This window comes from Microbacterium soli (assembly GCF_039539005.1).
Classification (GTDB): Bacteria; Actinomycetota; Actinomycetes; order Actinomycetales; family Microbacteriaceae; genus Microbacterium; species Microbacterium soli.
Window position 1 is genome coordinate 224,428 of the sequence record NZ_BAABCP010000001.1, and the last position, 115,343, is coordinate 339,770.

General features: G+C 69.4%; 100 protein-coding genes (2 of these 100 only partly in view). 43 read left to right on the plus strand and 57 right to left on the minus strand.

The window, feature by feature from the left end; translation table 11 throughout:
- Positions 1–391 carry the 5' end (the start) of an SDR family oxidoreductase gene (locus ABD770_RS01140; RefSeq protein ID WP_344817654.1) on the minus strand. The gene continues 392 nt to the left of window position 1, outside the view, so the window shows 391 of its 783 coding nt (coding positions 1–391); the start codon lies at positions 389–391; the stop codon falls past the left edge of the window.
- A gap of 154 nt (positions 392–545) precedes the next feature.
- Between ABD770_RS01140 and ABD770_RS01145 the strand changes: the two genes are divergently transcribed.
- Together ABD770_RS01145 and metX are read left to right on the plus strand one after the other, a co-directional pair.
- On the plus strand, positions 546–1,865 hold the full coding sequence (locus ABD770_RS01145; RefSeq protein WP_344817655.1) for a bifunctional o-acetylhomoserine/o-acetylserine sulfhydrylase: 1,320 nt from the start codon (positions 546–548) through the stop codon (positions 1,863–1,865).
- Between the two features lie 111 nt (positions 1,866–1,976).
- On the plus strand, positions 1,977–3,182 hold the full coding sequence (metX, locus tag ABD770_RS01150) for a homoserine O-acetyltransferase MetX (protein WP_344817656.1): 1,206 nt from the start codon (positions 1,977–1,979) through the stop codon (positions 3,180–3,182).
- A gap of 39 nt (positions 3,183–3,221) precedes the next feature.
- Here the strand turns inward: metX and ABD770_RS01155 are convergent, their stop codons facing one another.
- The 4 genes from ABD770_RS01155 to ABD770_RS01170 all read right to left on the minus strand — a co-directional run bounded on the left by ABD770_RS01155 (position 3,222) and on the right by ABD770_RS01170 (position 6,363).
- Positions 3,222–3,872, minus strand: a complete 651-nt coding sequence (locus tag ABD770_RS01155; protein ID WP_344817657.1) for an NUDIX hydrolase — start codon at positions 3,870–3,872, stop codon at positions 3,222–3,224.
- Between the two features lie 6 nt (positions 3,873–3,878).
- Positions 3,879–4,196: a thiamine-binding protein gene (locus ABD770_RS01160; protein WP_344817658.1), complete on the minus strand. Its 318-nt coding sequence runs from the start codon at positions 4,194–4,196 to the stop codon at positions 3,879–3,881.
- 24 nt (positions 4,197–4,220) lie between these two features.
- On the minus strand, positions 4,221–5,459 hold the full coding sequence (locus ABD770_RS01165) for a hypothetical protein (RefSeq protein ID WP_344817659.1): 1,239 nt from the start codon (positions 5,457–5,459) through the stop codon (positions 4,221–4,223).
- 61 nt (positions 5,460–5,520) lie between these two features.
- On the minus strand, positions 5,521–6,363 hold the full coding sequence (locus ABD770_RS01170; RefSeq protein ID WP_344819834.1) for an ADP-dependent NAD(P)H-hydrate dehydratase: 843 nt from the start codon (positions 6,361–6,363) through the stop codon (positions 5,521–5,523).
- Between the two features lie 51 nt (positions 6,364–6,414).
- Here ABD770_RS01170 and ABD770_RS01175 point away from each other — a divergent pair, with 51 nt between their 5' ends.
- Positions 6,415–7,482: an NADH:flavin oxidoreductase/NADH oxidase gene (locus tag ABD770_RS01175; protein ID WP_344817660.1), complete on the plus strand. Its 1,068-nt coding sequence runs from the start codon at positions 6,415–6,417 to the stop codon at positions 7,480–7,482.
- Positions 7,483–7,533: 51 nt separating this feature from the next.
- On the opposite strand, the gene ABD770_RS01180 is transcribed toward ABD770_RS01175, so the two are convergent.
- The 3 genes from ABD770_RS01180 to guaB1 form a co-directional block, all read right to left on the minus strand.
- Positions 7,534–8,589 carry a hemolysin family protein gene (locus ABD770_RS01180; protein ID WP_344817661.1) on the minus strand — a complete coding sequence of 352 codons (1,056 nt, stop codon included), beginning with the start codon at positions 8,587–8,589 and terminating at the stop codon, positions 7,534–7,536.
- Positions 8,586–9,911, minus strand: a complete 1,326-nt coding sequence (locus tag ABD770_RS01185) for a hemolysin family protein (protein WP_344819835.1) — start codon at positions 9,909–9,911, stop codon at positions 8,586–8,588. Before ABD770_RS01185 ends, ABD770_RS01180 begins: the two co-directional genes overlap by 4 nt.
- A 135-nt stretch (positions 9,912–10,046) precedes the next feature.
- The gene (gene guaB1 / locus ABD770_RS01190) at positions 10,047–11,507 is read right to left on the minus strand and encodes a GMP reductase (RefSeq protein WP_344817662.1); all 1,461 of its coding nucleotides are present in this window, start codon (positions 11,505–11,507) and stop codon (positions 10,047–10,049) included.
- Between the two features lie 157 nt (positions 11,508–11,664).
- Between guaB1 and ABD770_RS01195 the strand changes: the two genes are divergently transcribed.
- A complete protein-coding gene (locus tag ABD770_RS01195) occupies positions 11,665–15,318 on the plus strand; it encodes a multifunctional oxoglutarate decarboxylase/oxoglutarate dehydrogenase thiamine pyrophosphate-binding subunit/dihydrolipoyllysine-residue succinyltransferase subunit (protein WP_344817663.1) in 3,654 nt (1,217 codons plus the stop codon).
- Between the two features lie 70 nt (positions 15,319–15,388).
- Here ABD770_RS01195 and ABD770_RS01200 read toward each other — a convergent pair whose 3' ends face one another.
- The 3 genes from ABD770_RS01200 to ABD770_RS01210 are packed head-to-tail and all read right to left on the minus strand — an operon-like array spanning position 15,389 to position 17,638.
- Entirely contained in the window at positions 15,389–16,681 is a 1,293-nt protein-coding gene (locus ABD770_RS01200) for a GNAT family N-acetyltransferase (protein ID WP_344817664.1), read from the minus strand.
- A gap of 46 nt (positions 16,682–16,727) precedes the next feature.
- Positions 16,728–16,973, minus strand: a complete 246-nt coding sequence (locus tag ABD770_RS01205; protein ID WP_344817665.1) for a zf-HC2 domain-containing protein — start codon at positions 16,971–16,973, stop codon at positions 16,728–16,730.
- A complete protein-coding gene (locus tag ABD770_RS01210) occupies positions 16,970–17,638 on the minus strand; it encodes a sigma-70 family RNA polymerase sigma factor (protein WP_344817666.1) in 669 nt (222 codons plus the stop codon). The genes ABD770_RS01205 and ABD770_RS01210 overlap by 4 nt, the downstream gene beginning before the upstream one ends.
- A gap of 50 nt (positions 17,639–17,688) precedes the next feature.
- On the opposite strand from ABD770_RS01210, the gene aroA reads away from it, so the two are divergent.
- The 3 genes from aroA (at position 17,689) to bcp (ending at position 20,604) form a co-directional block, all read left to right on the plus strand.
- Positions 17,689–19,017, plus strand: coding sequence for a 3-phosphoshikimate 1-carboxyvinyltransferase (gene aroA / locus ABD770_RS01215; RefSeq protein WP_344817667.1), 1,329 nt, complete (start codon positions 17,689–17,691; stop codon positions 19,015–19,017).
- Complete coding sequence (gene rsgA / locus ABD770_RS01220; RefSeq protein ID WP_344817668.1) at positions 19,014–20,057, plus strand: ribosome small subunit-dependent GTPase A; 1,044 nt, start codon at positions 19,014–19,016, stop codon at positions 20,055–20,057. The genes aroA and rsgA overlap by 4 nt, the downstream gene beginning before the upstream one ends.
- Before the next feature lie 79 nt (positions 20,058–20,136).
- Entirely contained in the window at positions 20,137–20,604 is a 468-nt protein-coding gene (bcp, locus tag ABD770_RS01225; protein ID WP_344819836.1) for a thioredoxin-dependent thiol peroxidase, read from the plus strand.
- A 3-nt stretch (positions 20,605–20,607) separates the two neighbouring features.
- Here the strand turns inward: bcp and ABD770_RS01230 are convergent, their stop codons facing one another.
- Positions 20,608–21,021, minus strand: coding sequence for a hypothetical protein (locus tag ABD770_RS01230; protein WP_344817669.1), 414 nt, complete (start codon positions 21,019–21,021; stop codon positions 20,608–20,610).
- A 204-nt stretch (positions 21,022–21,225) separates the two neighbouring features.
- On the opposite strand from ABD770_RS01230, the gene ABD770_RS01235 reads away from it, so the two are divergent.
- Entirely contained in the window at positions 21,226–21,474 is a 249-nt protein-coding gene (locus tag ABD770_RS01235) for a WhiB family transcriptional regulator (RefSeq protein ID WP_071641453.1), read from the plus strand.
- 102 nt (positions 21,475–21,576) lie between these two features.
- Here the strand turns inward: ABD770_RS01235 and ABD770_RS01240 are convergent, their stop codons facing one another.
- Together ABD770_RS01240 and ABD770_RS01245 are read right to left on the minus strand one after the other, a co-directional pair.
- Positions 21,577–23,049: a sensor histidine kinase gene (locus ABD770_RS01240; protein ID WP_344817670.1), complete on the minus strand. Its 1,473-nt coding sequence runs from the start codon at positions 23,047–23,049 to the stop codon at positions 21,577–21,579.
- Between the two features lie 106 nt (positions 23,050–23,155).
- Positions 23,156–23,542 (minus strand): Rv3235 family protein, encoded by a 387-nt coding sequence (locus ABD770_RS01245; protein ID WP_344817671.1) that lies wholly within the window; start codon positions 23,540–23,542, stop codon positions 23,156–23,158.
- 165 nt (positions 23,543–23,707) lie between these two features.
- On the opposite strand from ABD770_RS01245, the gene ABD770_RS01250 reads away from it, so the two are divergent.
- Positions 23,708–24,316: a hypothetical protein gene (locus ABD770_RS01250; RefSeq protein WP_344817672.1), complete on the plus strand. Its 609-nt coding sequence runs from the start codon at positions 23,708–23,710 to the stop codon at positions 24,314–24,316.
- Positions 24,317–24,385: 69 nt separating this feature from the next.
- Here ABD770_RS01250 and ABD770_RS01255 read toward each other — a convergent pair whose 3' ends face one another.
- Positions 24,386–24,664 carry a helix-turn-helix domain-containing protein gene (locus tag ABD770_RS01255; protein WP_344817673.1) on the minus strand — a complete coding sequence of 93 codons (279 nt, stop codon included), beginning with the start codon at positions 24,662–24,664 and terminating at the stop codon, positions 24,386–24,388.
- Between the two features lie 97 nt (positions 24,665–24,761).
- Here ABD770_RS01255 and ABD770_RS01260 point away from each other — a divergent pair, with 97 nt between their 5' ends.
- Both ABD770_RS01260 and ABD770_RS01265 read left to right on the plus strand, forming a co-directional pair.
- The gene (locus ABD770_RS01260) at positions 24,762–25,376 is read left to right on the plus strand and encodes a hypothetical protein (RefSeq protein WP_344817674.1); all 615 of its coding nucleotides are present in this window, start codon (positions 24,762–24,764) and stop codon (positions 25,374–25,376) included.
- Positions 25,373–26,575 carry a CpaE/TadZ family protein gene (locus ABD770_RS01265; RefSeq protein WP_344817675.1) on the plus strand — a complete coding sequence of 401 codons (1,203 nt, stop codon included), beginning with the start codon at positions 25,373–25,375 and terminating at the stop codon, positions 26,573–26,575. The genes ABD770_RS01260 and ABD770_RS01265 overlap by 4 nt, the downstream gene beginning before the upstream one ends.
- Here ABD770_RS01265 and ABD770_RS01270 read toward each other — a convergent pair.
- On the minus strand, positions 26,523–27,746 hold the full coding sequence (locus ABD770_RS01270) for a pyridoxal phosphate-dependent aminotransferase (protein ID WP_344817676.1): 1,224 nt from the start codon (positions 27,744–27,746) through the stop codon (positions 26,523–26,525). The genes ABD770_RS01265 and ABD770_RS01270 overlap by 53 nt on opposite strands.
- A 40-nt stretch (positions 27,747–27,786) precedes the next feature.
- Positions 27,787–30,576 (minus strand): preprotein translocase subunit SecA, encoded by a 2,790-nt coding sequence (secA, locus tag ABD770_RS01275; RefSeq protein ID WP_344817677.1) that lies wholly within the window; start codon positions 30,574–30,576, stop codon positions 27,787–27,789.
- A gap of 236 nt (positions 30,577–30,812) precedes the next feature.
- Here secA and ABD770_RS01280 point away from each other — a divergent pair, with 236 nt between their 5' ends.
- The 3 genes from ABD770_RS01280 to ABD770_RS01290 are packed head-to-tail and all read left to right on the plus strand — an operon-like array spanning position 30,813 to position 32,855.
- Positions 30,813–31,406 carry a PadR family transcriptional regulator gene (locus ABD770_RS01280; RefSeq protein WP_344817678.1) on the plus strand — a complete coding sequence of 198 codons (594 nt, stop codon included), beginning with the start codon at positions 30,813–30,815 and terminating at the stop codon, positions 31,404–31,406.
- Complete coding sequence (locus ABD770_RS01285; protein WP_344817679.1) at positions 31,403–31,525, plus strand: hypothetical protein; 123 nt, start codon at positions 31,403–31,405, stop codon at positions 31,523–31,525. The genes ABD770_RS01280 and ABD770_RS01285 overlap by 4 nt, the downstream gene beginning before the upstream one ends.
- A gap of 10 nt (positions 31,526–31,535) precedes the next feature.
- Positions 31,536–32,855 (plus strand): hypothetical protein, encoded by a 1,320-nt coding sequence (locus tag ABD770_RS01290; protein WP_344817680.1) that lies wholly within the window; start codon positions 31,536–31,538, stop codon positions 32,853–32,855.
- Positions 32,856–32,970: 115 nt separating this feature from the next.
- Here the strand turns inward: ABD770_RS01290 and hpf are convergent, their stop codons facing one another.
- The 5 genes from hpf to mtrA form a co-directional block, all read right to left on the minus strand.
- Complete coding sequence (gene hpf / locus ABD770_RS01295) at positions 32,971–33,627, minus strand: ribosome hibernation-promoting factor, HPF/YfiA family (RefSeq protein ID WP_344817681.1); 657 nt, start codon at positions 33,625–33,627, stop codon at positions 32,971–32,973.
- 90 nt (positions 33,628–33,717) lie between these two features.
- The gene (locus ABD770_RS01300) at positions 33,718–34,383 is read right to left on the minus strand and encodes a ComF family protein (RefSeq protein WP_344817682.1); all 666 of its coding nucleotides are present in this window, start codon (positions 34,381–34,383) and stop codon (positions 33,718–33,720) included.
- A gap of 102 nt (positions 34,384–34,485) precedes the next feature.
- Positions 34,486–36,189: an LpqB family beta-propeller domain-containing protein gene (locus tag ABD770_RS01305; RefSeq protein WP_344817683.1), complete on the minus strand. Its 1,704-nt coding sequence runs from the start codon at positions 36,187–36,189 to the stop codon at positions 34,486–34,488.
- Positions 36,190–36,194: 5 nt separating this feature from the next.
- Positions 36,195–37,922 carry an MtrAB system histidine kinase MtrB gene (gene mtrB, locus ABD770_RS01310; RefSeq protein ID WP_425562712.1) on the minus strand — a complete coding sequence of 576 codons (1,728 nt, stop codon included), beginning with the start codon at positions 37,920–37,922 and terminating at the stop codon, positions 36,195–36,197.
- 8 nt (positions 37,923–37,930) lie between these two features.
- Positions 37,931–38,611 carry an MtrAB system response regulator MtrA gene (mtrA, locus tag ABD770_RS01315; protein ID WP_344817684.1) on the minus strand — a complete coding sequence of 227 codons (681 nt, stop codon included), beginning with the start codon at positions 38,609–38,611 and terminating at the stop codon, positions 37,931–37,933.
- 167 nt (positions 38,612–38,778) lie between these two features.
- On the opposite strand from mtrA, the gene ABD770_RS01320 reads away from it, so the two are divergent.
- From ABD770_RS01320 to ABD770_RS01340, 5 genes are all read left to right on the plus strand, one after another.
- Positions 38,779–40,392, plus strand: a complete 1,614-nt coding sequence (locus tag ABD770_RS01320; RefSeq protein ID WP_344817685.1) for a hypothetical protein — start codon at positions 38,779–38,781, stop codon at positions 40,390–40,392.
- Positions 40,389–41,045, plus strand: a complete 657-nt coding sequence (locus tag ABD770_RS01325; RefSeq protein WP_344817686.1) for a DUF4129 domain-containing protein — start codon at positions 40,389–40,391, stop codon at positions 41,043–41,045. Before ABD770_RS01320 ends, ABD770_RS01325 begins: the two co-directional genes overlap by 4 nt.
- Complete coding sequence (locus ABD770_RS01330) at positions 41,042–42,286, plus strand: DUF4350 domain-containing protein (RefSeq protein WP_344817687.1); 1,245 nt, start codon at positions 41,042–41,044, stop codon at positions 42,284–42,286. Before ABD770_RS01325 ends, ABD770_RS01330 begins: the two co-directional genes overlap by 4 nt.
- Positions 42,287–42,357: 71 nt before the next feature.
- Positions 42,358–43,281: an AAA family ATPase gene (locus tag ABD770_RS01335; protein ID WP_344819838.1), complete on the plus strand. Its 924-nt coding sequence runs from the start codon at positions 42,358–42,360 to the stop codon at positions 43,279–43,281.
- A 1-nt stretch (position 43,282) separates the two neighbouring features.
- Positions 43,283–44,590 carry a DUF58 domain-containing protein gene (locus ABD770_RS01340; RefSeq protein WP_344817688.1) on the plus strand — a complete coding sequence of 436 codons (1,308 nt, stop codon included), beginning with the start codon at positions 43,283–43,285 and terminating at the stop codon, positions 44,588–44,590.
- A gap of 112 nt (positions 44,591–44,702) precedes the next feature.
- Here ABD770_RS01340 and katG read toward each other — a convergent pair whose 3' ends face one another.
- Both katG and ABD770_RS01350 read right to left on the minus strand, forming a co-directional pair.
- Complete coding sequence (katG, locus tag ABD770_RS01345; protein ID WP_344817689.1) at positions 44,703–46,970, minus strand: catalase/peroxidase HPI; 2,268 nt, start codon at positions 46,968–46,970, stop codon at positions 44,703–44,705.
- Entirely contained in the window at positions 46,967–47,479 is a 513-nt protein-coding gene (locus tag ABD770_RS01350) for a Fur family transcriptional regulator (RefSeq protein WP_344817690.1), read from the minus strand. The genes katG and ABD770_RS01350 overlap by 4 nt, the downstream gene beginning before the upstream one ends.
- Positions 47,480–47,651: 172 nt before the next feature.
- Between ABD770_RS01350 and aqpZ the strand changes: the two genes are divergently transcribed.
- Positions 47,652–48,410: an aquaporin Z gene (gene aqpZ, locus ABD770_RS01355; protein WP_344817691.1), complete on the plus strand. Its 759-nt coding sequence runs from the start codon at positions 47,652–47,654 to the stop codon at positions 48,408–48,410.
- Positions 48,411–48,462: 52 nt separating this feature from the next.
- Here aqpZ and ABD770_RS01360 read toward each other — a convergent pair whose 3' ends face one another.
- Positions 48,463–49,452: a stage II sporulation protein M gene (locus tag ABD770_RS01360; RefSeq protein ID WP_344819839.1), complete on the minus strand. Its 990-nt coding sequence runs from the start codon at positions 49,450–49,452 to the stop codon at positions 48,463–48,465.
- Positions 49,453–49,468: 16 nt separating this feature from the next.
- Between ABD770_RS01360 and ABD770_RS01365 the strand changes: the two genes are divergently transcribed.
- Positions 49,469–50,308 (plus strand): RDD family protein, encoded by an 840-nt coding sequence (locus ABD770_RS01365; protein ID WP_344817692.1) that lies wholly within the window; start codon positions 49,469–49,471, stop codon positions 50,306–50,308.
- A 48-nt stretch (positions 50,309–50,356) separates the two neighbouring features.
- Here the strand turns inward: ABD770_RS01365 and ABD770_RS01370 are convergent, their stop codons facing one another.
- Positions 50,357–50,581: a DUF3499 family protein gene (locus ABD770_RS01370; protein WP_344817693.1), complete on the minus strand. Its 225-nt coding sequence runs from the start codon at positions 50,579–50,581 to the stop codon at positions 50,357–50,359.
- Positions 50,582–50,661: 80 nt separating this feature from the next.
- On the opposite strand from ABD770_RS01370, the gene ABD770_RS01375 reads away from it, so the two are divergent.
- Positions 50,662–51,093 carry a hypothetical protein gene (locus tag ABD770_RS01375; RefSeq protein WP_344817694.1) on the plus strand — a complete coding sequence of 144 codons (432 nt, stop codon included), beginning with the start codon at positions 50,662–50,664 and terminating at the stop codon, positions 51,091–51,093.
- A gap of 40 nt (positions 51,094–51,133) precedes the next feature.
- Here ABD770_RS01375 and ABD770_RS01380 read toward each other — a convergent pair whose 3' ends face one another.
- The 4 genes from ABD770_RS01380 to manA all read right to left on the minus strand — a co-directional run bounded on the left by ABD770_RS01380 (position 51,134) and on the right by manA (position 57,146).
- On the minus strand, positions 51,134–52,522 hold the full coding sequence (locus ABD770_RS01380; RefSeq protein WP_344817695.1) for a DUF5719 family protein: 1,389 nt from the start codon (positions 52,520–52,522) through the stop codon (positions 51,134–51,136).
- Positions 52,519–55,452 (minus strand): glycosyltransferase, encoded by a 2,934-nt coding sequence (locus ABD770_RS01385; protein ID WP_344817696.1) that lies wholly within the window; start codon positions 55,450–55,452, stop codon positions 52,519–52,521. Before ABD770_RS01385 ends, ABD770_RS01380 begins: the two co-directional genes overlap by 4 nt.
- Before the next feature lie 72 nt (positions 55,453–55,524).
- Complete coding sequence (locus ABD770_RS01390; RefSeq protein ID WP_344817697.1) at positions 55,525–55,848, minus strand: WhiB family transcriptional regulator; 324 nt, start codon at positions 55,846–55,848, stop codon at positions 55,525–55,527.
- A 155-nt stretch (positions 55,849–56,003) separates the two neighbouring features.
- The gene (gene manA / locus ABD770_RS01395) at positions 56,004–57,146 is read right to left on the minus strand and encodes a mannose-6-phosphate isomerase, class I (protein ID WP_344817698.1); all 1,143 of its coding nucleotides are present in this window, start codon (positions 57,144–57,146) and stop codon (positions 56,004–56,006) included.
- A 115-nt stretch (positions 57,147–57,261) separates the two neighbouring features.
- On the opposite strand from manA, the gene ABD770_RS01400 reads away from it, so the two are divergent.
- The 5 genes from ABD770_RS01400 to ABD770_RS01420 all read left to right on the plus strand — a co-directional run bounded on the left by ABD770_RS01400 (position 57,262) and on the right by ABD770_RS01420 (position 63,521).
- Positions 57,262–58,680, plus strand: a complete 1,419-nt coding sequence (locus ABD770_RS01400; protein ID WP_344817699.1) for an O-antigen ligase family protein — start codon at positions 57,262–57,264, stop codon at positions 58,678–58,680.
- A complete protein-coding gene (locus tag ABD770_RS01405) occupies positions 58,677–59,975 on the plus strand; it encodes an O-antigen ligase family protein (protein WP_344817700.1) in 1,299 nt (432 codons plus the stop codon). The genes ABD770_RS01400 and ABD770_RS01405 overlap by 4 nt, the downstream gene beginning before the upstream one ends.
- An 83-nt stretch (positions 59,976–60,058) precedes the next feature.
- Positions 60,059–61,969, plus strand: coding sequence for a glycosyltransferase (locus ABD770_RS01410; RefSeq protein WP_344817701.1), 1,911 nt, complete (start codon positions 60,059–60,061; stop codon positions 61,967–61,969).
- Complete coding sequence (locus ABD770_RS01415) at positions 61,966–62,922, plus strand: glycosyltransferase family 2 protein (protein ID WP_344817702.1); 957 nt, start codon at positions 61,966–61,968, stop codon at positions 62,920–62,922. Before ABD770_RS01410 ends, ABD770_RS01415 begins: the two co-directional genes overlap by 4 nt.
- The gene (locus ABD770_RS01420) at positions 62,922–63,521 is read left to right on the plus strand and encodes a hypothetical protein (protein WP_344817703.1); all 600 of its coding nucleotides are present in this window, start codon (positions 62,922–62,924) and stop codon (positions 63,519–63,521) included. The genes ABD770_RS01415 and ABD770_RS01420 overlap by 1 nt, the downstream gene beginning before the upstream one ends.
- 15 nt (positions 63,522–63,536) lie before the next feature.
- On the opposite strand, the gene ABD770_RS01425 is transcribed toward ABD770_RS01420, so the two are convergent.
- From ABD770_RS01425 to ABD770_RS01450, 6 genes are all read right to left on the minus strand, one after another.
- On the minus strand, positions 63,537–64,274 hold the full coding sequence (locus ABD770_RS01425) for an ABC transporter ATP-binding protein (protein ID WP_344817704.1): 738 nt from the start codon (positions 64,272–64,274) through the stop codon (positions 63,537–63,539).
- Complete coding sequence (locus ABD770_RS01430; protein ID WP_344817705.1) at positions 64,274–65,065, minus strand: ABC transporter permease; 792 nt, start codon at positions 65,063–65,065, stop codon at positions 64,274–64,276. Before ABD770_RS01430 ends, ABD770_RS01425 begins: the two co-directional genes overlap by 1 nt.
- A gap of 10 nt (positions 65,066–65,075) precedes the next feature.
- Entirely contained in the window at positions 65,076–66,212 is a 1,137-nt protein-coding gene (gene glf, locus ABD770_RS01435) for a UDP-galactopyranose mutase (protein ID WP_344817706.1), read from the minus strand.
- Positions 66,213–66,267: 55 nt separating this feature from the next.
- The gene (locus ABD770_RS01440) at positions 66,268–67,563 is read right to left on the minus strand and encodes a nucleotide sugar dehydrogenase (protein WP_344817707.1); all 1,296 of its coding nucleotides are present in this window, start codon (positions 67,561–67,563) and stop codon (positions 66,268–66,270) included.
- Positions 67,564–67,623: 60 nt separating this feature from the next.
- Positions 67,624–68,379 carry an SGNH hydrolase domain-containing protein gene (locus tag ABD770_RS01445; RefSeq protein WP_344817708.1) on the minus strand — a complete coding sequence of 252 codons (756 nt, stop codon included), beginning with the start codon at positions 68,377–68,379 and terminating at the stop codon, positions 67,624–67,626.
- A gap of 311 nt (positions 68,380–68,690) precedes the next feature.
- Complete coding sequence (locus ABD770_RS01450) at positions 68,691–69,335, minus strand: acyltransferase family protein (RefSeq protein WP_344817709.1); 645 nt, start codon at positions 69,333–69,335, stop codon at positions 68,691–68,693.
- Positions 69,336–69,464: 129 nt separating this feature from the next.
- Here ABD770_RS01450 and ABD770_RS01455 point away from each other — a divergent pair, with 129 nt between their 5' ends.
- The 7 genes from ABD770_RS01455 (at position 69,465) to ABD770_RS01485 (ending at position 77,167) form a co-directional block, all read left to right on the plus strand.
- The gene (locus ABD770_RS01455) at positions 69,465–70,349 is read left to right on the plus strand and encodes a glycosyltransferase (protein WP_344817710.1); all 885 of its coding nucleotides are present in this window, start codon (positions 69,465–69,467) and stop codon (positions 70,347–70,349) included.
- A gap of 53 nt (positions 70,350–70,402) precedes the next feature.
- Positions 70,403–71,578, plus strand: a complete 1,176-nt coding sequence (locus tag ABD770_RS01460; protein WP_344817711.1) for a glycosyltransferase — start codon at positions 70,403–70,405, stop codon at positions 71,576–71,578.
- Positions 71,575–73,383: an ABC transporter ATP-binding protein gene (locus ABD770_RS01465; protein ID WP_344817712.1), complete on the plus strand. Its 1,809-nt coding sequence runs from the start codon at positions 71,575–71,577 to the stop codon at positions 73,381–73,383. The genes ABD770_RS01460 and ABD770_RS01465 overlap by 4 nt, the downstream gene beginning before the upstream one ends.
- A gap of 71 nt (positions 73,384–73,454) precedes the next feature.
- Positions 73,455–74,636, plus strand: a complete 1,182-nt coding sequence (locus ABD770_RS01470) for an N-acetyl sugar amidotransferase (RefSeq protein WP_344817713.1) — start codon at positions 73,455–73,457, stop codon at positions 74,634–74,636.
- A complete protein-coding gene (hisH, locus tag ABD770_RS01475) occupies positions 74,633–75,238 on the plus strand; it encodes an imidazole glycerol phosphate synthase subunit HisH (RefSeq protein WP_344817714.1) in 606 nt (201 codons plus the stop codon). Before ABD770_RS01470 ends, hisH begins: the two co-directional genes overlap by 4 nt.
- A complete protein-coding gene (locus ABD770_RS01480; RefSeq protein ID WP_344817715.1) occupies positions 75,235–75,996 on the plus strand; it encodes an AglZ/HisF2 family acetamidino modification protein in 762 nt (253 codons plus the stop codon). The genes hisH and ABD770_RS01480 overlap by 4 nt, the downstream gene beginning before the upstream one ends.
- A 19-nt stretch (positions 75,997–76,015) precedes the next feature.
- On the plus strand, positions 76,016–77,167 hold the full coding sequence (locus ABD770_RS01485; protein WP_344817716.1) for a glycosyltransferase family protein: 1,152 nt from the start codon (positions 76,016–76,018) through the stop codon (positions 77,165–77,167).
- A 77-nt stretch (positions 77,168–77,244) separates the two neighbouring features.
- On the opposite strand, the gene ABD770_RS01490 is transcribed toward ABD770_RS01485, so the two are convergent.
- From ABD770_RS01490 to ABD770_RS01505, 4 genes are read right to left on the minus strand one after another with little or no spacing between them, the layout of a single operon-like run.
- Positions 77,245–78,234: a Gfo/Idh/MocA family oxidoreductase gene (locus tag ABD770_RS01490; RefSeq protein WP_344817718.1), complete on the minus strand. Its 990-nt coding sequence runs from the start codon at positions 78,232–78,234 to the stop codon at positions 77,245–77,247.
- On the minus strand, positions 78,234–79,331 hold the full coding sequence (locus ABD770_RS01495; protein WP_344817719.1) for a DegT/DnrJ/EryC1/StrS family aminotransferase: 1,098 nt from the start codon (positions 79,329–79,331) through the stop codon (positions 78,234–78,236). Before ABD770_RS01495 ends, ABD770_RS01490 begins: the two co-directional genes overlap by 1 nt.
- Positions 79,328–79,975, minus strand: coding sequence for an acyltransferase (locus tag ABD770_RS01500; RefSeq protein WP_344817720.1), 648 nt, complete (start codon positions 79,973–79,975; stop codon positions 79,328–79,330). The genes ABD770_RS01495 and ABD770_RS01500 overlap by 4 nt, the downstream gene beginning before the upstream one ends.
- A 42-nt stretch (positions 79,976–80,017) precedes the next feature.
- Entirely contained in the window at positions 80,018–81,187 is a 1,170-nt protein-coding gene (locus ABD770_RS01505) for a glycosyltransferase family 4 protein (RefSeq protein ID WP_344817721.1), read from the minus strand.
- Between the two features lie 73 nt (positions 81,188–81,260).
- Here ABD770_RS01505 and ABD770_RS01510 point away from each other — a divergent pair, with 73 nt between their 5' ends.
- On the plus strand, positions 81,261–81,959 hold the full coding sequence (locus ABD770_RS01510) for a glycosyltransferase family 2 protein (RefSeq protein WP_344817722.1): 699 nt from the start codon (positions 81,261–81,263) through the stop codon (positions 81,957–81,959).
- A 3-nt stretch (positions 81,960–81,962) separates the two neighbouring features.
- On the plus strand, positions 81,963–82,349 hold the full coding sequence (locus ABD770_RS01515; RefSeq protein ID WP_344817723.1) for a DUF2304 domain-containing protein: 387 nt from the start codon (positions 81,963–81,965) through the stop codon (positions 82,347–82,349).
- 3 nt (positions 82,350–82,352) lie between these two features.
- Here the strand turns inward: ABD770_RS01515 and ABD770_RS01520 are convergent, their stop codons facing one another.
- A complete protein-coding gene (locus ABD770_RS01520; protein ID WP_344817724.1) occupies positions 82,353–84,257 on the minus strand; it encodes a DUF6541 family protein in 1,905 nt (634 codons plus the stop codon).
- Positions 84,258–84,570: 313 nt separating this feature from the next.
- Here ABD770_RS01520 and ABD770_RS01525 point away from each other — a divergent pair, with 313 nt between their 5' ends.
- From ABD770_RS01525 to ABD770_RS01540, 4 genes are read left to right on the plus strand one after another with little or no spacing between them, the layout of a single operon-like run.
- Positions 84,571–85,872 (plus strand): UDP-glucose dehydrogenase family protein, encoded by a 1,302-nt coding sequence (locus tag ABD770_RS01525; RefSeq protein WP_344817725.1) that lies wholly within the window; start codon positions 84,571–84,573, stop codon positions 85,870–85,872.
- Complete coding sequence (locus ABD770_RS01530; protein ID WP_344817726.1) at positions 85,853–87,904, plus strand: acyltransferase family protein; 2,052 nt, start codon at positions 85,853–85,855, stop codon at positions 87,902–87,904. The genes ABD770_RS01525 and ABD770_RS01530 overlap by 20 nt, the downstream gene beginning before the upstream one ends.
- Before the next feature lie 21 nt (positions 87,905–87,925).
- Positions 87,926–88,855, plus strand: coding sequence for a glycosyltransferase family 2 protein (locus tag ABD770_RS01535; protein ID WP_344817727.1), 930 nt, complete (start codon positions 87,926–87,928; stop codon positions 88,853–88,855).
- A complete protein-coding gene (locus ABD770_RS01540; RefSeq protein ID WP_344817728.1) occupies positions 88,855–89,934 on the plus strand; it encodes a glycosyltransferase in 1,080 nt (359 codons plus the stop codon). Before ABD770_RS01535 ends, ABD770_RS01540 begins: the two co-directional genes overlap by 1 nt.
- Here the strand turns inward: ABD770_RS01540 and ABD770_RS01545 are convergent.
- From ABD770_RS01545 to rfbA, 6 genes are all read right to left on the minus strand, one after another.
- Positions 89,914–91,599 carry a glycosyltransferase family 2 protein gene (locus ABD770_RS01545; RefSeq protein ID WP_344817729.1) on the minus strand — a complete coding sequence of 562 codons (1,686 nt, stop codon included), beginning with the start codon at positions 91,597–91,599 and terminating at the stop codon, positions 89,914–89,916. The genes ABD770_RS01540 and ABD770_RS01545 overlap by 21 nt on opposite strands.
- Positions 91,596–92,336 (minus strand): ABC transporter ATP-binding protein, encoded by a 741-nt coding sequence (locus tag ABD770_RS01550; RefSeq protein WP_344817730.1) that lies wholly within the window; start codon positions 92,334–92,336, stop codon positions 91,596–91,598. The genes ABD770_RS01545 and ABD770_RS01550 overlap by 4 nt, the downstream gene beginning before the upstream one ends.
- 17 nt (positions 92,337–92,353) lie before the next feature.
- A complete protein-coding gene (locus ABD770_RS01555; RefSeq protein ID WP_344817731.1) occupies positions 92,354–93,223 on the minus strand; it encodes an ABC transporter permease in 870 nt (289 codons plus the stop codon).
- Positions 93,224–93,309: 86 nt separating this feature from the next.
- On the minus strand, positions 93,310–96,666 hold the full coding sequence (locus ABD770_RS01560) for a glycosyltransferase (protein ID WP_344817732.1): 3,357 nt from the start codon (positions 96,664–96,666) through the stop codon (positions 93,310–93,312).
- Positions 96,667–96,772: 106 nt separating this feature from the next.
- Positions 96,773–98,989, minus strand: a complete 2,217-nt coding sequence (locus ABD770_RS01565; RefSeq protein WP_344817733.1) for a hypothetical protein — start codon at positions 98,987–98,989, stop codon at positions 96,773–96,775.
- Between the two features lie 58 nt (positions 98,990–99,047).
- The gene (rfbA, locus tag ABD770_RS01570) at positions 99,048–99,917 is read right to left on the minus strand and encodes a glucose-1-phosphate thymidylyltransferase RfbA (protein ID WP_344817734.1); all 870 of its coding nucleotides are present in this window, start codon (positions 99,915–99,917) and stop codon (positions 99,048–99,050) included.
- Positions 99,918–99,994: 77 nt separating this feature from the next.
- Here rfbA and rfbB point away from each other — a divergent pair, with 77 nt between their 5' ends.
- Positions 99,995–100,993, plus strand: a complete 999-nt coding sequence (gene rfbB / locus ABD770_RS01575; RefSeq protein ID WP_344817735.1) for a dTDP-glucose 4,6-dehydratase — start codon at positions 99,995–99,997, stop codon at positions 100,991–100,993.
- Positions 100,993–102,399 carry a sugar nucleotide-binding protein gene (locus tag ABD770_RS01580; protein WP_344817736.1) on the plus strand — a complete coding sequence of 469 codons (1,407 nt, stop codon included), beginning with the start codon at positions 100,993–100,995 and terminating at the stop codon, positions 102,397–102,399. The genes rfbB and ABD770_RS01580 overlap by 1 nt, the downstream gene beginning before the upstream one ends.
- A 10-nt stretch (positions 102,400–102,409) precedes the next feature.
- On the opposite strand, the gene ABD770_RS01585 is transcribed toward ABD770_RS01580, so the two are convergent.
- The 7 genes from ABD770_RS01585 to ABD770_RS01615 form a co-directional block, all read right to left on the minus strand.
- Entirely contained in the window at positions 102,410–103,483 is a 1,074-nt protein-coding gene (locus ABD770_RS01585; RefSeq protein ID WP_344817737.1) for a glycosyltransferase, read from the minus strand.
- A 59-nt stretch (positions 103,484–103,542) separates the two neighbouring features.
- A complete protein-coding gene (locus tag ABD770_RS01590) occupies positions 103,543–104,997 on the minus strand; it encodes an LCP family protein (protein ID WP_344817738.1) in 1,455 nt (484 codons plus the stop codon).
- Positions 104,994–105,461: a 5-(carboxyamino)imidazole ribonucleotide mutase gene (gene purE, locus ABD770_RS01595; protein ID WP_344819840.1), complete on the minus strand. Its 468-nt coding sequence runs from the start codon at positions 105,459–105,461 to the stop codon at positions 104,994–104,996. Before purE ends, ABD770_RS01590 begins: the two co-directional genes overlap by 4 nt.
- A 287-nt stretch (positions 105,462–105,748) precedes the next feature.
- Complete coding sequence (locus ABD770_RS01600; RefSeq protein ID WP_344817739.1) at positions 105,749–106,873, minus strand: 5-(carboxyamino)imidazole ribonucleotide synthase; 1,125 nt, start codon at positions 106,871–106,873, stop codon at positions 105,749–105,751.
- Positions 106,874–106,940: 67 nt separating this feature from the next.
- Complete coding sequence (locus tag ABD770_RS01605) at positions 106,941–107,489, minus strand: PH domain-containing protein (protein ID WP_425562713.1); 549 nt, start codon at positions 107,487–107,489, stop codon at positions 106,941–106,943.
- Between the two features lie 78 nt (positions 107,490–107,567).
- A complete protein-coding gene (locus ABD770_RS01610) occupies positions 107,568–108,386 on the minus strand; it encodes a biotin--[acetyl-CoA-carboxylase] ligase (RefSeq protein ID WP_344817740.1) in 819 nt (272 codons plus the stop codon).
- Positions 108,387–109,667 carry a CDP-glycerol glycerophosphotransferase family protein gene (locus ABD770_RS01615; RefSeq protein ID WP_344817741.1) on the minus strand — a complete coding sequence of 427 codons (1,281 nt, stop codon included), beginning with the start codon at positions 109,665–109,667 and terminating at the stop codon, positions 108,387–108,389. It abuts the gene before it with no gap.
- A gap of 184 nt (positions 109,668–109,851) precedes the next feature.
- On the opposite strand from ABD770_RS01615, the gene ABD770_RS01620 reads away from it, so the two are divergent.
- The gene (locus tag ABD770_RS01620) at positions 109,852–110,889 is read left to right on the plus strand and encodes a glycosyltransferase family 2 protein (RefSeq protein WP_344819842.1); all 1,038 of its coding nucleotides are present in this window, start codon (positions 109,852–109,854) and stop codon (positions 110,887–110,889) included.
- A 67-nt stretch (positions 110,890–110,956) separates the two neighbouring features.
- Here ABD770_RS01620 and ABD770_RS01625 read toward each other — a convergent pair whose 3' ends face one another.
- The 3 genes from ABD770_RS01625 to ABD770_RS01635 form a co-directional block, all read right to left on the minus strand.
- Positions 110,957–112,393 (minus strand): CDP-glycerol glycerophosphotransferase family protein, encoded by a 1,437-nt coding sequence (locus ABD770_RS01625; protein WP_344817742.1) that lies wholly within the window; start codon positions 112,391–112,393, stop codon positions 110,957–110,959.
- Positions 112,390–113,643: a CDP-glycerol glycerophosphotransferase family protein gene (locus ABD770_RS01630; protein WP_344817743.1), complete on the minus strand. Its 1,254-nt coding sequence runs from the start codon at positions 113,641–113,643 to the stop codon at positions 112,390–112,392. The genes ABD770_RS01625 and ABD770_RS01630 overlap by 4 nt, the downstream gene beginning before the upstream one ends.
- Before the next feature lie 66 nt (positions 113,644–113,709).
- On the minus strand, positions 113,710–115,343 hold the 3' portion of the coding sequence (locus ABD770_RS01635; RefSeq protein ID WP_344817744.1) for a S1C family serine protease. 25 nt of this gene lie beyond the right edge of the window; the window shows 1,634 of its 1,659 coding nt (coding positions 26–1,659); the start codon falls outside the window, past its right edge; the stop codon is at positions 113,710–113,712.

Genomic DNA, 115,343 nt, shown 5'->3' on the forward strand with positions numbered 1-115,343 from the left:
CGTGTCCGCTCTTCTGCGCCGCGAGACGCAGGAGTGGCAGCAGGCCCGCCACGAGTCGCTGCGTCGACAGCACGTTCGCGTCGTACATCCACTGCCAGTCATCGACGGATCCGCCCTCGACGCTGTCGGTGCCGCGTGCGCCGCCCGCCACCTGCACGAGCGCGTGCACCGGCCCCGTGCGCCTCAGCTCATCGACCAGGGAGGACACCGCATCCGCATCCGTCAGATCGCAGGCGATGGAGCGGGAGCCGGTCTGCTCGTCGAGCACGGCGAGTCGCTCCGCGCGCCGGGCGACTCCGACCACGTCCCAGCCCTGCGCGCGCAGCGCGCGCACCGTGGCCTCCCCGATCCCGCTGCTGGCCCCCGTGACCACTGCACGTCTGTTCACCATGCCTCCACCGTACGACGTCCCCGCTCGCAAACCGATCATCCGCGTGTTACGTAACATTTCCCCGCGCTTGTCAGGCCGCATCCCTCCTTCGTACCCTCGCAGGAGGGCAGCAGCCCACCACCCGACATCCACGCCCACTGGGGGAGATTTCCGAATGACCGCTGAAGACTGGCGTTTCGAGACCAAGCAGATCCACTCCGGTGCCGCGCCGGACCCGGTCACCGGCTCGCGCGCGACTCCGATCTACCAGACCACCTCGTTCGTCTTCCGCGACACCGAGCACGCCGCCAACCTCTTCTCGCTGGCCGAGACGGGCAACATCTACACGCGCATCCAGAACCCCACGCAGGACGTCGTCGAGCAGCGCCTCGCCGCGCTCGAGGGCGGCACGGCCGCGCTGCTCGTCGCCTCGGGCATGTCCGCCGCGACGCTGTCGATCCTCAACCTGGCGTCCGCCGGCGACCACGTCGTCGCCTCCTCGGCACTGTACGGCGGCACCTACAACCTGCTGAAGTACACCCTCGACCGTCTCGGCATCGAGACCACGTTCGTGGAGGACCAGGACGACCCGCAGGCGTGGGAGGCGGCCGTCCGCCCCAACACCAAGCTCTTCTTCGCCGAGTCGATCGGCAACCCGAAGATCAACGTCCTCGACATCGAGACCGTGGCCGGCATCGCGCACAGCCACGGCGTCCCGCTGATCATCGACAACACGATCGCCACCCCGTACCTGCTGCGTCCGTTCGAGCACGGCGCCGACATCGTCATCCACGCGGCGACGAAGTTCCTCGGCGGTCACGGCACCGTCATCGCCGGTGCGATCGTCGACGGCGGGACCTTCCCGTGGTCCGAGCACGCCGACAAGTTCCCGGGTCTGACCGAGCCGGACCCCTCTTACCACGGCGTCAGCTACTCCGGCGTGCTCGGCGACGGCATCGCCTACATCATCAAGGCCCGGGTGCAGCTGCTGCGCGATCTCGGCCCCGCGATCGCCCCCGCCAGCGCCTGGCAGCTCATCCAGGGGATCGAGACCCTGTCGCTGCGCATGGAGCGTCACGTGGAGAACACCAAGGAGATCGCGGCCTGGCTCGAGCGCCTCGACGACATCGCCTCGGTCAGCTACGCCGGTCTGCCCAGCTCCCCCTGGTACGCGGCCGCCAACAAGTACACGCCCAAGGGTCCCGGCGCCGTGTTCAGCTTCGAGCTCAAGGGCGGCGTGGACGCGGGTCGCGCGTTCGTCGACAACCTCAAGCTGTTCAGCCACCTCGCCAACATCGGCGACGTGCGCTCGCTGGTCATCCACCCGGCGTCGACCACCCACTCGCAGCTCTCGCCCGAGCAGCAGCTCTCCAGCGGCGTCACCCCCGGTCTGGTGCGCCTGTCGGTCGGACTCGAGAACGTCGAGGATCTCAAGGCCGACCTGGAGCAGGCCCTCGCGGCCGCTCGAGCCGTCGTCGAGGCCGCTCGCGCCTGACATCCCGCTCCCGCAGACGCCGGATGCCTCGGACCGCCCGGTCCGGGGCATCCGGCGTCTGCGGCGTGTAACCTGCCCGCTCTCGACCGCGGCACCCGGGAGAATGGAGACATGGACTGGCAGACGACCCCGGAGGACACGGTGCCGTCGGCGCCCGTGACCGAAGCCGACGAGCGTCTGCTCCGGGCTCGGCCACCGGCCACGGGCGCCTGGCGCGACGGCGACCCCGCCGGGCATCGCCGCTTCACCTTCCTGGGCGACTTCCACACCGAGAACGGCGAGCACCTGCCGGCGACGAGGCTCGCCTGGGAGTCATGGGGCGAGCTGAACGAGGCGCGGGACAACGCCGTGCTGATCCTGCACGCTCTCACGGGCGACAGCCATGTGCGCGGCGAGGCGGGGGCCGGGCACCCCACCGCGGGATGGTGGGAGCAGGTGGTCGGTCCCGGTGCCGCCGTGGACACCGACCGCTGGTTCGTGATCGCCCCGAACATGCTCGGCGGATGTCAGGGGTCCACCGGCCCCGCGAGCGTCGCACCCGACGGGCGGGAATGGGCTTCCCGCTTCCCGTACCTGACGATCCGCGATCAGGTGACGGCGCAGATCCGGTTGGCGGATTCGCTCGGCATCGATCGCTGGGCGGCGGTGATCGGCGGTTCGATGGGGGGCATGCACGCGCTGGAGTGGGCCATCATGGAGCCGGAGCGCGTGCAGCGCCTGGGCGTGCTGTCCTCTCCCCCGGTGACCACGGCGGATCAGCTCGCCCTCAACTTCGTGCAGCTGGAGACCGTGCGGATGGACCCGCACTTCGCCGGCGGCGAGTACTACGACGCCGCGCTGGGCGAGGGCCCGCACCGAGGCCTGGCCCTGGCGCGCCGCATGGCGCTGCTGAACTACCGCAGCCCCATCGAGCTCAATCAGCGCTTCCAGCGCTCCTGGCAGTCCGGCGTCTCACCGCTGGGCCGCGGAGGGCGCTTCGCCGTGCAGTCGTACCTGGACTTCCACGGCAACAAGTTCACCCGCCGCTTCGACGCCAACAGCTACATCACGGTCGTCGAGGCGATGAACTCCCACGACATCGGCCGCGACCGCGGCGGCGTCGAGGAGGCGCTGCACACCATCACCGCCAAGACCCTCGTGCTGGGCATCGACAGCGACCGTCTGTTCCCCGTGGACGGGCAGCAGCGCATCGCACGCAGCATTCCCGGACTCATCGACGAGGAGGCGATCGTGCTGTCCAGCGACTTCGGCCACGACGGCTTCCTCATCGAGACCGACGAGGTCGGGATGCACCTGCGGCGTCTGCTGGACTCCTGAGCCCGCGCGGTCCGGCGCCGCGCCGGTCACCGGTCGCCCTCAGGTGCGCTGATACGTCCAGGGCGGGTCTCCCATCAGCAGTCGATGCCGTGCCCCCGCCGGCCCCGGCCGGTCGGGATGCTCCTCATCGCCCGCCCACATCACGATCCTTCCCCCGTCGGTCGTGCGCACGTGCGTGGCGAACAACGCGGGCTCCCGCACCGAGGTGAGTGCCTCGTCGACAGTGCGATGCGCGAGCAGTCCGTGCAGCGTCACCCAGGTCGGCGGCGCCAGCACGAGCGCACCGGAGGCATGCTCGGCCAGCGCACGCGCGGCCGTCAGCCACACGGCATCCGTGATCTCGCCGGGATTCACACGCACCTCGTCGCCACGATCCCTGGCGAGGAAGAACCAGGTGCGGAATCGCGCCGGCGCCTCGGCAGGCGGAATCCACCGCGAGAGCAGCGTCAGATCACGGATGCCGATGCCGGCCTCTTCACGGGTCTCGCGCACGGCGGCCCGCTGCGCGGCGACCGCCTCCGCGGGCTCTCCATCCCGGTCGGCCGGGTCGACGCTGCCGCCGGGGAACACCCAGGCGCCGGGGAACGACCCGGTCATCGGCCGGCGCAGCAGCAGCGTCTCGGGCCCCGCGCCCGCGTCGCGCAGCACCACCGCAGTGCCGGCGACACGGATCGGCGTGTCAGTGCCCACGTCCGCTCAGCCCTCTTCGGACGCGTCGATCGCCGCCTCGAGCCGCTGGATCTTGGCATCCAGTTCGCCGCTGTAGCCGGGGCGGATGTCGGCCTTGAGGACGAGGGACACGCGGGATCCGAACGGCATCACCGCTTCGGTCGCCTGCTTGACGACGCCCATCACGGTGTCCCAGTCCGGCCCCTCGATCTCGGTGAACATGCTCGTGGTGCGGTGCGCGAGGCCCGACTGGCGCACCACGCGGACGGCGGCGGCGACCGCGTCGTGGACGGAGTCGCCGGAGCGGCCGTTGCCTGAGGGGGCGACTGAGAATGCGACGAGCATGGGATACCTCCGGATTCGTTGGGTTCAGCGCGTGACGCGGCTGCGCACGGGCGGTGTCGGGGTGCGCACGACGGCGCGCACCCCATGGACGAGAAGGACGATGAGCAGCAGGTTGCGCACGGTGAGGACGAGCACAGCGCCCGGCGCGGCCTGCAGCAGCTGATCATAGACGAGGGGGTAGACGCAGAAGGTGAGCGCGCACAGCAGCGCCACGAGCACCATCGCCGTCCGTGCGCGCGGTCTGTCGTAGACGATCCACAGGAGGACCGGCACGATCAGCCAGGTCTGGAACTGCGGGGAGCCGACCTTGTTGGTGACGATCAGCCCAGCCACGAGCGCCAGCGAGAGCGGCGGCAGCAGTCGCTGCCATGCCGTGCCCCGGCGGGCGCGCAGGACGCCGAGCAGGAGGATGCCCGCGGTGACCAGGACCATGACGGGCGTCAGGGCGGCGGAGACCGCCTCGGCGCCCGGTGCGGAGATCTGGAACGTGAGGATCTCATGGCTGTACTCGATCCGCGCGCTCCCCGCCATGGCGAGCCAGAGGAACCCGGTCGCCGCGACCGCCTCGAGCTGCAGACCACGACCGGTCTGCGCGGTGAGGAACCCGAGGACGTGCTCCCCCGCGCCGAGCAGCAGCAGGACGCCGACGACCACGACCGTGACGGTCGCCGACGCCACGAGCACGTCCCTGACGCGGCGACCGGCTGCGAGGGCCGCCAGCACGATGGCTCCGGGCCAGACCTTCACCCATGCGCCGATGGCCAGCAGCACGGTCCCGGTGCGAGGGCGACGAGCCAGCCACAGACCGCCCACGAGGGCCACCGGCACGGTGATCGCGTCGATCCGATACAGTGCGACGGGTCCGAGCAGCAGCAGCGCCGTCGCCCAGAACCACGCCGCCATCCGCCGCCGTCTCGTTCCGCCGTCGCGCACCAGCACGGCGAACCCCAGCAGGTCGCACGCCGTGACCAGCACCGCCCAGCCCACCAAGTAGCCGCCCTGCGGTCCGAGCACGACCCCCAGCGGCACGGCCGGCAGCTGGGCGAGCAGCATGGGCAGCAGCGCCAGCTGAGGATAGACCCACTCCTCCGTGACGCCCATGACGGGGCCGCCGGCGAGCGCCGAAGCGGTCCACGGCCGGTAGACCAGCACGACATCGCCCATGGGCTGGGCGGACAGCACCCACCCGAGCCATGCCGTCACGACGTGCACGGCGATGAAGACGCTCCACAGCACGGCGGTGCGGGCCCGTCTGCGCATCATCGTGCCCTCCGGCATCCGCGCCCCGGGTGCGCTCCCGCTCGCCGGCGGCGGCGCGGCGCCCTCACGCGATCAGCTCCGCGATCGCCGCGGGCAGCGCCTCCGCCACGTCCATCGCGACGATGGGATGCCCGACGGCCCCGTCGCGCGCGCCGGATGCGATGGCAGCGGCGAACCCGTGCAGCCAGGCCGCCGCCGCCGCGACCTCCTCGTGCGGACGGCCCGGGGCGGCCGCCAGCAGCGTGCCGAGGATGCCCGCCAGCACATCACCCGTCCCCGCGGTGGCGAGCCAGGCCGGGGCATCGGTCACGGCGATCGTGCGACCGTCCGGCGAGGCGATGAGGGTGCGCGCCCCCTTGCACAGCACGACGGCGTGCAGCATCCGCGCGACCTCGATGCTCGCCGCCGCCCGGTGCTCGGGAGATCCGGAGGCGGCCTCCTGCGGGCGGGCGATGCCGAGCTGTTCGCACAGCCTGTCCAGCTCCCCGCCGTGCGGGGTGAGGACCAGGGGCGCGACGGCCTCCTGCGCGAGGTCCAGCGCCCCCGCGTCCACCACGACCGGCGTCCGGCCCGAGAGCACCCGTCTCAGCGCGGTCTGCTCGTGCTCGCTGCGATGCGCGGCGTCCGTCCCCGAGCCGATGACCCATGCACCCACCCGCGTGCGGCCGATCTCGTCACCGACGACGGTCTCCGGACGGCGCGCCAGCACGGCATCCGGCGCCCCTCCCAGGTAGCGGACGTACCCGGCACCCGTGCGCCAGGCGGCCTCCACGCCCAGCACCGCCGCCCCCGGATAGGCCGCCGACCCCGTGCGCAGCGCGACCACCCCGCGGCTGTACTTGTCATCGGCGGCGGTGGGGATGCGCAGGACAGCCGCGGTGTCCGCCATCGTCCACTCCCGGATCATGATCTCCACGCTAGCGCTCCCTTCCGCACGCGCACCCGGTAGCGTCGACGTGTGACCACGCTGTTCTCGCCTCTGACGCTCCGCTCCCGAACCTTCCGCAACCGCCTGTGGGTGTCGCCCATGTGCATGTACAGCGCCGTGGACGGCGTGCCGCAGCGCTGGCACCGCACCCACCTGGCCCAGTTCGCCTCCGGCGGCGCGGGGCTCATCATGGCGGAGGCCACGGCGGTCGTCGCGGAGGGCCGGATCTCCCCCCGGGACACGGGGCTGTGGACCGAGCAGCAGCGTGCGGCGTGGTCTGAGATCGTCGACGACGTGCACGAGCGCGGTGGTCTGCTGGGGGTGCAGCTCGCGCACGCCGGACGCATGGCGTCCACCTGGTGGCCGTGGGCGGATCAGCGCGGGTCCGTGCCGGTGTCCGAGGGAGGGTGGGCGACCGTCGCGCCGTCTGCGATCGCCTTCGACGACTATGCCGAGCCCGCCGCCCTCGACGTCGACGGTATCGAGCGCGTGGTCGCCGGGTTCGCGGAGGCTGCCCGCCGCGCCGTGCAGGCCGGGTTCGACGTTCTCGAGGTGCACGGCGCGCACGGATACCTGCTGCACGAGTTCCTGTCCCCGCTGTCGAACGCGCGCACCGACGAGTACGGCGGGTCGCTGCCGAATCGTGCGCGCCTGCTACTGCGCGCGGTGCGGGCCGTGCGGGAATCGGCCGGGGAGGCGCTGCCGGTGTTCGTGCGACTGTCGGCCACCGACTACGCCGACGGCGGTTTCACCCCCGAGGAGGCCGCGCAGGTCGGACTGTGGGCGGTGGATGCCGGGGCGGATCTCATCGACGTGTCCAGCGGCGGCATCGTCCCGCGGCCGAGGATCGACTATCGCCCCGGCTATCAGGTGCCGTTCGCCGCGACGATCAGGGAGGGCGGCGTGCCGACGGCGGCGGTCGGTCTCATCACGAGTGCCCGACAGGCTCAGGAGGTGCTGGACGGCGGGGCCGCGGATGCCGTCTTCGCGGGCCGCGAATGGCTGCGCGACCCGCACTTCGCCCTGCGTGCCGCGCACGAGCTGCACGTGCAGGCCGACTGGCCGCCGCAGTACCTGCGCGCGCGCTGGCGGGACTGAGCCGGGGTCGCCGCGCACGGCCCCGGCGCGAGCCCCGTGCGTCCGGCCCGGTCAGCGGCCGTATCCGCGGCGCGTGGCGTCCTGCACCTCGCCCACGAGTTCCTCGAGGACGTCCTCCAGGAACAGCACTGCCGTCACCGTGCCCGCTCCGTCCCGGACCTTGGCGAGGTGCCTGCCGGCATTGCGCATGGCGGCCAGCGCATCCTCCAGGTCGGTGTCCTCCTGCACGGGCACCATGTGGTTGATCCGCTTGGCGGGCAGCTGCGCGTCCTGCTGAGCGCCGGCGTCCTCGGAGACGCGCAGCACGTCCTTCAGGTGCACGTACCCGACCGGTGTCCGATCCTCGTCCACGATCACGTACCGCGAGAAGCCGTAGCGGGCGACCGCGCGCTCCACGTCCGCGGGCGTGGCCGTCTCCGGCAGGGTGATCAGCTCCGTCATCGGCACCGCGATGTCCCGCGCCTTCTTGTCGGTGAACTCGACGACGGCGGCGACCGTCCCCGATGCGTCGTCCAGCACGCCCTCCCGGCGTGAGCGTGCCACGATCGTGGCGACCTCGTCGATCGTGAACGTCGAGGACGCCTCGCTCTTCGGCTCGACGCGGAACAGCCGCAGCGCCGCATTGGCCATGGCGTTCAGCGCGCTGATCACAGGTCGGAACACGCGGGAGATCCACACCAGCGGCGGCGCGAGGAGCAGCACCGCACGATCGGGCATCGAGAATGCGAGGTTCTTGGGGACCATCTCCCCGAACACCACGTGCAGGAACGACACCAGCGCCAGCGTGATCACGAACGCGGTGACGGAGATCATCCCGTCGGCCCAGCCCAGCGCTCGCATGGGCACCTCGAGCAGGTGGTGGATCGCCGGCTCGGAGACGTTGAGGATCAGCAGGGAGCAGATCGTGATGCCCAGCTGGGATGTCGCCAGCATGAGGGTCGCATGCTCCATCGCGTACAGCGCGGTCTTCGCGCTGTGCACGCCGCGCTCGGCGATCGGCTCGATCTGCGAGCGTCGCGCGGAGACGACCGCGAACTCACCGCCGACGAAGAACGCGTTCGCCAGCAGCAGCACGATCAGCCAGACCAGGCCCGTCCAGTCGCTCACCGGTCCGTCTCCGTCCCGTCGTCGGTGGCGGGTGCGGGGTCGGGCACGTAGCGCACACGGTCGACGCGGCGGCCGTCCATGCGGACGACGGTGAGCGCACCGCTGTCCACCCGCACCTCGTCGCCGGGCACCGGCACGCGCTCGAGCACGCTCATCATGTAGCCGCCGACCGTGTCGTAGACCTCGCCCTCGGGCACCTCGATGTCCGTGCGTGCGAGCAGCTCGTCAGGCCGCAGCTCACCCGGGAAGGTGATCGACCCGGCGTGGCGGACGATGCCCGCGCGCGAGCGGTCGTGCTCGTCGAACACCTCTCCGACGATCTCCTCGATGAGGTCCTCCAGGGTGACGATGCCCGCCGTGCCGCCGTACTCGTCGACGACGACGGCCATCTGATACCCCTTCGAGCGCAGCTCCGCGACCAGCACGTCCAGGTGCACCGTCTCCGGCACTCGCAGCGGTTCGGTGCTCAGCGCGCCGACCGGCACTTCGAGGCGCTTCTCGCGCGGTACCGAGATCGCCGCCTTCAGATGCACGACCCCGGTGATGTCATCGAGATCGTCGTCGTAGACGGGGAACCGGCTGTGACCCGTGCTACGCGCGAGACGGATGACGTCATCCGCCGAGTCGCCGACGGAGATCGCGTGCATGCTGGGCCGCGGAGTCATGATGTCGTCGGCGGTGAGCCGGGCGAACGTCAGGCTGCGGTCCAGCAGGGTCGCGGTGTCCTCCTCGAGCACGCCCTGACTGGCCGAGCGGCGCACGAGCGATGACAGCTCCTCCGCGCTGCGCGCACCGGAGAGCTCCTCCTTCGGCTCGATGCCGACCGCGCGCAGCACGGCGTTCGCGCTGCCGTTGAGCGCCAGCACGGCGGGCTTGAAGACCAGGGTGAAGGCGGTCTGCAGCGGAATGACGAGCTTCGCCGTCTGCACGGGCAGGGCGAGCGCGAAGTTCTTCGGCACCAACTCGCCGAGGATCATCGACAGGAAGGTGGCGACCAGCATCGCCACGGTGACCGAGACCGGAGCAGCCGCCTCCGGCGGCACCCCCCAGACCCGCAGAAGCGGTGCGAGCATCGTCGAGATGGCCGGTTCCATCGTGTATCCGGTGAGCAGCGTCGTCAGCGTGATCCCGAGCTGCGCCGAGGAGAGGTGCGTGGAGGTCACCTTCAGTGCGCGGATCGTGAGGAGCAGTCGGAGTTCGCCGCGCGCCCTGCGCGCCTCGAGCTCGGCGCGATCGAGATTGACCAGGGCGAACTCGCTGGCGACGAAGATCCCCGTGCCGACGATGAGCAGGAGCCCCACGCCCAGCAGCAGATATTCCATCAGCTGGCTGCCTCGCGCGGTGCGGGAGGCGGGCAGTGGGGCGATGTACTGCAAGAAGGAGGGTCGTCCATAGTGCGCATGATCCTATCGAACCCCGCTGGGAGCAAGGCCGGGATGAATCCGTGGGACGGGGGCTCACCAACCGACCGGCAGCGCCTTGCCCTCCTCGTACCCCGACGCGGACTGCAGGCCCACGAGAGCGCGGTCGTGGAATTCCGCCACCGTCGACGCTCCCGCATACGTGAACGAGGAGCGCACGCCCGCCGTGATCATGTCCACGAGGTCCTCCACGCCGGGGCGCAGCGGGTCCAGGTAGATCATGGACGAGGAGATGCCCTCGGCGAAGAGCTCCTTCCGCGCCCGCTCGTAGGGATCGAGGCGCTCGAATCTCGCCTGCACGGCCTTGGTGGAGGCCATCCCCCAGGACTCCTTGTACACGCGTCCCTCGGCGTCGTGCAGCAGCTCTCCCGGAGCCTCGATCGTGCCCGCGAACCAGGAGCCGATCATCACCGAGGAGGCGCCCGCCGCCAGTGCCAGCGCGACGTCGCGCGGATAGCGGACCCCGCCGTCCGCCCACACGTGCGCGCCCAGCTCCCTCGCCGCCGCGGCGGTCTCCAGCACGGCGGAGAACTGCGGACGCCCGACGGCCGTCATCATGCGGGTGGTGCACATCGCCCCGGGCCCGACGCCCACCTTCAGGATGCTTGCGCCCGCGCGCACCAGGTCGTGCACGGCGTCGGAGGTGACGACGTTGCCCGCGACGATCGGGATGCCCAGGTCGAGCCGCGCGACGGCCTCCAGCGCGCGCAGCATGCCCTCCTGATGGCCGTGCGCCGTGTCGACGACCAGCACGTCCACTCCGGCGGACGCCAGGGCCGCGGACTTGCCCGCCACATCGCCGTTGATGCCCACGGCCGCCGCCACGGCGAGGCGCCCGTCGGTGTCGACAGCGGGCCGGTAGAGGCTTGAGCGCAGCGCGGTGCGCGGCGTGAGCGTGCCCACCACCTGGCCGCGTTCGAGCATCAGCACGATCTCGGCGTCCGCCGCGTCGACGGCGTCGAAGGCCGCACGCCCCTCGCCGATGTCCTCCGTGGAGATCGCAATCGGCTCGGAATGCACGAGGTCGCCCAGCGCGGCGTCCGGCAGCGCCGTCGCGAGACGGGGCGCGGCCAGGACCCCCACCACGTCCTCGCGCCGCAGTTCCTCTGCACCCCGCTGCTCGGCGACGACGATGCCCCGACCGGGCAGCGCGGGCAGCAGCCGCAGCGCGTCGGCGACGGCGGCGCGCGGCGAGAGCACCAGCGGAGTGTCCCAGCGCACCGGCTGGCGCTTGACCCAGCGGATGGCCGCATCCAGCTCCTGCAGCGGCAGGTCCTGCGGAAGCACGCCGAGCCCGCCGCGTCTGGCGAGAGTCGCGGCCAGGCGCGGCCCCGTCACGGAGTTCATGTTCGCGGCGACCAGCGGCACGGTCGCGGGCGTGCCGTCGCCGGGCGCCAGATCGACCTGGAGACGGCTGTCGACAGCCGAACGCCGTGGCACCAGGAACACATCCGAATACGTCAGATCCACCGCGGGTCGCTCACCGGAGAACTTCATATCGTCACGCTACCCCGACGCACCTCCCGAACCGCCTGGCGAGAGCGCATTCCCCACCCGATTGGCATTAGGCTTGATGACTGTTACGTGTGCGATTCGACGCGCTCTCACCGTCGAGCCGCATTCACAGCTTCAGTGAGGAAAGAGGCGGTAAAGCGTGTCGAACCAGGTGACCGGCGTCGGCGGCGACGGGGCGTTCGGAGCCAACTCCTGGCTTGTGGACGAGTTGTACGAGCAGTTCAAGCAGGATCGCAACTCCGTCGACAAGGAGTGGTGGCCGGTCCTGGAGAACTACACCCCGGATGCAGCCGCTTCCGCGGCACCCGCCCAGCCGGCCAATCCCGTGACCGCACCGATTCCGGTGATCGGCGCGCAGCCGGTGGCGCGCACAACGGCCAAGCCGGCCAAGCAGGCCCCCATCCCCGCGCAGGCGCCTCAGCCGCAGGCCAAGGAGGAGCCCACCGGCGCGGAGGACACCGTGACCACGCTGCGCGGCATGCCCAAGACCCTCGCGGCGAACATGGACCAGTCGCTGACGGTCCCCACCGCCACCAGCGCACGCACCATCCCCGCGAAGCTGATGATCGACAACCGCATCGTCATCAACAACCACATGTCCCGCACCCGCGGAGGCAAGGTGAGCTTCACCCACCTCATCGGTTGGGCACTGATCCAGACGCTCAAGGAGTTCCCCAGCCAGAACGTGTTCTACGCGGAGGTCGACGGCAAGCCCTCCGTCGTCGCTCCCGCGCACGTGAACCTCGGCATCGCCGTCGACGTCCCCAAGCCCGACGGCACCCGTGCACTTCTGGTGCCCAGCATCAAGCGCGCCGACACGATGACCTTCGGCGAGTACCTGACCGCATATGAGGACATCATCGCGCGTGCCCGCGGCAACAAGCTCACCGCGGCCGACTTCGCGGGCACGACGATCTCCCTCACCAACCCGGGTGGGATCGGCACCGTGCACTCGGTGCCCCGCCTGATGAAGGGCCAGGGCTGCATCATCGGCGCCGGAGCGCTGGACTACCCGGCCGAGTTCCAGGGTTCGAGCCCCAAGACGCTCACCGAGCTGGGCATCGGCAAGGTCATCACGCTGACGAGCACCTACGACCACCGCGTCATCCAGGGCGCCGGATCCGGAGAGTTCCTCAAGAAGGTCCACGAACTGCTCATCGGCGAGCGCGGCTTCTACGACGACATCTTCGCGGCTCTGCGCATCCCCTATCAGCCGATCCGCTGGAACGCCGACATCGCCGTCGACCTCGCCGAGCGCGTGGACAAGCAGTCCCGAGTGCAGGAGCTCATCAACTCGTACCGCGTGCGCGGGCATCTGATGGCCGACATCGATCCTCTCGAGTACGTGCAGCGATCGCATCCGGACCTGGAGATCGAGAGTCACGGCCTGACCTTCTGGGATCTGGACCGCGAGTTCGTCACGGGCGGCTTCGGCGGCAAGCGCGTGATGAAACTGCGTGACATCCTCGGCGTGCTGCGGGACTCGTACTGCCGCACCCTCGGCATCGAGTACATGCACATCCAGGACCCCGAGCAGCGTCGCTGGTTCCAGGAGAAGCTCGAGGTGAAGTACGTCAAGCCCGGCCACGACGAGCAGCTCCGTGTGCTGAGCAAGCTCAACGAGGCCGAGGCCTTCGAGACCTTCCTTCAGACGAAGTTCGTCGGCCAGAAGCGCTTCTCACTCGAGGGCGGCGAATCGCTGATCCCGCTGCTGGACGAGATCCTCCGAGGGGCCGCAGCCGCGGGGCTCGACGGCGCCGCCATCGGCATGGCGCACCGCGGCCGGCTGAATGTGCTCACCAACATCGCGGGCAAGACCTACGGCCAGGTGTTCCGCGAGTTCGAGGGGTCGCTGACCCCCGGCAACCAGCGCGGCTCGGGCGACGTCAAGTACCACCTCGGCACCGAGGGCACCTTCGTCTCCGAGGACGGCGCGGAACTGCCCGTGCATCTGGCCGCCAACCCGTCGCACCTGGAGACCGTCGACGGCGTCCTGGAGGGCATCGTCCGTGCCAAGCAGGACCGCAAGCCGATCGGCACCTTCACCTGGCTGCCCATCCTCGTCCATGGCGACGCGGCGTTCGCCGGTCAGGGCGTCGTGGTCGAGACCCTGCAGCTCTCCCAGCTGCGCGGCTACCGCACCGGCGGCACCGTGCACATCGTCGTCAACAACCAGGTCGGCTTCACGACGCTGCCGACCGACTCGCGCACGTCGGTGTACGCGACCGACGTGGCGAAGACCATCCAGGCGCCCATCTTCCACGTCAACGGCGACGACCCGGAGTCCGTCATCCATGTCGCCCGGCTCGCGTTCGAATACCGCGAGCGCTTCCACCGCGACGTCGTGATCGACCTGGTCTGCTACCGCCGACGCGGCCACAACGAGGGCGACGACCCGTCGATGACCCAGCCGCTGATGACCGACCTGATCCAGGCCAAGCGGTCGGTGCGCAAGCTGTACACCGAGGCTCTCGTGGGACGCGGGGACATCACCCAGGAGGAGTACGACCAGGCGAAGGCCGACTTCCAGCGCCGTCTGGAGGCCGCGTTCGCGGAGACGCACGCTGCCGAGACCGGCGCGACACCGATCGCTCCGGAGCTCACACCCGTCGACGAGCAGGTCGGCTCCCCCGAGGTCACCGGCGTGCCCGTCGAGGTCGTGCATCTCATCGGCGACGCCCACGCGAACAAGCCCGACGGCTTCACCGTGCACCCCAAGCTGCAGCAGCAGCTCGACAAACGCGTGACGATGAGCCGCGAGGGCAACATCGACTGGGGCTTCGGAGAGCTGCTGGCCTTCGGCTCCCTGCTCGTGGAGGGCACGCCCGTCCGGCTGGCCGGCCAGGACTCGCGCCGCGGCACGTTCGTGCAGCGTCACGCCGTGCTGCACGACCGCAAGAACGGTCAGGAGTGGCTGCCGCTCACGAACCTGTCCGCGGCGCAGGCCCGTTTCTTCGTGTACGACTCGCTGTTGAGCGAGTACGCGGCGCTGGGCTTCGAGTACGGCTACTCGGTGGAGAACACCGAGGCGCTGGTGCTGTGGGAAGCGCAGTTCGGCGACTTCGTCAACGGCGCGCAGTCGATCATCGACGAGTACGTCTCCTCCGCCGAGCAGAAGTGGGGTCAGCAGTCCGGCCTCGTCCTGCTCCTGCCGCACGGCTACGAGGGTCAGGGGCCGGACCACTCCTCGGCACGCATGGAGCGCTTCCTGCAGCTGTGCGCGCAGGACAACATGATCGTCACGCGGCCGTCCACACCCGCCTCGTACTTCCATCTGCTGCGGCGCCAGGCCTACGCCCGGCCGCGTAAGCCGCTGATCGTCTTCACCCCGAAGGCGATGCTGCGCATGCGCGGTGCGACCAGCCAGGTCGAGGACTTCACGCAGGGCCGCTTCGAGCCGGTCATCGACGACGACCGCGGTCTGGATCGCAGCGCCGTCAAGCGCGTGATCGTGCACTCGGGCAAGATCCACTGGGACCTCGTCAGCGAGCTGAACAAGAACCCGAACCCCGAGATCGCCCTGGTCCGTCTGGAGCAGTTCTACCCGACGCCCATCGACGCGCTCAAGAGGATCACGGATTCGTACCCGAACGCCGAGCTGGTGTGGGCGCAGGATGAGCCGGAGAACCAGGGGGCGTGGCCGTTCCTGGCCATGGCGTTCGCCGACGTCCCCGGCGACCGCCGGTTCCGCGCCGTGTCGCGGCCGGAGGCCGCCTCCCCCGCCACCGGCTCGTCGAAGGTCCACGCCGGCGAGCAGGCCGCCCTGCTCGCCGAGGCGCTGACGCTGAACTGATCGCACACGCCCTTCGCCGGGTGCTGCTGGCTGAAGGAGCACCCGGCACAGTGCTCGTCGAGCGGTCGGTTCAATACCAGATGCCGAGAAGGGGCGCCGGATCCGTGCTGAAGGCGTGGCCGAGCGCGGCGATCGTCACCTCATCGCCGTCGATCAGGCCCGCTGCCGCCAGTCGGGACAGCGATTCGCCTCCGGCGTACACGGCCGACAGCGCGGAGACCGCGAGAACGGCCTGCGGCTCGGCATCCGTCGCCGTCACCGTCGCCCGACCGTCATCACCGACCTGCACCCGCCACGTCCCCTCGGCGAATCCCAGCGGGTCCCGGACCCGCAGTACCGCGTCCAGCGGCGCGCGGAAGCGGCGCGCCTGCAGCGCCGCCCGCACGTCGAGGATCCGCAGCCAGCCGTGGTCGTGGACCTCGACGGTCACCGCGCGCTGGTCGACGACCAGCCAGGGCAGCGGGTCGTCCACGGGCCGCAGGTCGACGACGGCACGGTCGACGAGATCGTGCTGCACGACGAAGCGCCACAACGCGCGCAGCGCGTCATCCGTCGTCGAAACCAGGACCCGGATGCGCATCTCGAAGCGGAATGTCCCCGGCACCTCCACGAGGGTGTACGTCATCGCGCCGCATACGGTGCCGTCGGCGTCGATGCAGCGCACGCCGCGGACCGCCGCGCCGTCGCCGTCGCCGTCCTGGAGGCCCGCCAGCTGGACCCAGCGCTGCGGCCATCCCGGGATCTGACCCGAGCGCACCGGGCGCGACTGTTCCTGCAGCGCCGAGAGGTCGTCTGCGACGGTCCGTCTGTCGGCGTACACGACGCGCGCCCGCGGCGTCGGCCCCGCCCACCCGGCCCGCCGGGTGTCGACGGTGAAGCGTGCGACGGGAACAGCCGACCCGAAGCCGTAGCGGCCGTAGATGGTCGCCTCGGAGACGGTCAGTCCCGCCACCGGGACGCCGCCGGAGGCGGCCGTGCGCAACTCGCCCTCCAACAGCGCTCGCGCGATACCCCGACGCCGGTGCGTCCCCGCGACGGTCACCGCGCTGATCGCCCACAGGGGCACCTCGCCGCCGGGGACCGTCAGAGGTGCCACCCAGGAGCTGACGGTGCCGATGGGCCAGCCGTCCGCGGCATCGTCGAAGACGCCGATGCTGCGACGCTCGCGGATCATCTCCCGTCTCTGCGCCACGGCCTCGACCGACGGGTCCGGCTCGAGGAACCCGCGAGCGTCCGCGCGCAGGAAACCCTCGACATCTGCATCCGACGACGTGTCGATCAGCCGGTACGTCAGGCCCCTCTCCGCCAGTCTGCGGAACGACTCGGGGTCGACGGGGACAGTGCGGTCTTCCGCTGCGCTCATCGCACCAGACTACGACCGACCTCGGGCGGAGCGTCAGTCCCGCGGGTCAGTGAGTGCCGGCCTGCACCTCGCGCAGCCGCGCGAACACCTGAGCGCGAAGCTCCTCGGGCGCCGTCTCCCTGCACGCCCGCGCCACGACCTCGGTGAGCGTCCTGGCGACGAGGGCCTCGTCCTTGCACGCCGGGCAGTTCTCCAGGTGCTCACGGATGTCGGAATGCTCGGTCGAGCAGATCTCGTTGCGGAGGTACTCCTCCATATCCCTGCGCGCCTTCTCACAACCGCAGTCGGTCATCTCCTGCTCCTCGGTTCAGCCGCGACGATCCCTCGTTCGGCGGCGTAGTCTGCCAACAGCTCGCGAAGCATGCGCCTGCCACGGTGCAGACGACTCATCACGGTGCCGATGGGTGTCTTCATGATGTCGGCGATCTCCTGATACGAGAATCCCTCGACGTCGGCGAGGTACACCGCGAGACGGAAGTCCTCGGGCACCTCCTGCAGCGCATCCTTGACGGCGGACGCCGGCATCCGGTCGATCGCCTCGGCCTCGGCGGAGCGGCTCCTGGACGCGGTGGTCGATTCCGCCCCTCCCAGCTGCCAGTCCTCGAGGTCGTCGATCGTGCCCTGGTACGGTTCGCGCTGACGCTTGCGGTAGATGTTGATGTAGGTGTTCGTGAGGATGCGGTACAGCCACGCCTTCAGGTTCGTCCCCTGCGAGAACGACGACCACGCCCCGTACGCCTTCACGAAGGTCTCCTGCACGAGATCGGCGGCATCGGAGGGATTGCGCGTCATGCGCATCGCGGCGGCGTACAGCTGATCCATGTAGGGGATCGCCTGCTCCTCGAACTCATGCCGAGGGTCTGCGGGAGTCGTCTCATCCATCACCGGCCAGTCTAGGCTGGCCAGCAGCCTCGCATCAGCCCGATCGACGGCATCCAGAGTCGTCGTCGCAGACATCCGCCACCTCTTCTCTCCCCGTGTCGCAGCCTTCACTAGGCTAAGAACCGATGAGCACTGAACGGTATTCCCCCTCCCCCATCCGCGGCAGGTATCGCGCGCCGGACACCGGACTGCCCGTCCGCGCCTCGGTGACGATCCCCGGCTCGAAGTCGCTGACCAACCGTGAATTGATGATCGCCGCGATCGCCGACGGACCCGGAAGACTGCTTCGGCCGCTGCACTCGGAGGATTCGCACCGCATGATCGACGCCCTCCGACTGCTGGGCGTGGGAGTGGAGGAGATCCCGTCCGACGGCGAGTTCGGGCCCGACCTGCTGGTGACGCCGGCGCCGCTGACCGGGGGCGCGACGATCGACTGCGGCCAGGCGGGCACGGTCATGCGCTTCATCGCGCCGCTCGCGGGCCTGGCCTCCGACGACGTGCGCCTCACCGCGCACGAGACCGCGCTGCACCGCCCGATGGGGGCGCTCATCACGGGACTGAGGGATCTGGGCGTCGACATCGACGACGAGGGAACCTGGTCCCTGCCGTTCACGGTGCGGGGACGAGGACGGATCCTCGGCGGCCGGGTGGAGATCGACGCATCCGACTCGAGCCAGTTCGTCTCCGGCCTGCTGCTGGCCGCACCGCGTTTCGATGTGGGCCTGCACCTCGTGCACACCGGCGAGCATCTGCCGAGCCTGCCGCACATCGACATGACCATCGAATCGCTCAGCCGTCGCGGCGTCCGCATCGAGCGTCCCGCCGTGGGCGAGTGGCTGGTCGAGGCGGGAGTGCCCCGCGCGAAGGACGTCGCCATCGAGCCGGATCTGTCCAACGCCGCGCCGTTCCTCGGCGCGGCGTTGGTCAGCAGCGGGGAGATCACCGTCACGGGCTGGCCGTTGCACTCCACCCAGCCCGGTGGTCTGCTCCCCGAGATCCTGCACGCGATGGGCGCGCACACCGGTCGGCACGCGGGCGCACTGACCGTGAAGGCCGGGGACGGCATCCGCGGCCTCGACATCGATCTGTCCGCGGCCAGTGAGCTGACTCCGACCATCGCGGGCCTCGCCGCGTTCGCCGACGGCCCCACGACGATCCGCGGCGTCGGCCACATCCGCACTCACGAGACCGATCGCATCGCCGCTCTGGTCGGCAATCTGCGTGCGCTGGGCGGCGAAGCGGAGGAGCTGCCGGACGGCCTGCGCATCGTCCCCCGACCGTTGCACGGCGGCAGCTGGCCCGCGCACCACGACCACCGGATGGCGACCACGGGCGCCCTCATCGGTCTGCGGGTGCCCGGCGTGGAGATCGACGACATCGGGACGACGGCCAAGACGCTGCCCGAGTTCACACAGCTGTGGGAGCGGATGCTGGAAGGCGGCGCCGCCGCGTGAGCTGGCTGGGCGATGACGACGACCTCGACGACCTCGAGGAGTTCGACGAGAGCACCGTCCGCATCCGCCCCAACCCGAAGGCCAACCGTCCGCGCACCAAGCGACGCCCCGCCCACGAGGACGCCGAGATCGGCAGGGTCCTCGGTGTCGACCGCGGCCGGTACAGCGTCCTGATCGGCGAGGACGGTCCCGACGAGCGCACGGTGACGGCGGCCAGGGCCCGCGAGCTGCGGCGGACGCCCATCGTCACCGGCGACCGTGCCCGTGTAGTCGGCGACACCTCAGGGGCCGAGGGCACTCTCGGCCGCATCGTGGGTCTGACCGAGCGCACCTCGCTGCTGCGCCGCAGCGCGGACGACACCGATCAGGTCGAGCGGATCATCGTCGCCAACGCCGACCGGATGCTCATCGTCGTCGCCGCTGCCAACCCGGAGCCCCGAGCCCGGCTCGTGGACCGCTATCTCGTGGCGGCGCTGGACGCCGGCATCCGCCCCATGCTCGTGGTGACCAAGACGGATCTCGCCGATCCGACCGATTTCCTCTCCCACTTCGCCGGGCTCGACCTGACCGTGTTCACGAGCGCCCGCGGGCACATGCCGACCGATCGGATCGGCGCGGCGCTCGTCGGGCACTCCACCGTCTTCGTCGGGCATTCCGGGGTCGGGAAGTCGACACTGGTGAACGCGCTCGTGACGGGTGCGCACCGTGCGACGGGGCACGTCAACGAGGTCACCGGCCGCGGACGCCACACCTCCTCCTCCACGGTGTCGCTGCGCTACGTCTCGGACGCCGGTCGCGGCTGGGTCATCGACACCCCCGGCGTGCGCTCGTTCGGCCTGGGGCACGTGCAGCACCAGAACATCCTCGCCGCGTACACGGATCTCGCCGAGATCGCCGAGGACTGCCCCCGCGGCTGCACGCACCTTCCGGAGGCAGTGGACTGCGCCCTGAACCTGGCGGCCGCGGACGGCAGGCTGACCGACTCCGACCGCGCTCGGCTGGATTCGCTGCAGCGGCTGCTCGCGACATTCGAGGGATGAGCGCGTTGGATCGTCGGCTCGTGCTCGCTCCTCGTAGGAATGCCGATGGGGATGCGGCTACGCTGGAGGAGTGACCACGATGCGCCTGGAGCCCGGATCCCCCGCCCCCGACTTCACCCTGCTCGATCAGGATGATCGCAGCGTCTCGCTCTCGGGGCTGCGCGGTCAGAAGGTGATCCTGTACTTCTACCCTGCGGCGATGACGCCGGGATGCACCACCCAGGCCTGCGACTTCCGCGACAGCATCTCCGCCCTGCAGGGGTCGGGATACACCGTCCTCGGCGTCTCACGTGACACGACCGCGAAGCTGCGCGAGTTCCGTGAGCGCGATGCGCTGCCGTTCGAGCTGCTCAGCGACCCGGACCACGCCGTCCACAGCGCCTACGGCGTGTGGGGCGAGAAGATGAACTACGGCAAGGTCATCGAGGGCGTCATCCGCTCGACCTTCGTCATCGACGAGTCCGGTGACATCATCCTGGCGCAGTACAACGTGAAGGCCACCGGGCACGTCGCACGGCTGCGCAAGACTCTCGGTATCGACGCCTGAGAGTCACTCGTCGTCGATCGCGTCGCGACGGCGCAGCCGTGGGTCGTCGGCGCCCTCACGGCGGACGGTGGCGATCAGCGCCACGAGCCCCGCGATCCCGGCGACGCCGATCACCAGGACGAACGACCAGGGCGTGGGCTGGATGCCCAGCGCCGCGAGCGCCAGGGCGATGCCCAGCACCTGGAGCACGATGCCGCCCGAGCGCGCCCAGGAGGCGTGCCGCAGCACGCCGAGGGCGAAGGCGACGAGGGCCGCGGCGCCGATGAACGTGAGGACGATGAGCGCCACCCCGCTGGGGATCGACGAGGCGTCCCCCGACCCCAGTGCGAACAGCTCGATGACGCCGATCACCGTGATGGCCGCTCCCTCGAGCGCCAGGATGACGGCGGCGAGGACGGCGGAGCCTGACCTGCGCACGCGCACTCCTCCCAAGAGTTGTCTGAAAACCCTTGATTTCGCTTGTCTTCTGTAACACAATGGACAAAGCCATGTGCTCCCACATCGGAGTGGGGCGGGGTCTCTCCCCCCGCATGACCAGGGTAGCTGACTCCCGATCCGCTTCCCGAACTCGAGAGCCGCCTCGCGGCCACCACACCGAACATCAATTCTGAGGAGCCATCAATGGACTGGCGCGACAAAGCCGCCTGCCTTACCGTCGACCCCGAGCTGTTCTTCCCCGTCGGGAACACCGGTCCCGCCGTCGACCAGATCGAGAAGGCGAAGGCCGTCTGCGCCACCTGCACCGTCACCGAGATCTGCCTCCAGTACGCGCTGGAGTCCGGTCAGGACTCCGGAGTATGGGGTGGTCTCTCCGAGGACGAGCGTCGCGCACTGAAGCGCCGCGCAGCCCGTGCTCGGCGCGCCGGCTGACCCGCACCGACGACATCGACGAAGCGCCGACCCCGTCCGGGCCGGCGCTTCGTGAATCCGGTCGCTGTGCGAATCCGGGGCACGGGCCTGACCCTCACCGGCCTACATCGCGATCCACCGCAACGGGATCTCGATGGTCACCTGGGTCCCCTGCCCCTCGGCTCCGGTCCATTCGATCGTGCCGCTGAGCTCGCCCTGGATGAGTGTGCGTACGATCTGCGTGCCCAGTCCCTGACCGACCTTGCCCTCGGTGAGCCCGTGACCGGTGTCGGTGACGGTCACCCGCAACTGCTCCGAGGTCCGAGCGGCGGTGATGCGCACGACGCCCTCCTGACCGGCCAGGCCGTGCTCCACAGCGTTGGTCACGACCTCGGTCAGCGCCAGTGCCAGCGGCGTGGCGTACTCGCTCGGCAACGCACCGAAGCGCCCCTCGATCTCGGTGCGCGCACGCGTGTTGGGTGCCGCGGCGACCTCGGCGACGAGTTTGAGCACGCGGTCGAACACCTCGTCGAAGTCGACGGTCTGCGAGAGGCCGCTGGCGAGCGTGTCGTGCACGACGGCGATCGATTCCACCCGACGCATGGCCTGCGTCAGCGCCTCGCGCGCGTCGTCGGATCGTGTACGCCGTGCCTGGATGCGCAGCAGCGACGCCACGGTCTGCAGGTTGTTCTTGACCCGGTGGTGGATCTCGCGGATCGTGGCGTCCTTGGTGATGAGCTCCTGCTCCTGATGACGCAGCTCGGAGACGTCGCGGCACAGCACGATCGCACCGAGCCTGACGCCATGATCCTTCAGCGGGATGGCGCGCAGCGAGACCGTCACCCCGCGCGCCTCCACGTCCGTCCGCCACGGAGCGCGCCCGGTGACGACGACCGGCAGCGATTCGTCCACCTGATGCGACGGCGGGAGGATCTGAGTGGTCACCTCGGCCAGCGACTCCCCCTCCAGCTCGTCGTCGAAGCCCATCCGGTTGAAGGCCGACAGCGCGTTGGGACTGGCGAAGGTGCTGATCCCATCGACGTCGAGACGGATGAGTCCATCGGAGGCCCGCGGCGCGCCGCGGCGCGGGGCGGTGGGCGCGGACAGGTCCGGGAACTCGCCCGAGGAGATCATCCGGAACAGATCGTTGGCGCACTCGTCGAAGCTGATCTGCTGTCGGGAGGGCATCCGCGCCTCGCCGAGGTTGGTGTGCCGTGTCAGCACGCCGAGGACGACGTGCTCCTCCTCGTTGCGGATGATCGGCACTGCGCGCACACGAGTGGGCGTCTCCTCGAACCAGTCGGGAGAGGATGAGTCCACGATCTCTCCGGTCTCGAACGCGGCCTGCACCTGGGTCCGCCATTGCGGTCTGACCTTCTCGCCGACGATGTCGCGATAGAACAGCGTCGCCGCGCCGCTGGGCCGGGAGTGGGTGACAGCGATGAAGGAGTCGTCCGCGGTCTGGATCCAGATGACGATGTCGGCCGAGGCGAGATCCGCGAGAAGCTGTCCGTCGCCTGCGAGACGGTGCAGCCACTCGACGTCGGCGTCGCTGAGGATGCCCTGGGCGTGTGCGATATCACTGAGCGTTGACACTCACTCAGACTACTGGGGCTCGTCCTCGCCCCGGCACACCGTGGGGCGGCGCCGCGCAGGCGGCACCATGCGGACGGCGCGGCGCGGGAAGTGCTGCCCAGGCTGTTCAGAGCACTGCGAAGGAGCTCGCCCGCCAGCGCCCGTCGAGACCCTCCAGGCGCACCGCCACCGCCCTCGTGCGTCCCGGCCCGGCGACGACCACCACGGCCTCGACGATGCCGTCGGCGGGCTCGGTGACGCGCATCGACAGGATCCGGAAGGCGGGGCGGCTCGGGGCGATGCCTCGGGCGCTTCGTGCGCGCGCCGAGAGGCTCGCGCGCGCGGCCAGCGCGCGGAACGCGTCCTCACTGAGCCAACGTGCCAGCTGGTCGACCTTCCTCGCCCCGGCGAGCACCTCCAGCGCGCCGTTCGTGAGACTTCGCAGCAGGGGAATCGGATCCGGAAGAAGCGCCGCAGAGGTCGGCTGTGCTGCGAAGTACTCGGTCAACGTCATCGTCATCTTCTCGCGATCCCCCCGGGTCGTGACAGTTCAAGCATCGAATCATCCGGTTACGAACTCCTTTGCAGTACAGCACGATGAGCCGGCCGGTGGAAGGGGAGCACGGTGATCTGTGGATAACTCGAACGCGCCCCGCGCCGGTGCCCTACGCTCGGGCGAGTGGAATGGGATCACCTCTTCGCCGACCTCGAGGGCCAGCTCGCGGCCGAGTGGGAGGCCGAGCGCGCGGCGCTGGACGCCGAGTCCGAGCGACTGCGCATCTCCCGCCTGACGCTGCGCGACAGACTGCGTGCGGTTCCCCGTGACCCCGCGCGCCTGTCCATCGAGATCATGGATGGAGACACCTGGGACTGCACGCTTCGCGTGATCGGAGCGGACTGGATCGGCGTGTCGATGCGCACCGACCCGAGGCTGCGGATCCTGCCTGTGCAGGGGATCGGGGCGGTGTCCGTCGACCACGGCGCACTGCTGTCCTCACTGAGCGAGGACGGCACCGCACCCCGCGACGGCGATGCGCTGCGGGAGCGCATGACCCTGGGGTTCGTCCTGCGAGACCTCGCGCGGCGCCGCAGCCCGGTCACGATCGCTCGTCGCGGCGCTGACCCTCAGCACGGCACGATCGACCGTGCGGGCGCGGATCACCTCGATCTCGCACTGCACGATCCCGGTGAGGTGCGCCGCACGCGCTCCGTGCGCGGCTTCCGGATCATCCCCTTCGGGATGCTCGTGTGGGTCCGCATGGAGAGCGGGGACTCCACCGCAGCCTGAGCGCGGGGACGGATGCCGCACATGCCCGTCGTGGAGAAGCCGGCCGGTGCCGCATGACGTCCTGCGACGTCAGTCGCGACGATAGGGCGCGGGCCCCCACAGCTCCGGGAAGCTCGCGTCGTTGGCCTGGCGCCACAGCGCCTGACGGCGGGCGTCCTCGGACTGCTCCTCGAGGTAGTCGGCCAGGCTCGCCTCCTCGATCCGCCAGCGCGGCGGAGATCCGAGCTCTGCCCCGCGCAGCCGTCCCTCGTGCACGAGGGCGATGACTTCATCGACCTCGATGCTCAGCAGCTCGGCGACCTGTGCGGGTGCAAGGAAGCGAGGCGCCTTGTCGGATGCTTCGGGCATGCGTACATTCTGCCCCGGACCGGCGCTTCGCGCCTCTGGGAATCCTCCCTGTGGATAACTTCTCGGTCACGAACTCGGAATCTGTGAGCATGTGTGCATGACGTCCTCACGCACCCGTCGGCCGTTCTTCGGTGATCCGCGCTTCCTGATCGGCATCGCCCTCGTCGTGGTCTCCATCGCGGGTGTCTGGCTGCTCATCTCCTCGTCTCGGCAGACGAGCCCGATCCTGCAGACCGTCCGCACGATCCTCCCGGGTGAGACGGTCACCTCGACCGACGTCCAGGTGGTCGAGGCCGGCCTCGGCGGCCTCGAGAGGACCTACCTCGCCCCGCAGGACCTCGAGTCGGGTTCGATCGCGACCAGGACACTGCCGAAGGGCGAGCTCGTGCCGAGGTCGGGCGTCGGCGACGAGCGGACCTCCCACACGACGACCGTGGTGGTCAGCAGCACGTCGATCCCCGACGATGTCCGCACCGGGGCCGCCGTGGAGCTGTGGCACGCGCCGATGCTCGAAGACGGTCGCACACCGGACGCCCCGCGCGTGCTCGTCGGCGACGCGGTCGTGGCTCGTGTGACCGAGGACGAGGCCATGCTCACTCAGTCCGGCACGGAGGTGGAGCTCGTCATCGACCGCGCCGACGTGCCCGAGGTGCTCACGGCCATCGCCGGCGGGTCGTTGATCTCGGTGATCCCGGCAGGAGCGGGATCATGACGCGCGTGATCGTCTGCGCCGAGGGCGACGACGCGGCGATGCTCGCCTCCGACCTCGAGCTCGAGGGCGCCGAAGTCCTGCGTCTCGACGCCGCCGACCTGCCGCGTGCGGGGCTGGACGGTGTCGACGCGCTGCTGCTCGCACCAACCCGTGCAACGCTGACCGCCGAGCTCCTCGCCCGATGCGACAGAGCAGGAGTGCGTGTGGTCCCGGTCGGAGCCGCGCCGTCGCGGACCGTCGCGCGCTTCGGGCTGCCCGCTCCCCTCCCGTTCGAGACGCCTGCCGCGCACGTGCTGCGCACGCTCTCGGCGCCACCCGCCGCCGCTCCCCGGCCGGGCGGTCCTCCTTCGCGCATCATCGCGGTGTGGGGGCCGCACGGCGCGCCAGGACGGTCGACGATCGCCGTCCAGCTCGCCGTCGAGCTCTCCCGCTCGGGCCGGCGCACCGCGCTCGTGGATGCCGACAGCGTCGCCCCGTCACTGGCCCTCCAGCTGGGCCTCGACGACGACGCACCGGGTCTGGCGGCCGCCTGCCGTCGCGCAGAGCTGGGCGGCCTCGACGTCTCCGAGCTCTCCCGACTGGCGACCCCCGTGGAGACCTCGGGCGGGATCGTGGACGTGCTCCGCGGCCTGAACCGGCCCAGCCGCTGGCCGGAGCTGGGAGCGGCACGCGTGCGCACCGCGCTGAGCGTCTGCCGTTCCTGGGCGCAGGACACGGTCGTCGACGTCGCAGCCGAACTCGAGCTCGACGACGACCTCGGCCCGGGCGCACCCTCCCGTCACGCGGCGACGACCGCCGCCCTTCTCGAGGCCGACATCGTCGTGGCCGTGCTCTCCGCCGATCCGCTCGGGGTGAGCAGATTCGTCCGCGCGCACGCCGAGCTGCGTCACCTGCTGGGCGGCACGCCCGTCTCCGTCGTCGCCAACCGCGTCCGCACAGGCCCGCTGGGCATCGACGTGCGGGGGCAGATCCGTCGCACGCTGGACCGTTTCGCCGGCATCGGTGAAGTCGCCTTCGTCCCGGAGGATCAACGCGCGGCGGACGCCGCCGCGCTGCACGCCCGGGTCATCGCCGACGTCGCTCCGCGCTCCCAGCTGGTCAGCGCAGTGCACCGCCTGAGCACCGCACTGGGGCCGCGCGAGAAGGTCACTGCCGATAGCTCGCGAGGAAGTTCCCGAGCCGTTCGACGGCCTCGCTGAGCACACGCGCCTCCGGAAGCGTCACCACCCGCAGGTGATCCGGCGTCGCCCAGTTGAAGCCCGTCCCCTGCACGAGCAGGATCTTCTCCGCGACCAGCAGGTCGTAGACCAGTTTCGCGTCATCATGGATCTCGTGCACGTCAGGATCCAGTCGGGGGAACGCGTACAGCGCACCCTGCGGCATGACGCAGCTGACCCCGGGGATGGACTCCAATCCCTTCCAGGCGATGTCGCGCTGCTCGTGCAGCCGGCCCGAGGGCGCGATCAGCGCATCGATCGACTGCACTCCGCCCAGCGCGGCCTGCACGGCGTGCTGGGCCGGCACGTTCGGGCACAGCCTCGTGGACGCCAGCAGCGTGATGCCCTCCAGGAACCCCTTCGCATGGGAGGTGGGGCCCGTCACGACAAGCCACCCGGAGCGGTATCCCGCCACCCGATAGGTCTTGGACAGGCCGTTGAAGGTCAGGCACAGCAGATCCGGCGCCAGCGTCGCCGTCGGAACATGCACGGCATCGTCGTAGAGGATCCGATCGTAGATCTCATCGGAAAGCAGCAGCAGCCCGTTCTCCCGTGCGATCTGCACGATCCCCTCCAGCACCTCGTGCGAGTAGACGGCACCGGTGGGATTGTTCGGGTTGATGATGACGATGGCCTTGGTCTGCGGCGTCACCCGTGCACGGATGTCATCCAGGTCCGGCTGCCAGCCAGTGGCCTCGTCGCACAGGTAGTGCACCGGGGTGCCGCCGGCCAGCGACGTCATCGCCGTCCACAGCGGGTAATCGGGCGCCGGGATCAGCACCTCGTCGCCCTGGTCCAGCAGAGCCTGCATGACCATGGTGATCAGCTCGGAGACTCCGTTGCCGAGGAACACATCGTCCGGGTCGAACCGCGGGAAGTCCGGGATCTCCTCATAGCGGCTCACGACCGCCCGGCGCGCGGAGATCACACCCTTGCTGTCGCTGTAGCCGTGCGCCGTCGGGACAGCGGCAAGCATGTCCCGGACGATCTGATGCGGCGCCTCGAAGCCGAATGCGGCAGGGTTCCCCGTGTTGAGCTTGAGGATCTGATGCCCCTCGGCCTCCAGCCGCGCCGCCTCGACCAGTGCCTTGCCGCGAATCTCGTAGAGGACGTTCTTGAGCTTGGACGACTGGTCCAGGGTTCGGCGGGTCATCCGCCAAGACTACCGCTCAGCGGATGACCCGCGTCGCCGCCTACCCGCGCTTGCGGTTCTGCGCGCGTCGCTGCTGCCGGTTCGCGGGCGGCGCGCTCTCGGCATCCGTGCGCTGCCCGAACGCACCGCGCGCGGCCTGCTTGCCGGTCTGCTGCGCTCCTGCGGCGGAGCCGCGCAGGCGAGCGGTGGCCGCCTGCTGCACCTGCCCGCGATCGTTGCGCACCTCGACGTCTCCCGAATCGTTGGGAGCGGAGTATTCGAGCTTCTGCTCGGGCTGCTGATCGACGAGCCCCTTCGCCTCGACCTCGGTCTGGTCGGAGCCGGCACGGCGCACCTCCACCTCGAGGTTGAAGAGGTAGCCCACGGACTCCTCCTTGATCTGCCCCATCATGGACTGGAACATCGCGTAGCCCTCGCGCTGGTACTCGATCAGCGGGTCGCGCTGCGCCATGGCGCGCAGGCCGATGCCGTCCTTCAGGTAGTCCATCTCGTACAGGTGATCGCGCCAGCGGCGGTCGAGCACCTGCAGCACCACGCGACGCTCCAGTTCACGGGTGGCCGCCGCACCGAGGCTCTCCTCGCGCTTCTCGTAGGCGATGAGCGCGTCCGAGAGCAGTTCCCGCTTGAGCCCGTCTGCAGTGATCCCGCCCTTGCGCCCGCCGGCCTCGGTGACGACCTCATCGATGGTGACGTTCATCGGGTAGAGGGTCTTCAGCTCCGTCCACAGCGCGTCGAAGTCCCAGCTCTCGTTGTGCCCCTCGGCGGTGTGGTCGTCGACGATGCCACTGATCGCGTCCTCGATGAAGTGCTTCACCCGGTCGGCGATGTCATCGCCGTGCAGGATCTGACGGCGATCGGTGTAGATGGCCTCGCGCTGGCGGTTGAGCACGTCGTCGTACTTGAGGACGTTCTTGCGCATCTCCGCGTTGCGCGCCTCGACCTGCGACTGGGCGCTGCGAATGGCACGGCTGACCAGGCCCGATTCGATGGGCACGTCGTCGGGGAAGTTCGTGCGCGCGAGAATGGCCTCCGCGGCGCCGGACTGGAACAGGCGCATGAGGTCGTCGGTGAGGCTGAGGTAGAAGCGGCTCTCACCGGGGTCGCCCTGACGCCCCGCCCGTCCTCGCAACTGGTTGTCGATGCGACGGGACTCGTGTCGCTCCGTGCCCAGCACGTACAGGCCGCCGGCCTCGATGACCTTGACGGCGTCCTCGGCCACCTTCTTCTTCATGGCCTCGTAGGCGTCGTCCCACGCCGCCTCGTACTCCTCCGGGGTCTCCTCCGGGTCCAGCCCCCGGGACCTGAGCTCCTGGACGGCGAGGAACTCGGCGTTGCCGCCGAGCATGATGTCTGTGCCACGACCCGCCATGTTGGTGGCGACGGTGACCGCGCCGAGCTTTCCGGCGAGCGCGACGATCTCCGCCTCGCGGGCGTGGTTCTTGGCGTTGAGCACTTCGTGCTTGATGCCGCGCTTGGCCAGCAGCCGGGAGAGGTACTCGCTCTTCTCCACGCTGATGGTGCCGACCAGCACCGGCTGCCCGGTCGCGTGGCGCTCCGCGATGTCCTCGACGACCTGCGCGAATTTGGCCTGTTCGTTCTTGTACACGAGGTCCGGCTGGTCCTTGCGGATCATCGGCTTGTTCGTGGGGATCGGCACGACGCCCAGTTCATAGGTGGACATGAACTCGGCTGCTTCGGTCTCGGCCGTTCCGGTCATGCCCGCGAGCTTCTCGTACAGCCGGAAGTAGTTCTGCAGCGTGACGGTCGCCAGCGTCTGGTTCTCGGCCTTGACCGGCACGTTCTCCTTGGCCTCGATGGCCTGGTGGATGCCCTCGTTGTAGCGGCGGCCGACGAGGATGCGGCCGGTGTGCTCGTCGACGATCATGACCTCGTCGTTCATCACGACGTAGTCGGTGTCCTTCTTGAACAGGGCGATCGCCTTGATCGAGTTGTTCAGGAAGGAGATGAGGGGGGTGTTGGCGGACTCGTACAGGTTGTCGATGCCGAGGTAGTCCTCGACCTTCTCGATGCCGGGCTCGAGCACGCCGACGGTGCGCTTCTTCTCGTCGACCTCGTAGTCGACGCCCGGCTCGAGCGTGCGTGCGACCTTCGCGAACTCGGTGAACCAGCGGTTGGCCTCGCCAGAGGACGGGCCGGAGATGATGAGCGGGGTGCGGGCCTCGTCGATGAGGATCGAGTCGACCTCGTCGACGATCGCGAAGTAGTGCTCGCGCTGGACGAGATCCTCCTTGCGCCAGGCCATGTTGTCGCGCAGGTAGTCGAAGCCGAACTCGTTGTTGGTGCCGTAGGTGATGTCGGCGGCGTACTGGGCGCGGCGCACCTCCGGGGTCTGGCCGGACACGATGGTGCCGGTGGTCATCCCCAGGGCGCGGTGCACACGGCCCATGAGCTCGGACTGGTACGAGGCGAGGAAGTCGTTGACGGTGATGATGTGCACGCCCTTGCCCGCGATGGCGTTGAGATACGACGGGAAGGCGGCGACGAGGGTCTTGCCCTCACCGGTCTTCATCTCGGCGATGTTGCCGTTGTGCAGGGCCGCCCCGCCCATGATCTGGACATCATAGGCGCGCATGCCGAGCGTGCGGCGGGCGGCCTCGCGCACGGCGGCGAACGCCTCCGGCATCAGCTGGTCGAGGGTCTCGCCCTGCTCGTAACGGGCCCGCAGCTCGGCGGTCTCGCCGCGCAGCTCCTCATCGGTGAGCTTCTCGAAGTCGTCCTCCAGCGCGTTCACGGCCTTCACGACCTGCTTGAGCCTGCGGAGGATGCGTCCTTCGCCTGCGCGCAGCAGCTTCTCGAGAGGATTAGCCACGGATTTCTCCCTTGGATCTCGGGTTCCGACGGGATGGCCGCCGAACATACCGTGCCATGTTACCGGCCTGTGACATGCGCGCGCTGTGCGCCGTTGCGCGCCGGTCACGCTGAGCGCGAACGACACGCGGATGCCGATCGCTCGACACAAGTTTCCCGGCATGCATATACTCAGAAATGCAATACCGAGAAACCCCGCGCAGATCCCATCCGTCTCGCACGGGAGAAGGAGAACGCATGTCCGTCCGCCAGAGTCTGCTCGCCATCCTCGATCAGGGCCCCTGCTACGGCTATCAGCTGCGCGCCGAGTTCGACCGCCGCACCGGGTCCACCTGGCCGCTGAACGTCGGCCAGATCTACAACACCCTGGAGCGGCTGGAGCGCGACGGTCTGGTCGGCAAGGGAGACACCGACGAGCAGGGGCACGTGTACTACGAGATCACGGATGCCGGTCGTGACGAGGTGCGCACCTGGCTGGACTCCCCCGTGCCCCGCCAGACCGGCACGCGCGACGAGCTGGCGATCAAGCTGGCGATCGCCGCGACCCTGCCGGGGGTGGATGTCGTCTCGGTCATCCACAATCAGCGCAAATCGTCGCTCGCGCAGCTGCAGGAGCTCAACCGCGCCAAGTACGCCGGAGCCGACCCGGACGGCGCCGAGGAGCTGGCCTGGTCCCTCGTGGTCGACTCGATGATCTTCGCCGCGGAGGCCGAGGTGCGCTGGCTGGACCACACCGAGGAGCGGTTGAGCAGGCATCCGCGGCGCGCCCTGGAGCTGGAGCTGTCCACCGAGCGCCCCAAGCGCGGGCGCCCCGCGAAGGCGCGCGCATGACCGCTGCGCCGACGGATGCAGTCCTGGACCGGCTGCGGGCGGATGCGACCGCGGACACCGACGTGTTTTCGCGCAAGCCGTACCGGATCCACAGCGCGGACATCGGCGGGCGAACGTAGGATCGGAGTCATGGCCGGTTTCTGGGGCAGACGCAGACGTGAACAGGAAGCGCTCGCGGCGCAGGACGCGGATCTGGCACGCCGTGCCGAGCAGGCGCTGGTGGCCGCCGATGAGCGCATCCGCACCACCGCCGACGAACTGGCGTTCGCGCAGGCGGAGCTCGGCGAGTCGTTGACCGCGGATCTGAAGGCGGCGCTGGATGCCGTGCGCCTGCACCTGCAGGAGGCGTTCCAGCTGCACCAGCTCAATCACGACGAGATCCCCGACACCGACGAGGAGCTGCGCACGCGCAACGCGCGCATCGTGCAGCTGTGCGACTGGGCCGAGGATCTGCTCGAGGAGAAGACCGGCGTGCTCGCCGAGACGGTGGCGAAGGTGCGCCGCGCACCCGAGGTCATCGCTCAGGTGCGAGCGGATGCCGAGAGCCTCAGCGGCCGCATCCCGCAGGCCAGGGAGACCATCGCCCGGCTGTCGTCGCGCTATGCCGAGACCGCCATGCGCCGCATCGCATCCTCGGGCGACGAGGCCGAGCAGCTCATCGCCTTCGCCCGGCACGGTGCCGATGTGTCGGAGCGCCGCCGCGCGGCCAAGCAGAACGAGGAGGCGAACCTCGCGCTGGAGACGGCGACCGAGGCCGTGCGCCGTGCGGGCGCGATGCTCGACGCCGTGGAGGACTTCGAGATCGAGGCGCTGCGGGCCGAGGCCACGCTGGCGGATGTCGTCGCGGACTCCCGGGGCGACATCGTGGCCGCCCGCAGCGCGCCGCAGACCCCCGAGGTGACGGCCGCCACGGCAGCGCTGGAGAGCGCGCTGAACGCCCTCGCGCCGGCGGGCGCGCTGAACGACCCGTTCGCCGAGCTCACGCAGCTGCGCACCGCCAACAACGCCCTCGACGAAGTGATCGCGAAGGCGCAGTACCGTGCCGAGCATCCGCTGCCCTCCCTCGACCAGGTGCAGCACGCCCTCGACGACGCGGACCGGCAGCTGGGCGTGGCGCGCGGCCTCATCTCCGGGCACCGCGGCTGGATCGGTGCGGATGCCCGCACCCGGCTCGCCGAGGCGGAGCGGCTGCGCGTGGACGTGCCCGCCATGCTGCCCGCGGAGGACACCCGCGAGCTCGCGCTGTCCTCCGCGCGCCGTGTGGCGCAGCTGGCCGCGGAGGCGCTGCAGCTGGCACAGCACGACATCGACTCGTCCCGTCCGCAGAACCAGGGCTGGGGCGGGGACGGCTGGGGAGGCGGCGGTCGTCGCGGCGGCGACAGCGGGGTGATGGGCGGCATTCTCGGCGGCCTCGTGATCGGCAGCATCCTGGACGGCATCTTCGACTGACGAACGCCGTCGCCCTGCCCCGGAGCGGCCGGTACCCACCAGTGCTGAGACAGGCCCGAAAGGGGGACAGCAGAAGAGGCGTCCTCCCCGGGAGGACGCCTCTCGCTCCGAAGGATCAGGACGCGAGCGCCTCAGCAGGCGGTGCCTGCGTCGTCAGCGAGATCACACCGTAGTCCCAGCCCTTGCGGCGATACACGACGCTGGGATGATCGGTGCGGGCATCGACGAAGAGGAAGAAGTCGTGGCCGACGAGCTCCATGCGGTCGACGGCCTCCTCGACCGTCATCCACTCCGCATCGAAGTTCTTCGTGCGGATGACGACCGGCGAGTACGCCTCCTCCTCGTCCTCCACGACCGGGATGGCACCCGTGGCGACGGCCCGCAGGACATCCGCGGACACCGGCTGCACGTCGATCCCGGCCAGCGCTCCGCTGCCCTTCTCGAAATGTGCTCCCCTCCCCTGGTGGCGCCCGTCGATCCGCTTCTCCTTGGCGCGCCGCAGCTGCTCGGTGAGCTTGTCGAGCGCCATGTCCAGGGCCGCGAACTTGTCACCGTCGACGGCCTCCGCCCTGACCACCGGCCCCTTGCCCAGGAGCGTCAGCTCCACGGTCTCATCAGGGACCCGACCGTTGCGATAGGCGCGATGCGTGACCTTGACCTCGAGCCGCAGCGCTCGCGGTGCAAGCGTCTGGATACGTGCTGTCTTCTCCTCGACAACCGTGCGGAACCGGTCGGAGATGCTCACTCCGACACCGACGATGCTCGTTTCCATCACTGCCTCCTTGTCCCGGTCCTCCCGGCCAAGGGCGGACCGTGGTCGCCTTGTGACCCCCTACGCTAGTCCCCGCCGTCGAACATGTCACTATCCGTTCACCGGCATTCCCCGCGTGTCGTGACGCCCGGGCGTGGCGGCCAGCACCACCGCGCATCGCGGCCGGAATCCGGCCTCCCGGAGCGCCCTCGCCGCCTCGTCGAGGGTCGCCCCCGTCGTGACCACATCATCGACGATGATGACCTCGCGACCGGCGCCGCGCATCCGTGCCGTGCGCATGCTCCCCGCGACGTTGCGCGCCCGTTCCTCCCGCCCCAGCTCGCGCTGGTCGCGCGTACGGCGCGCGTGTCGCAGGATCCGGTCCGCCCGCGCCCCCGCACGCCGGATCAGCAGCTCGGGCACCCGGTAGCCGCGACGTCGGAACGCCGCCGCGCCGGTCGGCACCGGCACGACCAGCGCGTGCTGCGGAGCATTCGCGGCGAGGACGACACCGAGCGCCCGCCCCAGCGGCCCGGCGAGCATGGTCGCCCCCTCCTCCTTCACACGGCGGATGCACCGGGCCACCACGCCCTCGTACCGCAGCGCCGCGTGGACGGGCAGTCCGCCCGGCGTGCACAGCCGCAGCGGGTCGGCGACCAGCCGTCGTCGACAGTCGTCGCACAGCAGCACACCGGAGCGGTCGCAACCGGGGCAGACGGATGCCAGCAGCAGTGCGAGCACCTCCTCACCCAGCGGGAGCAGTCGTCTGCCGTCCATCCGATGATGCTCCCGCAGTCGACCGCCACGTGCAGGCCTCAGCACGGCATCCGTGGAGATTCTCCCTGCAGCGGCAGGATGTGCAGGGCGAACGACCGCGACTCAGTACCCGGCCCGAGTGCCCAGCAGCAGCACGTCCTGCAGGGCGACCTGCCACGACGATCCACGCTGCGCGTACACGGCTCCGTCGGAGGCGAGCACGCGCACGCCCGTCGGCGTCTTCGCGCCGGAGAGGGCGACGGCGGCCTCCGGCAGAGCCGGCGAGCCGGCCACCGGACCTCCCACCACGTAGGACGTCAGGGCCGGATCCGGTCCGGTCGAGAGCACAGCCAGGGTGTCGGCGCCCACCCATGCCAGCCCCTGCGCCGGCCCGTCGATGCGGCCGATCTCATGAACCTCTCCGAGCTTCGCGGGCACGGAGTCCTCATCCCGGACGACGGCGGCGACCACCAGCCGGTGCTGACCGCCCGTGGTGACGACGGCCGCGACACGCGCACCGTCCGCCGAGACGCGAAGGCAGCTGATGGACTCCGCGCCCTGCCAGGCGTCCTCGATCGGGTGCCGATCGCCGTGCTCGCTCCATGCCTCCAGCGCTGCCGGGGCGGTACGCGGCACGGTCCAGGTGAACCCGAAGGGGTCGAGGGACGGCTTGATCAGATCGGCGCGGGAATCGAGCTCGACGAACTCCCCGGGACTGACCGCCAGCACGCGTCCGTCACGCAGCTGCACGGCGGCGAGGGCGGCGTCCAGGGACACGTCCACGGCCCCGACGGGGTCGGTGATCTTCGCCAGCTGACCGGTGAGTCCGGCCACGGGCTCCACGACGTCGCCGGAGACGGTCCGCCCGAAGGTCTCCTCGTCGAGCACCAGCACGCCCGGGTCGACGATGGGCTGCTCGACGGGCACCGTCGCGGCGGCCAGCGCCGTGCCGTCGACAGTGAAGCGCACCTCCGAGACGCCCACGCCGACCAGACTCTGCTCCAGCTGCGTGCGCATCCGCGAGAGATCGGTGGCGGAGAGCGAGAGCGCCGCCCGCGGCAGCGCCACCGACGCCGCCTGCGAGGTGGGGTCCACGGTGACCGCATCGCCGGTCAGCGACAGGTCGGCGGAGAACGCCGAGCGCACGGCGGGAGCGAGCCAATCGCTGGGCGCACCGGTGATGAGAGCGCGCGCGATCGTCGTGGCCATCGCCTGCCGCCGCGGGAACCAGCGCACATCGGGGACGAGATGCGTCCAACCGGGGTCGAAGTACTTCAGGGCGTACTTCTGGTACACCTGCTGGAACGTCTCCGCATCCAGCACGATGCCGTCGTTGGCCTTGGAGATCCGCCACTCCCCCTCGGCCGTGCGACGCAGCTGGTAGGTGGCCGTGGCAGTGCTGGAGAAGGCACTGTACCGGCCGTCGCCGTCGACACCGGCGACCTGGTCGAAGCGGGCCTGCACTTCGGCCTCGGATGCGGATTCATCGTCGGCGTCGACGGACGGGTCAAACTCGCGGTCGGTCACCGAGTCATCGACGGTGACTCCCGCGCCCGGCTTCCAGACCTTCCGGAACTCCTCGGTGAGGAACTCCTGCGCGGTCTCCCAGTTGCCCGCCGGCGAGATCGACGCCTCCAGGAACCCCTTCACGATGTCCTCCGGGCCGTCGCCGGGCCTCGGCCCCTGCGCGTACAGCACGAACGGATCCTCCGGGCTCTCCTCCCCGATGGCGAGCCCGGGCATCGGCGGGCCGGACGTGGGCAGCCCCGCGCAGCCGACCAGCAGCAGCCCCAGTGCCGTCAGGGCCAGCAGGCGAAGACCTCGCATGCTCCTCATGAGACCTCCCCCTCGCCGTCGGCCGGATGCCGGTCGGCCACCGGGTGCGCATCGGGCGCCGGATGCCCGTCGTCGAGCGCGTGCAGATCGATCGGCTGGGTGAGGCTGCCCAGCTCGGTGAGCGTCTCCTGCGGCTCGAGCGGAACCGGGCCGTCGCCCGTGATCGCACCGCCCGCACGGGGGATCGTGAGGACGAAATTGCTCCCGAGGCCCGGTTCGGACCACACCTGCAGGGTCCCGCCGTGCAGTCGCGCGTCGCCGCGGGCGATCGACAGGCCCAGCCCCGTCCCGCCGATCGTGCGCTTGCGGGACGGATCGGCCCGCCAGAATCTGTCGAAGACGTGCTCGACGTCCTCGGGCCGCATCCCCATCCCGAAGTCGCGCACCCCGACGGCGACGGCATACTGATTGCTGTCGACGGTCACGACGACGGGGCGGCCCTCCCCGTGCTCGATGGCGTTGCCGATGAGGTTGCGCAGCACACGGCGGACGCGGCGCGGATCCATGTCGACGGGTGAATAGCCGCCGGGCGCGACCAGCCGCAGCTCGCTGCCGCGCGTGTCGGCGAGGGGCGCCATCTGCTCGATCATGTCCTCCGCGAGCCGTGCCAGGCTCGTCGCCTCCACCTCCAGCTGCACGGACCCGGCGTCGTACCGACTGATCTCCAGCAGATCCGCCAGAAGCGTCTCGAAGCGCTGCACCTGGGCGTGGAGCAGCTCCGCGGTGCGCGCCGTGGTCGGGTCGAACTCGTCCCGCTGATCGTTGAGCATCTCGGATGCCAGCCGGATGGTGGTCAGCGGTGTGCGCAGTTCGTGCGACACATCCGAGACGAAGCGCTGCTGCACGAGGGACAGCTCGGCGAGCTCCTTGATCTGACGCTCGATGCTGTCGGCCATGGCGTTGAACGAGGTGCCCAGGCTCGCCAGTTCGTCCTCGCCGCGGACGGGCAGGCGCACGCCGAGATCCCCCGCTGCCAGGCGCGCACTGGTGTCGGCGGCCTCGATGATGGGCGCGGACACCGACCGGAGCACCAGCCAGGAGATGGCTGCGATCAGCGCGACGAGAGTGAGGCCCGCCAGCCACAGCGTGCGCTGCACGAACAGCAGCGTCTCATCGGCATCCGCCAGGTCGTAGGCGATGTACACCTCATACCTGCCGACATCGCGGATCGTGAGCATCTGACCGACGACGATGCCGGCGGATTCCTCGCCGTCGCCGTGCTGCAGTGCGATCGACTGCAGCGCCTGTCTGCCGGGCACCTCCCGGACGCGCGTGCGCAGCTCCGGCGTCAGTTCGGCGGTGGTCAGCTGCAGGCTGCCGAACCCCGGAGGCGTGTAGCCGTCACCGAGGCTCTCCGCCAGCTGGCCCACGATCCGATTCGACGACGACGCCCGGCTCAACTCCCGCTGCGCCTCGCGCCACAGCCCGGACAGCGTCGCCCGGTCATCCCCCGTCACCCCCGAGTCCAGGACCTTCTGCGCCTGGGACACGGATGCGCGGGCGTTGTGCATGGCCTCGTCCTTGCGCGCCTCGAACAGGTCGTTGCGGATCACCAGCCCCATGATCGTGCAGATGATGAGGATGGCCAGCGACGTCGCGACCATCGTGATCGCCGTGGCGCGGAAGCGCACCGAGCGACGCCAGTCCGTGGCCAGCGCGTCGGACCAGCTGCGCGGCGAGCGCCAGGATGCGGCGCGCACCCGCGTCGCGGTCGTCGCGATCACCGTCGCCCCTAGCCCACGCTCCCGGCGCGGTAGCCGACGCCGCGCACCGTCGTCACGATCCGCGGGTTGTCGGGATCGAGCTCGACCTTGGCGCGCAGTCGCTGCACGTGCACGTTCACCAGCCTGGTGTCGGCCTTGTAGTGGTAGCCCCACACCTGCTCCAGCAGCATCTCACGGGAGAAGACCTGCTGCGGCTTGGAGGCCAGGGCGACCAGCAGCTGGAACTCCAGCGGCGTCAGGGCGATGGGCGTCGTGCCGCGACGCACCTCGTGGGCGTCGACGTCGATGAGGAGATCCCCCACCCGCAGCACCTCGGCCGTCGCCTGCGTCGCCGGCCTCAGCCGGGTGCGGATGCGTGCCACGAGCTCCTTGGGATTGAAGGGCTTGACCATGTAGTCGTCCGCGCCGACCTCCAGCCCGCGGACCACGTCGGCGGTGTCGGTCCTGGCGGTGAGCATGATGATCGGCACGCCGGACTCGCTGCGGATGCGAGTGCAGATCTCGATGCCGTCCATCCCCGGCAGCATGAGGTCCAGCAGCACGAGGTCGGGGCGGGAGGCGCGCCATTCGTCGACGGCCAGGGCGCCGTCTGCGCAGAACTGCACGTCGAAGCCCTCGGTGCGCAGCACGATGCCGATCATCTCCGCCAGCGCCGTGTCATCGTCGACCACGAGGATCCGTGAGGTCATCTTCCACCCAGCCTCATCTTTCTCTGCGAAGCGAACAGCACATCCCCTGCGCTTCACGACTCGGATCAGCCTACTTGAGAAACCCGTTCACGTCCCGGAACCCGCGCGCGTCGACACCACGTCGGTCTCGTGTGACACGATGGAGGAGCACACGGAGGGAGTGCCGAATGAGCGGTCAGAGCTGGACGCCCGCGCCCAGGAAGGGCCTGGTCCCCCTGCATCCGATGACCTTCGGGACAGTGCTGGGTCGTGCCTTCACGGCACTGCGCCACAATCCCAAGGTGCTGTTCGGCTTCGCCGTCATCCTGGAGTTCGTGATCACGGTGATCACCGCCGGGGTGATGCTGCTGGTGGCGTGGTTCGTCGTGGAGAGGATCGCCACCGTGCCGCCCTCCTCGCCCGACTTCTGGCCCATCCTCATCGGGTCCACAGCGCTCGGCGTCCTCGCCGGGGTCGTGATGGCGCTGGCTGCGGTGGCGTTCACGGCGGTGATCCAGGGGCTGGTGGCGGCGGACGTGTCGTACGCCGCGCTCTCCCGCAGAGCTTCGCTCGGGCTGCTGTGGCAGCGCGTGAAGCCGGCGTTCTGGCGACTGTTCGCATACGCGCTGCTGCAGGGCGTCGCTGTCATGGTGTGGGTGGCGCTGGTGTTCGGCGCCGTCGTCGGGATCCTCGCGGCGCTCGGGCCCGAGGACGGCGGCACGATCGCGCTCGCGGTCGTCGTGGGACTGCTGCTCCTGCTCGGCAGCATCCCGCTGTACATCTGGCTGGTCGTCAAACTGCTGGTGGTCCCCGCCGTGCTGGTGCTGGAGCGCGCCAGGCTCGGCGCCGCACTGGTGCGATCGTGGCGTCTGATCCGCGGGCGCTTCTGGTTCGCCTTCGGCATCATGTTCCTCATCGGCCTGATCATGAACATCGCCGTGCAGGTCGTCGTGTTCCCGGCCTCCATCATCTCCGGCCTGGCGGGCGGCGTCCTCGCCCCCACCGGCGCCGACGGCCCGAGCGCCATCATCGCACTGATCACCGCGAACATCGTGCCGCAGGTGCTGGCACTCGCGGTGCAGGCCATCGCCCTCGTCGTGCAGGGTACCGGGGCGACCCTGGTCTACATCGACAGCCGGATGCGGTACGAGGGTCTGGACCAGACACTGATCAGACACGTCGAGCTGAGCTCCCAGGGCGTCTCCGATGCGGAGCTGGGCGATCCGTGGGCGGTGGATCCCTCCCGCGCCGTCTCCAGCGCACCGCCGCCGCGGCCGCAGCCCGCCCCGCCGGCGGGTTACGCCGGTTACGCGTATCCGCCTCAGGCGTACGCGCCTCCGGCCGGCGCGGATGGGTCCGGCCACGGCTCTCCGTACGCCCCGTCCGCGGCATACTCGCCCCCGTACGCCGCGCCGGGTCAGCAGACGCAGCCGGGATATGCAGGGCAGCCGGGATATGCAGGGCAGCCGGGGTACGCGGCACCATCGCCGCAGCCGTACATGCCGCAGCCGACGTCCTCCCGGTCGGGAGCCGGCGAGCGGGCCGCCCAGCCTCAGCCGGGCTATCCGCAGCAGTCGGTGTACTCGACGCCGGCGCCCGTGTACACGCCGCAGCCGCGCTCCCGCCCGGCTGAGCCGGCCCCGGATCGGTCGAGCACAGGCCGGCCGGCCGTGACGCACCCGACGACCGCAGAGCCGGAATCCGTCGATCACGATGCGGATGCCGCTGCGTCACAGGGCGACGTGCACCCGATCCCGCCCTCGGACGCCGGCACCTGGGCTCCGCCGGGCGCGGGCGCATGACCTTTCTCCCTCTGGCCGATGTCTTCGTCCCGGACGGGGATGAGGCACGACACTGGGCGGAGGAGGAGCTGGCGAAACAGCGGTATCAGGCAGCCAGGCCGACGTGGTTCGACCGGTGGACGGCCGACGTCGTGCAGTGGTTCATCGACCTGTTCACCGGCGACGGGGCCGCGGGTGCCGCCCCGATCGCGATGACCGTCGTCGTCATCGTCGTGCTCGCCGCTCTCGTCGTCGCTCTGCTGGTGTGGGGCAGGCCCCGGGCATCCCGAGCCGTTCGTCGCCGTCAGGACCTGCTGGGCGAGCGCGACGACCGCACCGCCGCGCAGCTGCGCTCCGACGCCGAGCGTCGTGCGAAGGTGCAGGACTGGGACGGCGCGGTCGTGCTGCGCTACCGCGCGCTGGCCCGTGGACTGCTGGAGCGCGATCTGATCGACCCCGCTCCGGGAGCCACCGCACAGGGAATCGCCCGTGAGGCGGGAGTCCCCTTCCCCGGCTTCGTCGACCGACTGCGCGATGCCGCCACGGCGTTCGATGCCGTTCGCTACCTGCGCGTCCCCGCGGACGAGTCCGCGTACCGCGCCCTGGTCGGGGTCGATGACGAACTTCGCGATGCCGCGCCCGCACTCCCCGCTTCGGAGGGGGTGCCGGCATGAGCACAGACAGCCTTGCGGCCCCGGTCTCCGTGGAGCAGCCGCGCGATCCCTCGACCTCGCATGGTGACCACCCCACGCCCTCGACCGCGGCGCCTGCCGCTCCCGGCCGGTGGCGGCGGGTCGCCGGATGGCTGCTCGTCACGATCCTGCTGGCGGCGATCGCCCTGTTGTCGATGCGGTTCATCGTGAGCGATCCCGACCTGGACGGCGCTCTCAATCCCGACAGCCCGGGCCCGGGAGGCGCGGCCGCGCTCGCGCAGCTGGTGCGCGAGCGGGGCGTCGATCTCGAGGTGACCCGGAGCAGGACGGGCGCCGCCGCCGCGCTGAAGCCCGGTGCGCTGCTCGTACTGACCGATCCGTTCACCCTCAGCGACACCGCCGTGAACGACCTGTTGGACCGGGCCGATCGTGCTGTCATCCTCACCGGCAGCGCCCGGATGCTGCGCCTGCTGCGGCTCGGCGAGGACGCGCCCGGCCACGGGGGTCAGGTCGACGCGCAGTGCGCGATCCCGGAGTTCGCGGGCGTGGGCACGATCGATGCGGAGCGGATGTTCACCCCGGATCCCGGCGTCGACGGCTGCTTCCGCGCCGGCCCCGATGCCGCCGCCGTGCTGCGCGGCACGACGGACGGCCGCACGGTCACACTCGTGGAGGGCTCTCGTCTCTTCTCGAACGCCGACCTGGCCGAGGGGGGGAATGCGGCGCTGGGACTCGCCCTGCTCGCACAGCAGGATGAAGTGGTCTGGTACGTGCCGTCGTTCGCCGACAGCGACATCACCACGGACGGGCCTCCGGATCTCGGCGATCTCACCCCGGAATGGGTGACTCCCGCGATCCTCCTGCTGCTCCTCGCCGGCTGTGCCGTGATCTGGTGGCGCGGCCGCCGCTTCGGCCCGCTGGTCGCCGAGGCTCTGCCGGTCACCGTGCGCGCCTCCGAGACCATGCACGGCCGCGCGCGGCTGACGGCGAAGGCTGCCGATGCCCCGCACGCCGGGGACGCCATCCGCCGCGGCACGGTGATCAGGCTCGCGGCACGACTCGGTCTGGGACCGCGAGCCTCCGTCGAGGAGATCGCGGATGCCGCATCCGATCGCCTGCGCGTACCGCGCACCTCCCTCTACGATCTGCTCGGCGGGCCGGCCCCGCGGAGCGATCCGGAACTCATCGATCTCGCCCGCAGACTCGCCGAGCTCGAGTCGGCGCTCGAGAGCACCGTCCACATCGAAAGGAAACGCCCGTGAGCGACGAGCACCTCCCCTCCGCCCCGGCCTCCCCCACCGCTCCCCCCGATGATGACGCGCTGCGGCGGGCGATGCACCGCGTGCGCACCGAGGTCGAACGAGCCGTGATCGGCCAGGCGGGCACCGTCACCGGCCTGCTCGTCGCACTGCTCGCCCGCGGTCACGTGCTGCTGGAGGGTGTGCCGGGGGTCGCCAAGACCCTCGTGGTGCGCGCGTTCGCACGTGCGGTGGGACTGGACACCAGACGCGTGCAGTTCACCCCCGACCTCATGCCGGGCGACGTCACCGGCTCACTGGTGTACGACGCCCGCACCGGCGAGTTCGAGTTCCGCGAGGGACCGGTCTTCACCAGCATCCTGCTGGCGGACGAGATCAACCGCACTCCGCCGAAGACGCAGGCCGCGCTGCTGGAGGCCATGGAGGAGCGCCAGGTGTCCGCCGACGGCGTCAGCCGCGCACTCCCTGACCCGTTCCTCGTCGCCGCCACCCAGAACCCCGTCGAGCATGAGGGCACGTACACGCTGCCGGAGGCGCAGCTGGACCGCTTCCTGATGAAGCTCGTGGTGGGCATGCCGGAGCGCGACGCGGAGGTGTCGGTGCTGCGGTTGCATGCCAGGGGCTTCTCGCCGCGCCTGCTGACCGGTGTGCAGGCCGCCGTCACCGGGGACGAGATCCGCGCCGCGCAGGACGCCGCCGCACGCGTGCAGGTCACCGACGATGTGCTCGGCTATGTAGTCGATCTCGCACGTGCGACTCGCATGTCGCCGTCGGTCGAGCTGGGAGCCAGCCCCCGTGCGTCCACCGCTCTGCTGGCTGCCGCCAAGGCGTGGGCGTGGCTGAACGCGTCCTCCGCCGTCACGCCCGACCACGTGCAGACCATGCTCATGCCGGTCTGGCGGCATCGGCTGCTGCTGCGTCCCGACGCGCAGATGGAGGGCGTGTCGGCGGATGCCGTGCTGCAATCGGTCGTGCAGCAGACCCGGGTGCCGATCTGACATGTTCGTGACCGCGCTGCTCGCGCCGCTCCTGGCGCTGGGGGTCGTGCCGATCGTGCTGCTGAGCGCGATCGGCGTCCCGGCATGGACGGTCTTCGGCGCCTGGCTGCTGGTGTGCATGGTGCTCGTGGGCGTGGATGTCGCGCTCGCAGCGAGCCCCCGTTCGGTCGTCGTGACCCGTCGGCTTCCCGACCGCGCTCGTCTCGGCGAGCACGTGGAGGCCGCCATCACCGTTCAGAACACGGGATCCCGCACCCTGCGCGGCCGGCTGCGCGATGCCTGGCAGCCGACGGCGGGGGCGCCGGCGGAGCGCCAGTCGCTGAGCATCCCACCCGGCGAGCGGCACCGGATCCGGATCCCTCTGCTGCCCCGCCGTCGAGGAGAACTGATCAGCGGCTTCGCGGTGATCCGGTCGCGGGGGCCGCTGGGACTCGCGGGCAGGCAGGCCAGGCACGACGTGCGCGGTGCGCTGCGCGTGCTCCCGGCGTTCACCTCCCGCAAGCATCTCCCCTCGCGCCTGGCACGGCTGAGAGAGCTCGACGGCAACACCTCCGTTCAGGTTCGCGGGCAGGGCACCGAGTTCGACTCGCTGCGCGAATACGTGCGGGGTGACGACGTCCGCTCCATCGACTGGCGCGCCACGGCCCGGGCGGGCACCACCATGCTCCGCACGTGGCGGCCCGAACGCGACAGGCACGTGGTGATCCTCATCGACACCGGGCGCACCTCGGCCGCGCGCGTGGGCGACAGCACGCGGCTGGATGCTTCTCTCGAGGCGGCGCTTCTGCTGGCCGCGCTGGCCGTCAGAGCGGGAGACCACGTGCACCTGCTGATGCACGACCGTGTCGTGCGTGCACGGGTGACGGGAGTCGACGGCGCCGCGCTCCTCCCCGCGCTGTCCGACGCGATGGCGCCCGTGCATGCGCGCCTGGTGGACACGGACTGGGTGGGCGCGTTCGCATCCGTCCGCTCGCTCACCACGCGCCCCTCCCTCATCGTTGTGCTCACCGCGCAGGATGCCGCGGAGTCGGCCCGCGGGTTCCTGGGCGCCTTCCCGGACGCCTCCCGGGCGACGACGCTGCTGGTCGGGTCCGCCACCGACGATTCCATCGTCGAGCTGGCGTCCCGCCGCGACTCCCGTCTCGACGTGTACCTGGCGGCGGCCGCCGAGCAGACCATGCGGGACGCTCAGGTCGTGGCGGATGCGGTGCGCCGGGCCGGGGGCGAGGCCATCGCCGCCGACCCCGACGGTCTTCCCCCGCGCATCGCCGACCGCTACCTGGAGCTGAAGGCCGCCGGTCGCCTGTAGCCGGCAGAGGTGCGGCCGGCAGAGGTGCAACCGGCAGAGGTCCGGACTGCACGGGGACGAACGACGAGACGGCCCCCACCGGAGGGCGGGGGCCGTCATCGGAGGGTGTGCGTCACTCCAGGTCGAAGCGGTCGAGCTCCATGACCTTCGTCCAGGCGGCGACGAAGTCCGTGACGAACATCTCCGCGGCGTCATCGGCGGCGTAGGCCTCGGCGACCGCGCGCAGCTCGGAGTTCGAGCCGAACACCAGGTCCGCACGGGTGCCGGTCCACTTGCGCTCGCCCGTGGCGACCTCCGTCGCCTGGAACGCGTGCGATCCGGGATCCAGCGGCTTCCACTCGTACGCCATGTCGAGCACGTTCACGAAGAAGTCGTTCGTGAGCACCCCGGGGCGATCCGTGAACACGCCGTGCTTCGAGCCGTCCCAGTTCGCATCCAGCGCACGCAGCCCGCCGACGAGCACCGTCATCTCCGGTGCGGTCAGGTTCAGCAGGTTCGCCTTGTCGACGAGCAGGAACTCGGCGGGGAGGCCTTGCGCGGTCGCGGCGGGACCCATGTAATTCCGGAACCCGTCCGCGACCGGCTCGAGGTAGGAGAACGAGTGGACGTCGGTCTTCTCCTGCGTGGCATCGGTGCGGCCGGGCCGGAAGGGCACGGTCACGTCGTGCCCGGCATCCTTCGCCGCCTTCTCGACGCCCGCGTTGCCGGCGAGCACGATGAGGTCGGCCAGCGACACGCGGGAGCCGGACTCCTCGAAGGACGCCTTGATGCCGCGCAGCACGTCCAGGACCTTCGCCGTGCGGGCCGGGTTGTTGGCCTCCCAGCTGATCTGCGGCTCCAGCGCGAGGCGGGCGCCGTTGGCCCCGCCGCGCTTGTCGCTGTTGCGGAACGACGACGCAGCCGCCCAGGCCGTCGCGACCAGTTCCTGCACGGTCAGACCCGACTCGAGGATCTGCTGCTTGAGCGCCGCCGCGTCCGCCTCGCCGATCAGCTCATGGTCGACGGCGGGCACCGGATCCTGCCAGATCAGCTCCTCGGTCGGGGCGAGCTTGCCGACGTAGCGGGTCGACGGGCCCAGGTCGCGGTGGGTCAGCTTGAACCACGCGCGCGCATACGCCTCGGAGAAGGCCACCGGGTCATCCCGAAACTTCGCGGAGATCGGCCCGTAGATCGGGTCGAAGCGCAGCGACAGGTCGCTGGTGAGCATCCGCGGCTCACGACGCGTGCTCGGGTCGTGGGCCATGGGCACCATGTCGGCACCGGCGCCGTTCTTCGGGCGCCACTGCTTCGCCCCGGACGGGCTCTCCATGAGCTCCCACTCGTAGGCGTACAGGATGTGGAAGAACTCGTTGTCCCATCGCGTCGGATGGTACGTCCAGGTGACCTCCAGCCCGCTGGCGGTCTGGTCGTCGCCCTTGCCCGTGCGATAGGAGTTCTTCCAGCCGATGCCCATCTGCTCCATCGGAGCGTCCTCGGGGGTCGGTCCGACCTGCTCGACCGGGCCGGCGCCGTGGGTCTTGCCGAAGGTGTGTCCTCCGCCGATCAGGGCGACGGTCTCCTCATCGTTCATGGCCATGCGGGCGAACGTCTCACGGATGTCGTGAGCCAGCTCCAGCGGATCGGGGTTGCCGCCGACGCCCTCCGGGTTGACGTAGATGAGGCCCATCTGCGTGGCGGCCAGCGGGCTCTCCAGGTCGCGCGTCTTCCCGGCCTCGTACCGCCCGTCATCGGCGAGCCAGGTGTTCTCCGAGCCCCAGTAGATGTCGTCGTCCGGCTCCCAGGCGTCCACGCGTCCGCCGGCGAAGCCGAAGGTCGTGAAGCCCATCTGCTCCATCGCGACGTTCGCGGCGAAGATCATCAGGTCGGCCCAGGAGACGCGCGAGCCCCACTTCTTCTTGACCGGCCACAGGATGCGGCGCGGCTTGTCGAGACCGGCATTGTCGGGCCAGCTGTTCAGCGGTGCGAAGCGCTGCTGGCCGCTGTTGCCGCCGCCGCGCCCGTCGGTGGCGCGGTAGGTGCCCGCGCTGTGCCAGGCCATCCGCACGACGGCGGGCCCGTAGTTGCCGAAGTCTGCCGGCCACCAGTCCTGCGGTGTGGTCAGCACCTCCTCGATGTCGCGACGCAACTCGTCGAGATCGACCTCGGCGAACTGCTTCCGGTAGTCGTACTCGGGTCCGTACGGATTGGTGGCGGGCGGGTTCTTGGCGAGCACCCGCAGGTTCAGCCGGTTCGGCCACCAGTTGCGCGCGGTCGAGCCGCCGGCGCGGGTGGGTCCGGTGTGCACGACGGGGCAGCCGGCGGTGTCCTCCGCGACGGCCTTCTCGTGCTGGGTGGGGGCGGGGATGATGCCCTCGTTCTCCTCGGTGACGCTATCGGTCATGATGTCCTTCCAGTGGATGCGTGTTCAGGGGAAGTGCTGTGCTCAGAAGAAGTCTGTCGGTCGGGCGCGACCGCGCCCTCGGCCTGCGCGCACGTCGCGCACAGACCCCAGAAGGTCACCTCGGCGATCATCACGCGGTAGCCCTGCGTGTCGATCGGATCGAGGCACGGCGCGTGGCCGATGGCGCAGTCGACATCGGTCACCGCGCCGCAGTTCGTGCAGACGAGATGGTGGTGGTTGTCGTCGACGCGGAGCTCGAACATCATCGGATGCCCGGCGGGTTCGATCCTGCGCACGAGATGGGCGTCGGTGAAGTCGGCGAGTGCGTTGTACACGGACTGCGGGCTCGTCGATTCGATCACCTCTCGCACCGCCTCGTGGATGACGTCCGCCGTGGCGTGGGGATGGGCGAGCAACGCGTCGTACACGGCCCTGCGAGAGTCGGTGACGCGCAGCCCCGCGGTGCGGATCGCCACGCTCGCGGCGTCCGTGGAGTGCTGATCGCGCATACCGACACTCTACCTTCTTTTGAATGAATCAAGAAATTGATTTTGACCGGATCAAAACAGGATGCGCCCGAGCGGGCTCCGGAACGGCGCGCCTGCCTGCCTCCGCATCACCGAGCCGAGATCATGTTCTCGCCCGGCGCACGCCGGGCCTCGACCGGAAGGACACGGCAAGATGTCTGACACACCCATCACCATCGAGAGCCCGACGCTGGGCGCGAAACTGGCCGCTGAGGGCTTCGGCACGTTCCTGCTCGTCTTCGGCGGCGTCGGCACCGCAGTCTTCGCATCGAACCACTTCACCGACCCCGGTGCGACTTCCGCCGTCTACGTCGCCATCGCGCTGGCGTTCGGTCTGACAGTGCTCGTCGGCGTCTACGCCTTCGGGCCGCTCTCGGGCGGTCACTTCAACCCCGCCGTCACCGTCGGCGCAGCCGCGGCGGGCCGCATCCCCTGGCGTGACGTCCTGCCGTACATCGTCGCGCAGGTGGTCGGCGGCGTCTTCGCCTCCAGTGCTCTCGTGCTGATCGGGCTGTTCGGCCCGGACAACTGGCTGGCCACAGCACAGGATGCCGGATTCGCGAGCAACGGATGGGGCGCGCACTCCCCCGGCGGTTTCGGGATGATGTCCGCCATCATCATCGAGGTCATCCTGACGGGCTTCTTCGTGCTGGTGATCCTCGGGTCCACTCACCCGACGCGGGGCTCCGCGCACGCGGGCATCGCGATCGGCCTGTCCCTCACCCTCATCCACCTCATCGCCATCCCCGTGGACAACACCTCCGTGAACCCCGCCCGTTCCATCGCGGCGGCGATCTACGGCGGCGGAGAACTGCTCGCGCAGCTGTGGGTCTTCCTCGTGTTCCCGATCGTCGGTGCGCTCATCGTCGGCTACGCGTACCGGGCACTGTTCGACGGCACGACGACGAGCTGATCCCCACCCCGATCGGCCGGGTGATGGCGGGAGGGCGGCCGCCCTCCCGCCATCACCCGGCGGTCAGCGTCGGGGTTCCCGCCTCGTACTCGATGAGATCGCCCGTCTCCCCGCGTCGCGCAGCACGCCGCCCGACGACCAGCATGTAGACCAGCACGACGCCCAGCGCCACGGCCCCGATGCCGATCCTCACCACCCACGGCAGATCGGATCCGGTGACGAAGCCCTCCACAAGACCGCTCAGCAGCAGCACGAGCACGAGACCCATGGCGACGGTGGCCAGCGCCCGGCCACCAGCCGCCAGCGATTCACCACGGGGCCTGCGACCGGGAACCGCCCAGGACCAGAAGATGTGCAGCCCCGCGGCCGCCGCGATGAAGATGGCCGTCAGCTCCAGCATCCCGTGCGGCAGGATGTGCAGGATCATCACGTCCAGCCGTCCGTGCGCGGCCATGACGGCCGCCGCGACGCCCAGGCTCACGGCGTTCTGGATCAGCATCCACACCGGCCAGATGCCGGTGACGCCGAACAGCACGCACTGCAGGGCGATCCAGGCGTTGTTCGACCAGACCATGCCCGCGAACGACGCCATCGGCCGGTAGTAGTCGACGAAGTCCTCCTCGGCGTACTGCCGGAGCGCCTCCGGCGTGCCCAGCGCGGCGACGCGGGTCGGATCGGCGGCGATCCATGCGCCGCTGAGCAGGATCAGGAGCACGAAGACCACCGCGATCACAGCGGTGGTCCAGCGCAACCGGTACAGGGCGGCGGGCAACTGCATCGTGAAGAAGCGCGCGGTCCTGACGACGACGTTCTCGGATGCCCCGGTCAAGCGCAGTCGTGCGGCCGCGAGCACCGTGGAGAGGTACGCGCCCTGCGGCGAGTCGCCGACGGAGGTCTTCAGCTCGGCGAGGTCGGCGGATGCCGCACGATACCGCAGGATGAGCTCATCGACCTCGGCGCCGTCCAGCCGCCGTGCGCGGCTGAGGGCTTCCAGCCGCTCCCACTCCGGGCGGCGCGCGTCGGTGAGGGCATCGGCATCCACATGATTCACTGTAGTCATGTCCGTACCGATCCCCACCGCATCGATGAACTCCCCGGCGATCAGCGTCGAACAGGAGATCCTGTCCGGCGAGGCCGTGGCCATCGATGTCCAGCCGGTCGGCTTCATCCTGCGCGCGGCCGGGGCCGCGATCGACATGCTGATCAGCTTCCTCGTGTTCGCCACGTGCATGATCCTGCAGGTCTGGCTGCTGGCGCAGGGCGTCCTCGACATGCACATCCTGCCGATCCTCAGCATCTGGTCGGCGGTGATCAGCTTCCTGGTGCTGCCGATCGTCGTCGAGATGGCCACTCGCGGACGCAGCGCGGGCAAGCTCGCGGTGGGCGGCAGGGTCGTGCGGGTCGACGGGGGTGCGATCACGTTCCGGCACACCTTCATCCGCGCGCTCGTGGGCGTGCTGGAGATCTACATGACCCTCGGCGGCGGCGCCGTCATCACCGGGGCCGTCACGGCGCGCTCGCAGCGACTGGGCGATCTCGTGGCGGGGACGTATGCCCAGCGAGTGCGCACACCGCGGCTTCCGCGGCATGAACCGCACCTGCCGCCGTCGCTGGACGCCTGGGCGGCCATCGCCGATGTCGCCCGACTTCCCGACCGGCTGGCCCGCCGCGTCTCGCAGTTCCTCGCCGGCGCCGAGCAGCTCTCGCCCGCGGCGCGAGTGCGCATCGCCGCGGAGCTGGCGGCCGAGGTGAGCGCGCACGTCTCGCCGCTGCCGCCGGTGTCGGCCGAGGAGCTGCTGGTGGGCGTGACCGTCCTGCGCCGCGAGCGCGAACGACGTGCTCTCGCGATCGCGGACGATCGCGCCGAGCGACTGACGGGGCGCCGCATCCGCGTCTGATCCTCCGGCGTGTCCTCTGAGCCGCACCGAGCGACGCGCCGCACGCGATCAGTCCCGCAGCGTCTCGTGACGGATGACGAGCCACCCCGCCGGCACCGAGAGCCGGTCCGCGTGCAGCGCGCACAGATCGTGGGCGTGCGGATCCCCGCCGGGGCCCAGCGGCCCCAGGGCCGCCATCCGGTCGCCGTAGTCGAAGGTCAGCGTCGCCACCGCCTCGCGCGCGCAGGCCACCTTGGAGCAGAGCCGTTCGTCGGTGCGGAGTGCCTCGTCCATCGCCTTCAGAATAGGCGGCCGGGTGCCGGATGCGGGGCTGCCGCGCGGCATCCGTCGCGGTCGGCACGTAGACTCAGGGCATGCCCCGTCGCCGACCGTCCCGACACGTGACCCGCCGTGGTGCCCGCCATGGCCGGCACGGTCGGCTGGGCCGCAGCGAGGTCGTCCGTCCGCCGCTGCCACCGCTGGACGGGCGCCTGGACCGCTTCGAGATCACCGTCGGCAGTGCGGTCGAGTATCTGCGTGGCGCCTGGGAGGAGCTGCGGGATGTGCAGTTCGACATCTCCGCGATGCCTCTGCACGACCGCCAGGACGGCATTCCGCGCTGGCGCGTCGACCACACCGTGAAGCGCGTCTCGCTGTATCGCGTCCCCATCGAGCGGCTGCTCCCGAAGGGGCATGATGACGCGCTGCATCGCCGCGTCGCGATCGAGAGCGCGGTCTTCCACGCGGCCGCCGAGTACGTCGGACGCGAACCGTGGGAGCTCGGCCCGGAGGGGCACGACTACTGAGCACGCCGCCGGTCGGCCCGATCGTCGCTCGCCGGCCCCGTCAGGGCCGCACGATGATGGGCTGCTGCGTGGCGGCGGCCGCCCACAGCGGCCAGGCGGCGATGCCCGTCCCGTCCCGCATCCCGACGGACGCGCTGACGGCACCGCTCGGGCTCAGCGCGTAGCCGCCCGGGTCGAGGCGCACAGCGGCCGATCCGCCACCGGGGAGGGAGATCGGGCTGTGCACGCCGGATCCGCCGGCGATGTCGTGCAGCTCGACGGTGACGGGAGTCTGCCCGGGGTTCCGCAGGTGGAGCTCGGCGGCGGGGCCGTTCGGCACGGAGAAGGGGATGGTCGTCTCACCGGCGAGCTGCGGAGAGGGCAGCGACCAGGCGAAGTCCTCGATGCTCCCCGTCTGCATCGTCTGCCGGACGGCGGACACCACCGGCGATGTGGCGGAGATGTCGATGTCGTAGTCCCCCTCGGCGAGACCTGCGAGGGTGATCTCGGTGGGCGTCGCCTCCACGAGGTCGATCGAATACTCGTCCAGGATCCGACTGGACTCGGACGCCCGCACCCGCACGGTCGCGCGCGCATCCGCCTCGGGGGCGAGCATCCGCACCACGACGCCCCCGTGGTCGTCTCCGGGTGCTGCGGACGCCGCCCGCACCCCGAGGATGGTCTGCTGCCGCTGCGTGCCGCTCACGCTGTCCTGAAGGTCGACGCCGATGGGATCGAGGGCGCGCACGAGCGTCGACTGCAGGACGGCGCGCACGGGCGCGCCGGTGGCGGTCACGCGGACGACGGGGGTTCCCGCTCCGGCCGCCACCGCCGCCAGGGGAACGCCGAGCTGGGTCTGCGGCGGGACGACGACGGTGGATGCGCTGCGCGTGGTGCCGTACACGTCGAGGTCGACGGTCGCAGTCACGACGCCGGGGTTGGAGAGCAGGATGATGTCGGATGCCCCCGTGGACACGTCACCGCCGACGATCCACCCCTCCAGCGAGGGCTCCCGGCACGGGGCGGCGGCGAATCCCGTCGCGTCGGGTTCCGCGAGTCGCACGGATTCGGATGCCGCGACCTGCGGCACCGAGCGGGCGGCGATCCGGCCGATCACGGCCTGCGCCCCGGTTCCTCCGGTCACATCGGGCATCGACAGCTCGACGCTCGTGGCGGCGTCCTCCTCGCCGTCGATCCTCAGGCTCGGCGCGGCTGCGGAGACCATGAGCTCGGCCCTGGCGGCTTCTCTGCCCAGCACACGGAACGAGCCGTTGCACACCAGCACGGTGTCGCGGGGCACGGGCGTCACGGTCGTGCCGACCTGCTGGCCGCGCACCTGCGGCCAGGGAGCCGCGACGGCCGCGACGACGGCCAGCACGGATGCCGCGGCCAGGGCGGCGCCGAGGAGGACGCGGGCTCCGGCTGCCGGACGGATCGTGCGGCGACTCATCGGACGGCCTCCGCCTCGACGTCGTCGGGACTGCCGCCCTCGGCGCCCGAGGCGTGCTCGGGAGGCCCGACGACCCCGTCGTCGGGATGGTCGACGGCGCGGTGACCCGGCAGTATGACGGCTTCGTCGGGCATCCGACCGACGATGCGAGACAGGCCGCGGGCGGTCCGCCGGGACGCCCGGGTGGGGATGGCCAGCAGCACGGCGGCGGCGAGGACGATCAGCTGCGTACCGCCGATCAGCAGGGCGAGGGTGCTCTGAGTCGCGGTCAGTCCTGCGCGCGGCGAGATATCGCCGTCCACGCGCCACAGCGCGCCTCGAGAGGTCTGGCCGGCTCCCACGAGACCGGCCCGCTGATCCATCGATGTGGCTGCGGCGTCTCGCAGCGCACGGGCTCGATCCTGCTCGTGCGGCGTCTGCGCGAGGAGCACGAAGCCGATGCCCTCGCCGCGCAATGCCGCCGCGGCGTCGAAGTCGCGGCCGGAGAGCAGGTCGACGGCCGTCCTGGCCACGCCGTCCCCCTGCGGCCCGGTCGCCGCGGTCAGCAGCGTGCTCTGCGCGCCAAGGGTCTCGCTACCGCCCCAGACGACCTCGGCGGAGAGGCTCCCGTCGTTGAGGGGCGTCAGCAGGAGTGTTCCGTGGTCCTCGTCGCCGTCGGCGTGCGCCGCCACGAGAGCGGGGAGCGTGCTGGTCGCACTGCTGCGCAGCTGGGCATGTCCGGTGGGCAGCGCCAGCAGTCCGGGGAGGGCGCAGGCGGCGACGGCGACACCGACGATCAGTGCACTGGCGGTGCGCAGCGGGGCGATGAGGACGATGGTCTCGAGTGCGACCAGCGCCGCTCCGACGGCGCCCAACCAGGCCAGGCTCAGCCCGCTCCCCGGCCACACGTGCACGCCGACGCCGTCGACGAAGGAGACCTCCACCCCGACCGAGAACAGCGCGGTGGCGATGCCCGCCAGCACCGTCGCCAGCAGCAGACCGCCTGCGCGCCAGCGCGGCGACAGTGCGGACAGCAGCGCGAGCAGCGCCACGGGCGCCAGCAGCAGGGGCGCCCAGGCGGCCAGTGCGCCGCCGGCGAACCAGTCCCACCCCGCGTATCCCGGTGCAGGGAAGCCCATCGCGATGTGGGCGCGGGCGATCATCGGGGACTCCGCCGGCGATTCCACCGGCGTGGCGATCAGGCCGGGGTCGGCCAGCAGCGCCCAGGGCCGGCCCTCTCGGAGTCGCCGGATCACCAGGGGAGCGAACACCGCCGCGGTGGGCACGAGCGTCCACAGCAGCCGACCCGCTCCGCGCAGCCGGCCGGTCGAGAGCACGAGCACGAGCGCCACCAGCCACAGCAGCAAGAAGGCGGGAGCGAGGGAGGGCGCGCACGCCAGCGCAGCGGCCACGAGCAGCGAGGCGGCTCCCGCCGCACCCCATGAGCGGTGGGCGACGGCCGCGCTGTGCAGCACCCAGGGCAGCAGCAGGTGCAGCAGCACGGCCGCGGGGCGCCCGTCGGCGAGGGCGATGAGGAAGGTCGGCGCGAGCGCCCACAGGATGCCGCCGAGGATGCGGAGTCCTGCACGGTCGGTGATGCGAGTGGCCGCGAACCAGCCGCCCAGCACCGCCAGGGGCAGCGCGGTGAGCCACAGCAGAATGAGGGCGAAGGAGGGTGAGGCCGGCCAGAGACTGCCGAGCACGGCGATCACGCCGGCGAACGGGTCGGCGGGGCCGATGATGCCCAGTCCGCCGTCCCGCAGCCCCCAGGCCGCGTCCTGCCAGAGTCGTCCCACGGTACTGCGCAGCGGCAGCAGCGCGCCGCCGCCCATCGCCGGCCAGGCCAGCAGCGGCACGAACACCGTGAGGCTCACGACCAGGGCCGCCAGCACCGCCCACGCACCGCCCCCGCCGAAGAAGTTCAGCTCTGACACCGCTCCGTGCTCGGTGCCGTGGCCGTCGTCGAGGCGCTGCTTGAGCTGCGCACGGGTCACGCGCAGCGGGGCGATGTCCGCCCAGGATGCGCGCCGGAAGGAGCGGATGGCGCCGCGCGAGCGCGCCAGTGCGCCGGGGTTCAGCATGGTCCGCAGGGCCGCGCCCCATTCCGGAACGACCTCACCGGGCCGTTTGGCGACCAGATGAGTGATCGACCGCCACAGCGCCAGGGGCAGCAGCGAGAGCCAGTGCAGGGGTACGGCGGCGGCCGGTGCATAGGCGAGCCGTCGGTGCAGCTGCGAACGGCGCACCGCCCACGCCCTCGCGAAGACGGACGGCGGTCGTGCGCCGGGGCCGTGGCGGAGCACCCCGACGCGGGCCTTCGGCACCAGCACGAGTCGGGACCCGCCCAGCCGGGCGCGAATGCCGAGATCCAGGCCCTCGTCCGCGCCGGCGAGCGCGGTGTCGGGTCTGAGCACCGCGGGTGCCTCACCCCTGATGAGCATGCCGCGCACATCGGCGCCCAGCGCGTCCTCGAGGTCGTCGTGCTGTCCCTGATCGAGCTCGTCGGCCGCCAGCTCGACGGCGCGCCCGAACCGGGTCATGCTCACGCCCATCGACACGATCTCCTGGTCGTCGTCGTGCCGCACGAGCTTGGGGGCGACGATCGCCGCCGACGGCGAGCGCTCCAGCTCCCCCGCCAGCAGCCGCAGCGCGTCGTACGCGGGCAGCGCCCCCGCCACGAGCAGCCACACCGCGCTTCCCTGCCCCACGCGCGGCTGGGCGAGCGCCACGGCCTCGGAGAAGGTGGTGCCGGTGCGCGCTTCGATGACGCCTTCGACGATGCGCCCGATCCCGGTCAGTGCCCGCGCCTGCGCGGCGTCGCCGAGGACGACGACGGTGACCGCGGCGGGTGGGGCCGCCTGCGCGCTCAGCGCGTCGAGGGTCCGGCCGAGCTGAACGGCGGCGGACTCACCCGAGCGCGTGACGATGATGGCGTGAACACGTGCTGGCATGGCCATGTCAGCCTATGCAGAGCATCGGTCCGCCTCCGTCACCTCGTCGGCGCGCCGGGAACAGACTCGGCGTCAGCTCGCGCGCCGCTTGAGCTTGCGACGCTCGCGCTCGCTGAGTCCGCCCCAGATGCCGAAGCGCTCGTCGTTGTTCAGCGCGTATTCGAGGCATTCGCTGCGCACCTCGCAGGATGCGCAGATGCGCTTCGCGTCGCGCGTCGAACCGCCCTTCTCGGGGAAGAACGCCTCCGGGTCCGTCTGCGCGCACAGCGCGTCGGCCTGCCAGGCGAGGACTCCGTCGTCCTCCGTCTCGATCTCCGACCTGCGAACTCCGGGAACCCCGAGGTTCACCGGATCGACGAACCAATTCTCGGGAACGTCTGAGCGGTAACCCGTCATCTCGATCTCCCAACCCTGCTTGTGCCCCCCACGGGCCGTCCTTCAGCTAATTACACCTGTGTCATTCGCTCCGGTCAAGTCGCGGATGGTAAACCCTCAAGGATGCGTTGAAGGTTCATTGAGGCTTCTCGGCGTGTCGCATCGGCGTGTCGCGATCACCGTCCGGTTCCGTCCCGACCGGGTTCGGCGATGAACACCTCACCGTGGCCGTGCAGAGTCAGCCGCGTCTCATCAGCCGTCGCGAACACGGCCTCGCCGACGGGGATCGGCAGCCGCCTCGCATCCGCGCCGGACACGGCGACCTCCCCCGCGGTGGCCAGTACGATCGCCGGGCCCGTCACGGTCACCGTCTGATCGCCCGCCGGTTCCAGGCGGCGCAGCGCGAAGTCCGGCACCGGGACGTCGTAGACGGTCGCCGCCCCGCCGCGGCGCTGGACCGGCACCTCTGCCGGACGGGTGTCGACGATCGCCAGCAGCTCGTCGACGTCGATGTGCTTGGAGGTCAGACCACCGCGCAGCACATTGTCGCTGGCTGCCATGATCTCCACGCCCAGACCGGAGACGTACGCATGCAGCAGCCCCGCACGCAGGAAGATCGCCTCCCCGGGGCGCAGCACCACGAAGTTCATCAGCAGAGCCACGACGACGCCCGGATCGGCCGGGTTCCGCCGAGCGATGCCGCGGATCGCGTCCAGCGCGTCGTCGAAGCCCTCGGCATCCGTCGCCGCGAGTCCCGCGACGATGTCCGCCACCGCCGCCCGGGCGCGTCCGGACAGCAGCCAGCCGATCGTGTCGCGCAGCGCCTCCGCTTCCGCATCCGTGCTCGTCCCCGCCCCCAGTCTGCGCCGCAGCTCCGCCACACCCGCAGACTCGGGGAAGGATGCCAGCAGCCGCAGCGTCTGCGAGACCGGACGCAGCCCGCTGAGCGCCTCGAACGTGTCGCTGAGCGCGACGATGAGCTCGGGCTTGTGATTGTCGTCGCGGTAGTTGCGCGCCGGGTCCGCCGGATCCAGCGCCGACTCGCGGGCGTACCCCTCACGCGCCTGCGCCCGGGTGGGATGCACCTGGATCGACAGCGGCGCTCCCGCGGCGAGGAGCTTGAGCAGGTACGGCAGCGAGCCGCCGGTCACCTCGTCGAGGGTGCGGCCGTCGGGGAGCTCCGCGGGGTCGCCCGGGTGATCCCCGAACCACACCTCGGCCTCGGGTGCTCCCGACGGAGTGCGCCCCTGGAGCTCCGCCAGCAGCGTCGTCGAGCCCCAGGCGTAGTCGCGAGGCGCATTCGTGAGAGTCAGCAGCATGACCTCCAGCGTAGATCCCGCACCTGTGCGTGCGCGGAATCGTCCGCCGCGCAGGGGCGTCCGGCACCGGCGTCGAACCCCGGCGCGGACCGTGCAGGGCGGTAGCCTGAACTCGATGGCCGAACACTCCAAGCACCCTGTGGCTGCACCGCCCGCCGCTCCCGCCCGTGAGACGACGGGGCATCTCGCGGTGCGCGGTTACGGAGTGCTGTGCCTGTTCGCCGTGTTCGCCCACACGGCCGTGTACAACCTCGTGGGCCCCGTGGGTGCGGTCATCGTGATGATCGTGCTGACCGCAGGGGCTCTTGCCATCTGGATCCCCGCCGTCGCGCGGCGTCGTCCGACGCGGTTCCCGTGGCGCCGTCTGCCCTGGACCGCCCTCGGGTACGGCGCACTGGCCCTGGTCTCGGTGCTGTGGTCCCGCTGGCCGGGCGCGACGCTGCTGACCTGGCCGCTGCTGGCGGGCGTGACCGTCGTGGCGCTGCTGGTGGGCACCATGCTGAGCTGGCAGGAGATCGTCCGCGCGCTCTCCACCACGCTGAAGCTCATCCTGGGCCTGTCGCTGGCGATCGAGCTGTGGGTGGCCCTCGTGGTGCGGCATCCGATCCTGCCCAACTTCGCCGACATCCCGGACGGCAGGATCGATCCGGTCAGCTACTGGGTGCGCGGCAACCTGTTCGACGGCGGTCGCATCCAGGGAATCGTGGGGAACGCGCACACCCTGGCGATGATGTGCCTGTTCGCACTGATCGTGTTCGGCGTGCTGTTCGCCGCCCGTGTGCGACGCCGCGGACTGCTCGTCGTGTGGGCCGCTCTCGCGGTCTTCCTGCTCGTGCGTGCGGCCTCCACCACCGTCTATCTCGGGGTCGCCGTGCTGCTGGCGGTCCTCGCCGCCGCGCTCGTCGCCCGTGCGGCGGACGGCCCCCGCGCCAGGCGCAGAGCGTACCTGTGCTTCGCCCTCGTCGGTGTCGTCGTCGTCGCGACGGCCGTCCTCCTCCGCGACCGGATCCTCGCGGTGTTCGGGAAGAGCTCGGACCTCACCGGGCGCGTCGAGATCTGGCGGGCGGTGTGGGAGCGCGCGATCACCCGGCCGGTGTTCGGCAACGGCTTCTCCTCCCCCTGGGTGCCGTGGGATCCCGCGTTCGACGGATGGATCCTCGATCACGGCATCACGGTCTTCCACGCCCACGACATGTGGCTGGACGTGTTCCTGCAGCTGGGCGCGACGGGCGTCGTGCTGATGGGCATCGCGTGGCTGGCGCTGACCTGGCGGGCCTGGTTCTTCGCGGTGGACCGGCCGCGTTGGGACCTCGATGCGCGCAGGCCGTACTCCGCCATCTCGCTGCTCCCCCTGCTGATGACCACGGCCCTGCTGTTCGAGGGGATCGCCGAGTCGGCCCCCATCGTGCTGTGGGGCTGGCTGACGCTGATCCTGCTGTCGTTCAAGATGAAGTCCGTGCCGCTGATCGGGATCGGCGTCGGCGAGCGCACACCCGTGATCTCGCACGGACCACGAGCCCGGCCGGTGCCATGACGACGCGGCGGCTCCTGGTCCGGCTGCTGGCGTCGGCGGAGTTCGCACGCGCCTACACGCTGTCAGCGCTCACCGCGATGTTCGCCTCGTTCATGCTCAGTCGGCTGACCTCGCCGGTGACGCTGGTGACGATCCTCGCCCTGCTCGCACTGATCGGGGCGGGGATGCTCATCGCACGGCGTGACGAGCTGTCGCTGCTGCGCTTCGCTCCGACGTCCCTGATCGTGTTCCTCGCCCTGGCCCTGCTGAGCGTGCTCTGGTCGTCGCACCGCCTGCACACGGTCCTGGGCTGGCTGGCTCTGCTGGGTGGCGCGACGATCGCGATCACGATCGGCCACGTGCGCGACACGCTGCAGACGGTGCGCGCCATCGGCGACACGCTGCGCTGGCTGCTGGCCGTGTCGCTCGGTCTGGAGATCATGTCGGGCATCCTCCTGGACATGCCGTTCACCGCCTTCGGCATCGAGGGGAACCTCGCGCTGGGAGGACCGATCCAGGGCGTCTTCGGCACCCGCAACATGCTGGGATTCATCACCGTGGTGGCGCTGATCACGTTCGTGATCGAGTGGCGCACGCAGTCGGTGAGCAGACCGGTGGGCGTGCTGTCGGTCGCGCTGGGCGCGTTCCTCGCACTGCTGTCCGCCTCGCCGACCGTCGTCGTGCTGGCCGCCGCGGTCGGCGTCGGGACCGTCGCGCTCACGATCGTGCGTCACACGCCGCCCGCGCGGCTCGCGAGCGTGCAGTGGGTGCTGGGCGGGCTGGTGGCCGCGGCACTGGTGATCGCGTTCGCGCTGCGGCATCCGATCATCCGGATGCTGGATGCCGGGTCGGACTTCTCCACCCGGGCGGACCTGTGGAACACCATCCTCGACTACGTCGCGGAGAAGGCGGTCACCGGCTACGGATGGTTCGGCACGTGGACAGGCGGCGAGTACCCGTTCATGTACATCAACTTCGATCTCTCCGACCAGCACCGTTCCGCATTGAACGCCTACTTCGACGTGCTGCTGCAGCTGGGCGTGGCGGGCCTCGTGCTCTTCCTCGTCCTCGGAGGGGTCGCCACGGTGCGCTCCTGGCTGGTCGCCAGCGTGCGCCGGTCGGTCGTGTACGCCTGGACACCGCTGCTGCTGATCACCCTCGCGGTGGAGTCGATGTTCGAGAGCTTCACGCTCACCGGGAGCGGATGGATGCTGCTGGTGCTGTGCGCCCTGCGGGCCGGTCAGACCAGGTCGTGGCGGCTGAACATCGGCGACGCGCAGACCGGCACCATCCCGACGCTGGGGGCGCAGCCGTAGCGCGCTCCTGACCCTCTCGACCGGGCGGAGGCGGTCTGCTCCCTCCAGCGATCCCACGGGGACGCCCGGTAGGCTGTTGCTCCGTGACCCATGTGCTGCAGAACGTCGTCTTCCCCCTCGACAGAGACCCCGATCTGCTCCCGCTGTACGCCGATCCCGAGACCTGGTCCGTCATCGACGAGGAGCCGGTGCGCGTCTCCAACCGCGCCCACCTGGGCAACATCCTCGACCGCCATCGCGCGCGGATCGTCTCGGGCCGACGCGTCTCGCTGGGCACGTACTTCAACGCCTTCCCCGCGTCGTACTGGCAGCACTGGACGAGCGTCCGCGACATCCGGCTGACGGTGCGCACCAGCGGCCCCGCGACGATCCTGGTCTACCGCTCCAACGGCAGCGGCATCCGCCAGCGCATCGACACCCGGGAGGTGACCGGCGAGGCCACCACCTCGTTCGATCTCACCCTGACCGAGTACAGCGACGGCGGCTGGATATGGTTCGACATCGTCGCCGACGAGAAGCACGCCGTCCTCGAGGGCGCCGAATGGACCACCGAGCAGTCCCCTGCCCGGGACGGCAAGGCGTCGCTGGGCATCACGACGTACAACAAGCCCGACTACTGCGTCGAGACGCTGCGCGCCCTGGCGGACTCACCGGCCGCCCTGGAGTTCGTCGATCGCATCTTCCTCATCGATCAGGGCACCCGCCAGGTCGTCGATCAGGACGGCTACGACGAGGTCGCATCCCGCCTCGGCGACACGCTGCAGATCATCCGCCAACCGAACCTGGGCGGGTCGGGCGGCTTCGCGCGCGCCATGCACGAGACCTTGAAGCGACCGGACAGCGATTTCGTCCAGCTCCTCGACGACGACGTGCGCCTGGAGCCGGAGTCGCTGCGGCGCTCCATCGTCTTCGCCGGATACGCGACGACGCCCGTGCTCGTCGGCGGTCACATGTTCGACCTGCTGGATCGGCCGAAGCTGCACGGCTGGGCGGAGGTCGTCGACGAGCAGCCGTTCATGTGGCGCAACCTGTTCCAGGAGCGGATGCCGCACGACTTCGGCGTGGCCAATCTGCGGCAGAGCCCCCTGCTGCACATGCGGATGGACGCCGACTACAACGGGTGGTGGATGTGCCTGATCCCGCTGGACGCCATCCGCGAAGTGGGACTGTCGCTGCCGGCGTTCATCAAGTGGGATGATGCCGAGTTCTGTCTGCGCGCCGGGAAGGCCGGGTACTCGACCGTGTCGCTGCCCGGGGTCGCCCTGTGGCACGTGTCCTGGGTGAACAAGGACGACACGCTCGACTGGCAGGCGTACTTCCATGCCCGCAACCGCATCGTGGCGGCGCTGCTGCACTCCACGGCGCCGCGCGGCGGCCGGCTGCTCACGCACAGCCTGCGCGTGGATCTGAAGCACCTGATGATGATGCAGTACTACCCGGTGGCCCTGCGTGCGCGGGCGCTCCGAGACGTGCTGTCCGGGCCGGAGCACATGCGGCGGAATCTCGCGACGGCCATGCCCGCGGCCCGAGCGCTGGCCGAGCAGTTCCCGGAGACCGTCGTCCACCGCGACCCGCATACGGTGCTCCGGTCCCGACGCGGACGTCGGGTGTTCGCGCCGACTCGGCGGAACGCGGCGGATGCCCCCACCGGGATGCGGCTGCGCTGGTTCACGGCCCGCACGCTCGTGGCGCACTTCCTCCGCACCCCGGACCCCGCGAACATCGCACAGCCCGAGGTCGAGTTCGGGAAGGACGACGCGCTGTGGTGGCGCGTCCCGTACGTGGACAGCGCCCTGGTCAGCGCCGCCGACGGCTCGGGGAAGAACGTGTACACCCGCGATCGCGGGAAGTACCGGCGGATGCTGCGGGAGTCGATCGCCCTGCACCGACGGCTGAAGAAGAACTGGTCCACGCTCCAGACCCGGTACCGGCAGGCGCTGCCCGAGCTCGTCTCGGACGAATCATGGGCGAGGATCTTCGAGGAGCAGGCATGAGTCAGGCAGAGTTCGATCCCGCATCGGCGGCGATCGTCATCGTCACCTTCAACCGCTCCCATCTGCTGCGCGGGCTGCTCACCAGCATCCGCGCCATGGATCCGAAGCCGGGACGCGTCGTCATCATCGACAACGCCTCCTCCGACGACACCACGGCGGTCGTCGACTCGTTCCGCGACGATATCGGCACGGAGATCGTCTACCGCAGGCTGGAGACCAACACGGGCGGTTCGGGCGGTTTCAGCGAGGGCATGCGCACCGCGTACGACCTCGGCGCCGAATGGGTGTGGCTGATGGACGACGACGTCGAGGTCCTGCCGGACGGCCTGGCGAGGATGGGGCACTGGTCCCGGCGGTTCAAGAGCATCCAGGGGCGCCGGTACGACTACGACGGCAGCGAGTTCTACTGGCAGTACCGCATCGCCGACCGCATGGGGATCCCGATCCCCTTCGCCCCGTCACGGTTCGATGAGTCGGGATTCAAGGAGATGAACAGCGGGTGCTTCGAGGGCATGTTCATCCATCGCTCGATCGTGCGGCAGATCGGCCTGCCCGACCCGCGCTTCTTCATCTACTGGGATGACCAGGTGTACGGCTGGCTGGCGTCGCGGCTGACCACCGCCGTGATCGTGGACGAGTTCGTGCTGCGCCGCACCCGCGAGATCAAGCAGTGGGACATGGGCATCCGTCACATGAACGCGTCCAGCAACGCGTACCGCTACTACATCATGCGCAACCGCGCCTACATCAAGCACTACTACCGCGTCAACGGGGTGTACAGTCCTGTGCTGTTCGGCCTGGGCACGACGGCGACGTTCTTCAAGGAGCTGATCCGGCTGTTCTTCGTCGAGCGGACTGTGCGCGGCACGAGCAACCTGTTCCGCGGGCTGCGCGACGGCGGCCGGATCGGCCGTGACCGCAGCTGGCGGCCGATGCCGGCATTGGAGGGATGATGAGCGAGCAGCAGCCCGAATACATCTGGGTGCACCCGCCGGAGAGGCCCCGGCGCGGCAGAGTCTGGGTGGTCGTCGGCCTCGTCGTCGCCGCCGTGGTCATCGCCGCGGCGGTGTTCTGGCTGTTCCTGCGGCCTGGTACGGGTGAGGCGGAGCCGGAGCCCACGGCCTCCGCATCGCCGTCGGTCTCCGCGACCCCGACGACGACCAAGACGCCGTCTCCGTCGCCCGACCCGAGCGCGTCGTCCGCTCCCGAGGACCCGGCGACCGAGCCGCCCGCGCCGCAGGACCCGAGCCTCGCGGTGTTCCGCGACAAGGTCTCACCGGTGCTCGGCGACGCCGCGCGAGGTCTGCAGATCGCCGACGGGTCCGACCCTCAGCAGGCCGCCGAGACCATCGGCCTCCTGCAGGAGGACGCCGGCCGCCTCGCCGACACCATCGCTCCCGATTCGATCGCCGCGGACTGGCGTTCCGCGCTGGACGGCTACGTCTCCGCGCTGCAGAAGCTGCGCACGGCCTACGAGCAGGGCGGCTCCGCCGACGGCGAGTCCGCGGCTGCGCGCCGCGCGCTGGACCGGCTGAGCAGCCTCATCGGCTGACGGAGCGGATGGTGATCACTTCGCCCCGTGGTCGGCGTTGTAGCTGTCGAGCACATCCGTGATGGTCGAATCCAGTACGAGCTCGCCTCCGTCCAGGTAGAGCCCCCGCGTGCAGAACCTGCGCAGATCACGTTCGTTGTGGCTGACGAAGAACAGTGTGCGCCCCTCGGTCAGCAGCTCGTCGATACGCGCGTAGCACTTCTCCCGGAAGGCCTTGTCGCCGACGGCCAGCACCTCGTCGACGAGCAGGATCGGCTCCTCCAGCTGCGAGACGACGGAGAAGGCCAGGCGCACCTTCATCCCGTTGGAGAGGTGCTTGTAGGGCGTGTCCTGGAACCCCTCCAGTTCGGCGAAGGCGATCATGTCATCGTATCGCGCCGACACCTCCGCGCGCGGCATGCCGTGCAGACCCGCCGTCAGGCGCACGTTCTCCCGGACGGTGAGGTCCCCCACAAAACCGCCGGTGAGTTCGATGAGCGGTGCGACGCCGCCGTGCACCTCGACGCCGCCCTCGTCCGGCAGGAGGACGCCGGCGACGAGTCGCAGCAGGGTGGACTTTCCCTGCCCGTTCCTGCCGACGACGCCGATGGACTCGCCGGGCATCACGGAGAAGCTCACGTCGCGCAGCGCCCAGAACTCCCCCGGTCTGGAACGGCGGGAGGCTCCTGCGAACAGGTCTTTGAAGCTGCGACGCCCGCGCCTGTTGCGGCGGAAGCGGATGCCGAGCCCCTGCACGTCGATCGCGGCGGTCATCACAGCTCCTTCAGCACGGGTCGTTCGAGGGTGCGGAACACCCAGCTGCCCAATACGAGGACGCCGATGCTCATCAGGGCGCTGATGAGGATCGGGAGGGTCTGCCACAGCTCGGGGAAGAACGTCGCCCGGTAGAGGGTGAAGATGCCCGAGAGGGGGTTGAACGAGAGGATGGTGTGCAGCGGCTCCGGCAGGTCCTTGATGCTGTAGATGACCGGTGAGGCATAGAACAGGGCACGGAGTACGAGGGCCGTGGTGCGCTCGAGGTCGGTGAAGAGCACGCACAGCGGCGCGACCAGCAGCCCGAGGCCGACCAGCAGAGCCGCCTGGAGCAGCACCGCGACGGGGAACCACAGCAGCCCCCAGCCCACGGGCGCGTGGAAGACGATGGCGAACAGGGCGAGCACCGGCAGCGCGAAGAGGAACTCCAGCCCCTTGCTGAGCACCGTGCGGTTGACCCAGATGGAGCGAGGGATGGCCGTGGATCGCACGAGTTTCGCGTCGCGCCGGAACGCGCGAGTGAAGTCGGACACCGAGGTGTTGAACCACACCCACGGCAGCAGCCCGCAGATGAGGAACACGATGTACGGGTCGGCCCCGACGTCCCGCTTGAAGAAGAACGTGAAGACGAACAGGTAGATCACGCTCATCACCAGCGGGTCGAGCACCGACCACAGGTAGCCGAGCCAGCTCGTGGCGTACCGCACCTTCAGATCGCGGGCCGAGAGCAGCCACAGCGAATGCAGGTACCGTCGGGGCGTGCCCGACGGGGCGACGGCGACACGACTCACGGTGATGAGTCTAAGAGAGGTCGTTGCGCCACATGGACAGCGCCGAGCCGATCGCCATATGCATGTCGAGGTACTGGTAGGTGCCCAGCCGTCCGCCGAAATGCACGCCGGTCTCGCCCTTGGCCAATTCCCGGTACGCGAGCAGGCCGGCTCGATCGGCGGGTGTGTTGACCGGGTAGTAGGGCTCGTCATCGCGAGTCGCGAAACGCGAGAACTCCCTCATGATCACGGTGCGCTTCTGCGCGAAGACGTCCTTGCGCTCCGGGTGGAAGTGCTTGAACTCGTGGATGCGCGTGAACGGGACGTCGAGGTCGGGGTAGTTCATGACACTGGTCCCCTGGAAGTCGCTGACGTTCAGCACCTCCTGCTCGAAGTCCAGCGTCCGCCAGGACAGTTCCCCTTCGGCGTAGTCGAAGTACCGGTCGACGGGCCCGGTGTAGACCACCGGAAGCTGCCCGACGGTGGCGCGCTTGTTCAGCGGCTGCGTCTCGTCGAAGTAGTCGACACCGAGCTTCACCTCGATGTTGGGGTGGTCGGCCATCCGTTCCAGCCACGCCGTGTAGCCGTCGGTGGGCAGCCCTTCCCAGGTGTCGCTGAAGTAGCGGTTGTCATACGTGTAGCGCACGGGCAGACGGCTGACGATGTCACCGGACAGCTTGTGCGGGTCGGTCTGCCACTGCTTGGCCGTGTAGTCGCGGAAGAACGCCTCGAACAGCGGCCTGCCGACCAGGGCGATGCCCTTCTCCTCGAAGTTCTGGGCGGACTTGACGTCGAACTCCCCCGCCTGTTCCCTGATGAGCGCGCGCGCTTCATCGGGCGAGTACGCCGCGTGGAAGAACTGGTTGATCGTGCCGAGGTTCACGGGCATCGGGTAGACGACGCCTTTGTGACGGGTGTACACCCTGTGCACGTATCCGGTGAAGGTCGTGAAGCGGTTGACGTACTCCCACACGGTCGGATTGGACGTGTGGAACAGATGCGCTCCATAGCGGTGGACCTCGATTCCCGTGTCCGGATCAGCCTCGCTGTACGCGTTGCCACCGATGTGCGGACGGCGGTCTATGACGGTCACCCTGCGGCCGGCGTCGGCGGCGCGCTCGGCGATGGTGAGGCCGAAGAAACCCGACCCGACGACGAGAAGATCCATGTCTCAATCGTATCGGCGTGAGGCAGGGAGCCCGCTCTTCGCGGATGGAGGGCGCTCAGGAACCGGTGCCGACGACGATTCGCGGCGTGCCGCTCCACAGCGCTCCGTCGGTGATGTTGCGGCCGTCCACGAGGAGCTTCACTCCCGGGATCTGCGCCGGCGTCAGCGCCCGGTAGTCGGCGTGGTCGGTCTGGAGCACGGCCAGCTCGGCGGCTTCGCCGAGCGCGTAGGGCTCGAACCCGTAGCCGCGCAGCTCCTCATCGGTGTACAGCGGGTCGTGCACGACGACCTCCGCGCCGCGCTGCCGGAGAGCGGCGACCGTGGGGAACACTCCGGAGAACGCCGTTTCCTTCACGCCGCCGCGGTACGCGGCCCCCAGCACGACCGCGCGCCGCCCGGTCAGGTCGCCCAGGATGCCCGCTGCCTGCGCGACGAGGCGCTCCGGCATCGACGCGTTGAAGTTGCGGGCGGTGCGCACGATGTCCGCATCCGGGTCGGTCGAGAGGTACAGGCGGGGGTACACGGGGATGCAGTGCCCGCCGACCGCGATGCCGGGACGGTGGATGTGACTGTACGGCTGCGAGTTGCAGGCCTCGATGACCTTGTGCACGTCGATGCCGTGCGAGGCGGCGAACACGGCGAACTGGTTGGCCAATCCGATGTTCACATCGCGGTAGGTGGTCTCGGCGAGCTTCGCCATCTCGGATGCCTCGGTCGTGCCCAGATCCCAGACGCCGTTCGGACGCGGGAGGTCTGCCCGGTCGTCGAACTGCAGCACCGCCTCGTAGAACTCCCGGGCACGACGGGTGCCCTCCTCGGAGAGCGCACCGATGAGCTTCGGGTACTTCCGCAGATCTGCGAAGACGCGCCCGGTGAGCACCCGCTCCGGGGAGTACACGACATGGAAGTCGGTGCCCTCGGTCAGCCCGGATCCCTCCTCCAGCATCGGCTTCCAGCGCGTGCGGGTCGTTCCGACCGGGAGTGTGGTCTCGTAGGAGATGAGCGTGCCGGGAGTGAGGTGCTCCGCCAACGATTTCGTCGCCGCATCCATGTACTGGAAGTCCGGCTCCCAGGTCTCGTCGTCCACGAAGACCGGGGCGACCAGCACCACGGCGTCAGCCCCGGGGATGGCCTCCGCATAATCAGTAGTCGCACGCAGTCGACCACTCGGGATCAGCTGTTCCAGCTTCTCCTGCAGCTCGGCCTCGCCGGGGAAGGGCTCCTGAGCGGCGTTGATCGACTCCACCGTCCTCGGGTTGACGTCGACGCCGACCACATCGTGGCCGGAGGACGCGAACTGGACAGCGAGGGGAAGGCCGATCTTTCCGAGGGCCACGACAGCGATACGCACGATATCGATTCTAGACCGACCCGGCCTACCCCAAGTTCGTTGGCGGCGCCGCAACCGTCATCAGAGACCGGAACGGATCTGTTCGTCGAGCCCGGTGGCGAGATAGCGGACGAACTCCGTGGTGAGGTGGTTCTCATCACGGTAGACGAGCAGGTCGTGCACGATCACCGGACACCGATCCGCCCCGCAGACGTACTTCGTGAAGTCGGCGTACAGACCGCCTTCCCGAGTGACAGCGGCCCCTTCCGCTTCGGTGAGAGCTGGGTCGAGGGCCCGAGAACGTGGACCATCGCATCTCGTCACGTCCATGACGTTGTCCGAGACGAAGGTCGGCGGCGGAGCGGGAAAGCTCGCGGTGTCCGCGATCACGACCCGCATCACGGAGTCGCTAAACCGTGCGCTGCATCCCCGCCGCCCAGGCCTCGATGCGGGCCGTCTCATGCGACGGGAGCTCGTCGTGAACATAGCTGGAGATGACGACCAGCTTCGGCGGATGCGCTTCCAGTTCATCCAGCACGCCCGCTCGCCATCGATCGCAGGACGCACGTTGTTCGACACTGTGACGTCCGCCGCGGGGCAGGAGGACTTCGTGTACGCACGCATCGTCGTGTCGCCGCGCTTCTCTGCGATGTCGGAGATCGCAGGAAACCACTGCGCCGCATGGGAGTCTCCGAACACCGCGATCGCACCGGAGCCCGCCCCGTAGCGACAGTCCTGGACCTGCTCCTGCGCGGTGTCGAGATGGCAGTCGTCCGGATAGAGCACGGGAACGTCCGCGGCGACGTCCGCGAGCGGCGGCCGAAGGTTTCCCGGCACGAAGGTCGTCTCCTGCGGCGGCGCCTCGGGGTACGCCGGAGCCGCCGCGACCGCCTCACCGGATCCGACGACGCGGACCGCATCTCAGGGCACCTGCGAAGACGCCCACGAGAACCACCGTGACGATCAGTGTCGCGATCAGCGTCCATCGCGGCCGCCACTCGGTCAGCGCTTTCGGTGCGCATAGCGGCGTCTCGACGAATCGGTAACGCAGCCATGCCAAGGGGCCGGCCAGGAAGGATCACGCCGACGATCGCCCCGCCATGAGCTGCCACGCACGTGTCGGCAGGCCGAAGAAGGCGGACGGCTGGTCACTCTGCGTGATGACGATTCCCGCGATGAGGCTCACAGCGGCCAACATCACGATCACTAAGCTCATCCACCCTATGGCGACGCCGGAGCAGCAGGTGCAGGGCGAACAGGATCAGCAGCCAGAAGACGTAGAACCGCTCCTCGACTCCGAGCGACCAGTAGTGTTGGTGGGGCGACGGCGAATCATCGGCGAGATAGTCCGTGTTCTGAATCGCGAACCAGACGTTCAAGACGTACAGGATCGTTGCGAGTCCGTCGCGAAGGACCCGCTCGACCGCCAACGGCTGGTAGCACACGATCGAGTCAACGTCGGTGAACACCGCGACCGTCAGCGCGGCAGGCAGGATGCGACGGACTCGTCTGGCGTAGAAGTCAGCGAATCCGCCCCTCCCGGTGTGCTCCATTCGCTCAATCAGGTGCGTCGAGAGCAGGAATCCGGAGATCACGAAGAACACGTCGACGCACACGTACCCGCCGGTGATCACGGGTAGGCCGTCGTGGTAGAGCAGAACCACGCCGACCGCGATCGCTCTGAACCCTGAATGTCTGCGCGGAACTTCGACTTCGATGCTGTCTATGCTCGTGTGATCTGGAGGGTCACGCGGGTTCCTCGACAGCGGCCTGGTTCCTCGACGGCGGCGCACATGGTGTCATCCTAATGACCCGTTGCTGGGTGACCGTCGGGGACCGACCGGGTTCTAGGCGGATGACGCACAGGCCGGATCGGGCAGAATCGACATATGACTTCTCTAGGCGACGCACGAGTCGCGATCGTGAGTCGCATCTTCGCGCCCGAACCTGCCGCTGCCGCGCCGCGGCTCGCCGCTGTCGCGCAAGCCCTCACAGACGCGGGAGCCGAGGTCACTGTTATCACCACGACTGTGCCCGGGATGACGGGAGGGCCGGAGACCGATGATAGCGCGCCGTATGACGTGCGGTGCGTCCCCGCGTTGCGGGACAGGGACGGCTACATCCGTGGCTACGTGAACTACATGAGCTTCGACATTCCCGCCTTCTTCCGGCTCGTGTTCAGCAAGAGATTCGACGCCGTCATCGTCGAGCCGCCGCCCACCACCGGCGTCTTCATCCGAGCAGCGGCGTGGCTGCGCAGAACGCCGTACCTCTTCTACGCTGCCGACGTGTGGTCCGAGGCCGCAGATGTCGCCGGCACACCGAAGGTCATGGTGTCCGTCGTCCGCGCGTTCGAAGATTGGGCGTATCGAGGCGCGGCACGCGTGCTGTCTATGTCCGCGTCGGTCTCGCGTCGCGTGTCCCGGTCGGCCTCCGGGGCACGGGTGGAGACTGTGGGGAACGGTTACGACTCCACCGTCTTCAGACCGGACGGGCCTCGGATCGAGCGTTCTCCGTGTCCGCTCTACGCCGGGACGGCTTCGGAGGTTCACGGAGCCGGCGTCTTCGTCGATGCCATGCCGCTCCTGCTCACGAAGCATCCGGAGGACAAGCTGGTCTTCATCGGGCAGGGAGCCGACTGGAGCGTCGGAGAGGACGTCTCTGACATCGCAGCAGCGATGATCGAGGTATTCTCCGCTCAGGGGTCGTCGGCGCGCCGCTTGGAACTCGCGGAGCGCACCCGCCAGCGCCTCTCGCTTCAGTCCGTCGGAGCGCGAGTCGCCGATGCTGTCGGAGCAGTCATCTGATGAACGCGGATCTGCATCTCGAACACACACCAGAAAGACGAGGCGAGCACTCCGTGCCCCACAAGCCAGTGATCCTCTGCATCTCGCTCTCCCCCATCCGCAGGGATGCGCGAGTGCTTCGCCAGATCGGCCTGCTCCGTGAGTATGGAGACGTCGTCACGGTGGGGTTCGGCCCACGTCCCGACGGCGTCTCCGAGCATCTCGAAGTGCCCGCCGACCTGGCGACTCTTCCGCAGACCGTGCCCGGTGTCATCGGACTCGCGCTGAGACGATTCCGCTCCGTCGAGCTCGCGGCACCGGCCGTGGCCTGGGCACGCGACGCGCTCCGAGGCCGGAGGTTCGACCTCGTCGTGGCGAATGAGGCACGGGTGCTCGCGCTGGCGAGCCGCGTCGCAGGCGACGCGCCTGTGTGGGCTGATATGCACGAGTGGGCCCCCGAGGAGCGCACCCACATCCTGTCCTGGAGACTCCTCGTGGCGCCCTTCATGACCTACCTGTGCCGCCGGTACCTTCCGGGGTCTGCGCTCGTCACGACAGTGGGCGATTCCATCGCCACGCTGTACAGGAAGACCTTCGGCGTGAAAGCCCGTCTGATGCGCAACGCCGGTCCGTACCGGCCCCTGGAGGCGTCACGGACCGAGGAGGGCCGCATCCGACTCGTGCACAGCGGAGCCGCCATCCACGGACGCAAGCTCGAGCTGATGATCGAGGCCATGGCTCTGCTCGACGAGCGATTCACCCTGGATCTGTACCTGGTGCCCGGCGGCGATGACGGCGCGTATCTGGCGGAGCTGCGCAGGTTGGCGGCGCACGACTCGCGCATCACGTTCCACGCCCCTGTGGCGCCCGAGGCGCTGCCTTCGACCCTCAATGCCTACGACGTCGGCGTGTTCTGGATCCCACCCGCTCATACCAACGCGCGACTGACGCTGCCGAACAAGTTCTTCGACTACGTGCAGGCCAGGCTCCTTGTAGCGGTCGGGCCCTCCCCCGAGATGGAGCCCCTCATCGCGGAACACGGACTCGGTGTCGTGAGCACGGGCTTCAGCGTCAAGGAGTGTGCGAGATCCTTGGCCGCACTCACGACAGACCAAATCGTCCGCGCCAAAGCCGCATCGGATGCCGCAGCAGCAGTGTTGAATTTCGAACACGAGAAGGAGCGGATGCGGCCTCAGCTCGGCGCGCTCATCGAGGGCTCGTCACCGACCCCGAACGGAGCGACGCGATGAAAACCGTCTTCACCCTCTACCGTGATCTCCTTTCGGTCCTCCCCTCGGATGCTCGGAGGTTCCTGAACTTCTACTCCGCGCTACTGGCATCTCTCGCACTGTTCGACGCGGCAGCCCTGGGTCTGCTTGCACTCGTGATCGGCCCCTTGTCCGTCGGCTCCCCTGTGACCCTGCCTATTTTCGGCGAACTCGATCAGTTCGGGGTGGTGCTCGCGATCCTCGCGATCTGTGCGCTCATGATCGGCAAGGGAATGGCGTCGACCCTGATCATGCGTTGGGGATCGCAGCGCATCGCTGTGTATGAGGTGGCACTGGGTGATCGCCTGTTCCGCGCGTATCTCGGTGCGTCCTGGCAGGAGCGTCTCCGTAAGAACTCCTCGGACATGCTGAGGTTCACGGACAGCGGTGTCGACGCCGCCATCAACTCATTCATCCGTCCCGGCGCGACTCTCCTCGGCGAGGTGGTGAGCCTGATCGCGATCGTGGCCGCTCTGGCGGTCATCCAGCCCCTCATCGCTTTAATCAGCCTCGTGTACCTGGTGGCGCTCGGCGCGGTGCTCTATTTCTGGATCGCTCGGCATTCCCGTCGAGCCGGAGAGATCAATCTTGAGGCGACCATCCGTACCTCGCGCCTCATCCTCGAGGTGATGTCCGCACTCAAGGAGGTGACGCTGCGCCGCAAGGAGCCGGAGGTCGCCGATGTCGTCCTCACGAGCCGGCGCCGCAGCGCACGAGCCCGAGCGAATATCTACTTTCTCGGACAGGTACCCCGCTACGTGCTGGAATCCGGACTCATCGGCGGATTCGTCGTCGTCGGAGGAGCCGGTTATCTGCTGGGCGGCCCGCAGCAGGCCTTCACGGCAGTGGCGCTCTTCGGATTGGCCGGGTTCCGCATGGCTCCGTCGGTCATCCGTTTCCAGACCATCGTGTCGCAGATGCTCGCGGCGTCGAGTTACCCGCTCCGCGTCATCGAAGAGCTGCGGGCGGCCGAGACGCGCTCGAACGAATTCGCCGCGCGCCCAGAGCGCTCGTTGCCCGCGGCACCGTCCGTACTCACGTTCCGAAACGTCACGTTCGCATACGGCGACGGTGAACCAGCCGTCCGCGACGTGAGCCTGAGCATCCCGATCGGCTCGTCGGTGGCGTTCGTCGGTGCCTCGGGGTCGGGAAAGTCCACGATGGTGGATTTGCTCCTCGGGCTTCTCGAGCCCCAGAGCGGACGGATCGAGATCGATGGCGTCCCGCTGTCCGAAGCCCGGAGCGCGTGGCGGGCGCTGACGGCGTACGTCCCGCAGGAGGTCGCCGTCTTCGACGCCACCGTCGCGCAGAACGTCGCCCTCACCTGGTCCGATGACGTCGACCGCCAGCGCGTGAAATCCGCGCTGATCCAGGCTCAGATCTGGGATCTCGTCGCCGCTCGCGAGGGTGGCATGGATGCCGGCGTCGGCGAGCGGGGTCTCGCACTCTCCGGCGGACAGCGTCAGCGGCTGGGCATCGCACGAGCGCTGTACACGGACCCCAAGGTGTTGGTCATGGACGAGGCGACCAGTGCACTTGACACCCAGACCGAATCTGACGTCACGTCGTCGATAGCGGCCGCAACCGGCGAGAGGACTCTCGTGACCGTCGCGCACCGGCTCTCAACGGTCAAGGACGCCGACACGGTCTTCTTCATGAGCAATGGTGAACTCGTCTACGCGGGTCCGTTCGAGGATGTCGTCGCCAATGTACCCGATTTCGCGCGTCAGGCCGCACTCGCGGGCCTCAGCCCGGACTCCAACGGATCCCCAGATTCGGAAGTGTAACATTGGTTGGTTCGGTGCCGACCGGGCGAATTGAGCGACCGCGCAGCTTACGCAGTACAAGGAGTGATCAGGTGGACAAGCCTGTCGATGCCGTTGACCGCCACTCGGACGCAGCCACGTACCAGAGGTGCGTACGGACGGTCATGGACACGACTGACCCGGAGATCTGGTTCGACGAGCAGGGCGTCTCGTCACACGCGCTGCGCTTCGACGCCACGATGAAGGACCAGGTCCGAGCGGCGCAGGCCGGGGAGCTGATACCTGAGCTCAACGATCTGATCGCACAGATCAAGAAAGACGGCGAAGGCAAGCCCTACGACTGCATCGTCGGTGTCTCGGGCGGAGTCGACAGCACGTATCTCATCCTGCAGGCGGTCAAGCTGGGACTGCGGCCGCTCGCCGTTCATTTCGACAGTGGATGGAACTCCGAACTCGCCGTCGACAACATCCACAACATCGTCACGCGCCTGGATCTCGACCTCTACACGCATGTCATCGACTGGCGGGAGATGCGCGACCTGCAGCTCGCGTTCTTCAAGGCCTCGCTCGCGAACTGCGACGTGCCCACCGATCACGCATTCGGCTGGGTAGCCTATCAGCAGGCCGTCAAGTACGGCGTCAAGTACATCCTGTCGGGCGCCAATCTCGCGAGTGAGTCGATCCTCCCGCAGTCCTGGGGCTACAACGCGTCGGACGCGAAGCACGTCAAGGCCGTCCACAAGCAATTCGGGACGGGAAAGCTCAAGACCTACCCCCTGATGGGGCTCTTCAAGCGCCATATCTGGTACCCGTACGCGCGCGGGGTGAAGACCGTCAAGCCGCTGAACCTCATGCCCTACCGCTACGACCAGGCCAAGCAGGCGATCACCGACGAGGTCGGTTGGCGCGACTACGGCGGAAAGCACTACGAATCCGTGTTCACGCGCTACTTCCAGGGTTACTACTTGCCCAAGAAGTTCGGCTTCGACAAGCGCCTCGCCCACTACTCGTCCCTCATCCTCTCCGAGCAGATGACCCGCGATGAGGCGCTGAACCTCCTCAAGACCGAGAACTACCCGGAGAGCCTGCGCAAGCAGGATCACGAGTTCATCGCGAAGAAGCTCGGGCTCACGGTCTCCGAGCTCGACGCAATCTACGATCTGCCCCTTCGCGATTACACGGATTACCCCAACGCGAAACGTCAATGGGATGTCGCGATGGCGGCTGCGCGAGTGCCAGTCAAGATCCTCAAGAAGCTCGGGCTCCGACCATGAGCGTCGGCGTTCTGGAGTATGGACTGGGGAACTTCGGCTCAGTCATGAACATGCTCAAGCGACTGGACGCCGACCCTTGTATCGTTCGCACGCCAGAGGACGTCGCCCAGAGCGAACGCCTGTTGTTGCCGGGAGTCGGCGCATTCGACCGCGGCATGTTGCTGCTGGAAACGGCCGGGCTCGATGTGGCGATCCGCGAGTTCGCCGCCGGCGGTCGGCCGGTCCTGGGAATCTGCCTCGGAATGCAACTGCTCCTGGATTCGAGCGAGGAGGGTGCCTCAGCCGGCCTCGGGCTCGTTCCCGGCCGCTGTATGCGCTTCTCAGAGGGGCGCGGGCTACGGGTCCCGCACATGGGATGGAATCGTGTGACGGCCAAATCTCAGGACCCGCTGTTCGCGACGGTCCCCGAGGACAACAGGTTCTATTTCGTTCATTCCTACCACGCGGTCCCCGCAGACCCTTCGCATACCCTCGCCACGACGAACTACGGCGATGATTTCGTCTCGATGGTGCGTCGTGACAACGTCATCGGCGCTCAGTTCCACCCAGAGAAGAGTCACCTGTTCGGCCTCGAGATGCTACGGAGCTTCAGCACGCTATGAGCCTGTTCCCCCGTCTGATCCCCGTGCTGCTCGTCAGTGACGGCTACCTTGTCAAGCCCGTCCGCTTCCAGGGAGACACGTACATCGGCGACCCCATCAACGCCGTGCGCATCTTCAATGAGAAGCAGGTGGACGAGCTTGTCATCTGCGACATCGATGCGACCCCGAAGCGGACCGGGGTGAACTTCCAGCTGATCGAGGAGATCGCGAACGAGGCGTTCATGCCCGTGGGCTACGGCGGCGGCGTCGCGAGCGTGGACGATGCCCGGCGAATCACAGGTATCGGCATCGAGAAGGTGATCCTGAACTCGGCTGCTGTCACAGAGCCTGATGTCGTCCGCGGGATCTCCGACGCCCTCGGCGCTTCCAGCACCGTGGTGAGCATCGATGCGAAGAAGCGGCTCACCGGAGGTTGGGAGACATACAGCGAGCGAGGATCGCGGAAGGCGGGCATGACGCCGGCCGACGCCGCTCGGCGTGCCCAGGACCTCGGCGCGGGAGAGGTGATCGCCTCGTCCATCGACCGCGAGGGGACCTTCTCCGGGTACGACACCAAGCTGATCCAGACCGTCACGTCCGCCGTGTCGATTCCGGTGATCGCTCTCGGGGGCGCCCGCGATATGAGCGACTTCCATCAGGCGCTCGCTGCCGGTGCTTCGGGGGCCGCGGCGGGCAGCACATTCGTCATGACAGGGAAGCACCACGCGGTCCTCATCAACTATCCCGCACCGTCCGAGGTGCGTACCCTCGCTTCGTGAAACTGGAGACCTGACCATCGTGACCGATCCTCGCCCTCGCATCCTCGTCCTGACCCATACCCCGATCGATCGTGAGCCGCGCGCTCTCAAGCAGATCAATTACTTCGCCCAGCGGGCCGATGTGACGACCGCGGGCTTCGGTTCGGCCCCTGTGGAGGGCGTGCCCCACATCGAACTCGAATCCAGCCCCGCGACCTCCGGGCTGCTCCGGATCCCGGGTTTGTACACGTTGCTCCTCGGGTTGCGGCAGTACCGTCTCTTCGACAAGGTGAAGCCTCGCAACCGTGCGGCTCTCCCCCTGCTGCAGAACGGCGAGTGGGATGTGGTCATCGCGCACGATGTGCACACTCTGGCCCTCGCGCAGCAGCTCACCGCGACCAAGGGGATCCTCCTCGACCTGCACGAGTATGCGCCTCGGCAGAACGAGAACTCGTTCCTGTGGCGGCTGCTCATTGCGCCGTACTTCCGATGGATCTGCAGGACGCAGGTGCCCAACGCCGCGGGCGTGACGACCGTTGGTCAGGGCATCGTGGACGAGTACCGACGTCAGTTCGGTTTCGAATCGACGTTGGTCGTCAATGCGACGCCCTACCAGGAGCTCACGCCCGGACAGGTCGGCTCGACGATCCGGATGGTGCACTCTGGCATTCCCGCGCCGGCGCGCAAGCTCGAGGCGATGATCGAAGCCGTGAAGCTGACGCGCACCGACGTGACCCTCGACCTCTACCTGATCAAGGACGGCTCCGCCTACTACGACGAGCTGGTGGCACTCGCAGGCGACGACCCGCGCATATTCTTCCGGGATCCTGTCCCCTACGCCGAGCTGGTTCAGACGCTGAACCAGTACGACGTCGGGCTCAGTGTGATCGCACCGACGACTTTCAATCTGGCGTGGTGCCTGCCGAACAAGTTCTTCGACTTCATCCAAGCCCGTCTGGGCGTGATCGTGGGACCCTCACCCGAGATGGTGGCCTTTGTCGAGCGTTACGGAATCGGTGAGGTGGCCGAGGGCTTCGACGGCGCCGCCCTCGCCAAGGTCCTCGATGGTCTCACCCCCGAAACGGTCAGGAATTGGAAGGAGCAGTCGCACGAGAATGCGCACGCTCTCTCCAGCGAGGAGCAGGTGAAGATCTGGGGCGAGGTCGTCGATGGGATTCTTGCTCGCGCCTGAGTCCTGCGACGACTCGAACAGAAAGAGTAAGGGCCGTGATCACTGATCGGTGATCACGGCCCTACTCTTTCCGAAGGTCAGAGGCCAACCGCATCCCAGTCCCGCGCGGAGTCGAGGGCGGCCTCGACAACAGCGAGCGTACGCTGTCCTTGCTCCATGGTGACCAGATCGGTCTTCTCTCCGAGGACCGCGTCGCGGAACGCCTCGTGCTCGACCTTGAGGGGCTCGCGCTTGGGGAAGGCGTACCGGGTGACGTCCCCTTCGGAGACGCCACGGAAGGTGGACACAGACTCCCATTCCAGAGGGATGGTCCCGTTGGCATAGAAGGTCAGATCGCCCGTGGAGGTGTCGGCGACGAATGCTCCCCTCTCCCCCGTGACGACCGTCAGCCGCTCCTTCATCGGGCTGAGCCAGTTCACGATGTTGTTCACGATCACCCCGGATTCGGTGCGTCCGGTGATGATGATCATGTCCTCATGCTCCCGGCCCGACTTGAACGCCGTCTGCGCGAACACGAGCTCGTAGTCGGACTGCACCACCCACGCGGTCAGGTCCACGTCATGCGACGCGAGGTCCTTCGCCACTCCGACATCCGCGATCCGGGACGGGAACGGGCCCTGACGCCGCGTTGCCACCTGGTACACCGCGCCCAGCTCGCCTGCGGCGAGGCGGCGACGCAGCTCCTGCAGCGCCGGGTTGAACCGCTCAATGTGACCGACACCTCCGACCAGCCCCGCTCCGGCGAAGGCCTCGACCATGCGCTGGCCCGCTTCGAGGCTATGCGCGATTGGCTTCTCCACAAGGGTGTGCACGCCCGCGGCCGCGAGCTTTAGCGCCGCATCCTCGTGGAAGCGCGTCGGGACGGCGACGACGGCGATGTCGATGCCCGCGGAGATGAGCGCGTCGATGTCGGGCAGCACCTGCAAGCCCCCTGCGACGCCGTGCGGGTCACCGCCGGGGTCGGCGATGGCGACCAGTTCCACACCCTCGACCTCGCGCAGCACGCGCGCATGATGGCGACCCATCATGCCGACGCCGAGAAGCCCGGCACGCAGCACGTCCGCCATCAGGCACCCGCTCCCACAACGGTGTTCACAGCGGTCACGATGCGCTCCAGGTCGTCCGCGCTCAGCGACGGGTGCACGGGGAGCGAGAGCACCTCGCGCGCGGCGCGCTCGGTCTCGGGGAGGTCGAGTCCCGCCGCGTACGGCGCCAGAGACTGTAGGCGGTGGTTCGGGATCGGATAGTACACACCCGCGCCGACCTGATGCTCCTCCTTCAGCGCCCTCACGAACCCGTCCCGATCCTCGGGGACCCGGATCGTGTACTGGTGGTACACGTGCACGGCGCCCTCCGCGACCGGCGGCACGGTCACACCGCGCAGGTGGGCGTCGAGGAACGCCGCGTTCCGCTGCCTGGTGCGGGTCCATGCGTCGACCTTGGTCAGCTGCACACGGCCGATCGCCGCATGGATGTCGGTCATGCGCGCGTTGAAGCCGACGACCTCGTTCTCGTACTGACGTTCCATGCCCTGGTTGCGCAGCAACTTCACTCGACGCGCGATCTCCGCCGTCGCGGTGGTGACCATGCCGCCTTCGCCACTGGTCATGTTCTTTGTCGGGTAGAGGCTGAACATCGCGAACTCGCCGAAGGATCCCACCGGGCGACCGTCCAGCGAGGCGCCGTGCGCCTGCGCTGCATCCTCGTAGAGCGCCACGCTCTTCTCGGCTGCGAGCTTCTCCAGTTCGCGCATTCGCGCCGGGTGTCCGTATAGGTGAACCGGCAGGATGCCCTTCGTCTTCGGAGTGATCGCCGCGGCGACGGCCTCGGGATCAAGCGTGAACGTCGCCGGCTCGATGTCGACGAACACCGGCGTCGCCCCCGTCAGCGCGACCGAATTGCCCGTGGCCGCGAAGGTGAACGACGGCACGATGATCTCATCGCCGGGGCCGACGCCGGTAGCGAGCAGCCCCAGGTGCAGCCCCGCGGTCCCGGAGTTCACCGCGACAGCTGGGCGGCCGGGCACGAAGTGCTCGGCGAACTCCGTCTCGAATGCGGCAACCTCGGGCCCCTGCGCGACCATGCCGCTGCGCATCACACGGTCGACAGCCGCGCGCTCCTCCTCACCGATGATCGGCTTCGCCGGGGCAATGAACTCGCTCACTTGACCTCCTTGGTCAGGGTTCCATTGGATTCGATGTACCGGTCGCCCGAGGCGGGACAGATCCACGTTCCGTCACTGTCGCCGGCAACCAACGGAACACCATGCTCCCCCACCCACCCGATCCTGTGGGCAGGCACCCCAGCGACAAGAGCGTAGGCGGGGACGTCGACGACCACCACGGCACCCGCTGCGACGGTGGCCCAGGCCCCGATCGTGACAGGTGCAACGCAGGTCGCGCGTGCGCCGATGGCCGCACCGCGTTCGATCGTCACTCCGACTGGTTCCCAGTCGTGAGCGCTCTTGAGGCTGCCGTCGGCGTTGATGGCGCGCGGATAGGTGTCATTGGTGAGCACGACGGCGGGCCCGACGAACACGCCGTCGGCGAGGACGGCCGGCTCATAGACGAGCGCATAGTTCTGCACCTTGCAGTTGTCGCCCATCCGCACACCTGTACCGATATAGGCACCGCGGCCCACGATGCAGTTCTCCCCCATACGCACACCTTCTCGCACCTGGGCAAGATGCCAGATCGACGAGCCGTCGCCGATCTGCGCGTCACCGGACACGTCTGCGGACTCGACGATCCGCACGCGATTGGAATTGGTCACGAAGCTCCTTGCGCGCCGGCGGACGAGCCGGTGCATCGGAATTCTATCTTCGCCGAGCCCTGCTCCCCTGAGTGCACGCTAACCGCCGAGCACGACGTCCGCGGAACGACCAGCCACAGCACTCGCCGAGATGTGCTCCTGCGCCCAGGAAACCAGCCGGTCAGCATCCACACGCGGCTTCGCCTGCAGCATCTCGTCCAGCGCGTCGGCCAGTTCAGTCTCGTCGTACGCCACGCCGCGCCCCAGACCGTTCTGCTCCACCATGGACCGCACGGGATTCGGACCCGCGTAGGCGACCGGAGTGCCCACGGCGACGGACGCGTAGAGCTTCGTGGGGACGGCGAAGTCATACCCCTGCCCGGGAACCAGCGACGCGATGCTCACCCGAGCGCCGCGCAGCCATGCTGCGGCTTCCGGCGACGGCACGGTATCAACGAACCTGATCCTCGGCGAGAGTCCGGACTCGGCGGCAGCCGCGCGCATGCCCTCCCAGGACGACCCCTGCCCCACGAAGGCGGCTGTGAGCCCAGGGCGCCGGCGGAGCACCTCAACGACTGAGCGGACGGCGAGTTCCGCGCCGTGCCATTCGCTGGCGGATCCGACATAGACGATGTCCGCAGGCTCACGCACAGTCGGGCCCGAAGGTGAGAACAGATCGAGATCGACCCCGTGACCCACGACATGAGGCGACACGCCCGGGGCGAGCTCGGCCACACGGTGTGAGACGCCGTCGGTGACGGCGAGGACCGATCGCGCCCCTCGCAGCGCGAACGCTTCCATCCACCGGACGACGCCGAGGATCAGACCGGACGCCCCGGTGGCCTGCGCGGCATCCGACCAGATGTCGGCCGCGTAATATACGTACGGTCTGCGGATCACCGCGCAGACCAGCCGCGTGAACAGCCCGGTCGTGGGCGGTGGTTCGCACAGATACACATCGGCCCGGGGTCCGAACAGGATCCGCAGAGCCAGCGGTACATCGAAACTCAGGTACGGAAGGTATCCGCGCACATAGCCCGAGCGGTCCCGAAGGACAGGCCAGCGCCGGACCTCCACGCCGTCAGGATCGGAGATCGAATCGCGACCCGGAGGCCGCGTCGTCAGCACCCGCACCCGTGCCCCACGCTCTCGAAGCCGGACGGCGAGCGCACTCAGACGCAGGGACGCCGCCGCGGGCTCCGGAGAGAAGATCCGACTCACGATCACGACACGCGCGCTCTTACCGAAAGCCCGCTTCTCCTGCGCCATCCGCGCTCCTTTCCTGGCCCGAGTCCCACGGCCCGGTGCAGGATCCGATAGAAACACCTGACACAATGGAACCATGTCGATGAGCGCGCTGCCGCCGCGAAGACCCGACAGCCGTGCCTGGGTCGTTGTTCCGCTGTACAACGAGGCGGATGTCATCGGAGATGTCGTCCACGCGTTGCGAGCGGAGTTCGTGAACGTCGTCTGCGTCGATGACGGCTCGAGCGATGAGTCAGCCCGCGCAGCCGTGGAGGCTGGAGCGCGACTGGTCAGCCATCCTGTCAACCTCGGACAGGGCGCGGCGCTGCAGACCGGCATCGATTTCGCCCTGATGCATCCCGGATGCGAGCACATCGTGACCTTCGACGCGGACGGTCAGCACAGGGTCGAGGACGCGGTGGCCATGCTCGACGTCTCCCGGTCGGAGGATGTCGCCGTCGTCTTCGGCTCTCGCTTCCTCGACGACAGGACACGGCCCGGCGCCGTGAAGAAGCTCATTCTCAAGACCGCGGTCTGGGTGACCAACATGACCACCGGAATGCGCCTCACTGACGCGCACAACGGGCTTCGTGTGCTCCGCCGGGATGCTGCGCAGCTGATCGACCTCAAACAGGATCGTATGGCGCATGCCACGGAGATCGTCCTTCAGATCGGACGCAGTCGCCTGCCCTGGAAGGAGTTCCCCGTGGAACTGCTGTACACCGACTATTCGAAGGCGAAGGGGCAGAGCGTCCTCAATTCCGTGAACATCCTCGTCGACCTGGTGGTGAGGTGACGCATGTGGATCCAGATCCTGCTGATCACCGTGATCGTCGTGCTCGCGGTGATCATGATGCGTCGCACGGGTGCCGACAGTCACCTCGCGATACGGCGTCTGCTGTTGCTGCTGTTCGTAATCGCAGCAGTGCTCTCCATCCTCTTCCCGCAAGGGCTGACCTGGCTTGCACGACTGGTGGGTGTCGGTCGAGGTACTGACCTAGTGCTGTACGCGCTGGTTACGATCTTTCTGTCTGTGGTTTACTCACAGCATCGGAAGAACGTTGCGCTGCAGCGCAATATCACGCTTCTCACCCGTCGCATGGCGGTCAATGAAGCTCTCGCCCGAGAGTCGGCTGTCGAAACAACCCGAGTTCGTCCGCCAGACGACTCCGGACCCGCAAGCTGATTCTCAGCGGCAGGCTGTGATCCGCCAGAGTGAAGCCGCACCGACTTGGGCGACCTTATCGAAGCCCTCCGTCATCGCGAATCCCGTCAGGCCCGGCATTTCCCACCTTCCCGCGCCGTCCGAGCTACTTCCGAAGTCGAGGACGTAATCCACTCCGATCTCGCGAACAGCCGCGCACACCGATGGATCATCGATGAGGTGGACAAGATCGTGACGCAATGCCTGGAAGTACTCGTCCTCGGGCATTGACCATGTTCGCGGCACGACATCGACACCGCTGAGAGCGTAGCCGAACGCTGCCCCCGCCGACGGGTTCCCGAGCACACGGTCATCGGCGCCGACGTAGTCGGGGAGGCTCTCAAGCAGGTCGCGCTCATCCGTGGAGAGGTAGGACGTGGAGCTCTCCGCATAGGTGTCGTTCTTCGGATCCGCGGGCACGGCCGTCCAGACTACGGTCTCGGCGACGACAGCGGCCAGCAGGGTCCCGGCGACGATAGTCGGCGCGACCCGCGATCGCCGGGCGATCCATGCAGCGGCCGCGTCGACGGCCACCGCTCCCAGCGGGATGACCACGAGCGGCATCATGGCGACGAAGCGATGCGGGTCCGCATACCAGGCCGCCAGGAGTCCTCGCACCGTCCCGTTCTGCACTGACACCGCCACGACGGCCAGCAGCGCGATGACGGCCGCATGCACGACCAGCCATCGCAGCGCGCCGACGCGGAGCGCCGCGAGCACGCCGAGCAGGGCCAGCACGCTCATCGAGATCATCGGACCGGGACCGGCACTCGCGTTCAGCAGCAGCTCCAGCGCCGCATCCGCCGCCGGCTTCTGCTGCACCCACAGCCCGCTGGAGCTGATGTGCGTCATGCCTAGCCAGACGACCGACCCGGCAACGAGCACGCCGACGCAGGCCGCCAGCCGACGGCGGCGAACCGGGACCGGGAGGGAACGCAGGCCTCGCCCCAGCGCCCAGAGCGCCAGAAGCACCGCGCAGATCAGCGCGTTCAGCAGCACCGCGGGCTGCGCGAGGGCGATCCCGCTCAGCCCGACCAGTGTGGTGATCGTGAGCAGCCAGGTTCGTCGGCCCCGCCCTCCCATCGGGACCTCGGCGGGTTCACGGCGCACGGCGGCGACCAGAAGGGCAAGAAGACCGGGCAGCACTGCCAGGGCGAGCGCGTACGGGTACAGCACGCCGAAGTCGAGCATCGAGAAGGGAAAAGCGAACAGCGACGGCGCCATGACGGCAGCCGCGACGGAGGCCGTCGTCCTGCCCCGCACAGCGCTCCGAACGAACGCCGTGATCGACAACGTCCACAGCGGTCCGGCGATGACGATGGCGACGGCGTTCGCGGCGACGGTGATGTCCGTGCCGGTGGCGTCGACCACCAGGGAGGCCAGTCCGTGCCAGGCAGCCGGGTAGAAGGTGGTGGCGCCGAGGACACCGGAGACGTCCAGTGACGATGCGCTCCCCTGCTCCTGGATGAAGCGCAGCGCGTTCAGATGGAACGTGGCGTCGTTGGTCTGGGAGATGTTCTGTGGGTCGTGGATGACGGCCGCCATCCGGACCATCCCCAGCAGGGCTCCTGCTGTCACGGCGGCGGGCACCGCCCAAGATCGCCGTGTACGCACGACGGAAGCCGCCTGCGGCCGGAGCGCACGCCCGATGACGACGGCGACGATCACCAGGAGCAGCATCGCGGCGGACGCGCTCCACAGCGTCCACCGCACTCCCACCAGACCCAGCAGGACCGCGCTGACCGCGATCGCGGCGATGCCCGCCGCCGGCGCGAACCCCCATGCTGCCATGCCCCGAAGCCTCAGCCCGTAGGCGACGGCCAGACCGGGCAGCAGCGTCAGGAGGAGCACACTCAGAGCCGGGAGCGCGGCGGTGAGCCAGCCTGTCATGACCCCGCCGCCCGGCTCGGGCCGAGAACCCGTCCGTCGACCGTGCCCGCATCGAGGAGATGGGGGGACGGCGGTGCGTCCTGCGCGCGGGAGGTTCTCACCCGGACAGCCTATGCGAACCCGGTTCCGCGGACTCCGAGCGGCGGAGGCTCGGCCGCGTGACCGGGATCCGACGAGCCCAGGTGGGACGGAGGCACCGCATGAGAGACTATCCAATGGCCATCGCGCTCGTCCGCCGAGCCCGCACGGCCCCGTCTCACGCCGACGCCGTTACAGGCGCGCCGGGGCGGCGATCGAGGATTGGAGACCCCAGGTGAAGTTGAGCGTTGTCGGATGCGGCTACCTCGGTGCAGTGCACGCCGCTGCGATGGCGTCGATCGGGCATGACGTCGTCGGGATCGACGTCGACGAGGCGAAGATCGCGCAGCTGGCCTCCGGCAGAGCGCCGTTCTTCGAGCCGGGGTTCGACGAGCTGCTCACACGGACGATCGGGGAGGGGAACCTGCGGTTCACCACCTCCGCGGCCGAGGCGCGCGATGCGACCGTCCACTTCATCGCCGTGGGCACTCCGCAGCGCGAGGGCGAGGACGGCGCCGACCTCCGTTTCGTGGATGCCGCGATCGACGCACTCATCCCTCATCTCAAGCCCGGTGACGTCCTCGTGGGCAAGTCGACGGTTCCCGTCGGCACCGCCGCTCGCCTGGCCGAGAGGATCACTGGCACCGGCGCCGAGTTGGTCTGGAATCCGGAGTTCCTCCGCGAGGGGTTCGCTGTGGCCGACACCCTCTCCCCCGATCGGATCGTGTACGGTGTCGCGGACGTGGACAGCGAGGCTGTCGCGATCCTCGACGCCGTGTACCACCCGGCCATCGAGGCGAGGACTCCCCGCATGGTCACCGACTACGCGACCGCCGAGTTGGTCAAGGTCTCGGCGAACGCGTTCCTGGCGACCAAGATCTCCTTCATCAACGCCATCTCGGAGATCGCCGACGCCACTGGTGCAGATGTGACGCAGTTGGCCGATGCGATCGGATACGACGCCCGCATCGGCCGGCGGTTTCTCAACGCGGGCATCGGCTTCGGTGGTGGTTGTCTCCCGAAGGACATCCGAGCATTCGCCAGCCGGGCCGAGGAGCTGGGCCACGGCCGCGCGCTCCGCTTCTTGCGCGAAGTGGACGAGATCAATCTGCGCCAGCGCGATCGGGTCGCCGAGCTCATCACCGCGGAGCTGGGCGGCTCGGTGGTGGGCAGGCGCATCGCGATCTTGGGGCTCGCCTTCAAGCCGAACTCCGACGACACCAGGGACTCCCCTGCTCTGGACATCGCACTGCGGATGCACGGCCTTGGGGCGAATGTGGTCGCATACGACCCCGAGGCCGTCGCCACCGCACGGCGGGTGCACCCGCATCTGACTTACGCGAACACCCTGGAGGATGCGCTGCGCGGAGCCGAACTGGTCTCGGTCCTCACCGAGTGGCGTCAGTTCGTCGATCTGGATCCGGTCATCGCCGCCGCCTCCGTCGCCTCTCCGACCATCATCGATGGCAGGAACTGCCTGGACCCGCAGCGCTGGATCGAGAACGGGTGGAGGTACCGTGGCCTCGGTCGCCACTGACCGCGAGGCACTCCCCGCACGCATCGGCGCGAGAGCAGCCCGCGCGGTCCGCGGCGACATCCAGGCGCTCCGCGCCTACGCGGTGGCCGCCGTCGTCCTGTTCCACGTCTGGCCGCGCGCCGTCACCGGCGGCTACGTCGGCGTGGACGTGTTCTTCGTCATCTCCGGGTTCCTCATCACCGGACAGCTGGTGCGCCTGCGGGAGCGCGGAGCGCTCCTGCTGTCCGCGTTCTGGGCGGCGCGGGCACGGCGGCTGCTTCCGGCGGCGCTCCTTGTTCTCATCGTCAGCACCGGGCTGACTCTGCTGTTCGCCCCGGCGTCCCTGGTCACGCAGTATCTGCGCTCGATCATCGGGAGCACCGCGTACGTGGAGAACTGGGTTCTCGCCGCCGATGCCATCGACTACCTGGCAGCGGACAACGCGCCGCCGATCGCCCAGCACTACTGGTCGCTGTCGGTCGAGGAGCAGTTCTACATCATCTGGCCGCTCGTCGTGATCGTCGGGATGCTCTGGGGCGCGCGTCGGCGTCTGCTGGGTCTGATCGTCGCGCTCACCGCAGGCAGCCTGGTGTACAGCGTCGTCGCCACCTTCACCGACCCGTCGGCCGCCTACTTCGCCACGCCGTCACGGGTGTGGGAGTTCGGCCTGGGCGCCGTGGTGGCGCTCCTCCCCACCCTGGCGATACCACGCGTGATCCGCTCCGTGATGTGGGTCCTCGGCTGGCTCGCGCTGCTCCTCTCCGCGTTCGTCCTCAACGCGGCCACGCCCTTCCCCGGCTATGCGGCGATCCTCCCGGTCGCCGCTGCCGCCGCCGTCATCGCCGCCGGCCCGGAGGCTCCGTTCGCGGCCGCGCGGGTCCAGGATCTGCGCCCGCTCCAATGGGTGGGGGACAACTCCTACGGCATCTACCTGTGGCACTGGCCGCTGGTGGTCATCGCCCCCGCCGTCCTCGGGCGCCCGCCCCGGCTGGCGGAGAACATCACCCTGGTCTGCCTCACCGTCGTCGCTGCGGCACTCAGCAAGAGGTTCGTTGAGGATCCGCTCCGGTTCGGGGCTCTCAGCAGGGTGCGCCCACGGTGGATCCTCATCGGCGTCGCCGCATCGATGGCCGTGGTCATCACCACCGCAGCGCTGCCCATACAGCTGCTGTTCGCCTCGGCGACGACGAAGACGGAGCAGGCCAGGACACAGCTCCTGGACCCCACAGAATGCCGCGGGGCTAGCCTCCTGCTCGAGCCGGGCTGCGCCCAGCAGCGTGCCAAGGGCTCCGTCCCGGCGGCGGATCTCGTCCCACCGCTCACCGGGCTGTATGACGACACCGGGGGCGCGTTCTCGTGCTATCAGTCCGACAGCTCCATCGCCATCGTGCCCTGCCATCTCGGATCGGATGCTGCAGACAGCGTCCGCATCGCAGTGACCGGTGACTCGCACGCCGCCATGCTGACCCCGGCCTTCCGCGACATCGCCGAGGAGAACAACTGGGCCGTCGATGTCTACGTCGGACGCGGCTGCGTCTGGGCCGACGACCCGGACCCGAACTGCGCAACGCGACTCGTTGCGCTCAACGCCGATCTGCTCTCGCACCACTACGACGCGATCATCGTCACGGCGTGGAACCAGCTCACTCTGGATGACACGCAGCGCACCGCACGCGCCGAGCAGTTCGTATCGGTGTGGCGGGATGCCGCCGCCGCAGGGATCACGGTGATCCCCGTCCTCGACAACCCGGGCGTCCCGGAGAGCTCGGCCGACTGTCTGAACGAGAACAGCGCCTTCGACGCCGCCACCTGCTCCTTCTCCGCCGAGCAGTCCCTGCTGCCGGACCCGCTGGGCATCGCGTCAGCCGATCTCGGCATCCAGCCGGTGGACCTGCGCGCCGCGTTCTGTGACACGGACGGTCGGTGCCCTATGGTGGCTGGAGGGGTGGTCGTCTATCGAGATCTGCACCACATCACGGCATCGTTCAGCCACTCCCTGGCACCGTACCTGTCCGAGCAGATCATGAGTGGGATCGACCACTCGACCCGTTGAGCACACCCAGGAAGGCCGCCGATGACAGCCCGAGTCTCGATCGTCACACGCACGAAGGACAGACCGGTCTTCCTGCGCCGCGCCCTGGCGAGCATCACGGGCCAGTCCTTCGAGGACTGGGCGCTGATCATCGTCAATGACGGCGGCGATCCTTCCGAGGTGGCTCAGATCGTCGACGAGCTACCCGACCAGCATCACCGCAGAGTCACGATCATCGATCACGCCGCCCCGCTCGGGCGTTGGGAGGCGGCGAATGCCGGGGTCCGCGTAGCAGACGGCGAATTCCTCATCCTGCACGACGACGACGACAGCTGGGAGCCGTCGTTCCTGGACACGGCGGTCGACTACCTCGACCGGAATCCCGACCGGGAGGGCGTCGTCTCCCGCATCGACATCATCTGGGAGCGTCGCACCGGGGACGCCCTGGAGGTGCTCGGACGCGAGCCGTTCCTACCGGACAGCGTCGCCCCGCTGCTGATGAACCAGCAGCGGTTCAATCAGTTCGTGCCGATCGCCTTCCTCTACCGCAGATCCCTGCACGATGAAATCGGGCTCTACGACGATTCCCTCCCCGTCGTCGGCGACTGGGTGTTCAACACCCGGGTGCTGGAGCGCGGGCCGCTATCCTACCTGCCCGGCCCGCCGCTCGCCCACTGGCATCAGCGCCCCTCCGGCATCCAGGCGGACGGCAACAGCGTCATCGCCGAGAGCGACGCCCACCGGCTCCACGATGCCCTGGTGCGAGACGCCGCGTTCCGCCGTCTCGTCGCAACAGAGGGCTCTGCCGGACCGCTCTACTTCGAGGCCCGGCTGCGCGACACCGAAGAGATGCTCCGCCGGGAGCTGGCCTCGATGCGCCACGATCTGGCGCATCCGCTGCTTCTGGTCTACCGACGGCTGCGGGAGGCCATCCACAGGTTCCGAGGAACTCGTCGCGATAAACTGCGGTGATGCGCAACGGTCCCCACGTCCATGTCTTCCCGGACTGGAAGGACAACCCGTACCTCAACCTACTGAGCCTGGCGCCGACGGCCCAGGGCTTCCAGTTCAGCGGACGCACGACCTATCCGTCGCTGCTGGCCACGCTCCGCGATCTGCGCCGCGACGACACCATGCACTTCCACTGGACGGCACCGATCGTGCAGTCGGCGCCGAGCCGATGGAAGGCACTGCGGCGCGTGCGGACGCTTGCCGCCGAGTTGGACGCCGCGAAGTCGCGCGGAGCGCACGTCATCTGGACGATCCACAATCGGATGCCGCACGAACTGGACCATCCGGAGGCCGAGCGGAAGCTGTACGGCGTCCTCGCCGACGCGGCCGACGTCATCCACATCATGTCTCCGGCGACGGCCGACGTCCTCGCCGACATCGTGCATCTTCCCGAGGACAAGGTGCTGCAGATCCCGCACCCGAGCTATGCCGGGGTCTACGACACCGAGATCACCCGTGCTCAGGCGCGTGAGAGCATGCAGCTGGCCGATAACGAGTACGCCGTGCTGTTCCTCGGCCAGGTTCGCCCGTACAAGGGCATAGACATGCTCCTCGCCGCAACCGCAGGGATCACCCGCGTCGATGGGAAGCGGCCAGTGCTGCTCCTGGCCGGAGCTGCCAGCCCCGAGGCGGTCGCACAGTTCGATGACCTGCGGCCGGACGGCCTGCGGACAGTGACCTCCTTCACCCCCGTCCCGGACGAGGAGATCGCCCGGTGGTATCGCGCCGCTGACGTTGCGGTGTTCCCGTACCGGGCGATCCTGAACTCCGGAAGCGTCCACCTGGCCGCGACGATGCACGTGCCCGTGATCCTCCCCGGGCTCCCGCACCTCACCGAGCAGTTCCGGGAGCAGCGGTGGGTGCGGTTCTTCGACACGGAGCACCCCGTCGATTCCCTCCGCTCGGTTCTGAGTGATCAGGACTTCGACGGCCTCGATGAACTCGACTTCGAACGCTTCACCGCCCCGATCAGCCCGTGGCGGGTCTCGCAGCGGTACGGCGACGTCCTGCGTCGACTGTCATCGACGCAGCGCGCGTAGCCGATCCCTGACGGTGATCAGCGCGCGGCGGGGTGCACGGACCAGCCAGTGGCGTCGGCGCGACAGACGGACCCACCCCTGCTCCTGCTCGTAGAGCACGTTCTCGAGCCTGCGGTACTCGGGCACCGGCGCGTCGACGTGCACGGCGACCGTCCTGCCGTCCGCGAATCTGAGGGCCGGCTGCAGCTCGCGTCCACGGGGCAGGTGGGAGACGCGGAACTCGGCGTCCCAGACCGCACTGTCCTGCCCGCGCCGCCAGTCGACGCGAACGGGATGCACACACCCCTCGCTGCTCCACAGCACCGGTACGACGTCATCGGTCGAGCTGCTGCCGTGCAGCCGGACCGGATCCCCGCCGAAGATCGCGCTGACCGTGCCGCCGGTCTCCGCCCGAACCGCCACCGGGGTCCCACTGCCCAGCTCGGGGATCTCCGCACGCACCTCGTCGCCGAACACCGACACAGCGGCCTCCGCGAGCCGATCCCAGTGTGCTTCGAAGTCACCCGCTCCCGGCCGAATGCCTCCCAGCGTGGCTAGTGCTCCGGTGCGGAGCACTCGCTCCACCTCCGCAAACAGCTCGGGTTCTGCGACCACGCTCTTCAGCAGCGCGGTCCAGGCGTCCATCCGGGTGCCCGCGTCTTCAGCTCGCCATGCGCCGCCATCGACCGTCTGCGCGGCGGCCCGCGCCGCGAGGAATTCGCCCCGGCGCAGCAGGTGCATCGTCATCCGCTTACGCGCATCGATCCACCGGGGCGCCGGTGCGCAGCGTTCCAGCAACTCCTCCAGGAGGGCGACGACCCGGCCGTCGTCGTCGCGCTCGCCGCTCCAGGCGGACAGGAACTTCCGCGCGTGGAAGAACCCGTCCCGGTCGTAGATCAGCGCCGCATACCGCGACTCCAGCTCGGGCTCGCCCACCGACGAGAGCAGGTCGGCGCAGATGGCCTCCTGCGTGAGATAGCTGATGAAGGCCGCAGACGACGGGGCCTTCGCCGTCATCGACGATCCTCCCGGGCGATCGCGGTAGAGGTAGACGACATCCTCGATGACATCGATCGCGGAGGCCTTCACATACGCGGTCGTCATCGGGACGATATCGTTGGAGCGCACGACGTCCGGGAACTCGATGCCGTTGCCGAGCCAGAACGAGCGGTCGAACACCTTGTTCCAGCAGGGTCGGCTGAAGATCATCGTCGGGATCTGCGTCAGCGAGACCCCCTGCGCGGGCTGGGAGAAGGCCGTCATGCTCGCTGTCGGACGCCATGTCGACGCCGGGGAGAACTTGATGTAGTCACCGATCACGACCTGCGATCCCGTCCGCTCCAGCGACGCGACCATCGCACGGTACGCACCATCCGGAACGATGTCGTCACCGTCCGCGAAGGCGAGGTACCGCCCGCGCGCCCAGCGCACGCCCTCGTTCCGCGCCGAGCCGCCGCCGAAGGACTCGGCGCGGACCAGCCGGGCACGCGGGTCACCGGCGATGCACCGTTCCACGACCTCGACCGTGCCGTCGTCGGAGTGATCGTCGACGACGATCACCTCCAGCCCGTCGACATCCTGGCCGAGCACCGAGTACAGCGTCTCGGCGATCCACGGACGGACATTGTGCGTCGGGATGACGATGGACAGCAGCACGCCTTCCTCCGACTGCGGTGACTCGCTCACGCCTTGACCTCCTGCAGCAGGGCCACCGCGTCCCGGATCGGGCCGTCGAAGACCTTATGGCCCTTGTCGATGACGATTCCGCGCTCGCAGAGCTGTTCGACCATCTTCATGTCGTGACTGACGACGAGCATGGTCACGCCCTCTTCAGCGAGCTGTTGGATGCGCGCCTTGCACTTGTCGCGGAAGGGCGCATCGCCGACGGAGAGCACTTCGTCCACTAGCAGTATGTCGAGGTCGACGTGGATCGCCACCGAGAACGCCAGCCGCATGAACATCCCGGAGGAGTAGTGCTTGACCTCCTGGTTGATGAAGTCGCCGATCTCGGAGAACTCCACGATGTCGTCGAACCGTGCATCGGTCTCCTTTCGGCTCATCCCGAGTATCGCGGCGTTCAGATACACGTTCTCGCGACCGCTGAGATCTGGGTGGAACCCGGCCCCGACCTCGATCAGACCCGCGACGCGCCCACGGGTTAGCACCGTCCCCGAATCGGGCTCCAGGACGCCGGAGACGAGCTTCAGCGAGGTCGACTTGCCCGACCCGTTCAGGCCGAGGACGGCGACGGACTCCCCCTCGCCGACCTGGAAGCTGATGTCGTCCAACGCGGTGAACGTCTCGGCGCGCACCTTGCGCCCGCGCAACCAGCCGACGAACGCCTCCTTGAACGAATGCGAGTTCCGCTTCAGGAACCGCTTCGAGACGTGGTCCAGGACGATGCTCGGCGTGCTCTGGGTCAATACTTCGATTCGATTCATCACAGGTCCTGCGCAAAGGTTCGCTCATAGTGGCGGAAGACGAGCTGGCCGATCACCAGTGAGGCCAGTGCCGCGATCGCCGCCGTCAGCATCGACCACCCGAAGTAGTCGGGGACGCCGAGCGGCGTCGCCACCAACGGCGCCCAGATCGCCGTGTGCGAGAGCTCGACGCCGACGGTGAGCGGGTTCGACATGTACACGAACGTCGCCCAGGAGTGATTGTGCAGGGCGTTGGCCATCATCACCCAGGTGTAGAGCACCGGCGAGGTCCAGGTGGAGAACATCTTGATGAGGTCGACGAAGTTCTGCGCATCCCGGTAGCGCACGTTCAGACCGCTGAAGAACAGGCCGAGCCCCAACGCGAAGACCAGCACGAGAAGGATGCCAGCCATAAAACCCGCGAGCCCGCCCACCGTCGGCACCCAGCCGAGAACAAGGCAGACGGCGATGAGGATCGCCAGCTGTGGAAGGAAGTGGATGACCGAGCCGACGATGGCCGCGACCGGGAACAGCTCACGCGGCAGATAGATCTTGCGCACGAGCGCACGATTGTCGACGATCGAGTTGGTCGCGTTGCCGAACGCCTCGTTGAAGAGATTGACGATGACGATGCCGCTGAACAGGTAGATCGCGTACTGCTCGACGCGCTGGTTCTGGAGGATGATCCCCATCACGAAGTAATAGATGACGAACTGCGCGGCGGGCTTCACGTAGGACCAGACCCAGCCCAGGGCGGAGTTCCGGTAGCGCGTCGCCGTCCCCTTGCGGATCAGCACGCCGAGCAGGTACCGCCATCGGACGACATCGACTAGGCCGTTGCCATGCCCCGGACGATCGTACTGGGAGACGTCGACGAACGTTCCTGCCAATTGCGGTCCTCTCACAGCACGGGAAAGCGGCCGACGACGCAGCCACCCCGGCATCTTATCGACCGGACCTGTGTGCTCGATTGCAGTCAGAGCGCGCTTCGCGCACTTCGTGCGCGCATCGCGTCATCGAGCAGAACACGCGCGCGTGCCTGGAAGGAGTGCTCCGCGCGGATCCGCTCGGCGGCGCGGCGCGACTCGGATTCCGACGGCCAGCCCTGAGCCGCCGGGCTCAGCAGTTCACGGAGCTCGTCCTCGCTGGTGTACGTGCGGACCTGTGCGCCGAAGATCTCGGCGAGCCCGTCGATCTCGTCGCTGACGACCCGCACCCCGGAGGCGACGGCGTCGAAGAGCCGATTGGAGACGAAGCCGCCCCGACGCATGTCGTCCCAGTGATCGTTGAGGACCACCCTGGCACGCCGATACGCCTGGGGTAGCGCTTGGTTCGGCATGACCTGCCCTCGGATGAATCTGCGATCGATGTGCTGCTCCCAGCCGTCGTCACCGTAGACTTCCAGGTCCTCGGCGACCCTCGCGGCATCGACCACGACGCGACGGCGTTCGCCGCGCGTGCGCCCGACGAACAGCACACCCTCCCGAGGCGCATCGTCCCGGTCGGAAGGGCGGAAGCGGTCCGGATCGGTGGCCTGCAGCAGCGTCTCGATCCGGATCCCCGCCCGTCGCGCCGTCTCCTCTGCCCAGCGCGGACCGGCGGAATAGACCCGGTCCCACCCGTAGCTGAGTTCGTCGATGGACACCTGATCCGGGTGGGAGATCACCCACATCAGATTCACTGCGGGTGCCAGTGGCGTGAACGCATGGATTCCGCGCAGGACGAGATTCACATCGTCGTACTCCGCGCCGGAGCGCTCCCAGGAGCTGCGACGGTCGATCACCACCTGCTGCCCCAGGCCCCGCAGCGCCGTCGCGAGGTCCTCGGCGAAGAAGGTATCTCCCCACCGGTCCCCCAGCAGCGTCCCCGGGCTCGGGATCTTCAGAGCCCACCGCAGTCGCTCGGGTCGCTCGCTGATCTCCAGCGCCGACTCCCGCGGTGTGACTTGCCAACTCACCTCGCGGAGGATCCCGCCGCGCTGCTCGCCCCGGATGACGCGGTCCAGCCTCAGCGGGGTGCCGTCCAGGATCGCCCGGTCGTCGAGGGACTCCAGGAGCTCCGCGCGCCAGCGCTGCGCGAACCGAACGCGGTTGGGCATCGCGTAGCGGAACCGGCCGGGCGTCCTGCTCTCGAGGTGACGCACTCTCGACTCCGTGACAACCCGGAGGGGGCCCGCAGCCGCACTCTTCAGCTTCAGCGACAGATCGATATCCTCCATGCCGTTGACATACTCCGCGTCGAAACCGCCGACCTCGACGTAGTGCTCCCGACGCACGGCCAGGCACGCACCGGTCAGCGCGGAGAAGTCGTACTCGCCGATCCGCTCAGGCAGGTCGGCGGGGTGGTAGCCGGCCAGAACGTGCGCGGGCATCGAGAGACCACCGCTGAACACCGTCCCCGCCGCCTGAACCGTGCCGTCGGCGAAGGTCAGGACCGGTTGCGCCGCGACCGCACCCTTCAACGCGCCGATCAGCGGGCCGAGCCATCCGGGCTGGACGATGGTGTCGTTGTTGAGGAAGACGAGGTACTCACTCTGCGCCATCCGCGCGCCCAAGTGGCTGCCCGCCGCGAAATCCGCATTGCGCGCCAGCCGCACGTACTGGACGTGGCGATCGCCGAGGAACGCCGATCGCAGGATCGCACCGACGGCGCGCCGCGAGCCGTTGTCGATGACGATCACCCCGGCGTCGCTGGTCGCCCGCACCGCCCGCACCGCCTCGAGAGTCATCCGCCAGTCCTCGAACGTGGGGACGATCACGGTCACCGCGATCCCCTCGGGCAGCGTGCTCTCCGGAACGGAGGAATGGGAGGCCCGTGCACTGTTCGCGCCGGCGCGGTTGGCGTGCGCCTGGGCGTCGTATCCGCGGGCCCAGAAGCGATCGCCTTCGATGACCACCCCGGTTCCTGTCTCTCCCAGACGGTACACGGCATCCGCATTCGCGCCGAAGTCGCGCGCGGGGTCGGGAGTGATCCGACTGGATCTGAAGATGATCCCCGCCGCGTCCAGCCGCGCCCGCCATAGAGCCCCCTGCGGGTCGCCCCAGTCCTGCGGTGCGGCGGGGGTATGCGCTCCCACCCCGGCGGCCTCGGGGTAGCCGTCCAGAGCGCGCGCGGTCGCGATGAGGCCGTCGTCCTTCCAGACCTGACCGGGCCGCCACAGCGTCCAAGCCTCGTGCGCCCCGTCCTGGATGACCCGAACCGCAACGGCGCCGAACGGCTCACCTACCGAGCAGGAGACCACCTGCACCCGTTCCTCGTCCTCGAACCGCACTGCCAATGGCGGCTCATGCCCGTCGGCCGCGTCCGAGACGATGTAAATGGTGCGGCCATCGGTCCGCTGCGACCGGGCGAGCCGATGAAGGTCGGCGATGTTCGCCTCGGTGGCCAGATGGCGTGCGTCCACGATGACGGCGACGTCAACCCCCTTCCGCCCGCGAAGCGGGGCCCGACGCGGCGGCGCGGTCATCGGCTTGACGGGGAAGGAATCCGCAACAACGTTCCTCGCCTCGCCCCAGGTGACGGCGGCGGGTCGTGCGCCCGACATGAGCGCGTCCGCCGGCTCATTCAGGATCTCCTCGAGCCGGAGCGGTCGTCCATCCGCCCCGTCCCCCAGCGGCGACGTACTCGTCTGCTCACCCTGATCCACGTACCACAGGAGCTGGTTGACCGGCCGGACGCCCCGCTGCTGCGCGGCATCATGCGCAGCATGCCACTCCGGCTCGAACGCCCAGTTCGGAATGGCGCCGGAGCGCTCGCCGACCACGAGATAGTCGTCCAGAGCGGCATGCCATGTCAGGAAGGGGCGTGGTCGCTGCCTCCCGTAGAAGTCCTGGTCCAGGAAGCCGGCGTCGCGGAGGCGCTCCGCGACGCCCTGCGTCGAGGCAAAGAACTCGCGCGCCTGCGCCCACGTGCTCCCGCCTCTCAGCGGCACGGCGTCGATCGTTGCGGCATCCTGCCGCAGGAGCAGCGCGATGTCGTCGGCGGCGCCCACCATTCCGGTCTTCGACAGCTCCTCGCCGTCGATCAGCGGGCCCGCTCCCCCGAGCTCTGCATGGGCCTCGGCAGTCGACGCGAACTCCCGCAGCGCATCACGAAGCGTGACGGCAGCATCCATCGACGAGCGCACCATCGCGAAGTCGAGGAAGGGGTGCGGGACGACGCCGCTACGCCATCCGTCCGCCAGATAGTGCTCGGCAGCCTCACGGTCGTCCGCGAAACGGATCCCGAGCACGGCGCCGTAGTACTCCCGAGCGACGATCCTCTCCGGATGCAGCAGCGGCAGTTCGACTTCATCAGGTTCGGGACCGCGTGACCGGTGCTTCCAGAGCCTCATCGATGCGTCTCCAATTTCTCAGCGGGACACCGCAGGTCCTCGCCTGTTCAGCCCCTGCCATGCTATTGGACACCGCGCGCCGCCATCGGCGGACACGGATATCAGCTCACCCGACGCCGAGCGCCTGACAGGTCTCGGGCGCAAGTTCAGTCGCCGGTGCCGTCGGAGACGCGTCGTCGCGCGCGAAAGCGCCGCCAGAGGCCTGATAGCGGATACCGGAGCAGACGACGCGGGTGAGCACGTCTCCACCGCGCGGGAACGCCGAGAGCACGGTGGGATCCTCCACGGAGACCGTGCGCCCGAGGCCGAACGCCACCGAGGTCTCCCAGTCCGGCAGGTGAAGCAGCTGCACGCGGCCGTCCACGAGCCAGACCTCCTCGGTACCGTCCGCTCTGACCAGGGTGCCCGGCGAAGTGTACGCCGCACCGGTGACGAACGCGGTCGCCGTTCCCGCGCTCAGCTCCATGATCGGCGGGTAGTAGCCGCCGTTGAGCGCACGCACCTGATCGGTCGTGGCGACGTGCCTGGTAACGCCCCCCGCGACGTGGAGGACGGCATCCGTCCCGGCGAAGCGGACGAACAGCTGGGAGATGGTCGGAGTCGTCTCCAGGCGGAGCCGCGCACACGCGGAGGCGTCGAGACTCGTCTCTGCGATCCCCGTCGTGTTGCCGCTGCTGAGACGACGCATCCCCGTCCCAGACGGCGCGTAGAACACGCCCGCGCACTGCACGACAGGCTGAAGTTCCCCGCCCGAGTAATGGTCGAGCGCCGCGGCCGGGACCGTGATCTTGGTCCGCGGCAGCCCCATGTCCTTGATCAGGTCCCAGGTCGGCACATGCAGCGTCCGCCCGTCCTGAGTGGCCAGGTAGACCTTGTCCGATCCCGATGAGCTGACGAACTGACCCGGCGCGAACTGCACGCGCGGCCGAACAGTGAACGACTTCTGCTGTGCGGGTGCCATCACGGCGGCGAAGGGGAGCACCCCGTCATTCGCCGCCGTCGCGGCGGCGTCGTCGTAGAGGGGAACGAGCGTTCGACCCTCGATCTGGTGGATCGTCCCACCGGCAGCAAGCCGTGCGAACCGCGAGATCTCCGGACCACTGCCGATTCTCCGGAAGTCTGAATCTGACATTTCGACGCGCGCATAGCAGTTCGCCCCCCAGGCGACGATCAGCTCACAAGAACTGAAGCGATGCGTCTTCCCCTCGGTGAAATAGGCGATCTCACCAGTTCGGGAGTTTCGCACAAGTCGCGAGGTGTCCCCACCATCGGCGTACGAGGACACCGATGCGACGATCTTCGGATCCCCGAACTTCGCACGGTACTCCGACCAGTCCTCAGGCGTGATGTGGTAGCGGGTGCCCTGGGAGATGTAGAAGATGTCGACACCGACCTTAAGGACGAGTGGTGCCGAGCCGCTCGGAGCCGGTACCGTCGCCTGCGTCGACCCGAACCAGTCGGTGAAGTAGTTGTAGAAGTTGCGGTTGCCGTAGCTGGAGCATGCGTCTCCCGTGCCGTATCCGGCACGCAGCGCCGCGGCATTGGGCTGGTACGGCGTGTAGTAGTACAGCGCCGAGGTCGCCTTGTTGGCGACGAGAACGGGCGAGGTTCCGCAGTCCCGGTTCGGGTGGTACAGGATGTTCCATGTCTTCCCCGGGGCGTACCAGGTGAAGTACTTGCCCTCCAGGTAGGTCTGCATCTGGCGGGCGGCGCCGTAGATCTGGTGGAAGAAACCGACGTACGCGGGGTTGCACGGGGCGTCATCGGGGCAGCCCTGACCGAGCGCCTTGTCATACCGCCATGCGCTGGGCCAGGTGTGGGTGACGAGGCTCTGCTCCTTCTGCAGCATCACGATCAGCACCTGCGGGTTGATGCCGCACGACTGCGCCACCCGATGGATGATCCGCGCCGCGCTCTCGCCCTTCGCCCCGGTGTAGCCCTTGCAGTACGCGTCCGCGGGACGGTTCACCGAGTCGGTGCGGTAGTCCTTCAGACAGATGATCGGACCCCACTGGTCGCTGCCGCCGAGGCAGGTCTTCACCTTCGAGTCGAAGAACGCCTGGATCTGCGCCTCGGTCATCGTCGACGTGTTCGTGAAGACGGCGTCGCTGATGATGTTGCCCGCTGAGAAGCCCTCCAGCGAGGTCTTCACGGGACCGCCTGCGACCGTCGACACCGCCGATGTCGACGCGGCCGTCACCGGCGAAGCGGATGCAGCAGCCGGCGCGACGGTCACGAAGACCATCGCCACGGCGGCGGCCAGCGCGCTCAGAAGACGGACCGCGTGAGACGCGCGCGCGCCGACGCTACCACGAGAATGCATGTGACCAGTGTGGCGGAAGTTGCAGAATGATGCTACTGCGACTCACCTGGCGACGCTGTCAGCGGCCTCTCTCGAGCACTTTGAGCAGGTACGCACCGTATCCGCTCTTGTGCAGGGACTCGGCCCGCAGGCGAAGCGCATCGTCGTCCAGATAGCCCATCCGCCACGCGACCTCCTCCGGGCAGCCGATCGACAGTCCCTGCCGCTTCTGAACGGTGCGGATGAAGTCGGTCGCCTCGGCGAGCGAGTCGAACGTGCCGGTGTCCAGCCAGGCCGTGCCCCGAGTGAGCAGCTGCACGGTGAGCCTGCCCCGCTCGAGATACGTACGGTTCACATCGGTGATCTCGAGCTCCCCTCTCGGTGATGGCTCGAGCGACTTGGCGATCTCGACCACGTCGTTGTCGTAGAAGTACAGCCCGGGCACGGCGTAGTTGCTCTTCGGATGCGCGGGCTTCTCCTCGAGGGAGACGACCCGCCCGTCCGCGTCGAATTCCACGACGCCGTAGGCCGTGGGATCGTCGACCCAGTATCCGAAGACCACCCCGCCATCGACATCCGTGTACTGCCGCAGCCGGGTGCCCATCCCCTGCCCGTAGAAGATGTTGTCGCCCAGGATGAGCGCCACAGCATCCGAGCCGATGTGCTCCTCCCCGAGGATGAAGGCCTGAGCCAGGCCGTCCGGAGCGGGCTGGACGCGGTAGGTGATCGACACGCCGAAACGCGAGCCGTCGCCCAGCAGATGCTCGAACGCCTCCCGATCATGCGGCGTGGTGATCATCATGATGTCCCGGATCCCCGCGAGGATCAGAGTCGACAGCGGGTAGTAGATCATCGGCTTGTCGTACACCGGAACGAGCTGCTTGGAGACGCCCAGGGTGATCGGATGCAGACGAGAGCCGGTTCCCCCGGCGAGGATGATGCCGCGCATGTCCTCCAGTCTCCCCGATCCCGGACGTCCGTCCCGACATTCGAACGACGCCGAACGCACCGCACTACCCTGAGACCATGCAGAGACTGCTCGTCACCGGCGGTGCCGGATTCATCGGTTCGAACTTCGTGCACCATGTCGTGGGCAGCACCGACGCCCACGTCACCGTGCTGGACAAGCTCACCTACGCCGGCAACCGGGCCTCTCTCGCGGACCTCCCCTCCGATCGCGTCGAGCTCGTCGAGGGCGACATCGCCGATGCCGCGCTCGTCGACGAACTGTTCGCGGACGTGGACGCGGTCGTCCACTACGCGGCCGAGTCGCACAACGACAACTCGCTGCACGACCCCAGCCCGTTCCTGCACTCGAACATCATCGGCACTTACACGCTGCTGGAGGCGGCTCGCCGGCACGACCGCCGGTTCCACCACATCTCCACGGATGAGGTCTACGGCGACCTGGAACTGGACGACTCGAACCGCTTCACGGAGACCACCCCCTACAACCCGTCGTCGCCGTACTCCGCCACCAAGGCCGGCAGCGACCTGCTCGTGCGCGCCTGGGTGCGCTCGTTCGGCGTGCGGGCGACGATCTCGAACTGCTCGAACAACTACGGCCCGTACCAGCACGTGGAGAAGTTCATCCCACGCCAGATCACCAACATCCTGCGGGGAATCCGTCCGAAGCTCTACGGAGCCGGCCGGAACGTGCGCGACTGGATCCACGCCGAGGACCACTCCTCGGCCGTGCTGGCGATCCTCGAGCGAGGCAGGATCGGCGAAACCTACCTCATCGGAGCCGACGGCGAGAAGGACAACAGGACGGTGGTGGAGATGATCCTCACCCGGATGGGCCTGCCCGCCGACGCCTACGACCATGTCACCGACCGTGCCGGCCACGACCTGAGGTACGCGATCGACAGCACCAAGCTCCGTGAGGAGCTCGGCTGGCGGCCTCGCTACGCCGACTTCGAGGCGGGGCTCGCAGCGACTATCGACTGGTACCGCGACAACGAGGAGTGGTGGGCGCCCGCGAAGGACGCGACGGAGTCGTTCTACGCGTCGAAGGGCCAGTGATGACGGAGTACGGCAAGCGGCTGTCCGTCAGCACCACCGCGATCCCGGGCCTGCTCCTCGCCGAACTGCCCGTGCACGGTGACTCCCGCGGATGGTTCAAGGAGAACTGGCAGCGCGAGAAGATGACGGCGGCGGGGCTCCCGGACTTCGGGCCCGTGCAGAACAACATCTCGTTCAACGACGCGGTGGGCACCACGCGCGGCATCCACGCCGAGCCCTGGGACAAGTGGGTGTCCGTCGCCACCGGCCGGATCTTCGGCGCCTGGGTCGATCTGCGCGAGGGCGACACGTTCGGGGCCGTGTTCACCGCCGAGCTGGACCCCTCACGCGCGGTCTTCGTCCCCCGGGGCGTCGGCAACTCGTACCAGACCCTCGAGGCCGACACCGCCTACGCCTACCTCGTCAACGACCACTGGTCGGCCGACGCCGAGTACTCGTTCCTCAATCTGGCGGACGAGACCGCCGCGATCGACTGGCCGATCCCCCTCGCCGAGGCGGAGATCTCCGCGAACGACCTGGCCCACCCCCGACTGGCGGATGTCACTCCCGTCGCCCCGAAGAAGACCCTCGTCATCGGCGCGGGAGGCCAGCTCGGTCGGGCGCTGCGCGCATCGTACGGCGAGCACGCGCACATCGAGTACGCCGACCGCGACGCCCTCGACCTGGCCGACCCGGACTTCGGCACCGGGCGCCGCTGGCGCGACTACGACGTCATCATCAACGCGGCCGCGTACACCGCCGTCGACCTCGCGGAGACTCCGGAGGGTCGCACCGCCGCCTGGGCCGTGAACGTCACCGGCGTCACGGAGCTCGCCCGCATCGCGACGGCCAACGGCATCACTCTCGTCCACCTCTCCAGCGACTACGTGTTCGACGGCTCCTCCTCCGAGCCGCACACCGAGCAGGAGCCGGTGCGCCCGCTGGGCGTGTACGGGCAGACCAAGGCCGCCGGCGACGCCGTCGTCAGCACCGTCCCCCGGCACTACATCGTGCGGACCTCCTGGGTGATCGGAGAGGGGAAGAACTTCGTGCGCACCATGGCCTCCCTCGCCGAACGCGGGGTCGATCCCGTCGTCGTCGACGATCAGATCGGCCGACTCACCTTCACCGACGACCTGGCGCGCGGCATCCGTCACCTGCTGGAGCACCGGGCGCCGTACGGCACCTACAACCTCTCCGGGGCCGGGGAGCCGATGTCGTGGGCACAGCTCGCCCGGCACGTCTACCGCCTCACCGGTCACGACCCGGAGCGGGTGACGCCGACCTCGACGGATGCGTACCACGCCACCGTCACAACCCCTGTCGCACCGCGCCCGCGCAACAGCGTGCTGGACCTGACGAGGATCCGCGCCACGGGCTTCGCACCCGCCGACCACCTCTCGAGCCTGCAGCGCTACCTCGCCTGACTCGCGGAGCTCACAGGTCGGCGTGCAGCGCCCAGAGCCGTTCGGCGCTGCTGGCCCAGGAGAACGCCCTGGCGCGATCCGATGCCAGAACCCGCATCCGTCGCGCCCCGGTCCCGAGGGCGTCGAGAAGAGCATCCGGAACGTCCTCGACGGCGACGACGGCCCCGCCGTCGGCGATCACATCGTGATGCACACCGGATTCCACGGCCACCAGCGGCACCGACAGCGACATGGCCTCCACCGCGCGCCATGGCCAGGCCGAGTCGGTCGAGGTCGCGACGACCGCCTGCGCACCGCCCAGCACCGCGGCGCGGTCGGCGGTGCCCAACAGACCCCGCACGTGCACGCGCCGCTCCGGCAGCCCGGCGGCCGACGCCGCATCCGCAAGCGCCGGCTCGGCGCCCTCCGCCGCGTCCAGCACGACGACATCGGCATCCGCACGCGCAGCGGCGCGGAACCCCGACATGAACGACTCCCCCTCGCCGGTGATCACGACGTACTCCTCGGGGACCTGCAGGCCCACCCGCCGCGACGCGGCGTCCTCCGGCACGATGAATCCGTCCGGCGCGGCACCGGCGATGACCCGGATGCGATCGCCCAGCCGGGCGACGTCCGCGAGCTTCTGCGCCATCGCATGGGCGGGCACCACCACGGCGTCGGCGTGCTTGACCGCGCGCTTGAGCATGGCGCGGTGCCAGAGCACCTGCGCCTTCGGCAGCGACTCCGGCCGTTCCCATGCGTTCAGGTCCCACAGCGTGAGGGTCACCTGGTGATTGTCATTCGCGCGATCGTGCCGCACCAGCGGTGCCATCAGGCCGGGGGCGTGGATGAGTCCGCCCCCCGCACCGGACGCGATGCCCATCCGCCACGCCGTGGCCAGCTCGGGTCGCGCGAGCGCGAGCGCGCGGACGTCCCGCACTCCGGCCACCGGCACCTCCCCGCCCCGTGGCACGAGCGCCGAGACCTCGCATCCGCGCGGCGCGGTGGCGACCAGCCCCGCCGTCAGAGAGAGTGCCGCCTGCGCCTGATCCGCATCGACGACCTGCGAGATCTGATCCAGCACGACCCGCAACTGCACACTCATGCACCCAGCGTAGGCGCGCCCGCCGCGGATGCCCGCAGGCGGGGCCGTCACCGGTCCGGTCAGCCCGCCGGGGTCTCCTCCACCGGCGGGTGCAGCGCATCCCGCACCATCTTCCGGATCAGCTCGTAATCGGGAGTCTTCTCCGCGATGCCGTTCTCCGGGGTGAGCTCGATGCGCGTCACCGGCTGCTCCTTGGCCTTCATCATGAGGTCGAAGAACTCCGGCAGCTTGCCCCGGGGCAGATCCGTGCTGGCCAGCTCCGCCCCGGCATCGGCCACCGCGCTGAACCGGGTCAGCACGTTCTCGGGCGTGAACTGCGCGAGGATGGCCTCCTGCAGCTGACGCTGCCTCTTCATGCGGTCGTAGTCACTGGTCGTGTAACGCGAACGCGCATACCACTGGGCGGTGTCGCCGTTCATGCGCTGCCGCCCGGGCTCGATCCACCCGATCGCCCAGCTGTCGACATCGTGCGCGCCGGAACCGGGCGGCGGGCCGCCCTTCGGCAGCCGCTCGGCGACGTCGATCTCCACTCCGCCCAGGGCGTCGACGAGGTCGGCGAAGCCGTTCATGTCGAGGAAGACGTAGTAGGGGATCTCGATCCCCAGCACGCCCTCGGCGGCGTCCTTGGTGGCCTCGATCCCGGGTGCGGAGCCGTGCGCGGCGGCATCCGGGTACAGACCCGAGCCGCGATCCGGCCGGCACACCTCCGCGGCGTTGCGCACCTGGTTCATCCACGCCTCCCAGCCGCAGGTGCTGTCGGCGTGGGATCGGAAGCCCTCGGGATACTCCGCCAGCATGGGGCTGCCCTCGCTGAACGGCGGATGCGGAAGCTCGCGCGGGATGCCGGTGATCGTCACCGCACCCGTGTCGGCGTTGATCGACGCGACCGAGATGCTGTCGAAGCGCATGGAGTCCCGGCCGTCGCCGCTGTCGGCGCCCAGCAGCAGGATGTTGTAGTAGCCGTCGCTGGGGGCCACGCTCAGCCCGCCGCCGGCGAAGATGTCACTGAGCGCACCGCGTCCGGATGCGGCCGCGTTCGAGGCGACCACGGCCCCGGCGGCGAGAAGCGCGAGCACCAGCAGGGAGGCGATCGGCGCCGTCCAGCGCGTGATGGCCGGCAGCTTGACCAGTCGCACGAGTCGCAGCGCGTCGACCGTGAGCACCGTCCACAGCACGGCGCAGCCCAGCAGCACCACCTGAACGAGCGTCAGCATGAGCCACGACAGCGGCCCTGTCACGAGCCAGATGACCGCGCCTCGCGCGAACAGGGCCAGGCCCGCCAGGACGATGAGCACCGCCCAGCCCGCCAGGGTGGCCCCGAGGCCGAACCTGCCCAGCCGACGGTTTCCCGCGAGGATCTGCGCAGATCCCGGAATGAGCGCGTTCAGCACGAGCAGCCACCACGCGCGTCTGCCCATGGACGGCCTGTCGCGCTGATCCGGATGCCGGAGCGGATGCGTTTCGATGAGCGGACGCGCGCGCTCCGGCGAGACGCGCGGAGCCGCCAGCGTCACAGCGAGTCCTTCAGCCGCCGGTTCTTCTGCTCGACCTGGCCCTCGAGATCGTGGGCGTACGCCTCGATGCGGTCCGCCAGCGGCGCATCCGCCGTGCCGAGGATGCGGGCGGCGAGGATGCCGGCATTGCGCGCCCCGCCGATGGACACCGTCGCGACGGGGATGCCCGCGGGCATCTGCACGATCGACAGCAGCGAGTCCATGCCGTCCAGGTACGCCAGCGGCACGGGCACGCCGATCACCGGCAGCGCCGTCATCGACGCGAGCATCCCGGGCAGGTGCGCGGCGCCGCCGGCACCGGCGATGATCACACGGATGCCGCGGCCGCGGGCCTCCCGCGCGTACGCCATGAGCTTGTCGGGGGTGCGATGCGCGGAGACGACCTCCACCTCGTGCGGGATGCCGAAGTCCGTGAGCGCCTGCGAGGCGTCCCCCATGACCCGCCAGTCCGAGTCGGAGCCCATGACGACACCGACGAGGGGCGAGTTCGAGGAGTGCAGCGGCTCAGTCACCTTGACAGGCTACGGGGCGCCGCTGGGAGAACCGCGCAGCGGCACGCCTCCCGGCCGCGGACAGGGCCTGCACGCGGCCGGGAGGTCCGTGCGTCCACCGCCGGCGGTCATCCGGAAGCGGTCATCCGGAAGCGGTCATCCGGAACAGGAGATTCGGCCGGGACAGGACGATATCGCGCAGAATCTCCTGTTCCCGGTGAATCTCCTGTTCCCGGTGAAACAGAGCGCCGCTCCGAGACTCAGAGGAAGCGCGCGGCGGCGGCCCTGGCGACGTACACGACATCGTCGAGATCGGCGCCGGCCACGTTCACATGCCCCACCTTCCGCCCCGGCCGCGGCGACTTGCCGTAGGTGTGGATCTTCGCCGACGGATGCGCGGTCATCGCCTGCGCGAGCCGGTCCTCCAGCGCGCCGTCGGCCGGACCGCCGAGGATGTTGATCATCACGGTCCAGTCCTCGCGCGGCTCGGTGCCGCCCAGCGGCAGGTCGGCGACGGCACGCAGGTGCTGCTCGAACTGCCCGGTCACGGCGCCGTCCTGGCTCCAGTGCCCGCTGTTGTGCGGGCGCATGGCGAGCTCGTTGACGAGGATGCGCTCGTCATCGGTCTCGAACAGCTCCACGGCCAGCATCCCGGTCACCCCCACGCCCTCGGCGATCGTGCGCCCGATCCCCTCGGCGAGCTCCGCGAGTCGGCCGCCGACGCCCGGTGCGGGGGCGATGACCTCGGCGCACACGCCGTCGCGCTGGACGGTCTCCACCACGGGGTACGCGACCATCTCCCCACTGTGCCTGCGCGCCACCTGCTGGGCCAGCTCGCGGGTGAACGGCACGAGCTCCTCGGCCAGCAGCGCGTCGCCGTCGGCGAGCGCGGCGAACCAGTCGGCGGCCTCATCGCCGCCGTGCACCACACGGACGCCCTTGCCGTCGTACCCGCCGCGCGGGGTCTTGACGACCGCGCCGCCGCCGTGATCGTCCACGAACCGCTGCAGCTGGTCGGCATCCCGCACGGCCGCCCAGTCCGGCTGGGGGACGCCGAGCTCGGTCAGGCGCGCGCGCATGACGAGCTTGTCCTGGGCGTACTGCAGCGCATCCGGGCCCGGATGCACCTGCACGCCGTCGGCGACGAGGGCGCGCAGCACCCGCTGCGGCACGTGCTCGTGGTCGAAGGTGACGACGTCGACGTCGCGCGCGAAGGCGCGCACGGTCTCCAGGTCGCGGTAATCGCCCACCGCCGTGGCGGCCAGCCGCGCGGACATCCCGTCCGCCTCGGCGAGCACGCGCAGATCCAGGCCGAGCTCCACCGCCGGCGCAATCATCATCCTCGCCAGCTGTCCCCCGCCGATCACTCCCACGCGCACCGTCATCCGCCGTCCTCTCGTCGCAGACCATTCTTCCGCATCCGTGAGGACCGCGAAGCCGTGCGAACAGTGCTCAATCGGCGGCGGCCGGCCCGGCCTGCGCGTCCCGATGGGCGAGGATCTGGTTGACCTCGACCTGGTCGGCCAGCACGGCGTGCACGAGGTTGACGCTGGGCACGTTCACCAGGCGCAGCGGTGCGTCCGCACCGCTGCTGAGGGTGATGGTCCCCGCCCCCCACATCCGCTGGATGGGGCCACGGCGCACGGCGATGGCGTAGCCACGGGTGTGCGAGAGCTCGCGGCTGCGGCGGGCGCCGAGACCGGCGCGGGCGATCACGCGACGGGTGGTGATGGTGTACGAGCGCGACAGCCACACGAGGAACGGGATGATCACCAGCAGCACGACGATTGCGCCTGCAGCCGCCAGCAGCATCCAGTCCTCGAACGGCGACGGCAGGTTCCCGTACAGGTACGCGGTGGCGCCGCAGACGCCGATCAGCACGAGCGCCGACCAGATCAGCCGCCGCGCATGACCGCGGAACCTCGCGACCAGCAGCTCCTCGACGGGCACACCGGGAGGCGGCATCAGGGGCCGTCCTCCGAGCGTCACGGGCTGGGTCACCCCTCCATTGTGCCCATGGCGCTGAAGGGCACGCTCAGGGCGTCCGGGCGTGTCTCCGGGGCGCACCGGCTCCGCTGCTCACAGGCGCCGCCCGCCGACGGACCTCGAGCAGCGTCGTTGGTCCGCACTCCACACCCGGCGCACGTGCACGACATCCCCGGCGGACACCTCGTGCTCGCCGTGCCCGTCATCGACGACGAGCCGCCCGTCGGAGGCGAGGCGCACGGCGCGTCCGGTGAGCATGCCGCCGCCCGGGAGGGACACGTCCACGTCCTGGCCGAGGGTGTGGCAGCGCGCGGTCGCCGCCGCGTGCAGACCGGATGCCTCGGCATCCGCCGTCTCCGCGAGCTGTGCCACGGCGGCCGAGAGCCCGGCGAGGTACTCGGTCAGCAGCCGGTCGACGTCGACGTCCGCACCCAGCGCGGCGAACGAGGTCGCCGTCGGCACGGGCAGCTGTGCGGCGGCCATGACCGTGTTGACACCGGTGCCGACGATGACGGCGGAGCCCGTGACCTCGGCGAGGATGCCGCAGATCTTCCGCCCGTCGACGAGGACGTCGTTGGGCCACTTCAGCCCCACCTCGTGCCCGGGCAGCTGGGCGGCCACGGCGTCGACCATCGCGACTCCCGCCGCCAAGGGGATCCAGCCCCAGTCACCCACGTCGGCGGGCAGCTCCCGCAGCAGCACCGAGACGGCCATCGCGGTACCGGGGGGCGTGCTCCAGGTGCGGTCGAGCCGGCCGCGGCCGGAGGTCTGCGTGTCGGTGAGCAGCACGGACAGGTGCGGCCAGCCCTCGGCATCCGTCGCCCGCTCCCGCAGCTCCGCGTTGGTCGATCCGCATTCCGGCAACGCCAGCAGCCGTGCGGCCACGGCGCGCGTGCGCGTCAGCTCGTCCATTCAGTCCTCGTCGTCCGCGCCGTCGTCGCTGACCTCGTCGTCGGGTTCCGGCACTGCCCCGTCATGCGCGTGCCACTGGTCCCAGCGCTGCATGAGCAGCTCGATCGCGCCGTGGAACCTCTCCGTGGCCGCGCCGGGCGTCGTGTCGCCGAAGTAGTGCCGCACCCAGGCCTGCAGCCGCTCGACGGCCTCCTCGTCCGCGCTGACCCGCTCGACGTGGGCGATGATGTCCCCCGCATCCTCGACGCGCAGCCATTCGCACGCCGACAGGTAGCCGGCCTCATCGATGGAGGCGCGCGCGTCGACGGGACGGGTGATCAGCAGCGGCTTGCCCGCAGCCAGCCTGTCGTACACCATGGCCGAGATGTCCACGACGGCGACATCGGCGACGGCCAGCTGCCAGCCGAGCTCGGCGCCGTCGTCGTGCACGTGGTGCGCGGTCGGGTCGGCGGCGTTCGCGGCGGCCATCGCGGCGAGGATCCGGCGGTGCGCAGCGCCGTACTCGGCACTGATGACGCCGCTGCGCGGATGCGGGCGGTAGATCACGCGATGGCGGGGACTGGCCAGCAGTGCCCGCACGAGCGTCTCGCCGTGCGTGGCGATGGACCCGTAGTGCGCGGACGGACGGTCCCCCTCCCAGGTGGGGGCGTACAGCACGACGGTGCGCTGGTCCGGGGTGAACGGCAGGGTGCCGGAGTAGTGGTCGGCCTGCGGCCGGCCGATCTCGATCGCGCGGCGGTCGAGATCGTAGTCCCACAGCGTGCGCTGCAGGCGCTCGCGGGCGGCCTGCCCGGCGATGAGCGCGTAGTCGTACGCCTTGTACTGGTTGGTCGTCATGTACATCTTGTCGGACTCGCCGTGGTTGATGAAGACGTGCCAGCGGCGCCCGTAGCGGAACATCTGGAAGTTGCGGGTGTTCTGGTTCACGTACAGCACGACGCGCAGATCCTGCGTGGCGATGAACTTCTCGAGGTTGTGCACGGTCGGAACGAACGCCACCGGCAGACCGCTCTCGGCGATGAGCTTCTCGGCCCCGGTCGCATTGCGGGAGAGCACGACGACCGGCCACCGTTTCGCCAGTTCCCGGAGGGGCCGGTACCACTGGCGCATCTGGTAGATGTTCACATCGCCGTCGGCGAAGTACACCGCGATCCGGTAGTGGTCCCGCGGATGCGGGGGTCGCTGCTTCAGGGTGCGGCGCACGCGCTGCACCGCGGAGCGCGAGGTGAGGGCCTTCCGCAGCAGCCGATATGCCTTCTTCCCGTCAGAAACGACACCCATCGTTCCAGAATACGGGTTGCGTTCCGACCGCCCCGAGCCTGTGACCGCAACGTTGTCGCCACTCCTGCTGCGCGACAGGGCGACGGCATCCTCCGAATCCGCCGGGATTCGCGGCGGCCGCGCATGACATGATCGACAGGTGCGGCACGAGGACATCCAGACGGGCGAGGGCATCTCCTTCGTGATGCCGGTGCTGAACGAGATCGGCTATCTCGAGCACGCCGTGCGCTCGGTGCTGGAGCAGGACGTCGACGGACCGACCGAGCTCGTGCTGGCGCTGGGACCGTCGACGGACGGCACCACGGAGCTCGCCGAGCGTCTCGCCGCGGAGGACCCCCGTGTGCACCTCGTGCACAACCCGCAGGCGCACATCCCCGTCGGCCTGAACGCCGCCATCCGCGCCAGCACGCAGCCGACGGTCATCCGCGTCGATGCGCACTCCGAGCTCTCCCCCGGCTATGCGCGCCGGGCGGTCGAGACGCTGCGGCGCACGGGCGCCGCGAACGTGGGCGGGGTGATGCGGGCCGACGGACGCACACCGTTCCAGCGCGCGGTCGCACGGCTGTACAACTCGCCGGTCGGGCTGGGCGGCGGCGCGTACCACGGCGGCACGACGGAGGGCGAGGCGGAGTCCGCCTATCTGGGGGTGATGCGCCGCGAGGTGCTGGACGAGGTCGGCGGGTTCGACGAGAGCATCCGTCGCGGCGAGGACTGGGAGCTGAATCTGCGCATCCGGCAGGCCGGTCATCTGGTGTGGTTCGACCCGCGGCTGTCGGTCACCTACTGGCCGCGGGAGAGCTGGTGGCGGCTGGCGCGCCAGTTCCACGCGACGGGCGCCTGGCGGGGCGAGCTGGTGCGCCGGTACGGCCGCCGCAACAGCATCCGCTTCTTCGCCCCTCCCGCGCTGGTCGTGCTCACGGCCGTGGCGGTCATCGCCGGCGTGCTGCAGCTGACCCGGGTGCTGCCTGTGGCCGTCGCCCTGGCCGCCGCCGTGCTCCAGCTGCCCGTGGTCGTTTATGTGCTGCTCGTGCTGGCCGTGGCGCTGGCGGGCGTCGGCATCGCGCGGGGCCCGCGCAGCCTGCGGGAGCGGCTGTGGACGCTCGCCGTGATGCCGACCATGCATCTGTCCTGGGGCGTGGGGTTCCTCGCCGGGGTGCTGCGGGGTGCGAGCGACACCGTCGACACGTCGCGCCTGGGGACGCGGAACACCCCGCTCCCCTGACATCCGGCCCACCGCCCTGTCGAGGCGGCGGCCACCGCCGACGGGGCTCGACCCGTGCGGGTGCGGTTCAGGGGGCGAGCCAACCCAGGTCGAGGATGCGGGAGACCACCCGGTCGGCGGCCTGCCCGTCGTCGAGACGATTGAACTGCGCGGTCCACGCCGCGTAGCGGTCGCGGTACGCGGCCGTGATCCCCTCGTCCGACAGCGCTTCGACGAGTTCGTCCTGGCTGCGCACGAGCGGGCCGGGCGCGCGGGCCGCGAGATCGAAGTAGAAGCCCCGCAGCTCGCCCCGATAATGCTCGAGATCCGGCACGAGGAAGTACATCGGCCGCCCCGTGACGCTGAAGTCGAACATCACCGAGGAGTAGTCCGTGATCAGGGCGTCCGCGACCAGCAGCAGTCGTGCCGTCTCCGGAAAGCCCGTCACGTCGATGACCCGGGCGCCGGTGCGATCGCGGCCGGGCCGCAGAGTGCGCGAGTGGCCGCGCACGAGCACCACCGAGTCGGTGCGCGCGGCCAGCTCCTCCGGGTCGACGAAATCCACCATCTCGGAGCGGTCGTCGCGCCAGGTGGGAGCGTACAGCAGCACCCGCTCGTCGTCTCCGATGCCGAGGGCGGCGCGGACCGGGGCCGGATCCCCGTCCACGAGCAGATCGTTGCGCGGGTAGCCGTCCGCCCAGATGGGCTTCCCGAAGAACGCGTAGGCCTTGCGGAGCACGCGCGCCGCGTAGACGTTCTGCGCGAGCAGCGCGTCCCAGCGCCGCGACTCCTTCACGACGGCCGCCATCCGACGCGGGGCGAATCCGGGCCGGTGCAGTGCGAGGCGCTTGAGCGGCGTGCCGTGCCAGGTCTGCAGCACATGCTGGCCGGGCTTGCGCACGTAGCGCCGCCGCAGCCAGTCGTTCACGATCAGCATCCGCGCGTCGGCGCGCGCCCGCCACCACTCCGGACTGCCCTCGACGACGGCGACGGCGCCGTCGGGGATCTCCACCGACAGGTCGGCGACGGCCCAGTACCTCGTCACCGACGGGGCGCGCAGCGCGAGAACGCGGTCGATGGCCCGCGGATTGCAGCCGGAGGTCTGCCCGTAGAAGCTCTCGAAGAACACCGCGTTCTCGCCGGCCCCGGGCCGGGCCGCGTACCGCTGCTCGAGCATGCGCTGCCCTTCCGCGCTCCGGTCGGCCACATCCAGAGGGGCGGAGACGGATGCACGGGAGCCGTGCACCTGGATGCGCAGGATCGGCAGCAGCGTGCTCTCCACGCGCAGCTCCGCGAGGTCGGCATCCGGGATGTCCAGGTCGTACTCCCCCGACGGCAGCGGCAGCGCCGCCCCGCCCCAGCGCGCGACGCGGAGCGGGAAGGTCGCCTTCCACGTCTTGCCCCCGCCCGTGAGCCTCGCGGTGACGTGCGCACGCGGACCGTTCAGGATCGCGGATGCCGGGCGCGGGCCCGTCCCTGCGACGACCAGCGTCTGCGCCTGCTCATCGATGCGTGCGGTCGTCATCGTGCTCCCCTCTGCGCGGGGGCGACCCGCGCGCGGATGACCTCGTACACACGGCGGGCGTTGCGCCCGTCGCGGTGGGCGTGCATGCTCGCGCTCAGCGCCGCGGACCGCGCGGCGAGCCGGTCGCGCTCGGCGGGATCCGCGAGCAGGGCGTCCAGCCGGTCGATCACGCCGTCCCAGTCCTGCGCCCAGTCGTCGCCGGCGACATCCTCGTAGCGTCCGTAGAAGCCCCGCGAGCGGCCGTACTCCTCGACGTCGGGGGCGAGGTGGACCACCGGCATCCCCAACAGCCCCACGTCGTACGCCAGCGACGAGTAGTCGGTGATGAGGGCGTCCACACGCGGCAGCGCCGGGGTGACGTCCGCCAGCAGCTCGCTGCCGAGCATCCGCACCCGCCCGCTCGACCACGGCGGACGGTAGGACCCGGCGCCCAGCGGATGGGAGCGGATGAAGAGGACCGCGTCGTGCTTCTCGAGGACCCGGATGATCCGCACCCACTGCTCGGCGGTGGGGATGGCGGGGTCGGCGGCGCCGTCGCGCCAGGTGGGCGCGTACAGCAGCACGCGCTGGTCCGACAGCAGCGGGCCGGTGCGGGTCAGCAGGGCTGTCGCGGTGGTTCGGCGCTGCGCCGCGCTCCCCGCGGAGAGCACGTCGACGCGCGGCTCGCCCGTGACGACCACGCGTCCGTCGCCGAGTCCGAACGCCGATTCCAGTCGACCGCGGGCGCGATGCGAGGCCGCGGGCATGACGCGGATGCGCTGTGCGGCCGCACGGTACCCGACCGTCAGCAGGCGGCGCAGCATCCGCGCGCCCGGCAGCCGGGCCGGGACCTGGGCGGTGACAGGCGAATCCAGCCCGATGCGCTTGAGCGGGATGCCGTGCCAGAGCTGGACGACGAAGCCGTCCGTGCTGCCGTAGCGGTTCACATCGCCCAGCCCGTGCGTGACGACGATGACACCCGCTCGGGCTGTCGCCCACCAGCCGCGCAGCCCGTCCCGACGCCGGGTGCGGATGCCCAGGGCTCTGGCGTCGACCTCGTCCTGCGGCGAGCGCGCGAGCCACAGTGTGCGATGCCCCGCCGCGCGCGCTTCCCGCTGCAGGGCCAGTGCGCCGTCCCCGACTCCGGCTCCGCAGCCGAACACCCAGGTGTCGCCGCGGGGCACCAGCAGTGTTCCTATGCGTCCTGCGGCATACAGCGGGAGCCGGAGCAGCTTCGCCGCATTGCCGGTTCCGAAGGAGAAGGACGCCACCCCGCGAGCCTATCGCGGGGTGGCGTCCGTTCCCGACCGTGATTCGGAGGCTTCTCGTGCCCTTCCTCAGAGCTGGAGCTCGCCGAGGGTCACCTCGGTCGTGTAGGTCTTCCCCGAGCGGACGTAGACGACCTTCACCGTGGAGCCGGCGCCTTCGGCGCGCACCTGCGCGGTGAGGTCCGTGGCACTGCCGACGGGGAGGCCGTTGAAACGCGTGATGACGTCGCCGTCCCGCAGACCGGCCTGGTCCGCGGCACCGCCGTCGACGACGCCGGACTGGCCGCTGCGGGGCGGCACGATCACGGCACCGGCGATCGTCGCGTCCCGCATCGACGACGCGTCGCGCACGGTGGCGCCCAGCAGGCCGTGCGTGGCCGCACCGCTGTCGATGATCTCTTGGGAGACTCGCTGGGCGATGTTGGCGGGGATCGCGAAGCCGACGCCGATCGAGCCCGACTCACCCGACGAGGACGAGGACTGCCCCGCGGTCGCGATGGCGACGTTGATGCCGATCAGGTGCCCCTGGCTGTCGACGAGCGCGCCGCCGGAGTTGCCGGGGTTGATGGCGGCGTCGGTCTGGATGACGGCGATGGAGATGGACTGCTTGGGCTGCTGCTGGGCCCCCAACCCGGGGATGTCGAACTGGAACGGGTTCCCGCCGGGGCCGCCGTTGTCTCCGCCGTCGTTCGGCGAGCCGTCGGGGACGGCCGAGGAGGCCACCTGGATGCTGCGGTTGAGCGCGCTGACGATGCCGGTGGTCACGGAGTTGGACAGGCCGAGCGGTGCTCCCACGGCCACGGCCGTGTCGCCGACGTTGAGCTTGGCGGAGTCGCCGAACTGGATGGGCTTGAGCCCGGTGGCGTCGTCGAGCTTGATGACGGCCAGGTCGTAGATCGGGTCGGTGCCGACGACCGTGGCCGAGTAGATGCGCCCGTCGGAGGTGGTGACACGGATGGTGGGATGCGCGACCGCACCGCCGAGGGTGACGACGTGGGTGTTGGTCAGCACGTAGCCGTCCTTGCTGAGGATCACGCCCGATCCGCTGCCGGACTCCTGCGCGCCTCCCACCTCGATGGTCACGACGGACGGGAGCACGTCGGCCGCGATCGCGGTGGTCTCGTTGACCGACCCGGGATTGTTGACCGTGACTGTCTGCGGGCCCGTCGCCGACTGGGCCACGGGCGAGCCGTTCGTACCGAGCATCACGGCTCCTCCGCCGAGACCGGCGGCACCGCCGACCAGAGCTGCGGCGAGCAGGAGGCCCGCCACCTTCAGCGGTGCGCCGCCTCTGCGGGAGGAGGATGCCGGAGCGCCCGCGTCCGACGCCCCGGAGAGCGCCGCGGGGTCGAGAGGAACGGTCTGCGCGGTCGGCTGCGGCTGTGCGGCGCCGCCGAAGGCGGAGGCCGTCAGGTGCGGAGCCGCATGGGCGGGGCCGCTGTACCCCGACTGGGGATGCGGAGCGTAGGCGCCGGGCTGCGTGTACGGGCCGGGCTGATGCCCGTAGGCCGGCTGGTGTCGGCCGGCGCTGTACGGCGGCTGAGCGGGCTGAGCCGAGGGATGGCCGGCATGGGCCTCGGGGCCGGGCTGGGCCTGACCGGCAGGAGGCTGCCAGGCCGGGGTCTGTGCCGCACCGTCGGGTGCGGGCACCTGGGAGGCGGCCGATGCCGCACCGGTGTTCGGGACCTCGGGTGTGGGGGTCT

What these genes read in the sequence shown, in the direction of transcription:
- ABD770_RS01145 (WP_344817655.1), top strand. Translation starts at nt 546, where the DNA reads ATGACCGCTGAAGACTGGCGTTTCGAGACCAAGCAGATCCACTCCGGT.
- metX (WP_344817656.1), top strand. Translation starts at nt 1,977, where the DNA reads ATGGACTGGCAGACGACCCCGGAGGACACGGTGCCGTCGGCGCCCGTG.
- ABD770_RS01160 (WP_344817658.1), bottom strand. Translation starts at nt 4,196, where the DNA reads ATGCTCGTCGCATTCTCAGTCGCCCCCTCAGGCAACGGCCGCTCCGGC.
- ABD770_RS01165 (WP_344817659.1), bottom strand. Translation starts at nt 5,459, where the DNA reads ATGATGCGCAGACGGGCCCGCACCGCCGTGCTGTGGAGCGTCTTCATC.
- ABD770_RS01170 (WP_344819834.1), bottom strand. Translation starts at nt 6,363, where the DNA reads ATGATCCGGGAGTGGACGATGGCGGACACCGCGGCTGTCCTGCGCATC.
- ABD770_RS01185 (WP_344819835.1), bottom strand. Translation starts at nt 9,911, where the DNA reads ATGGAATATCTGCTGCTGGGCGTGGGGCTCCTGCTCATCGTCGGCACG.
- guaB1 (WP_344817662.1), bottom strand. Translation starts at nt 11,507, where the DNA reads ATGAAGTTCTCCGGTGAGCGACCCGCGGTGGATCTGACGTATTCGGAT.
- ABD770_RS01200 (WP_344817664.1), bottom strand. Translation starts at nt 16,681, where the DNA reads ATGAGCGCAGCGGAAGACCGCACTGTCCCCGTCGACCCCGAGTCGTTC.
- ABD770_RS01205 (WP_344817665.1), bottom strand. Translation starts at nt 16,973, where the DNA reads ATGACCGACTGCGGTTGTGAGAAGGCGCGCAGGGATATGGAGGAGTAC.
- ABD770_RS01210 (WP_344817666.1), bottom strand. Translation starts at nt 17,638, where the DNA reads ATGTCTGCGACGACGACTCTGGATGCCGTCGATCGGGCTGATGCGAGG.
- aroA (WP_344817667.1), top strand. Translation starts at nt 17,689, where the DNA reads ATGAGCACTGAACGGTATTCCCCCTCCCCCATCCGCGGCAGGTATCGC.
- bcp (WP_344819836.1), top strand. Translation starts at nt 20,137, where the DNA reads ATGCGCCTGGAGCCCGGATCCCCCGCCCCCGACTTCACCCTGCTCGAT.
- ABD770_RS01235 (WP_071641453.1), top strand. Translation starts at nt 21,226, where the DNA reads ATGGACTGGCGCGACAAAGCCGCCTGCCTTACCGTCGACCCCGAGCTG.
- ABD770_RS01245 (WP_344817671.1), bottom strand. Translation starts at nt 23,542, where the DNA reads ATGACGTTGACCGAGTACTTCGCAGCACAGCCGACCTCTGCGGCGCTT.
- ABD770_RS01255 (WP_344817673.1), bottom strand. Translation starts at nt 24,664, where the DNA reads ATGCCCGAAGCATCCGACAAGGCGCCTCGCTTCCTTGCACCCGCACAG.
- ABD770_RS01260 (WP_344817674.1), top strand. Translation starts at nt 24,762, where the DNA reads ATGACGTCCTCACGCACCCGTCGGCCGTTCTTCGGTGATCCGCGCTTC.
- ABD770_RS01265 (WP_344817675.1), top strand. Translation starts at nt 25,373, where the DNA reads ATGACGCGCGTGATCGTCTGCGCCGAGGGCGACGACGCGGCGATGCTC.
- ABD770_RS01270 (WP_344817676.1), bottom strand. Translation starts at nt 27,746, where the DNA reads ATGACCCGCCGAACCCTGGACCAGTCGTCCAAGCTCAAGAACGTCCTC.
- ABD770_RS01280 (WP_344817678.1), top strand. Translation starts at nt 30,813, where the DNA reads ATGTCCGTCCGCCAGAGTCTGCTCGCCATCCTCGATCAGGGCCCCTGC.
- ABD770_RS01285 (WP_344817679.1), top strand. Translation starts at nt 31,403, where the DNA reads ATGACCGCTGCGCCGACGGATGCAGTCCTGGACCGGCTGCGGGCGGAT.
- ABD770_RS01290 (WP_344817680.1), top strand. Translation starts at nt 31,536, where the DNA reads ATGGCCGGTTTCTGGGGCAGACGCAGACGTGAACAGGAAGCGCTCGCG.
- hpf (WP_344817681.1), bottom strand. Translation starts at nt 33,627, where the DNA reads ATGGAAACGAGCATCGTCGGTGTCGGAGTGAGCATCTCCGACCGGTTC.
- ABD770_RS01300 (WP_344817682.1), bottom strand. Translation starts at nt 34,383, where the DNA reads ATGGACGGCAGACGACTGCTCCCGCTGGGTGAGGAGGTGCTCGCACTG.
- ABD770_RS01305 (WP_344817683.1), bottom strand. Translation starts at nt 36,189, where the DNA reads ATGCGAGGTCTTCGCCTGCTGGCCCTGACGGCACTGGGGCTGCTGCTG.
- mtrA (WP_344817684.1), bottom strand. Translation starts at nt 38,611, where the DNA reads ATGACCTCACGGATCCTCGTGGTCGACGATGACACGGCGCTGGCGGAG.
- ABD770_RS01320 (WP_344817685.1), top strand. Translation starts at nt 38,779, where the DNA reads ATGAGCGGTCAGAGCTGGACGCCCGCGCCCAGGAAGGGCCTGGTCCCC.
- ABD770_RS01325 (WP_344817686.1), top strand. Translation starts at nt 40,389, where the DNA reads ATGACCTTTCTCCCTCTGGCCGATGTCTTCGTCCCGGACGGGGATGAG.
- ABD770_RS01330 (WP_344817687.1), top strand. Translation starts at nt 41,042, where the DNA reads ATGAGCACAGACAGCCTTGCGGCCCCGGTCTCCGTGGAGCAGCCGCGC.
- ABD770_RS01335 (WP_344819838.1), top strand. Translation starts at nt 42,358, where the DNA reads ATGCACCGCGTGCGCACCGAGGTCGAACGAGCCGTGATCGGCCAGGCG.
- ABD770_RS01340 (WP_344817688.1), top strand. Translation starts at nt 43,283, where the DNA reads ATGTTCGTGACCGCGCTGCTCGCGCCGCTCCTGGCGCTGGGGGTCGTG.
- katG (WP_344817689.1), bottom strand. Translation starts at nt 46,970, where the DNA reads ATGACCGATAGCGTCACCGAGGAGAACGAGGGCATCATCCCCGCCCCC.
- ABD770_RS01350 (WP_344817690.1), bottom strand. Translation starts at nt 47,479, where the DNA reads ATGCGCGATCAGCACTCCACGGACGCCGCGAGCGTGGCGATCCGCACC.
- aqpZ (WP_344817691.1), top strand. Translation starts at nt 47,652, where the DNA reads ATGTCTGACACACCCATCACCATCGAGAGCCCGACGCTGGGCGCGAAA.
- ABD770_RS01365 (WP_344817692.1), top strand. Translation starts at nt 49,469, where the DNA reads ATGTCCGTACCGATCCCCACCGCATCGATGAACTCCCCGGCGATCAGC.
- ABD770_RS01370 (WP_344817693.1), bottom strand. Translation starts at nt 50,581, where the DNA reads ATGGACGAGGCACTCCGCACCGACGAACGGCTCTGCTCCAAGGTGGCC.
- ABD770_RS01375 (WP_344817694.1), top strand. Translation starts at nt 50,662, where the DNA reads ATGCCCCGTCGCCGACCGTCCCGACACGTGACCCGCCGTGGTGCCCGC.
- ABD770_RS01380 (WP_344817695.1), bottom strand. Translation starts at nt 52,522, where the DNA reads ATGAGTCGCCGCACGATCCGTCCGGCAGCCGGAGCCCGCGTCCTCCTC.
- ABD770_RS01385 (WP_344817696.1), bottom strand. Translation starts at nt 55,452, where the DNA reads ATGCCAGCACGTGTTCACGCCATCATCGTCACGCGCTCGGGTGAGTCC.
- ABD770_RS01390 (WP_344817697.1), bottom strand. Translation starts at nt 55,848, where the DNA reads ATGACGGGTTACCGCTCAGACGTTCCCGAGAATTGGTTCGTCGATCCG.
- manA (WP_344817698.1), bottom strand. Translation starts at nt 57,146, where the DNA reads ATGCTGCTGACTCTCACGAATGCGCCTCGCGACTACGCCTGGGGCTCG.
- ABD770_RS01400 (WP_344817699.1), top strand. Translation starts at nt 57,262, where the DNA reads ATGGCCGAACACTCCAAGCACCCTGTGGCTGCACCGCCCGCCGCTCCC.
- ABD770_RS01405 (WP_344817700.1), top strand. Translation starts at nt 58,677, where the DNA reads ATGACGACGCGGCGGCTCCTGGTCCGGCTGCTGGCGTCGGCGGAGTTC.
- ABD770_RS01415 (WP_344817702.1), top strand. Translation starts at nt 61,966, where the DNA reads ATGAGTCAGGCAGAGTTCGATCCCGCATCGGCGGCGATCGTCATCGTC.
- ABD770_RS01420 (WP_344817703.1), top strand. Translation starts at nt 62,922, where the DNA reads ATGAGCGAGCAGCAGCCCGAATACATCTGGGTGCACCCGCCGGAGAGG.
- ABD770_RS01425 (WP_344817704.1), bottom strand. Translation starts at nt 64,274, where the DNA reads ATGACCGCCGCGATCGACGTGCAGGGGCTCGGCATCCGCTTCCGCCGC.
- glf (WP_344817706.1), bottom strand. Translation starts at nt 66,212, where the DNA reads ATGGATCTTCTCGTCGTCGGGTCGGGTTTCTTCGGCCTCACCATCGCC.
- ABD770_RS01465 (WP_344817712.1), top strand. Translation starts at nt 71,575, where the DNA reads ATGAAAACCGTCTTCACCCTCTACCGTGATCTCCTTTCGGTCCTCCCC.
- hisH (WP_344817714.1), top strand. Translation starts at nt 74,633, where the DNA reads ATGAGCGTCGGCGTTCTGGAGTATGGACTGGGGAACTTCGGCTCAGTC.
- ABD770_RS01480 (WP_344817715.1), top strand. Translation starts at nt 75,235, where the DNA reads ATGAGCCTGTTCCCCCGTCTGATCCCCGTGCTGCTCGTCAGTGACGGC.
- ABD770_RS01490 (WP_344817718.1), bottom strand. Translation starts at nt 78,234, where the DNA reads ATGGCGGACGTGCTGCGTGCCGGGCTTCTCGGCGTCGGCATGATGGGT.
- ABD770_RS01500 (WP_344817720.1), bottom strand. Translation starts at nt 79,975, where the DNA reads ATGCACCGGCTCGTCCGCCGGCGCGCAAGGAGCTTCGTGACCAATTCC.
- ABD770_RS01505 (WP_344817721.1), bottom strand. Translation starts at nt 81,187, where the DNA reads ATGGCGCAGGAGAAGCGGGCTTTCGGTAAGAGCGCGCGTGTCGTGATC.
- ABD770_RS01510 (WP_344817722.1), top strand. Translation starts at nt 81,261, where the DNA reads ATGTCGATGAGCGCGCTGCCGCCGCGAAGACCCGACAGCCGTGCCTGG.
- ABD770_RS01515 (WP_344817723.1), top strand. Translation starts at nt 81,963, where the DNA reads ATGTGGATCCAGATCCTGCTGATCACCGTGATCGTCGTGCTCGCGGTG.
- ABD770_RS01520 (WP_344817724.1), bottom strand. Translation starts at nt 84,257, where the DNA reads ATGACAGGCTGGCTCACCGCCGCGCTCCCGGCTCTGAGTGTGCTCCTC.
- ABD770_RS01535 (WP_344817727.1), top strand. Translation starts at nt 87,926, where the DNA reads ATGACAGCCCGAGTCTCGATCGTCACACGCACGAAGGACAGACCGGTC.
- ABD770_RS01540 (WP_344817728.1), top strand. Translation starts at nt 88,855, where the DNA reads ATGCGCAACGGTCCCCACGTCCATGTCTTCCCGGACTGGAAGGACAAC.
- ABD770_RS01560 (WP_344817732.1), bottom strand. Translation starts at nt 96,666, where the DNA reads ATGAGGCTCTGGAAGCACCGGTCACGCGGTCCCGAACCTGATGAAGTC.
- ABD770_RS01565 (WP_344817733.1), bottom strand. Translation starts at nt 98,989, where the DNA reads ATGCATTCTCGTGGTAGCGTCGGCGCGCGCGCGTCTCACGCGGTCCGT.
- rfbA (WP_344817734.1), bottom strand. Translation starts at nt 99,917, where the DNA reads ATGCGCGGCATCATCCTCGCCGGGGGAACCGGCTCTCGTCTGCATCCG.
- rfbB (WP_344817735.1), top strand. Translation starts at nt 99,995, where the DNA reads ATGCAGAGACTGCTCGTCACCGGCGGTGCCGGATTCATCGGTTCGAAC.
- ABD770_RS01580 (WP_344817736.1), top strand. Translation starts at nt 100,993, where the DNA reads ATGACGGAGTACGGCAAGCGGCTGTCCGTCAGCACCACCGCGATCCCG.
- ABD770_RS01585 (WP_344817737.1), bottom strand. Translation starts at nt 103,483, where the DNA reads ATGAGTGTGCAGTTGCGGGTCGTGCTGGATCAGATCTCGCAGGTCGTC.
- purE (WP_344819840.1), bottom strand. Translation starts at nt 105,461, where the DNA reads ATGGGCTCCGACTCGGACTGGCGGGTCATGGGGGACGCCTCGCAGGCG.
- ABD770_RS01600 (WP_344817739.1), bottom strand. Translation starts at nt 106,873, where the DNA reads ATGACGGTGCGCGTGGGAGTGATCGGCGGGGGACAGCTGGCGAGGATG.
- ABD770_RS01610 (WP_344817740.1), bottom strand. Translation starts at nt 108,386, where the DNA reads ATGGACGAGCTGACGCGCACGCGCGCCGTGGCCGCACGGCTGCTGGCG.
- ABD770_RS01615 (WP_344817741.1), bottom strand. Translation starts at nt 109,667, where the DNA reads ATGGGTGTCGTTTCTGACGGGAAGAAGGCATATCGGCTGCTGCGGAAG.
- ABD770_RS01620 (WP_344819842.1), top strand. Translation starts at nt 109,852, where the DNA reads ATGCCGGTGCTGAACGAGATCGGCTATCTCGAGCACGCCGTGCGCTCG.
- ABD770_RS01625 (WP_344817742.1), bottom strand. Translation starts at nt 112,393, where the DNA reads ATGACGACCGCACGCATCGATGAGCAGGCGCAGACGCTGGTCGTCGCA.